Below are 113,774 nucleotides of genomic sequence, written 5' to 3'. Positions count from 1 at the left end.
GGTTCGGGCCGGGAATGGGCCGCGTCGAGAAGGCGCTTCTGCAAGCGCTCGAGAACAGCCGGACTGCGAGCGTCCTGCCCATAGACCTTGGTGAACCGCGCTTCGATGATCGGCCAAAGCGCCGCGAACCGGGCCTGGACGGCGTCGCTATGGGACGTGGGGGTCGTGGCGGTGGAAATCATGCCGAGACGCTCGCGAAGGAGTGGCCTCGCCAGGGCGTGGGGCGCGCTCTGGCGAGGCCGAGGCGCCGGCGGGGCAGGAAACCCGCCGGCGATGGGGACTAGAAGCTGTACCGAAGCGTCGCCGTGACGGTGCGGCCGTTGATCGAGCGGGCGCGGATCGCATTGACCGAGCCTCCCGTGATCGCGCCTTCCTCGGCCTCGGTCAGGCCGACCTTGTCGAACAGGTTGTTGGCGTTGACCGACAGCGACAGGGTCTCGGCCAGCTTGTACTCAGCGAAGGCGTTCACCTGGGCGTAGGCCGGGAAGATCAGCTGGTTGTCGTCCTGGGCGTAGGCCTTGGTGGTGCCGATGACGCTGGCGCCGATCGTGGCCTTATCATTGATCGTCCAGGTCGGGGCGAACTGGTAGACCCACTTGGCCTGGCGACGCGGCGTGTTGCCGACGACGGCGGGCGTCAGGGCGTCCTTGTCGATAACCGCATCGGTATAGGTGGCGCCGCCGGTGACGGAGACATCGCCGATCCGGTAGCTGGCCTCCAGTTCGATGCCCTTGGCCTTGTAGGTGCGGTCGAAGAACTTCTGGCTGGTGGCCTCGAAGTTCTGCTCCTGGGTGCGGGCCCAGAACGCGGTGGCGAACAGACCAAAGCCGGCGCGGCGATACTTCAGGCCGCCCTCGACCTGGTCGACCATGTCGACGGCGTCCTCCTTGGACACCGTGCCGTCGGCGCGGACCTTGCCGAACAGCAGGCGGTCGGCGTTGGCCCGGCCGCCGCGGCTGACGCGGGCGAAGGCGGCGACGTCGGGATTGAACTGGTAGTTCGCGCCCAGCGACCAGGAGGTGTAGCCCCAGTCGTAGTTGACCGGCGAGGCGTTGGCGTTGTCGATCACCGAGACGCTCTGCTCGACGGTCTGGATCACGCCGTCGCCATTGACGTCCACCGTGGCCTGCTTGGCGCCGGCATAGAGGCCGCGGGCCTTGCCCTCGTCGCGACGGAGGCTGGCGTCCAGGCTCAGAGCGCCGACGCGGCTCGACAGGCTCAGATACGGCGCGTCGATGTCGTAGGTGACGTCGTAGCGGCGGGTGCAGCAGTTGCCCCACAGCGGCACGCCATAGGCGGCCAGGCCCGTCTGGGTCAGCTTGGTTCCGGCGCTGTTATAGACGTCCAGCAGGGCGGCGTTGTCGCCCTTCACTTCCGAGACGAAGGTGTTCCACAGCCAGTCCATGGCGATGGTCTGGCGCGACTTGTAGTAGCCCACCGTCAGATCGATCACCGCAGCGCCCGTGTCGAAGCTACGCGACAGCTTCAGGTCGTTCATGGCGTTGCCGAAGTCGTTGATCTCGACGTCGAACATGTGGATGCGCATCGCTAGGCCATTGCCGTTCAGGCTGGCGGGCGAGGTGATCGCCTGACCGGCGCCGGGGCCGTTGGCGTAGCGCAGAGTCGCGCCCGCGCCGCCGATCGAGGTCGCCAGGGCCTGGGCCGAGAGAACCTCGGCGGGGAAGGGGGCGACAAAGCGTCCGGACGTCTTGGCGACCTTGAAGCGATCTTCGATCTTCCAGCCGCCGATATCGAACTTGGCCTCGGCGCCGAACTGCAGGGTGTCGGGGTGCATGCCGTCGGAGACCTTACTGCTCCGACGATTGCCGTCGCCGTCCAGGCCCGGATTGCGGGCCAGATAGATCGACTGCAGGTCATCCCGCCCGATGTCATAGCCGGCGAATGAGCCGATGTCGGGATCGCTGTTCGACCCGGTCACCCGCGTCGGCATCGGCAGATAGCCCACCGCGCGATCGTTCAGATACTTGACGTTCAGGCGGATAAAGCCGTTCTCGAAGTCCTTGGTCAGGTTGGCCTTGATCTGGCCGCCCTTTTCAGACGTGTACCCCGACTTCCGTGCACCTTCGCCTTCGCGATAGAAGCCGCCGACATGGAAGCGCAGTGTGTCGCTGAGCGGCGCGCCGTAGTCGAAGTCCAGGCGCGTGTGGTCGTAGCCGAGACCCTTGGTCAGGGCGATCTCGCCGCCCTCGACGTCACCGGTCTTGCTGATGAAGTTGATCACGCCGCCGGGCGAGTTGGAGGCGAAGGTCGAGGACGAACCGCCCCGCACCGACTCGATGCGTGAGACGTTCTGGTCGGCGCGCAGGAAGATGTCGGCGTTGCCGAACGCGATGTCGCCGAACTCCATCACGGGCAGGCCGTCTTCCTGCAGCTGCAGGAACTTGGCGCCGCCCGAGGCCACCGGGAGGCCGCGCACGGCGATGTTGGCGTTGCCGTCGCCGCCGGTGGCCTCCGATCGTACGCCGGGCAGGCCCCGGAAGATCTCAGCGGTCGAGCGCGGGGCCTGGGCCAGGATCTGGTCGGCCGACAGCGCGCTGACGGAGATGGACGAGTTCATCTTGGTCGCGCCATCGCGCGAGGCGGTGATGACGACCGAGTCGAGCTCGAGGACGTCCTGGTCGTTGGTCTTGCCGTTTTGTTGGGCATGAGCCGATAGCGGCAGAATGGCGAGCACCGCGGCGCCGACGAGCAGGCGGGACTTTTGCCGGTTCATATCTTCCTCCTCATGCGCCCTCGCTTCTTATGGCGGGGGCTTCGAGCGTGAGACTGGTGTCTTCGCAATCGATTGCGAAGATGGAAAATCAGCGCCGCCTCATTTTCGCAATCGATTGCGTTAAATTGGCAACAGTTACGCTTCCGGGATCGACGTGCCACGCACGACCAGCTCGGGCGGCATGAAGACTGACTCTGTCGGGGCGCCGGAAATCCGGCGGAACAGAAGATCCACCATGGCGCTCGCGCCCTTGGCCAGATCCTGGCGAACCGTGGTGAGAGGCGGGGCGCTGTAGCGCGCCAGGCTGATGTCATCGAAACCGACCACGGAAACCTCGGTCGGGACCGATCGGCCCGCAGCGTTCAGGGTGTTGATCGCCGTGACAGCGATCACGTCGGACGCCGCCAGAACACCGTCGAATTCCGCGCCGCTGTCGATCAGCGCGCGCACCGAGGGCTCGACCGACTCCACCGTGAAGTGGGCCGGAGCGCACAGCTCGGGCGAAGGGCTAAGGCCCGCCTCGTTCAGGGCTTGGAGATAGCCTTCTCGCCGCAGCTCGACCTCGGGCGCCCCAGGCGGACCCAGAAAGGCGATCCGTCGTCGACCCTGAGCGATCATGTGCTGGGTGGCCAGCCTCGCGCCGGCGATATTGTCTGAGCCGACGGTGCAGTAGCGGCGTTCCGGGAGGTCGCCGCCCCACACGACCAGCGGCCGATAGGTGTCGGCCAGCGCGTTCAAGGCGTCATGCTGGTCGCTTTGGCCGATGATCAGAAGGCCGTCAGAGCGGTGGGACTGCACGATCCGCCGCAACCAATCGGCGCGGGGCGCCACGACCTTGTTGAGCAGCACCTCGTAGCCGCGGCCGGTGATCTCATCGGCGAGACGGCCAATCATCTCCAGGAAGAATGGATCGCTGATCAGCTGGTCGCGCTCGTGGCCCAGGGGGACGATAAGGCCGATTGTATGGGTTTTCTGGAGACGTAAGCTCCGCGCCGACTGGTTGATCACATAGCCGTGCGTGCGGGCGAGCTCAGTGATCTGATCGCGCAGCGTCTGGGGAATGGAGGGGTTGCCCGCCAGGGCCCTCGAGACCGTCGAGGTCGACACCCCCGCCAGCTTGGCGATATCCGCCATCTTCAGGCGGGCCTGCTGGGGTTCAGTGGGGGCACGACTCATGTCGCCCAGCTTAGTTCAAGCCGTCGCCGCCACAACGGCCGGCTTGGTTTGGAGGCAGCGGCGCCTTGACCCGCTCCCACGCGTCCTACAGTCGTAACCGCCCGCACTTCCAGCGCTGAAGAGAGTAACCCGTGACGCTAGACGCCCCGCCAACTCCGGTTGCTCTCGTCGTGGTCGAAGCGCCCCGCTTGCCGCCGCTTTCGGGGCAGGAGGCGTTTTCGACCGCGCGCTATGACGCCCAGGCGCTGGGCGCCTCGGCGAGGCTCGATGCGGCGTTGAAAACAACGCCAGGTGTCTCGCTGTTCCGCAGGACCGGCAGCGACGCCGCCAATCCAACGATCCAGGGAATCTCGCTGCGCGGCGTGGCGCCATCGGGCGCCGGCAGGGCCTTGGTCACGCTGGATGGCGCGCCTCAGAACGATCCGTTCGGCGGGTGGGTGATCTGGACCGCCTTGCCGGGCGAGGGCCTGTCCGGCGCGACCATCGTGCGCGGCGCAGGCGCTGGCCCCTATGGCGCAGGCGCGCTGACGGGCGTGGTGGCGCTGCGCGAACGGGCGGCGGGCGGCGGCCTTTCGAGCTTCACCGCCCAGATCGGCGCGCGCGACAGCTGGCGCGGCGCGGCGACCTTCGGGACCGATCATCTCTTGCTGACGGCCAGCGGCTCGCGCACTGACGGATACTATCCGGTTCGCGGTGAGCGACGGGGCTCGGCTGATACGCCCACGACCTTGGACGATCGGTCTGTCGCAGTCAGGGCGCAAGGGGCGGGCGGCGCCGTACGCTGGGCGATCCGCGCTAGCGTATTTCAGGAGCGGCGGGACGCGGGCCTCGTAGGCGCTCGCTCGAACGCTACGGGCGGCTCTTTGACGGTCACCGCGGCGACCGAGGTTTGGCGAGTTCAAGCCTGGGCGCGACGCAGCGACCTTGAGAACACGTCCGTCGCCGTCGCGGCCGGCCGAATCTCGACAACGCCCGCCAACGACCAGTTTTCGACCCCGGCCACAGGGTATGGCCTCAACGCCGCTTGGCAGGGGCAAGAGGGTGATTGGAGCTGGGAGTTGGGCGGCGACGTCCGCACCGCCGAAGGGCGGGTCAATGAGCGCTTCCGTTATCAGTCCGGCGCCTTCACGCGGTTACGCCAGGCCGGCGGGCGCACGCTGGTGGGCGGCCTCTACGGCGAGGCCTCGCAAGTGAGCGAAGACCGCGCATTTATCTTCGGCGCGCGCCTGGATGGCTGGCGGTCCTACGCTGGCGTGCGGCGCGAGCGCGACCCTCTGACAACGACCGCGACCCTGGATGCGCCTATCGAGGATGCTTTGGGCGTTACGCCCACCGCCCGCGCCGGGCTGCGCCAGCGGCTCCATGGCGAGATCTGGTGGCGTGCGGCGGCCTATGCCGGTTTCCGGCCTCCGACCTTGAACGAACTGCACCGTCCCTTCCGGGTCGGCAACGACGTCACCGAGGCCAATGCGGCGCTGAAGCCGGAAACCCTCCACGGCGTCGAGGCCGGCCTGACGGGCGAGGGCGCCCTGCAATGGAACCTTGCCGTCTTCTACAATCAGGTGCGGGATCCCGTGACGAACGTGACCATCGGGGTCGGGCCTGGGACTTTTCCGGTCGCCGGCTTTATCCCGACGGGCGGGGTGCTACGCCAGCGGCGCAATGTCGGCGAGATAAACGCCTATGGTCTAGAGGGCGATGTCAGGGTGCAACTGTCCCCCGCCTGGACTGCGCGCGCCGCAGCCTCCTGGACCCACGCGCGTGTCGATGGCGCGAACGCTGCAGCGCAGTTGACCGGGAAGCGCCCCGCTCAGGCTCCAGCGTGGGCGGTGACCGCCGGGGCAGCTTGGAGTCCGCTCGAGCGACTGAGCGTCGATATCGACCTGCGATACGAAGGCATGCGCTACGAAGACGATCTCAACCTGCGTCGTCTGAAGGCCGGCGCTGGGTTGGACGCACGGGTCGGTTGGACGCTCTCGTCCGCAACCGAAATCTACGTGGCCGCCGAAAACTTGCTGAACCATAACCTTGCCGTCGGCCAGACGGCGGACGGCGTGATCAGCTACGCCGCGCCGCGCACGGTGTCATTCGGCTTCGCCTTGCGGCGATAGGCGGTCGCCGGGGTGTCGTTCTCCCGACACAGGAACGAGAGATGCAAGCCGCCCGTTGTCACCCTGCCAACCGATCCACGGTGCGGCCAATCGAAAAAGGGACGACGACCATGGGTGAGACCCCGAACAACCCGGAACGCATGCCGCAACAGGCGAACGACGCCCAACGTCAGCAGGCGGGTCAGCAAAATCAGCAGGGTGAGACGCGCCAGCCGCAACAGCAGCAGGACGATCGTCAGCAGACCCAGCCCGGCCAACAGAACCAGCAAGCCGACCGCGAGCGCCGTGGCGATCAAGGCGCTGACCGCGCCGGCGAAGACGACCTGACCAATGGCTCGACTGGCGGTGTGGACACCGGTGCGATCGAGCCCGGTCGCACCGACGACGGTGGCGCTGAACGCTAAGCGTCATCTATCGGGCCGGTCGCAAGACCGGCCCTTTCTCCCCAAAGAATCTAGGAGTGCGCACCTTGCACGGTGGCGAACGTCTTTCTCGTTTGGGCGCTTTCAGTGCTCAGTTTCCGGACGCCGAAGCGCTTCACCGCGCGTTGGCCCACTGGAACCACGCGCGCTTGGCGCCTGCTGCTCCCAGCCACGAATGGCGGCGCGATCTCGAGCGCGAGCATCAGATGCGCGAGGCGGAAGGTGCTTTCATCGAAGCGTTCCGCAGTCACATCGCGCCGCTGGTCGAGCAGACCCCGACGGGCGCTCAGGAGTTTGTCGCGTGGTTCGAAGCCTTAAAAGATCATGGTCCTGGTCAGTGGGATCCGCTGTTCGATTGGTTGGAGAGCCAGGCCACACTTGAAGACCTGAAGTGGTTCCTGACGCAGGAGGCCGCCGGAGAAGCGGGCTTTGACGACCTGGTGGCTATGACCCAGGTGAAGGTCCCTGATCGCGCTAAGCTCGAGCTGGCGCGAAACTATTGGGACGAGATGGGGCGAGGCAGCGCGCGAGGCATGCACGGACCCATGCTGACACGCACTACGTCTATGCTAGGCCTGACACCGACGATCGATGCAACCCTGTGGCAGTCGCTGTGCTTGGCGAACACCATGACCGCGTTTGCGACGACGCGACGCTATGTCTGGCACTCGATCGGCGCCTTGGGCGTGGTGGAGCTGACCGCGCCGACACGGGTGGCGTGCGTCGACGCTGGTCTGAAGCGGGCGGGTGTCGCGCCTGAGGCGCGAAAGTACTTCGCTCTCCATGCCCAGCTCGATGTTGAGCATTCCAAGGCTTGGAACGCCGAGGCGCTGGTTCCGCTCGTGGAGGAAGACCCGTCCCGCGCACGCTTCATCGCTGAGGGCGCGTTGATGCGCCTGATCTGCGGGGAGCAGTGCTTCGACACCTATCGCGCCCACCTCTGGGCCCACACTCACCCGCTGGTCTACGCCGCCGAGTAGTCCTGGCGCTCAGGGGGCCGTCGCCGCGCGCCCGCTGCGAAGCGCGCCCTTGCAGCGATCGGAGCAGGTCTTCACCTGATCCCAGTCGCGCGCCCACTTTCGTCGCCACGAGAAGGGGCGGCCGCAAGCCGCGCAGGTCTTGTCGGGCATAGTGGCCTTGGGGCGCTTGGCGGCTTTCATATGAGCCCTCCGGCGAGGTGACGCTCGTAATACGCGGCTGGTCTGAGATCGGACGTGGGCGCGGGCCTCTTAAAGTTGCGGAACCGTTCGCTCGGTCCTGGCTTCCTCAAGAAAGTGCGGAGCAGCACGATGCCCAAGGACACCGCTTTCGAGAGGTCGATCGATGCGACCTTAGTCTATGTGAACGACGATGACCCCGGCGTCCGTCGATCACTAGCGGCCGATGGCTGGCGGTACTTCGGCGTTGACGGAAAACGGCTGAAGGATCCCGATGTGTTGGCGCGGATCCAAGCGTTGGCGATCCCGCCCGCCTGGACCGAGGTATGGATCTGCCCGGCCGCCAATGGCCATATCCAGGCGACCGGGCGGGACGCAAAGGGACGCAAGCAGTATCGCTATCATCAGGCTTGGCGACATGATCGAGACGGGACGAAGTTCGAGCGCATGATTGCGTTCGGCCGCGCGCTGCCTCGCCTTCGCGCGCGGATCGAGAAGGACCTGAGGCGACGCGACCTGCCGCGCGAGAAGGTCATCGCCGCTGTCGTGCGGTTGATGGAGCTGACTCTGATCCGGGTTGGCAACGAGGTCTATGTCAGAGAAAACAAGAGCTTCGGTCTGACAACCCTGCGAGATCGGCACGCCATTCTCACGGGCGTTGGCGGCACGTTCGAATTCAAGGGCAAGAGCGGCAAGACGCACAAGACCGGGTTCCGTGACCGCCGGTTGGCCCGCATTGTGAAAGCCTGTCGGGACATTCCCGGCCAGCGCCTGTTCCAGTACTTCGACGTGGAGGGCGTGCGCCGGTCGGTCGAATCCGCTGACGTGAACGCCTACATCCGGGAGGCGATGGGGGAGAACTTCTCGGCCAAGGATTTTCGTACCTGGGCTGGCACGCTGGGCGCCGCCCGCGCGCTGTGTCAGCGCCCCCGCGCCGCCAGCGCGTCCGAAGCCAAACGGAACGTCGCCGCGTGTGTGAAGGCCGTCGCCGGCCTCTTGGGTAACACGGCCGCCGTGTGTCGCGGCTCGTATATTCATCCACTTGTGCTGGAGGCCTATGAACAGGGCGCGTTGCCGCTGAAGCCAGGTCGGTCTGCGCGCGCCTTCGAACTGGCCGTGATCCGCTTTCTGGAGGCCGCGCAGGCCTCATGCCGCGACGATCTCCGGAACGCGGAGCTCAGACCTTCCGTTTGACCCCTATTATTTGGGAGGAATGCTCATGGCCGCCGGTCGACCTACCTGGCAGGGGCATCTGCGTCTGTCGCTTGTGACATGTCCCGTCGCGCTTTTCACCGCCACCGACTCCCAAGGCGATGTGCGCTTCAACATGCTGCACAAGACCACGCATAACCGGATCCGGATGGTCCCGACGGACCCGGACCTTGGCCCGATCGAGCGCGCCGATATCGTCAAGGGCTACGCCTACGAAAAGGACAAGTACGTGGTCGTCACCCAGGACGAGATCGACAGCGTCCGGCTGGAGAGCACCCGCACGATTGACATCGAGCGTTTTGTCTCGGCCGCCGAGATCGACCGTCTGTATTGGGACAACCCCTATTTCCTCGTACCCGACGGCAAGCTGGCCGCTGAGGCCTATGCTGTGATCCGCGAGGCGATGCGCAAGGAAGGTCAGGTTGCGCTTGGCCGCGTCGTCATGCACCAGCGTGAGCGCCTCCTGGCGATCGAGCCGCGCGACAACGGCATGGTGGCCTGGAGCCTTCGCACGCACCGGGAGGTGCGGGACGCAGCCGACTACTTCGATGACATCCCCGATCTCAAGGCCGACGCGGCCATGATCCAGATCGCCCAGAAGATCATCGAGCAGAAAGAGGGGCCCTTCGATCCCGAACAGTTCAATGATCGCTACGAGGACGCGCTGCGCGACCTGATTGCCGAGAAGCGCAAAGGCAAGAGCCGCCAGATCACGGTCGAGGCCCCGGAAGAGACCAATGTCGTGGATCTGATGGAGGCGCTGCGCCGCAGTTTGGGTGATGCGCCCAAGCCTCGCAAAACGGTGCGGAGCAAGGCTTCCAAGCCGGTGCGCAAGAAGGCCAGCTAGGGTTTCGCCTTTTCCAGTTTGCGGATCGCCTGCACCAGGCTGCGATCGCTGTCCGAATAGGCGTCCCAAGCGTCCAGATCTTTGAGGAGGTCCGGCGCCGTAGCCAGGTTAAACCGCGACGGATCAAGACCTTTGCGAACCTGCGTCCAGTTCAAAGGCCAGGACACCGGCGCGCCCGGACGGGCCCGGGGGGACATCGGCGCGACGGCGGTGCTCATCCGGTCATTGCGCAGATAGTCAAGAAAGATACGGCCGCCGCGATCCTTCTTGGCCATGCTGATCAGGTAGCGGTCGGGGCTGTCGGCGGCCATGCGGGCGCAGACCTCGCGGGCGAACGCCTTGGCTGCGTCCCACTCCACGCCCTCGGCCTTCACGGGCGTAACGACATGGAGGCCTTTGCCGCCCGTCGTCTTGCAGAAAGGCGTCAGGCCCAGCGCTTCGAGGCGGTCGCGGATCTCCCGCGCAGCTTCCACCACGGCGTCGAAGTCAACGTCAGGGCCCGGATCGAGGTCGAACACGAGGCGTCCGGGGATCTCCGGTTCGTTCGGCGCGCAGTTCCAGGGATGCAGCTCCGTCGCGCCCCACTGGGCGGCGGCCACCAAGCTCTCGAGGGTGTTAAACACGAGGTAGGGCTTGCGGTCGCCCTTGACGGTAACCGCGTCGATCAGCGCCGATACGCCCTTGCCGGCGTGGCGTTGAAAGAAAGTCTCGCCGTCGATCCCGTCTGGAGTTCGAATGACCGAGCAGGGGCGGCCCCGGATATGGTCGAGCATCCATGCGCCGACGGTTTCGAAGTACTCAGCCAACTGCAGTTTGGCGCCTGGTCCATCGCCGTTGACCTGGGGCCATAACGCCTTGTCGGGATTGGAGATCGAAACGCCTCGCACCACCGCCTTGCCGCGCGGCTTCCCGGCGGGAACAGGAGCGGCCAGTTCAGCATGCTCCACAGGCGCCGGCGCCTCGGCTTTGACGGCCGTGGCGGGCTTGTCCTCTCGCAGCCCTTTGAAAGACGCCTGTCGCACCGCGCCCTCTCCCGTGAACCCCGCAAACTCTATCTCGGCGACGAGCTTGGGCTCTACCCAGTGAACGCCGGCCCCGCCGCGCGGCGCGCCTTGTCCACTGAAGGGCGAGGCCTTTCGCGCCAGGCGCCTGAGGGCGGGGACAAGCTTGGCCACCTTTTCGCGACTAAATCCCGTACCAACGCGCCCGACATGGGCGAGATGACCGTCGCGGTAGACGCCGACGATCAAGGAGCGAAACGCCTCGCCCGTCGTGGTCCAGCCGCCGATGACCACCTCGTGGCCCGCCCGGCACTTGGCCTTGGTCCAGGCCGCGCTCTTGCCCGACCGATAGGGAGCATCCAGCCGTTTGGAGACGACGCCCTCCAGGGACATCCGGCAGGCAGACTGCAGCACCGCCTCGCCGCCGCTGGTGAAGTGCTCGACATAGCGGATGTGATCGCTGGTTTTCGGCAAGAGCGCCTTGAGCCGGGTCTTTCGCTCCCCGAGCGGCAGATCCACCAGCGACTCGTCAGCGGCGTGCAGCAGGTCGAAGGCGAAGAAAATCAGATTGTCGGTATCTTCGTCGGACAGCGCCGCTTGCAGTCCCGCGAACGAAGGGGAGCCCTCGGTGTCAAGGGCGACGACCTCGCCGTCGATCAGGGCGTCGGGGAGGCTCGCGGCGTCCTGCACAAGCCTCGGAAAGCGATCGCTCCAGTCCAGGCCCGTCCGGGTGCGAAGCGTGGCTCGGCCAGCCTGCACGCGCAGCTGCATGCGGTAGCCGTCGAACTTGATCTCGTGGGCCCAACCCGCGCCTGTGGGCGGGCGATCGACCAGTTTGCACAGCTGAGGCGGGACGAAGGTCGGCATCGCCGCCACGGGCTTCGCTTTCGCCCGGGGGTTGGCGCGGGCCGGTGTAGCCTTCTTCCCTTCAGAGGGCGGTGAGGGTCCAGCGGTGTTCCAGACCGCGTCGGAGGGCTGGCCTTGCTTGGTCATGAAGGGCGCGGGCGCACGGCCTTGGCCGGCGGCGATCTGTTCCATGGTACGGCCGGACGCAATCGACACGGCGGACGTCTCCAGGAAGTCCGCGTCGTCGTCCTTCGCGAACCCATCGCGATGCTTGATTAGCAGCCAGTTCTCGCGTTTTCCGCCCGAGCGATCATTCTTGATCCGCACCAGCACCCAGCCGCCCTTCATCCGTTCGCCCGCGAAGACCAGCTTGATCTCGCCCCGCTTGAGGCCCTTCTTGAGATCGAAGCCGGGCTCCGGCGCCCACCAGCCGCGATCCCAGAGCATGACCGTGCCGCCGCCGTATTGCCCTTCCGGGATCACGCCCTCGAAGTCGCCGTAGGCGAGGGGGTGGTCCTCCACCTTGACCGCTAACCGCTTGTCCTGTGGATCGCGCGACGGGCCTCGGGTCACGGCCCACGACAGGAACACGCCCTCGTGCTCCAGCCGGAGGTCGTAGTGCAGGCGTGTGGCCGCGTGCTTCTGGATGACGAACCGGGCGCTGGTCGACGCCGCGACGGCGGCATCGTCCGACGGTTCGGCGGTGACAGTGAAGTCACGCTTAGCCCGATAGGCCTCCAGCTTGCGCGCGGCCACGGCCTCTATTCTCCCCCGAAGACTGCGGGGCGTTCATCGTCCACGTCGCGGCCGTCTCCAGGGTCGGACTCGTGCTCCATTGCGACGATCTCGGCATCATCCAGCTCTTCGGCGATCAGGGCGTCGTCGTCATCGACGTCGCCCTCCGCCTGGGTCACGTCCAGAACGTCGGGCAGTTGCTCGAAGGTGCGCATCTCGCCGTCGCGACCGACAACGTCCTCGTCCAACGCTTCAGCTCCGTCCTGCTCGTCCCATCCGGTGTCGACATCGCTCATCAGCGTTCCTCCTGCTTGTGCGGAGGGAATGGCCGGAGCGCTGGGGTCGTTCCGCGTGATGACGATTGTCGCTGCTGGTCTTGCTGGTCCGGTCTCGGACCGCGTAGGTAAGGGCGAATGACTGAAGCGACGCATATTCTCGTCACCGGCGGCGCCGGGCAGGTTGGCTTGGAACTGCTGCGCGCCGCATGGCCTGACGGGGTTGTGCTGCATGCGCCGTCCCGAACGGAACTGGATCTCACCGTTGAGGCCTCGGTCCGCGCCGCCTTCGAGGCCACGGCGTTCGCCGCCGTAATCAATTCTGCCGCCTGGACGGCCGTCGACAAGGCCGAGAGCGAGGTCGCCAATGCCTTCGCCGCCAACGCTATCGGCCCTGCGCTGCTGGCCGACATCACGCGGGCGCGGGGCGTTCCGTTGATCCAGGTTTCAACCGACTATGTGTTCGACGGCGAGAAGCCGGGTCCCTACGCCGAGGATGACCCGGTAGGGCCGATCGGGATCTATGGCGCCTCGAAGCTGGCCGGCGAGACGGCCGTGCGCCTGGGCAATCCGCGCTCTGTCGTGCTCCGGACGGCTTGGGTGCTCAGCGCCCACCGCGCCAATTTCCTGAAGACCATGCTGAGGCTGGCAGCTGACCGCCCCACCTTGCGCGTCGTCGATGATCAGTACGGTTGCCCCACCTCGGCGCGCGATATCGCCGACGCGCTGAAGGTCATCACCTTGCGGATGATCGCCGACCCGCAAGCCCCGACTGGCGTCTATCATTTCGTCAATGGGGGCGAGGCCAGCTGGGCGGATCTGGCGCGGGAAATCTTTCGTCTCAGCGGCGCGCAGGGAGGCGTTCATGCCGCGGTCGAGGGCATCCCGAGCCGTGAATATCCCACGCCGGCCCGCCGACCGCAAAACTCACGTCTGTTGACCAACCGGATCGGCGCGGACTACGCCATCCACCCCCGGCCTTGGAGAGAGGCCGTGGCCGACATAATCGCGGAACTGCGCGTTCAGGGAGCCCCTGCATGAAGGGCATCATTCTCGCCGGCGGTTCCGGCACCCGGCTGCATCCGATGACCCTGGTCACGTCCAAGCAGCTGATGCCGATCTACGACAAGCCGATGATCTACTATCCGCTGTCGACGCTGATGCTGGCGGGGATCCGCGAGATCCTGATCATCTCGACGCCGCGCGATACGCCGAACTTCCAGGCCTTGCTGGGCGACGGCTCGCAATGGGGCCTTGAGATCCAGTACGCCGTTCAGCCCAGCCCCGATGGCCTGGCTCAAGCCTATGTGATCGGCGCGGACTTCGTGGGACGCGATCCCTCCGCTCTGATCCTGGGCGACAACATCTATTTCGGCCACGGGATCACCAACCTGTTCACGCGGGCGATGGCGCGGCCGAAAGGGGCGACCGTGTTCGCCTATCACGTCAACGACCCGGAGCGGTATGGCGTGGTCGAGTTCGACAAGCAGATGACCGCACTCTCGATCGAGGAGAAGCCTGTCGTTCCCAAGTCGAACTGGGCGGTCACGGGTCTCTACTTCTATGACGGCGACGTGGTCGACATCGCCCGGGACCTCAAGCCTTCGCCGCGGGGCGAGTTGGAGATCACCGACGTCAACCGCGCCTATCTGGAGCGTGGCGACCTGTCGGTGGAGCTGATGGGGCGTGGCTATGCGTGGCTAGACACCGGCACGCCCGACAGCCTCCTGGAGGCCGCCGAGTTCGTGCGGGTGCTGGAGAAGCGTCAGGGCTTCAAGATCGCCTGTCCGGAAGAGGTCGCCTACCAGAAGGGATTCATCGACGCCGCCCAGGTGGAGCGTCTGGCCGACGCCCTGGGCAAGAGCGCCTATGGCGGCTACCTGCGCACCGTGATCGGCGCCCGCTAGATGGGGTGACCGGCGCCCGTAGAGGACGCCGGCCGTGGAGCCTTACATGGGGCCAACGCCGCCCGGCGTGGTCTGGAAGTCGAAGGCCGGCTCGCGGGCCCGGCGAGGGTTCGCAGCCCCTTGGCCGCCAAAGCCGTAAGTGATCCCGACGAACACCGCCCGCAGATCGAGCTCCATGTCGCGGCGGTTCTTCAGGGTCGGGGTATTGATCACCGTCTTGTCGCGGAAGGTCTTCAGACCGTCCTGGACCGTCACGACGCCCGAGAGGCGGTCATTGAACTTGTGGCGATAGCCGAGAAGCAGCATCCCGGTTGGCGCCTTGTGGCCCTGCGGGGTCAGGCGCTTGCCCGTGGCGAAGCCGCTGATCTGCACGAAGTCCTTCGGCGTGGCCTGGATGTTCAGGGCCGCATAGCCCGAGACCGTCCAGGCCGAGCGCTTGTCCGGAAAGCCAAGGTCGGTGGCGCCGATCTCGGTCCAGGCCGTATTGCCGCTGATCGTGTAGGACAGCTTGGGCGACAACCGCGCGTTCGCCACTAGCTCCAGGCCGCCGCTGCGGCTGTTGGCCAGGTTGGCCTTGGTGGTCAGCAGCACGCCGTCGCCGAGGTCGCGGACCACGTCGGTGACGCCATCGCGCGCCTCGCGCCAGTACAGAGTGCCCAGATAGTAGTTGAAGCCCTTGCGCAGCTGATAGGCGACCTCGAAGGCGTCCGTGACCTGCGGCTTCAGGCGCGGGTCGCCTTGGCGATAGCTGTAGGGGTCCTGGTAGATCCGATAGGGGTTCAGGTCCTGCGCCGAGGGCCGCTGAATCCGGCGGCTATAGCTGGCGTTGACCTGGCGCAGGTCGTCGACCTTGTACTGCAGATGCAGCGAGGGATAGGCGCGCAGATAGTCGTAGCGGTCGGTCAGGCGCGAGGTGATCTGGTTGGTGTCGATCGAAACCTCTTCGATGCGCAGGCCCGGCATCACCGTCCAGTCGCCGATCGGACGGCTGTAGGTGGCGTAGATCGCGTTCACCGCCTGATCGAACTGGAAGCGGTTGGTCAGCGACGGATCAACGACGAGCGCGCCGCCCTTCGGGCCTCGGGCGCCGTAGTTGTCATAGTCGTTCTCGTTGAGTTGCAGCTCGTAGCCCGCCACCAGCTTGGCGTCGTGGGGCAGGGGACGCTTGTACTCGGCCTTCAGCCGGGTCTGGACCAGTTCGTCGCTGGTCCGGACGTTCTCCAGGGCGATCGGCGCTATCGGCAGTTGGCTGAAGGTCTCGGCGAGACCGCCCTGACTGTTGCGCGTGCGCTCGATGCTGGCGTTGAGCGTGAATTCGTGATCGTCGCCCGACAGCTTGCGACGAAGGTCGCCGCTGAGGCCTGCGACTGACCGCTTCATGGCGCCGTCGCTCAGGCGCTGGAAGCGCACGTTCGGAACGCCTGCGGGCGTCTTGCCCTCAAACGACGAGCCAGACACGGAGTCGTAGCGCATATCGTTATAACGCGCCTCGGCGCTGACGCGCGTGCGTTTGTCGAGGTCGTAGTCGACGCTGGCGCGGGCGTTGTGCGACTGGCCCCGGCTGGTGAAGTTCAGCTTCTGGCGGCTGGTGGCGTAGGCGCCGCTGCTCGCGTCGAGACGTTCGCGCTCGTCGATCATCTCGCCCTTGGCCTTGTCGCGCCGCCAGCCGGCGTCGGCCGACAGGGTCAGGCCCTTGGTGTTCCGCGCGATGCTGGCGCTGGCGTTCTTGCGGCCTTCGGTTCCGACATTGGCGCGCACCGAGCCGGTCATGCCGACGCCGCGCTGCTGCTTGGTGATCAGATTGATGATCCCGGCGGCCCCTTCGGGGCTGAAGGCGGCCGAGGGGTTGGTCATCACCTCGACCCGCTCGAACTGGTTGGCTGGGATCTGCTGCAGCACCTGGCCGCGGTTGTCGCCCTTGAACATGCCCGAGGGCTTACCGTCGATCATGATGGTGACATTGGGATCGCCGCGCAGGCTGACATTGCCCTGCACGTCGACCTGCACCGAGGGGACGTTGCGCAGCACGTCGGCGACCGAGCCCGTGGTGGCCTGCAGGTCCTTGCCCAGGCTGTAGCTGCGCCGATCGATTGAGGTCCGCATATCCTGGGCGTTCGGTGCGGTGATGGTGACGCCCTGGACTTGGTTGGACGGATCTTTCTTCGACGCGGCTTGTGGCGGGGCGGGCGCGGTGGTCGGCGCGGTCTGGGCGAAGGCGGCCGTGCTCAGCGCAGCCAGGCCCGTGGCGGCCAGCAGGGCGACGCGGCGGGTCGGGATGGTCATGGAAAGTCTCCTCTGTTGACGAGGAAACTGCATGAGAGACTCAGAGCGCTGCAGTGCCGGGCGTCAGGCCGGCGAGGTGACGATTGTCACCTCAGGCTCCCTACGGCGCGGGGTCGATAGGGTCGAGCGCCTGTGGCGTCGCCGCCTCCGCGCCGGTGAACACCAGCGTACGGGTGACGCCGGCGCGCCGGATGTTCACTTGATTGACCTGATCGCCATAGACGTCGGCGAACATGGCGGCGATCACCGCCACTTGGGCTCGGGTCTGGGGCGGGGTAATCTTGCCCGCATACTCAAAGCGGACCTCGTCGGCGCCCAGAGTCATGTCCTTGAGGGTCAGCGCCACCGGTTGGTCAGCGACCGCCATCACAAAGCGCCCGGTCATGTAGAGCTTCAGCGCCTCGACCGCCTCTGGATCATCGAGGCTGGTCTGGGCGTCCGGTGCGATCAGGGCCAGCGCCGGTTCAGCGTCGTGGGTCGCGATGCGGTGGCTGACCCGGACCTCGCCCGACCGCACGTCGATGTCCACGACGCTCAGCGCGCCGTGGCCGCGGTGCGCGGCCGCCGGGAACGGGGCGAGCGCGAAGCTCGCCGCCGCGAACAGGGCGACCGCGCGCTTGATCACTTGGCCGCGTCGTCCTTCTTCGGTTCTTCCACCGGGAAGGTGCCCAGACCGCCCGGCTCGACCTTCACGTTGGCGTCCTTCATGCGATTGGGCGCCTCGGGGAACTTAGGCATCTTCAACGTCATCGGCGTGATCGCGCCTTCGTAGACGTTGTTGCCACGGTCGGCGTCGGCGGTTTCCCACAGCGGATCGAGCTCGGCGCCCTTCAGCTCCTTGCCGGTCACGTATTGCCACGTCACCTGCTTGGAGTTCTTCCGCCAGATCTCGGCCGGGATGCGGACCGTCTCGCTGGTGCCGTCGGTGAAGTCCATCTTCAGGATCACCGGCATCACCAGACCGCCGATGTTGCGGAAGGAGAAGCGGTAGAAGTTGTCCTTGAAGTCCTGGGCGGCCAGCTCTTCCGGCGTCATGTCGGCGCGCGCCGTCTTGGCCCGCTTGCGCGCGCTCTCGAAGACCGTGAATTCGTTGGTTTCGTTGTAGAAATCGCGAACCTTCGGGTCGCGTTCCACGACCGTCGGGCCCTTGTTGTTGGCCGCCGTGCGCGATTCCGGTTCCTTGGCGTCGGCCGCCTTGCGGACACCGGCTTCCACGTCCGGATCGCCGCTGTCGAGACGAGCCTTCACGATCTTGTCCAGCGAGATGTCGACGTGGTCGGTCGAGTAGAACCAGCCGCGCCAGAACCAGTCGAGGTCGATGCCCGAGGACTCTTCCATGGTGCGGAAGAAGTCGTACGGGGTCGGGCGCTTGAAGCGCCAGAGGTTCGAATACTCCTTGAACGCTCGGTCGAACAGCTCGCGGCCCATGATCGTTTCACGCAGGATCACGAGGGCGGTCGCCGGCTTGGTGTAGCCGTTCGGGCCGAACTGGATCACCGAGTCCGACTGGGTCATCAGCGGCACCTGGTCCTGGCTGACCATGTAGTCGACGATGTCCTTGGGCTCGCCGCGACGCGCCGGATAGTTCTTGTCCCACTGCATTTCGGCCTGGAACTCGAGGAAGCTGTTGAGGCCCTCGTCCATCCAGGTCCACTGACGCTCGTCCGAGTTGACGATCATCGGGAAGTAGTTGTGGCCCACCTCGTGGATCACCACGCCGATCAGGCCGTACTTGGCGCGCTCGGTGTAGGTCAGGGCGCCGGTCTTCTTGTCCTTCACCGGCCGCGGGCCGTTGAAGCTGATCATCGGATATTCCATGCCGCCGACCGGGCCGTTGACCGATTGGGCCACCGGGTAGGGATAGGCGAAGGTGAAGTCCGAATAGACCTTCAGCGTGTGGGCGATCGACTTGGTCGAATAGGCGTCCCACAGCGGCCGCGCTTCCTTGGGGAAGAACGACATGGCCATCACGACCGGATATTCGGCCTTGGGATCGTCCTGCTTTACGCCCTGGGCGTCCCAGATGAACTTGCGCGAGCTGGCCCAGCCGAAGTCGCGGACGTTGCTGGCCTGGAAGACCCAGGTCTTTTCCGTCTTGGCCTTGCCCTTCTCGGCGGCGGCGGCTTCTTCGGGCGTCACGACATAGACCGGTTCGCTGGCCGTACGGGCCTTGGCGAGACGGTCGCGCTGAGCGGCGGTCAAGACGGCGCCGGGGTTCTGCAGGACGCCCGTCGACGACACGACGTGGTCGGACGGCACGGTCAGGGCGACGCGATAGTCGCCGAACTCCAGCGTGAACTCGCCTGCGCCCAGGAAGGCCTTGTTGTGCCAGCCTTCATAGTCTGAATAGACGGCCAGACGGGGGAACCACTGCGCCGCCTCATAGATGCAGTTGCCGTCATCGCCCTTGCCGGTGAAGCACTCATAGCCGCTACGGCCGCCGATGACCTTGTTCTCGACCAGCGGCAGCGACCATTCGATCGTGAACTTGGTCTCGCCGCCATTGGCGCGCACGGCGGCCGGCAGGTCGATGCGCAGCAGGGTGTCGACCACGGTGAACTTCAGCGGGCGGCCCGAGGCGTCCTTCACCGACTTGATCGTGAAGCCGCCCTCCCACTCCTTGAAGCGCTGGATGCGGCGCACCTGGCCCAGGCTGATCGAGTCGCCCGAGACCGTTTCGGTCATCTTGCTGATCGAGTCGCGCTTGGCGTCCTGGTCCAGCAGCAACCACAGATAAGGCAGGCTGTCGGGCGAGTTGTTGCGATAGGTGACCGTCTCGCGACCGGTGAGGGTCTTGGTGTCCTCGTCCAGGCGCACGGAGACGTCATAGTCAACCTTCTGCTGCCAGTAGCGATAACCCGGCGCGCCCGACGCGTTGCGGTAATCGGTCGGCGTCGGCCAGTCTTCGCCCTCGAGCTGACGGAACTTGTCGTCGAACGGCGCCTTGGTCTGCTTGATGGCGTCGGCGTGCGCGACTGTGACGGAGAGCGCGGCGGCGATAACGCCGGCCACGGCGTAGCGAATGGAACGCTTGGACAAGTTCAATAGCCCCTCAACTCAGAACCCTGACGAAACCCCGCGCGGACTTTGACGGGCGATACGACGAAAATCATCCCATTTTCGCAACGAAGGTCAGAAATTAATCTTGATGCCCGCCCGGATGGCGCGAGGTTCGACCGGATGGAAATGCACGTCCTCGACCCCGTCCGCCGGCTCTCCGGGGAGGCGCGAGGCGTAGAAGTAGGCGATGTCGTCCTGGCCGCTATTGGCGAGGTTGAGCGCCTCGACCATCAAGCTAGCCGGCCCGAAATCCTGCACAAAGAGCGCGTTGACGAGGCCGGTGGAGCGCGAGCGCACCGAGTTGTCCTCGATCAGCGGCGCGCCGCCCAACCGACGATAGGTCAGGGTCACGCTGGAGGTCGGACCCAGTTTCCAGCTCGCGCCGCCTGTGAACACCGAGGCGACGGCGTTGGGGATCCGGTCGCCGTTGGTGAAGCGCGCGTGAGTTCCGGCGTAGGAGGCGGTCAGGTTCAACCGCGCCGTGGGCCGCCAATCGGCGAGGAGCTCAATCCCCCGACGACGCGTGGCGCCCGAAGCTTCGGTGAAGCCCGCATCACCGACATAGACGAGCTCGGAATCGACATGCAGCGCCCAGGCGGCGGCCGTGAGGGTCAGGTCGTCGCGACGCCAGCGCAGGCCCAGCTCCGCGCCATCGGTCGGCGAGAGCAGCGGCGCGCGGTCGGCCGGATCGCCAGAGACGGGGTCGACCGTGATCGCCGCGCCCCGGGCGTCGTTCGAGTGGAAGCCGCGCCCCGCGTCCGCATAGAGCTCGAAGGTCTTGGAGATCCGCCAGGCGAGCGTCAGCTTGGGCGACAGCAGGACATCGCTGACCGTTCCGGCGTTGCGCGGATCGCCGGCCTCAACGTCGGCGCCCATGGCGTCGGCCCGCAGTCCGGCGGTGACGTCAAGTTGGCCAAAGCGCTTTGAGGCCTCGCCCCAGATGGCGGTCGACCACTCGGTCAGGGCGTCCTGGCGCACAGTCGTGCGCCGCAGTCTGGCCGTGGTCCGATAGAGGCCCACCTTGCCGATGTCGTCCACGCGTGCGCTGACGCCGGTGCGCGCGCTCCAGCCCTGGCCCAGCGCCCAGCGCTTGGTGATCGCGCCGCCATAGATCCAGCGCTGGTCGACCTGCTCGAACTGGTCGCCATTCACCGGATCGTCGAGGAAGTAGGTGAAGTTCGAGAAGACATCGAGCTTGTAGCGCTGGACGTAGGCCACGGTGTCGAGGCCGCGCAGCAGGTCGCGCTTTCGGGCGGACAGCATGTACCGGGAGGTGGTGCCGCCATCGGTGGCGTCTACGGTGTCGAGGCGGTTCAGCAGGCCCGACTCGACCGCGCGGCGCGGGATCTGGTCTGTGGCGTTCCACTGCGCGTCATAGGCCAGGGCGGTGATCGACCAGCCACCGACGATGGCGCGACCCAGAAGGTTGATCTTTCTGAGGTCCTCGGACTGGGTCCAGGCGCCGTTGTTGGTGGTGACGTCGGCGGCGACCAGGACGTTGCTGGTCAGGGCCTTGGAACCGAGCGCGCGGTAATAGTCGTTCTCGCCGGCCCAGACCTGGAGACCGTCGCCGTGCAGGTGGTCGGCGGTTTCGAAGGCGACCGCGCCAGCGGTGGCGAAATCGCCGTTCTCGGCCGAGTAGGGGCCCTTCTTGAAGCTGATGTCGTGCACGAACTCCGGCGTCAGGACGTTCAGATCCAGATAGCCTTGGCCATGTCCGTGCGAGGGCAGATTCAGCGGCACGCCGTCGAGCGAGGCGGCCAGGTCGGTCCCGTGGTCCAGATTGAAGCCGCGCAGGAAGTACTGGTTGGCCTTGCCCGCGCCCGAGTGCTGGGTGGCGGCCAGGCCTGGCACCGCCTCGATCAGTTCGCCAGGGCGCAGCAGCGGCCGCGAGGCGAAGTCGGCATAGGCGATGCGCCCCTCGCTGGCCGAGGTCGCGCGGCCCAGGTCATTGGCCCGCTGGCCCCACACCAAGATCGCCTCGACCTCCTGGGCGAAAGCCGGCGTCGAAACGGTCGCGAGGAGAAGCGAAAGGAGCACACGGCGACGGGTCATAGGGCGCTGTTAAGCGAGCCCCATCCTGGGGACAAGTTGACCGCGAAAAAAATGGGCTACGCGGCGACGGCAGCCGACAGAGGCCGCTAGGCGGCTTTCAGCAGGCCGTCGAAATACTCGATCGTCTTCATCAGCCCCACCTTGAGCGGTGCGGTGGGCGTCCAGTCCAGCACCTGCTTGGCGAGGGTGATATCGGGTTGGCGCTGGCGCGGATCGTCGGAGGGCAGGGGACGGTGGACGATCGTCGACGGGCTGCCGGTCAGTTCCAGCACCAACTCCGCCAGCTGCTTCATCGTAAACTCGACGGGATTGCCCAGATTGATCGGGCCGGTCACCTCGTCGCCCGTATTCATCAGCCGGATCAGGCCATCGACCAGGTCGTCGACATAGCAGAACGAACGAGTCTGGTTACCGTCGCCATAGAGGGTGATGTCCTCGCCCTTCAGCGCCTGGACGATGAAGTTCGACACGACGCGCCCGTCGTTGGGATGCATGCGCGGGCCATAGGTGTTGAAAATCCGCGCCACCTTGATGCGCAGCTTGTGCTGGCGCCAGTAGTCGAAGAACAGGGTCTCGGCGCAGCGCTTGCCTTCGTCGTAGCACGACCGCAGGCCGATCGGATTGACATTGCCCCAGTAGCTCTCGACCTGCGGATGGATGGTCGGATCGCCATAGACTTCCGAGGTCGAGGCCTGGAGGATCTTGGCCTTCACGCGCTTGGCGAGGCCCAGCATGTTGATCGCGCCGTGGACGCTGGTCTTGGTCGTCTGCACGGGGTCGAACTGATAGTGCACCGGGCTGGCGGGGCAGGCCAGATTGTATATCTGATCGACCTCGACATAGAGCGGCATGGTCACGTCGTGGCGCAGCAGCTCAAAGCGCGGATTGGCGAGGTTCTGCGCCACGTTCAGGCGCGAGCCGGTGTAGTAGTTGTCGACGCAGAGCACTTCGGCGCCGGTCTCCAGCAAGCGGTCGCACAGATGCGAGCCGACGAAGCCCGCGCCGCCCGTGACCAGGATTCTCTGCGTATGCATCGGCGACCAGCCTCCCCGGGACTCAGCTCTTACGACCCTTATAGCCGGGCCTCGTCCAGGACCAACACCGCGTCATGTGACGCGGTCGGCGCGGGTGACGTTTGTCATATCCAGCGCGTGACGCCCGGCACTGATGGCGGACCTCGCTCCGAGCGATCTTGGCTCCATAGAGACGGAGCCGACCATGTCACCCCAATCCACCGAGCCGCCGATCGCGGTTCTCAGCAAGGTTCTCAAACGCCGGGGCGCGACCCTGGCGCTGAACGGCCTGGACCTCGCCATCCGTCCCGGCCAGTGCGTGGCCCTGCTGGGGCCGAACGGCGCGGGCAAGAGCACCACCGTCGCACTGTTGACGGGTCGCCTGCGCCCTGACGCGGGGGAGGCGTTCCTGTTCGCGGGCGATCCCCGGGCGCTGGCGAGCCGCGGCCGCTTGGGCGTGATGCTGCAGAGCGCCGGGTTGCCCGGCGCCCTGAGCGTCCGCGAACAGATCGACCTGTTCCGGGGCTACTATCGCAAGCCGCGCCCGCTGGACGAGGTCGTTCGCCTGGCTGGTCTCGAGGGGCTGGAGAAGCGCCGCTGCGGCGCGCTGTCAGGCGGCCAGCAACGCCGCGTCCAGTTCGCCCTGGCCATCGCCGGGCGCCCCGATTTTCTCGTCCTGGACGAGCCGACGACCGGCATGGACAGCGACGCCCGCCGCGCCCTTTGGAGCGCGGTGCGCGCCGAGATCGCGCGAGGCTGCGCTGTGCTGCTGACCACGCACCATCTGGACGAAGCCGAGGCCCTGGCGGACCGCATCGTGGTCATCGACCACGGCCAGGTGATCGCCGACGGCACGCCCGAAGCCATCAAGTCCCGCGTGTCGGGCGTCGCCATCCGCTGCCGCACGCGCCTGTCTGACACCGAGCTGGCGTCGCTGGCGCGGGTCACCGGCGTCAGCCGAGACGGCGGCAAGGTCACGCTGCTGACCACCTCGGCCCCCGCCACCCTGCGCGAGCTGCTCGCCCGTGATGAGGCGGTCGATGACCTAACCGTCTCCGGCGCGTCGCTGGAAGACGCCGTCGGTCGCCTCGTCCAAGCCGGCCAAGCCGCCGCCCTGCAACGTCAAACCAAGGTCGCCTGAGATGCACACCCTGGCTGTCTATATCCGCGAAGCCCGCGCCCAAATCCTGGCTACCTGGCGAACGCCCCAGTTTATGGTCCCCAGCGTCATCCTGCCCCTGCTGTTCTACGGCGTGATGGGGCTGGGTCTCAGCAAGGGACGCGAACCGGTCGCCCACATGATGCTGGCCAACTACGTGATCTTCGCGGCGATCGCGCCCGCGATGTTCGGCTTCGGGGCGGGCGTCGCCGCCGAGCGCGAAGCCAAGCTCGTGGAGTTGAAGCAGATCGCGCCCCTGCCGGCCGGCGGATATCTGGCCGGACGTCTAGCTGCGGCGTTGGCGCTGATCGCCGTGGCGATCGCTCTGCTAGGCGCGCTGGCCTATCTCGGCGGCGTCAGGATGGAGCCCGGGCAGTGGGCTGCGACCCTGGGCCTGGGTCTGGGCTCGACAATCCCCTTCGCCCTGATCGGCCTGAACCTGGGCCTGCGCATGGGCTCACAAGGCGCGACCGCCCTGACCAACCTGGTGTTCTTGGGCTTCAGCCTGTTCGGCGGTCTGTGGATCCCGTTGCAGGCCATGCCCGCCTGGTTCGGCAAGATCGCCGTGTTCACGCCTTCGTACCACTTCGGCCAGCTGTCGCAGATGACTTCGGGGATGCAGCCCTTCGCCGATGTCGAGCGCCATGTCTCGATCCTCGCCGCCATGACGCTCGCAGCCCTGATCGGCGCTGTGTTGGCCTGGCGGCGGCAGGACGCTTGACCGTGACGATCCAGGCGCGCGACATCGCCGACATGAACACGGGCGGCGCGTCGAGAAACACGAGTCAGGTCGGCGCGCCCGATCCCAACGCGCCGGGGGCGGGCGAGTCTTTCATCCGCCGGAACTGGAGCCTCGTGTTCCTAGTCTACCTGCCGTTCTATTTTATTTCCTGGCTGTACCGCCGGCCAGGCCCTCTGGAGATGACCGCGTCCTTCATCGGCTTGGCGGTTTTCCTGGGGCTGTTCGCCAGCATTCACTTGCGGAAGAGACCTCCGGCGCTCTGGCAGGTTCTGGCGATCTTCGGCGTGGGCCTGGCCCTTTCGCCGTTCAAGTCGACCTGGAGCGTTTACACGATCTACGCCATGGCCTACGCCGCGCGGTTACCGTCCCGCCGTGTCGCACTGCGCGCCATGATCGGCATGGAGTTGGTCGTTCTGGTCGTGGGTCTGGCGTTCCTCCGAGACGCCTGGCCGATCTGGGCGTCGGGTCTGCTGTTTGGCGCGATCACCGGCTTCGCCACCCTGATGCAGGCCGACATCGAGCGGAAGAATGTTGCCCTGGCGACCGCGCACGAGGAGGTCCGGGCGCTTGCCAGCACAGCCGAGCGCGAGCGGATTTCGCGGGACCTGCACGATCTGCTGGGCCACACCCTGACCCTGGTGGCGGTGAAGGCGGAGTTGGCGGCTCGGCTGGTCAGCCGCGACCCAGCGGCGGCGGAGCGTGAGATGCAAGCTGTCGCAGCGGCCGCCCGGGAGGCGCTGTCCGAGGTTCGTACTGCGGTGGTGGGGATGAAGGGCGCCTCGTTGGCCTTTGAATTCGACAACGCCCGCCAGGCCCTGGCGGCTGCCGGCGTCGAGGCGAACGTGTCAGCCCTGACCACCGACGGCCATCCGGGGCAGGAGGCGGTCTTGGCGATGGCGCTGCGCGAGGGCGTCACCAATGTGATCCGCCATTCCGGCGCCTCGCGCTGCGAGATCTCGTTGGCGCCCAGCGCGTCGAAGCTCGTCCTCACCATCGCCGATGACGGTCAGGGCGGGCGTCTTGTCGAGGGCTCGGGCCTGAAGGGGATGCGCTCACGCCTGACCGCCATCGGCGGGACCCTGGAAGTCAAATCCGACAAGGCCGGCACGCGCCTTGTCGCCACGGCGCCGCTGCGCGCCCAAGGGGAGGGCGTGTCTTGATCCGCGTCGTCATCGCCGAAGATCAGAAGATGGTCCTGGGGGCCCTCAGCGCCCTGCTCGAGATGGAAGGCGACATCCAGGTGGTCGGCCGCGCGCCCGACGGCGCTGTGGCTCTGGACCTTGTCCGCGCTGAAAAGCCTGACGTGCTGATCTCCGACATCGAGATGCCCAATCTCACCGGCATCGACGTCGCCGCGCGCCTGAAGGCCGACGGCGCCGGCACCCGGGTGCTGATCGTCACCACCTTTGGTCGACCCGGTTATCTGCGCCGGGCGCTGGAGGCGGGCGTGAAAGGCTATCTCCTGAAGGACGGACCTAGCAGCGTGCTGGCGGCGGCGGTGCGGGCCATCGCGGCCGGCGGTCGCGCGATCGCGCCGGAGCTCTCTGAGGCGGTCTGGGACGCCGAGCCCGATCCCCTGACCGACCGCGAGCGCGAGATCTTGCGGCTGGCCGAGGAGGGCCGCTCCAACAAGGACATCGCCGACGTCCTGGATCTCTCGCCCGGCACGGTCCGCAACTACCTCTCCGAGGCGGCGCAGAAGCTGGGCGCGGCGAACCGGGTGGAGGCGGGGCGTATCGCGCGATCGAACGGCTGGCTGTAGCGTGGCGGGATGATCGTCTCCTCGACCACGGACTTTCGCGAAGCCGCCCGGCGCAGGCTGCCCCGCTTCCTGTTCGACTATATCGACGGCGGCGCCTACGCCGAGCGGACGATGGCGCGCAACATCGATGATCTCGCCGACATCGCGCTGCGGCAGCGGGTGCTGAAGGACGTCTCGGTCGTCGATCCGTCGACCACCCTCTTCGGTGTTCGGCAGGCCTTGCCGGTTGTTCTGGCCCCGGTCGGTCTTACAGGCATGTACGCCCGCCGCGGTGAGCGCCAGGCGGCGCGGGCCGCGGCGGCCAAGGGCGTGCCGTTCTGTCTGTCCACCGTCTCGGTCTGCGATGTCGACGAGGTGCGTGCGGCCTCGCCGGCGCCGTTCTGGTTCCAGCTTTATGTGCTGCGGGACCGGGTCTTTATGCGGGACCTGCTGGCGCGAGCCGCCGCCGCTGGCGCGACGACCCTGGTCTTCACGGTCGACATGCCGGTCCCCGGCGCCCGTTATCGCGACGCCCATTCAGGCATGTCCGGACCCAACGCGGCGGCGCGGCGGCTTGTCCAGGCGGCGCTGAAGCCGGCTTGGGCCTGGGACGTCGGCGTGATGGGGCGGCCGCATCGGCTGGGTAATGTCGCCCCGGCGCTCGGCAAGGCCTCGGGCCTGCAGGACTTCATGGGCTGGCTGGCCGCGAACTTCGATCCGTCGATCCAGTGGTCGGATCTCGAATGGATCCGCGACGCCTGGAAGGGGCCTCTCATCATCAAGGGCGTTCTGGATCCCGAGGACGCCAAGGCCGCCGCTGACATCGGGGCTGACGGCGTCATCGTGTCCAATCACGGCGGTCGTCAGCTGGACGGCGTGCTGTCCAGCGCCCGAGCCCTGCCGGCCGTTGTGGAAGCGGTCGGTGACCGATTGGCCGTTCTGGCCGATGGCGGCGTGCGCTCGGGCCTCGACGTCGTGCGGATGCTGGCGCTGGGCGCGCGCGGGGTGCTGATCGGCCGGGCCTACGCCTACGCTCTGGCCGCGCGCGGAGAGGCGGGGGTGACGCACCTGCTGGAGCTGATCGACAAGGAGATGCGGGTCGCCATGGCCCTGACGGGCGTGCGCGAGGTGTCCGCCATCAATCGGAGCGTCCTTGCCGAGGCCTCTCGACCGTAACAGATAGGTCGCGCCTGCGGAAAATTGGCCAAGGGGGCTTGCGTCGCGACGTCGCGATCGTTTCTTGGCGGTCCGCGAAGACTTGCCGAGAGGCCGGTTCGTGCTCAGTTATGCGGTCGCGACCGCCGGGGCCGCGGTCCAACGATTCCAAACGGGGCGAAGAAGGCCCCGATTCCAGCGAGATTCCAGAACGTCATGCAGCCGGTTAAGACCCTCATTCTCAGCGCTGGTCAGGGCAAGCGACTGTCGCCGCTGACCGACGACCGGCCCAAGTGCCTGGTCGAGCTGGCCGGTCGCACCGTGCTGGAATGGCAGCTGCGTCACCTGCATCAGGCCGGCGTCACCGAGGCGGTGGTCGTGACCGGCTTCCGCAGCGATTTGGTCGAGGCCGAGGTCGCGCGTCTGTCGCTGCCGGGCCTTGCCGTGCGCACGCTCTACAACCCGTTCTACAGCGTCACCGACAACCTCGCGACCTGCTGGCTGGCGCGCGAGGAGATGCGCGGCGGGCCGTTCATGATCCTCAACGGCGACACCCTGTTCGAGCCGGCGATCGCCGAGCGCCTGATCAGCGCGCCGGACGCCCCGATTACGGTCACCGTCGACCGCAAGGCGGGTGGCTACGACGCCGACGACATGAAGGTGCTGACCGACGGCGACGCCCTGCGCGCCATTGGCAAGACGATCACCGAGTACGACGCCGAGTCGATCGGCTTCCTGCGCTTCAACACCGAGGGCTCGGCCCTGTTCGTGAAGACGCTGGAGGCGATCATGCGCACGCCCGAGGGCCTGAAGCGCTGGTACCTGAGTGTGATCAACGAGATCGCCCAGAACCACGACGTGGTGCGCGTGCGCTCGATCGAAGGCCTGGGCTGGGCCGAGATGGACTTCCCGGAAGACCTCGTTCGCAACCGCGCCCTGACGTCGCAGTGGGCCGCCCAGGAGGCCGAGGCCGTCTAGGCCTCGCCGACCAGCTCTCGAACCAGATCAAGGTCGGACGGCTTGTCGACATCGACGGCCGCCAGGCCGTCGTGCGCCCGCACGGCGGCGGCCCTGACGTCGGCCAGGGCGCCCAGTCGCGCCACGGTCTGGTCCAGGGTCAGCAGGCCGAGCGCGTAGCGGATCAGGAAGCTGGGCCCCAGCATGGCGGCGATCTTCCAGGGCTGCTTGCGCAGGGCCTCGACCTTGCGCCACAGGCGCACGACGCCCATGGCCCGCTCGTCGCGCAGCAGGAAAAGGTTGCAGCCCGAATAGCGCCCGTCGCGGAACTTCAGATAGGTCCGCTTGGTCTGCGGCGCGGCGGCCTGGACGCGCGCCTCGGGAGCCAGCAGCACCGCGACCTCGGCCCAGTCGGGGGTGTCGGCGAGAAATTGCGTGATCCACTCGGGCTTGAGCAGGGCGTGGTCGACGGTGGTGATCAGCAGCGGAAAGCCCAGCCGCCCGGCGGCGTCGGCGACGCTCTGGCTGGGGCCTTCGGCGGTCGGGAGGGTCTGAGCGCGCGTGCCCGCCAGCGCGGCCTTGATGGAGTCGTCATTGGCGCTGAACCCGATCTCGGCGGCGCCGGCCGCCTCCACGGCGCTCAGCACGCGCGCCAGCAGGGTCTGGCCCTGCAGCACGATCAGGCCCTTGTGGGCGACGCCCGCATAGGCTGCGGCGGGATCGACTTCTCCCGGGCGCGACCCGGCCAGGATCAGCGCCTTGAAGGGCTGGCTCACAGCGCCTTCTCGTAGACGCGATAGGTCTTGTAGTGCGTGCCGCCGACGTTCTCGGCGATATGGGTCATGGCCTTGTTGGCCTCCAGCACCCACGAGATTTCATAGCGGTTGTAGCCGAGGCTCATCGCCATATCGCGGCTGGCCTTCATCATCCAGAAGGGCAGCATGCGGCCGCGTTGGCTGGTCTGGAACTTCTTCTTCACGCCCATCAGCGGAATGCGCGCGGACTTCACGCCTTTGACCTTCAGCCGCCACAGCAGCTTGGCCCAGCCGAACGGCAGCAGCTTGCCCTTAAGGTCGGCGATGGCCTCGTTGACGTTAGGCAGGAAGACCACGACGCCGGCCGCCTCGCCGTCGATCTCGGCGAACCAGACCAGGCGCTTGTCGATCACCTGCTTCAGCGACTTGGCCAGCTGTCGGGTCTCGGCCTCGGTGGTGGGGGTGAAGCCCCAGTTGTCCGACCAGGCGTCGTTGAGGATCTCCGTGAGGGTCTGAACCTCCTGGTCATAGCGGCTCATGTCCAGCTGGCGCAGCACCACGCCTGCGGGCAGCCCGCGTTTGACCCGGCGCTGGGCGATCTCGGGGATGTCGCCGGTCTCGTCGGCCTTGTAGGCGAAGAGATCCTGGGCCTTGGCGTAGCCCTGCTCCTCGACGCGTGGACCGGCATAGGCCGGGTCGTGGCCCATCAGGACCATGGGCGGGGTGTCGAAGCCCCAGACCAGCAGGCCGACCTCTTCGTTGATCGACAGGTTGAACGGCCCGACCGCATGGGTGCGCCCCCGGGCGCGCAGCCAGTCCTCGGCGGCGCGGAACAGCACGTTGAACACCGCCGGATCGTCCTCGGCGGCGATCATGCCGAAGTGGCCGTCGAGGCGACCTTCCACCGGCTGGGGCGTGAGCTGGTCGATCTGGGCGCTGATGCGGCCGACGTCGCGGCCGCCCCGGGTGGCCAGGAACAACTGCACCTCGGCGTGATCGAAGAACGGATTGGTCTTCGGCGTCAGGGCGTCCGTCCGCTCCATGAACAGGGGCGTGATCCAGTTCGGATCCTTGGCGTTCAGCCGGGCGGGCAGGGCGATGAAGCGCTTTAGCTCGGCCGGCGTTCGGACCGGAATGACCGAGAGGTCGGCGTTGGTGGAGTCGAAAGGCATCAGCCCTCCAGGGACAGGAAGGTGCGCGCGGCGAGCGCGCCGAAGATAGCGGGCGCGGCCCAGACGGCCAGGAACGGTGAGAGCGCTCCGGACTCGCCCAAAGCGGTCAGCATGCCGTTGGCGACCAGGAACATTAGACCTGCAGCCAGGCCCGCCGTCAGCAGCACCGCGCCTTGTCCGCTGCGGAAGTTCGCCAAAGCGACCGGCGCACTGAGCAGCAGCATGACCAGCGACACGAAGGGGCTGGCGAAAGCGGCCTGGAAATGGGTGGCGTAGAAGCTTTCCGGGCGGTCCGAGCCGCCGTTCTCCAGCGCTCGCCGGGCCGAGGCGGCCGTCGGCATGGCGTCGTCGCCGAACAGGCCTTGGACGTCCTGCGGACGCAGGGCGGTGGGCCATGAGGTCGAAGCGGCGGTGGAGGCTTGGGCTAGGTCTCCGGCGAAGCGGGTGGTCTTGGGCTGCTCCAGTGTCCAAGCCTTTCCGTCAAAACGGGCTGTGGGCGCCTCCACCTTCTCAATCAGGATGCCTTTGCCGTCGCGACGGAAGATCGTGACGCCGGTGATCGTGCGGCCGTCCGCCGACGCATCGGCGCCGATAACGAGGTCCGCGCCCGCCCGGAAGGTGCGGGGCGCAGGCTCCTTGCGCTCGGCGACGGGTGTTGTGTTGCGCCACCAGTCGGCCAGCGCCGGATCGGCGCGGGGCGCCAGGACCTGGCCGCACAGGGCGTCGAGCAACATCACGGCCACGACGGCCGGGATCGCCATGCCGACGATCCGATAACCCGAGATCCCGCTGGCGCGCATGGCGACGATCGCGCTCTCACGCGCCAGTTGGGAGAAGGCGAACAGGCCGCCCGCAAGCACCGCGATCGGCGCGACCTGCTCGAACAGGCGCGGCAGACGCAGGGCGGCGTAGTAGCCGACCCCCGCCATGCCCAGGCCGCGATCCAGGATGTCGCTGGTCACGTCCAGCAGATCGAGGATCTGCAGGACCGACATCAGGATCAGGGCCGCGCCAAGGATGCGGGTGGCGACCGTCTTCAGGACGTAGAGCTGCAGCTTCATGCGGCTTGTCGCTTCTTCGGCTGGGGCAGCAGGCGCAGGGCGCGCGTGACCAGATTGTTGATGCGCCGCACCAGGCGCGACACCGGCGTGTCGCCGGGGCGGGTCCTGCTGCCGACGAACAGCCACACGCTGAGCGCGGCGAACACGGCGAAGGGGACCCAGATGGCGGGGAAGGCGGCCGCCTTGCCGGCCTTCGCCATGCCCTGACCCAGCAGCAGCGAGTGCTGGAACGCCAGCAAGAGCAGCCCCGCCATGATCAGACCTGGGGCGCGGTTGCCTCGCTTGGACGCCAGGCCGAGCGGGAACGCCAGAAGCGGCAGGAACGGCAGGAAGGCGGCGCGGGCCAGACGACCATAGAACTCACTGAGCAAGGTGCTCTTGGAGACCACGGGGTTGGGGGAATTGGCCTGCCGGCGAAGCTCGCCCATGGTCAGTTCGCGCTCGTCGCCGCCCCGGGCGCGCAGTAATACCGCAGCCGCCGACAGCGGCGTCTGGATCGTCAGGCTGGTGAAGGCCAGGTTGCGATAGGTCCCGTTGGCGTCGTGGGCGATGCGGCGGCCGTCGCGCAGGTCCATGGTGATGGTCTTGCCGTCCGGATCCATTTTCAGGTCAGCCGAGGCGGCGGTGATGATCTCTTCCTGGCCCTTGGCGTCGAGGCGGCGAATGAACACCCGCGTCAGGCGTTGGCCGGCGATGTCGGCGCTGTCGGCGGTGAGCAGCGAGCCCTTGTCGTCAATGAAGGCCCCGCCCGCCAGGCGTCCGTTCCAGCCGGCGTTGATCGCCGCGTGCATCACCGCACGATAGGCGTAGCGGCTGTAGGGCTGCATGTAGCCGAACACGATGATGCTGAAGACGCTGAGGAACAGGCCGACGGCCACGAACGGCGCGGCGATCCGTTCCAGAGACTGGCCGCTGGCCAGCAGCGCGTCGATTTCCGAGCCGTCCGACAGCTTCACGATGACGATGAACAGCGCCACGAAGAAGGCCACCGGCAAGGCCAGGCCCAGATAGTGCGGCACCAGATTGGCGGCCAACTGGGCGACATAGCCAAAGCGCGCGCTGCTTTGCGACAGGACGTCGAGCAAGCGCAGGATGCGCTCCAGCAGCAGCGCGATCACCGTCACGCCCAAGCAGGCGACCAGCGGCCAGAGCAGCAGGCGCAGCACGTAGCGATCGATCAGGCGCGAGCCGCCGGCGGGCGAAGTCTTGACGCTCACGCTGGGTTCCAAGCCTTGGCGAAGCGGGCCGCGAGACGCTCCACCGCGTCGGGCGCCAGCTCGACCGCCGTTCCCAGCGCCGGCGCGGCGGGCCAGCCGGCGTCGGGGAAGGAAACGCCTTCATGTTCCCGAGCGCCGGCGTAGCGCGGCAGCACGTGGAAGTGGACGTCTTTGTCGACCATCATCAGCATCAGATAGTTGATCTTCTCGTAGTCGACTTGGCTCTTGAGGAGGCGCTCGATCCCGGCGACGGCGACCTGCAGGTCGGCGAACGCGGCCGGACTCACGTCCGAGAACGCCTGCACCGCTTCCTTGCCCACCAGAACCAAGGCGCCAAACGTGGGCTGCTTGGGGCGAACCAGGACAAGCCAGTGATCGGTCTCGGCGACCTTCGAGGCGGGATAGCCGAACGCCAGGGCGGTGGGATTGGTCATGAGAACGCCGAAACTTCAGGCCGGTGTCGCCAGCGCGGCACAATAGGGATGCGCGGGGGCACAGGGAAGGGCGATGCGTTCGCCGAGGTCATTCAGGCGGCCTCGGCGCGGCGCGCGACGTCGGCCAGGGTGAAGCGACCCAGTTCGGCGATCTCCGCGCCCGTCTCTGACAGGCCGCGCGCGACGACGCGGACGGCGTGACCGCCTTCGGGGCGAGGCTCGATCTCGATCTGGTGCCAGCGGGCGGGCGCGTGGCGGCTGGGCTTGGCCGAGGCCGACGGCACGCCCAGCACCGGGATGGTCGCGCCGCCGGGACCGGGCACCGAGCCGACCAGCGCCTCATGGGCGTGGCCATGCAGCACGAGGTCCGCCCCGCGCCTAGCCAGCACCGCGCGTAGCGCCTCCTGGTCCTCCAGCCGCTTGCGCTTGGACACCGCGCCCGGATACGGCGGGTGGTGCAGGACCACCAGTCGGAACAGGCCGCCGTAGGCGGGGTCCGACAGCGCCGCGTCGAGACGCTGCAGCTGGTCGTCGCCCAGGCGTCCCGTGGCCAGATGCGGCGCGGTGGGAACCGCCGAGCACAGGTTGAAGATCGCCACGGGGCCGCGCACTCGCACCTGCGGGAAACTGGCCTCGCCGGCGTCGCCCAGCCAAGGCGACCAGATCGCGAAACGTTCATGCCCGCCCGGGCCCGCCAGGGCGTCGTGATTTCCCGGACTGATGGTGTAATCGGCCGCTGCGCCCAGCGCTTCGAGCCATGCGCGGGCTGCGGCGATCTCGCCGGGCGCGGCGAAGTTGGTCAGGTCGCCGCTGATCACCACATGGTCCGGCGAGGTCGCCTTCATGTCGGCGATCAAGGCCTCCAGAACCTCGGGGCGATGGACCTTGCGCTTTTTTCGCCAGGCGATGCGGCTGAGCAGGCGCTTGGTGAACACGTCCCGTAGGCCGAACGCGCCGGGCGGCGGCGGGAGATGGGGGTCCGAGAGGTGTGCGATGCGATAAATGGACAAGACGGGCCGGCGGTTCTGGTCGAAACGGACGAAGCTGCGTATCTATCAGCCTGGGATTCAAGGGGTATAGCCGTCTTTGAGTGGTGAAGTTCAAAATGCGCCGCGTGCGCTGACCGTGGGCCGCAGCGACGGGCGCATCTGGGGCATGAGCTCCGCCGAGCGTCTGTCCCGCATCTACCGTCGTCTGGGTCTGGTCGAGATCCCCGCCGTGGATCTCTCGCACGCCGTCGTGGCGGTGGACGCCGGCTGGGTGTTCGATGAGTCGCTGATCAAGGCCTTGGCGGGCCGCGAAGGCGCGGTGTTGGTCGATGATGCAGGGCGCGCTGTGGCTGTGCACGCGCCAGCGGATCTGGGGTACGCCGCCAGCGAAGCGCTCGCCGCCGGAAACGACCCCACCGGACTGGACCCGCGCTTCACGCGGTTGACGGCCCTGGAACTGGGTTCAGCCTATAACAGCGCGCTGCGCAAGCGCGAGCCGCCGGTGCTGGAGCGCCTGACCCCGGAAACGGTGCGCGCCGTCGAAAAGCGCCTGTTCCAGGGCTCGTACAAGGGCGTCACGGACTTCGTCACCAAGTACGTGTGGCCGGCGCCGGCGCGGGTTGTGACCCGTTGGTGCGCCCTGGCGAAGATGACGCCCAACCAGGTCACCTTCATCGGCTTCCTGATGGTGTTGGCCGCGACCTGGCTGTTCTGGCAGGGGCAGTTTGGCTGGGGCCTAGTCTGCGCCTGGATCATGACCTTCCTCGACACGGTCGACGGCAAGCTGGCCCGTGTGACCCTGACCTCGTCCAAGTGGGGCAACGTCTTCGACCACGGCATCGACCTGGTGCATCCGCCGTTCTGGTGGTGGGCCTGGTTCGTCGGCGTCTATGCGGTGGGCCAGGAGATCCCGTACGCGGCCTTGAGCCTCGCCATCGTCGTCGGCGGCTATGTGGCCCAGCGGGTGGAGGAGGGGATCTTCCTCGGGCTCTTCAAGCTGGAGATGCACGCCTGGCGGCCCTTCGACAGCTTCTTCCGCCTGATCACCGCGCGTCGGAACCCCAACCTGATCCTGTTGACGGGCTGCGCGCTTGTTGGCCGGCCGGACGTTGGCTTCACCCTCGTAGCGATCTGGACCGCCGTGTGCTTCGTCGTGCACGCCATCCAGATCCTGCAGGGCCTAATGGCGCCGAAAGGCTCGATCCAATCCTGGCTGGCGAAATGACGCGCGTCGGGGTCGTCCGCAATCCCAAGAGCCACGGCAACCGCATCCGGCCCCCGGGCCCGGCCCCAGAGGACGTGCGCCTGGTCGAACCGATCGGCCGGGACGCTCTGCGCGAGGCCCTGAATGGCTTCGCGCGTGACGGACTTGACCTGCTGGTGATCGACGGGGGCGATGGGACGGTCCGCGACGTCATCAGCCTGTTGCCGCATACCTTCGGCGACGCCCCGCCGCTGCTGGCGGTGCTGCCATCCGGCAAGACCAATGTCCTGGCCATAGATCTTGGCACGGCGGAGGGGTGGCGCCTGGAAGACGCGCTCAGCGCAGCGCGCCGGGAAAACCCTACGATCAAGTCGCGCCCGCCTCTTCGGGTCAGCTGGGCCGACGACAAGCCTTGTCTGCAAGGTTTCTTTTTCGGAATGGGCGCGCCGGTTAAGGCGACCAACCTCGCGCAACGTGTCCACAAGGTGGGCTTCTTCCACAATGTGGCGGTCGCCCTGACCATCGCCACGGCGGCGCTGGGCGCATTGTTCGGCGGTTCGCGCGACGAATGGCGCGCGGGGGTCCCGGCGCGGCTGGCTCTGGATGGTGAAGCTCAGGCCGAGGGTGATCGCTTCGCCATTATCGCCACGGCGTTGAAGCGCCTGCCGTTCGGGCTCAAGCCGTTCGGGGCGCCGCGCGAAGGGTTGAAGCTCCTCGATGTCGACGCTCCGCCGCGTCGCCTGCACAAGGCCTTGCCCTTGATGTTGAGCGGCAAGGTGGCTCCGGCGCTGGAGGGCCTGGGGTATCGCCGTCGCGATCCTCGCACGGTCGATCTTTCGGGCGGAGCGCCCTTTGTGCTGGACGGCGAGGTCTTCGAAGGCGGCGACCTGACGATCCGGCTCGGGCCGCCCTTACGGTTCCTGGTCGGATGAGCCGCCTGCGCGACCTCGTCGCGGCCGAGCTCTCCCAGACGACGCCCGAATCGATCTCCGCCTTCGCGGCGCATCTGGCGAGCGTGTTTCCCGGCGCGAGGGCGGTTCTGTTCTATGGCTCGATCCTGCGGACCGGCGACCTATCGGGCGTGCTGGACTACTATGTTCTTACCGAAAGGGTTCCAGCAGGCTGGCGAGGCGTGTTCACACGGCTGCTCTGGCCAGACGTCAGCTATCACGAGTTGGAGCACGGCGGCTCGACGCTGAGGGCCAAGGTCGCGTCGATGACGCTGGCGCAGTTCCAACGGGCCGCCAGCGGCGCGGGCGTCGACACCACGATCTGGGCCCGCTTCGTGCAGCCAAGCGCCTTGATTTGGGCCGCCCCCGAGGCGCGTGAGGCCGTGGTGGACGCCATCGCCGACGCTTGTCGGACCGCCGCCGACTTCGCCCAGGCGATCGGTTCGGCGGATGCTACACCGCTGGCGCTATGGACGGCGCTCTTCCAGGAGACCTACAAGGCCGAGCTGCGGGTCGAGAAGGCAGGCCGCGAGGTGTCGATCCTGACCTACGACCCGGAGCGCTATGAACGGGTCATGCAGGCTGTCTGGCTCGATGAGGGGCGGGGCCTGTCTGCGGAGGTCCGGACACGCCGGCTCAAGGCGTGGAGCGTGCGGCGGGCCTTCGGAAAACCCTTGAACATGGCGCGCTTGGTCAAGGCGGCTTTCACCTTCCAGGGCGCGGCGCGCTATGCGGCCTGGAAGATCCAGCGCCACACCGGGGTCACGGTGCCGCTGACGCCGTGGCGAGAACGACATCCGATCCTGGCTGCGCCGGCTGTTCTGCTCAAGGTCTGGAAAGAGCGACGGCGATCCGCCTGAGTCTATGCAAACGAAAACGCCCGGGTCGTTGACCCGGGCGCTCTTGTTTCGGCGATGAGACGACCTCAGGCGCGTGCGCGCTTCAGGGGCTCGATCACGCCCAGCGCAGCGCCGATCTCGCCGTAGGTCTTGAGCACCGCGTCGATCTGCTCGTCGGTGTGAGCAGCGCTGACGCTGGCGCGCAGCAGCGGACGGCTGTCGGGGGTGGCGGGCGGCAAGGCCAGGTTCAGATAGACGCCGGCCTGCAGAAGGCCGTTCCACATGGCGATGGCGCGCTCCTGGTCGGGCATGGTCGCGGCCACGATCGGGCTGGCGCTGGGACCCGTCAGGAAGCCCATGGCGGTCAGGCCGTCGTACAGGCGCTTGGCGTTGCGGTTCAGGCGATCACGCAGCTCTGGCTGCTCGACCATGCGGCGCAGGGCCGTCACGGTCGAAGCGACCACGGCCGGCGGCAGCGAGGCGGTGAACATATAGGGGCGGCAGACGACGCGCATGACGTCGAAGTCGTCGTGATCCGACACGCAGAAGCCGCCGATGGCGCCCAGGCTCTTGGAGAAGGTGCCGACGATGAAGTCGACATCTTCTTCCACGCCCGCCGCTTCGGCGAGACCGCGACCCGTAGCGCCCAGCACGCCCATGGAGTGAGCCTCGTCGACGAGCAGATAGCCGCCCATCTCGCGCTTCACGGCGGCGATTTCCTTCAGCGGCGCGACGTCGCCGATCATCGAATAGATGCCCTCGACGACGATCAGGCGCTCGCCCGGCGCATCGCCCAGGCGACGCAGGCGCTTGGCCAGGTCCTCGGGGTCGTTGTGGCGGAAGCGGATGACCTCGGCGTGGCCCAGACGCGAGCCGTCATAGATCGAGGCATGGCTGTCGGCGTCGAGGATCAGGTGGTCGCCGCGGCCCACCAGGGTCGACAAAACGCCCAAATTGGCCTGGTAGCCGGTCGTAAAGACCATAGCATGCTTGCGGCCGTAGAACTTGGCCAGCTCTTGCTCGAGTTCGACGTGGGTCTCGAAGCTACCATTGGCGATGCGGGAACCGGTGGTGCCGGTGCCGCGTTCCTGTACCGCCTTGACCGAAGCGGCGATGGCCTGCTCGTCAAAGGTCAGGCCCAAATAGTTGTTCGTGCCCAGCAGAATAGTGGGACGGCCATCGACCACGCCTTCAGTCGGCGAGTGGACGGCGTCAAAGCGCACCTTGAACGGGTTTGCGCCCGCGTCCTGGATAGCCTTGTACGCGTCGCGATAGGCCAGGTGCTTATCAAATAGCCCCATTAGTTAAGCCCTAGTCCGGAGATCGTTGATCAGTTTGGAAAGGTCGCCGGCGGTCTCGACGGACGCCAGGCGATCGAGCGGAATGGAGATATCGAAGGTGTCTTCGAGCTCCATGATGATGTTCATGAGGGCCAGCGAATCCACGGCGAGGTCCCGGCCGATATGCGATTCCGCACGAACCTCGACAGCTCGCCCCAGAACCTTGGTCGCCGCTACCCCGATCTCGCGCAAGCTGAGATCCGTCACCGTTTCCATTCTAAATCAAACCTCCGGGAGCCCCACCCGTGTCACTACTGTAACGGCGAGTCTGTCAGATTTCCGCCATATTTGAACTAGGCGACCAAATTTTTGGGTAGCCACCCCGCCGATCGGTACCAATCGACGGTGTGAGCGAACCCGTCAACAAGACCGAAGACGCTGGGTACTCCCTCCGCCATCGGAGCGCTAGATGGGGTCCAATCGGCGTGAAGCAACTCCCTAGCCTTCCCTGATCCAAAGACGGAAGGTGTCTTTGTCAGACGAGACCAAGCGTCCACAAGGGCTCCGGCGGTCAGAATGCCTAGGTCGGGAAGCCTTACCAGGCGCGGTTTTGCGCCCATGACAAGCCCCGCGCCGCGCATGATTTCCGTCCAAGTGTATCCGTCGCGCCGCACATCGGAGACCTCCACGAGACCCAAAACGGGTGTGCGGCAGAACGCGACTAGCTTTGCGGCGGCGTCGTGCACGTGGATCATGGCGATCCGAGAGCTTGGCGAGAGCACCGGCAGGACCGGACTGCGCGCAGCCAGCTGAAACAATCCCAGCGTCTCGGTGTCGCCGGGGCCGTAGATCGCGGGCGGTCGAAAGATCAAAGCGCTAGGGTCCGCCGCGCGCACCGCCTCTTCGCCGGCACGCTTGCTGGCGGCGTAGTTCGAGAGCGACGGCTCGCGTGCCGCCAGGCTCGAAACCAGCATGAACCGGGCGCCCGCGGCCTTGGCCGCCTCAGCGGCGGCGCGAGCCCCGTCCTGGTTCACCCGGTTGAAGCCGTCCAATGTCGTCGCCTTGATGAGGCCTGCGACATGAATGAAGACCTCGGCGTCCGTCGCCAGCCGGCGCAGCGCGCCGGGCGTTTCCAGGTCACCCGTGATGACCTCGACCTCGATGTCACGCCAGAATGCATGCACCGGGTCTCGGCGCACCAGAACACGAGGCCGCCAGCCGTCCTGGGCGAGCGCACGCACCAGATGCCGACCCAGGAACCCGGTCGCGCCGGTGACTGCGACGACCCCGCGCGTCTCAGTCGCCATAGGCCCCGGCCAGATAAGCCGCCTTGGCCTTCGAGCGGCTGAGCTTGCCAGATGATGTCTGTGGAAGGGCGTGCGCCCCGACCAGCTTCACCTTGGTCTCGATCCCGTGTCGGGTGCGCAGCAGGGCTGTCACCGACTCGCGCAGAGCGGCGCGGCTCTCGGCGTCGCCGCCGCGAGCCTGCACCAGAACCACGACCTCGTCTTCCGGCTCAGCCGGGATCGCGAAGGCGCAGACGTCGCCGCTGCGTAGCCCGTCGATCTCGTTATCTGCTGTCCATTCAAGGTCTTGCGGCCAGATGTTGCGGCCATTGAGGATGATCAGATCCTTGGCTCGGCCGGTGATGACGATCTCGCCCTCGATCTTGAAGCCGATATCGCCGGTATCCAGCCACCCGTCCGCAGAGAGCACGCGGGCGGTCTCTTCAGGATTGGCGAAATAGGCGCTCATCACCGACGGGCCTTTGGCGAAGATGCGACCCACGCCGCGCTCCGGCAACACCTGGCCGTCGTCGCCGCGCACTTCGAGGAAGTGGTCGGGGAGGGCGGGGCCGCAGCGCGCAAAGTCGCGAGCGCGCTCGGAGCCCTCCGGGGCTTCAACCGCTAGGGCGTCGCGTTCCAGACGCTCGACGTCCAGCGTCTCGGCGCGCAGCCCCTCGCCCAGCGGGGCCATCGAGAGGGCCAGGGTCGCCTCAGCCATGCCGTAGCTGGCGACGAACGCCTTGTCCGAGAAGCCGGCGGGGGCGAAGGCTTCGACGAAGGCTTTCAAGGGCGGCATGCGGATCATGTCGCCGCCTAGGCCCGCGCTGCGCCAGTGCGACAGGCTGTAGTTGTCGAGCGGCTGGCCCTGGACGCGTCGGGCGCAGAGTTCGTAACCGAAGGTCGGGCTGTAGGCGATCGTCGCCTTGTTGCGGCCGATGAGGTCGATCCACAGGAGCGGGCGGCGGACGAAAGCGCCGGTGGGCAGCAGGTCGACCGACATCTGGCAGCTGAGCGGGCTGAGCAGGAAGCCGATCAGGCCCATGTCGTGATAGAGCGGCAGCCAGGAGATGGCGCGGTCTGACGCCTGGACTTGCAGGCCGTCGCGCGTGATCGCCACGCAGTTGGCCATTAGGGCCTTGTGGCGCACCAGAACCCCGGTCGGCGTGCGGGTGCTGCCCGACGAAAACTGCAGATAGCAGGGATCTTCGGGCGTGATGGTCGGCAAGGCCGCGCCGCTGTCCTCGGGCAGGTCCGCCAGCACGCCGGCGAAGGAGAGGCCTGCGCGGGCGCCGATCTCGGCGACCCAGTCCTTGAGCCCGTTCGGGCCGATCAGGATGTTGGCCTTGGCCGAGCGGGCGAGGTTCGAGATCTGCTCGATATAGGCTTCGCGTCCGCCCAGAGGGGTCGGCAGCGCCATCGGCGCAGGCAGCAGTCCGGCATACTGGCAGGCGAAAAAGGCGCGGACGAAGTCGCCGTCTGTCTCGGCCAAAAGAGCCACGCTGTCGCCGACCTTGGCGCCGGTCGCCAGAAGGCGTCTCGCCAACACGACCGCCTCGTCGCGCAACTTGGCGTAGGGCAGGGCCTCGACCAGTTCGCCGCGCAGCGAATAGAGATTGATCCCCGTCTCGCCGCCGGCGGCGAAATCGAGAGCCTGGGTCAGGGTCGGGAAGTCGGCGAACCGGACAATGCGGTCAGACGCCGTGGGCGTGATCATAACTTGGGCCTTCATCGTCTTATGTCGTGCGCGGCGCGGCGTTTTCCTCGGCCGCGAGTCGGGCGAGCCTGCGGCGCGCCATGAAATACATGCCTGTGGCCATTGCCAAAGCGGACGCAACCAGAGCGGCGCCTGCGCCGGTCAGGCCAAAGGTGTTGATCAGCGGAACCAGGGCCGCGAGATAGGCGAGGACAACGATCAGGCGAACCATCATCGCTGCGCCCGCTGCCCGCATCGAGACAAGCATGGGCTCCAGCGGAAGGGTCATCACGCCAATCGCGGCCGCCGCCACCTGCCAGTTCATCACCCCCGCCGCAGCGCCGAAACCCGGCCCCATCACGGTCTCAAGGATCCAGCGGCCCGACAGCAGGCTGACCAGCAGCAGAACGCCCGCCGCTGCGCCGCCGATGAGAGCGATCTGCACGGCCAGTTTGGTCATGGCCTCCTGACCGCCGGACGCCCGCATCTTGGCGAGCTCGGGATAGAGAGCGGGGACCATCAGCCGGGCGGGCTTGGCCATGCCGTCGGCGACCTGCTTGCCGATCCGCCAGAGTGCGGCCTGCGCGGGCCCCAGCAGCGCGCCGACCGCCATGGTCAGGACGTGGGTGAAGCCGACGTCCAGCGTCCCCGAAAAATTGGTCGCCATCGCAAAGCGCCAGACCCCAGGCATATCCTTGCTGGTCGGACCGATCATGGTGAAACCGCTCAGCAAACCCCTGCGGCGCAGGTCCCAGATCGCGATAGCGGCGACGTAGAAGAAGGCGGCGAACGTCCCGGCGGCCCAGGCCAGCAGGAAGTACTGGATCGGCGCCTGTGTCACGGCGCATATCGCGCAGCCCACGAGTCGAACAAGCGAGCTGATGGCCTGCTCGGCGGCCAGGAAGCGGAAGCGGTCGAACAAGCGCAGCAGGCCTACGCCCGTCGCCGAACTCATGACCCCGATCGACAATCCATAAAGCGCGCCATACCCGCTCATGCCCTCCGGCCAGCCGAGTTGGCGCCAGAAAAGCCAGGCGCCCAGCACGCCAAGCAGAACTCCGAGCACGGCGCTGATCAAGTCTAGAAGCAGAGTGAAGCGGAGCACCTGTTGAAAGCGCTGCTTGTTGTTCTCGAGCAACGGGCCTGCGCCGTAGGTGATCAGCGTCTGCCATGACTGGAAGTGCGCGACTTCACCCAGGAACTGGGCGAAGGCGTTGATGACGACCAGGACGCCCATGAGCTCCTGGCCCAGGCTGCGAGCGGTCAGGGCGATATAGGCCAAGCCGATGATCGCGTTCACCACCCGGCCGCTCAGCAGCTGGCCGGCGTTGGCGAGGACCTTCTTCAGGGGGCTCTGGGCTGCAGCGGTCACGTGGCCCGCTCCAGCTTTTCAATGATCGCCCGCGCCGCCCTTTCGGAGGCGGGGGTGTTCTGGACGTCGAAGGTTTCAGCGATGCCCTGGATCTGCGCCTGCCGATAATCGTCGTGGGTCGCGAAGGCCATGTCGATCGCCTCGCCAAGATGGTCCGCCGCGTCCAGAACCGGACCGTACAGCCAGTGATGGTAGCTTGGATCTCCACGCCAGTCAGCGCCACTGGCGTTCAGGAAGAGGCAGGGCTTGGGCGTGCGGAGAAACTCATACACTTGGCTCGAGACGTCGCCCAGATAGAGGTCGGCCAGCTTGGTGTAGGTCATGTCCGCAGCAGCGGGGCCGCCAAGGTCGATATGGATGTGGGGATGCTCGGCATAGGCCTTGAATCCAGCGCGTTCGTCGCTGGAGGCTGTTTCGAACAGCCGGATATGCGGCGCGAAAATCAGGTTGTAGCGATCATCCTGCGCGAACGCGTCTAAAACCTCGCGCCCCCAACGCGACCACGAGCTGAGTTCCGGGTGGAAGTGAGGGTTGTAGAGAACGATCGGGCGTTGTTCGTCGAAGCGGGGCGCGACCCGTGGAGGCAGTGCGTCGACGAGGTCGAACTTGGGATAACCGACCATGGCGCAGGACGCCGGGGTCACCCAGCCTTCACGCAGCATGCGGTCTCGCTGCTTGGGACCGGCGGCCATTACTAGGTCGAACAGCTTCAGGCGGGGCTCGAAGGGGCCCTCTCGATCGCCGGCGCCGTGTTGAGTGTAGACAAGCAGAGGGTGGCGCACCCCTAGGCGGCGCAGAAGGGCCGTCGTCCGCTCCGGGGTGATCACCGCATCGTACTTCGCCAGACGCCAAGCGTTGGCGATCAGCATGGGCGCCTTGGGCGGGCCGCCGCCGCCCAGGCGTCGTAGCCAGGCGGGCGGGAGCAACACCAGTTTGATGTCGGCGCCGCCCAGTTCCGACAGCAGGCTGGAGACATAGTCGAGCAGCTCGGGCGTGGTCGCCGCGATCTCGACTTCGATGTGAGGCCATAGCTTGGCCATGGCGACGGCCACCGACAGGCTGTGCCAAACCTGATGGTGCTGTGCGATGTAGAGGAAACAGACGCGTTTGGCTCTGGCCACGTCAGCGCTGCGGCTCCAGCCGCGTCTTGACGCGCCCCTTCAGCACCACGCGGTCGCCCTTGTCGGTCACCGAATAGGCGTTGGCCTGAGTGCTGCCCTTCGGGCCGGATCCTGCAATGCCGGCATCGCCGCTCACTGATCCGGTGCGCAGGTCGATCAGCGCCCGAGGCGCATCAAAATCATAGCCTTCCGCGCTGGTGATCTTCACCTCGTCGGTCAGCAGAAGAGTGTTCTCGGCTTCGCGATAAACGCCCGTCTTGGCTGTGGCTTGACTGGGGTTGGCCTCACCATAGCCGCGAACCAGCAGAGGCGTCGTCAGGCGGACGATGTTCTGATCTTCAGAATCGCGCACAGCGCGGTCGGCGGTGATCAGAAAGGGGCGTCCATCCTTCAGAACACCGGTGAACCGAGGCTTGTCCAACACCAGGGGCGCCGCAGAGGCCTGGGTTTGCAGCTTACTCGAGGCCAAGCTGCGCCAAGAAGCCTGAACGATCACGGCGACAGCGATGCCGATCGCAAAGATGGCCAAGCCCAGACGCAGCCGCCGGACGGGCTTCCGGCGGCGATTGCGGGCGCGTTCCGCAGCGGTTTGGGAAGGAGTGACGGCGCCGGCGCCATCGGATTGGGTGAGCATTTGACGCCATGGATAATCCCCCGCCGCCGTTCGCCCAAGACCTTTGTTTTGCTCGGCTCCGCACGTCGCCTCTCGAGCGCCAGCGCCGACGAAGATTTCCTGCGGAGTTGTGTGGCGCTGCGAAGCGCGTGATCCTGACTTTCGGGCCGTGTAAGGATCCGCGTCATGTTTCCCAGACCTTCGCCGCACAAGGATTTTGGCGTCTTCCTGCCCGTGGCCAACGGCGGCTGGATCGTGTCTTCAACGACCCCGACGCTCGACGGTCTCTACGCCCAGAACCGCGCCGCAGCGGTGCTGGCGGATGACATCGGCATGGATTTCGTCATGTCGATGGGCAAGTTTCGCGGTTTTGGCGGCGAAACGGATCATTGGGGCACCTCGCTCGAGTCGATCACCCTGATGGCGGCGATCGCCGAGGCCACCAAGCGGGTGCGCATCTGGGCGACCGTGCACCCGCTGCTCCAGAACCCTGCGGTGGCGGCCAAGATGATCGCGACCCTGGACCATATCAGCGGCGGACGAGCCGGGCTCAATATCGTGGCCGGAGCCTACAAGGCCGAGTTCGATCAGATGAGCGCGTGGGACGACTCGCTGTCTCACGACGATCGCTACGCCTTGGCCGAGGAGTGGACCGCCATTCTAAAGCGGCTTTGGACCGAAGATAGCGTCGACTTCGCTGGGCGCTACTTCACGATGAAGGACTGCCAGTCCAGGCCCAAGCCCTTGGCCAAGCCCCGGCCGGAGCTGATCTGCGCCGGCATGTCGGATCGCGGCTTCCAGTTCTCGGTGCGCGAAGCTGACGCCTGCTTCATCGGCGGGCGCACGCGCGAAGAGCATCGCGACGCGTCACGCCGCGCCAAGCGAATGGCGGAGGCCCTGGGGCGGTCGGTCCGGACCTATGCGATGTGCACGATCATCCACGGAAAGACGGACGGTGAAGCTCAGGCCTTGGTCGCGCGCTATGCGGAGGGGGCGGATATCGGCGCCATACTCTCTATGCTGGCCAGCTGGGGCGTTCCGACCGAACGGCTGCAAGCAACGGCCCAGCAGCAAGGGGCGTTCATGACCCAAACCGTGATCGGCTCACCGGCGTCCTGCGGCGAGCAGATCGAAGCCTTCGTCAGGGACTGCGAGCTGGACGGGTTGATGCTGATCTTTCCGGACTATGTCGAAGGGCTCAGCATGTTCGGGGCCGATATTCTGCCGGGCTTGCGCACGGTGTTTTCGTGAGCTTGCCGGCCTGGATCGCGCCGGCGCGAACGGCGCTGGTGATTGTCGACATGCAGGTCGATTTCGCGGCGCCGGAAGGGCTGTCCGCCCAATGGGGCATGGACTTGTCAGCCATACCGGACGCCCTGGCGGCCGCCGATCGTCTCGCCGCCGCCGCACGGCGAGCGGGGGCGCCTGTGGCCTTTGTGGGCCTTTTCACCACGCCAGAGACCGATTCTGAGGTCTGGTGCGAACGGGGGCGGCGGCAAGGTCACGATCCCGAGGAAAGTCCGGCCCTATGCCGCGCGGGGGCTCGGGGCAGCGACTTTTTCGGCCCCCAGCCGCAAGCCGATGACCTCATTTTCCGTAAGACGCGTTACAGTCCGTTCTGGGACACCGACATTGCCGGCCTGCTGCGGGCTAAGGGTGTCGACACCTTGGTGTTGGCCGGCCTAACCACCGAGTGCTGTGTCGACAGTACGGCACGCGATGCTTTCAACCACGACTTCCACGTGTTCATTCCCGTTGACGCTTGCGCCGCCTACGAGCCGGCGCTGCATGCGGCGGCCTTGCGAATGTTGGAGCTCAACACCGCGATCCTGACCGACACCGAGGCCGTCGCCGCCGCATGGGCCCGCGTGTCCTAAAGGATCTTCTGAGAACCGCTCGGCCCTTGCATCGCCACGCGTAGGTCTTCCTCAAGCATCCATAGTCTGTCTTGGCCCCAATGCGCCGCGCAGCCTGTGACACGGAAGGTGGGGGCGCCCCATAGACCCGCATCCAGCAGGGCCGCGCGATTGAGCTCCGCGCACTGGCGCCAGCTCTCGTCGGCCAAGGCGGCGGCGGTTTGGGCGTCGGTGAGTCCCGCGCGCCGCGCTACCGAAAACAGGCCATTGTCTTCGGCGAGCGCGATCCCGTCGGCGAACGCGGCCTTCAGGGCCAGTTCGGCGAAGGTCTCGCCCAAGCCCAGCCCGATGGCGTGATGCGCAACAGCCAGGGCGCGCTCGGCTCCTGCGCCCACGGGGTCGACGATGCGGCCAAACGGCAGGCCCACGCGCTCGGCCTCCCGCTTGCAGTCCAATGTGATGTAGATGGTCTTGATCCTTGGAACCGCCAGGCCCCGCATGACCATCGGCAGGATCGGCCGCAGTTCCAGCGTCGCCCCGTAGGCCTGCGCCAGATGGCGGATACGCGGCATGAACAGCCACGAGTAGGGGCTGCGGAACGAGAACCAGGCCTCGATGGTCGGGGCCGCGCCGTTTGGCCGGAGGCCTAGGGACGGCTCCAAGGCCGGGGCGAGCAGCGCGGAACCCGCTTCGCGATCCAGGCCGCGCGCGGCGAGGCGCGCCTCCAGATGGCCCAGGCGATCGACGCCCCAGAACCACTCGCCCTCAAAGTGGAACATGCCGCCCAGATAGTGGCCAAGTTGGGCGCGCAGAGTCTGGCCGGCCTTGAGCAAGTCTTCGGCGCGTTGAGGGTTCTGGCCGCCGGCCCAGGCCGACATGCCCGCCAGGGTCTTATGGTCGCCTGACCAAAGCGCCGCGCCTGCAGGATAGGCGACATCTTCGAAGCGCCCCCGATCCAGAGCGTCTGCAAGCACCGCCTCCAGGCGTCTAACGGCCTCGTTCGGTGGCAGGGATGCGTCCGCGGGAAAGCCAAGTCCGCGGGCCCGCGCCACGCGGGCGGCGTCGCGGACGCCGTAGGCGCGAAGCCTCTCCCGATCCGGCGCGGCGGAGTCTTCTGGCGGCGGGACAAGAAAGACGGTGATCTCGGCCCCATAGCGGGCGCGCAGACGAGGCAGCATCTGGGCCGCCAGATGAGAGTAGGGATCGTCCGCTTGGTGGAAGTAGCGGATGGTCGGCCGCTCGCCGCGCAGGCGGGCTGAGAACGCCGCCCCGTCTCTGGCCAGCTTGCGCCGTGTCGGGCTAGTCAGGGCGGTGGTCACGCTTCGCATGATCGATGTGCGCAGGGACACGGCGATCTCTCCGTTGGGTTGGTTGGATGACATCTAGCGGCACGATGAATGTCAATATATGCTTCGCCAACGATAAGAGAGGGAGGCGCGCATGAAGGCCTGGAAGCCACTGATCGCGGGTGTCGCCGTGCTGGCGGTCGCGGGCGCGACGGCCTGGCACTTCCGCTTTGATCTGATCGTCATGCTGGCGAAAGCCCGGCAGCCGAAGATCGAAGCCAATATGCCGGTGACCTGGGCGAAGGGCCCCGAGGCACCGCCGGCGAACGGTCAGCGACCGCCCAATGTCGTGTTCATTCTCGCTGACGACCTTGGCTACAACGACATCACGCTCAATGGCGGCGGCGTCGCCGGGGGCACGGTGCCCACGCCCGCGATCGACTCGATCGCCAAGGACGGCGTGACCTTCGCCAACGGCTATAGCGGAAACGCCACCTGCGCGCCGTCCCGCGCAGCGATCATGACCGGCCGCTACGCCACGCGCTTTGGCTTCGAGTTCACCCCGACGCCTGTGGCGTTCTCTCGCGTGGTCGGCGGCCACGCAGGCGATCCGCTGCACCCCTCGCGCTTCAACAAGGCCGAGGTGAAGAACATGCCCAACGACGAGAACGTCCTGGCCGTACCTTCTACCGAGGTGACCATCGCCGAGGCGCTCAAGACCAAGGGCTATCACACCATCCACCTGGGCAAATGGCACCTGGGCGGCGTGAAGGGCTCGCGGCCCGAGGATCAGGGTTTTGACGAAAGCCTCGGCTTCATGGCCGGCGCCTCGCTGTTCGCGCCGGTCGGCGACCCCAATACTGTGGAGTCGCGCCAGGACTGGGATCCGATCGACAAGTTCCTGTGGGGCGCAGCGCCGTTCGCCGTGCAGTACAATGGCGGACCGCTGTTCAACCCTACCCACTACATGACCGACTACCTGACGGACGAGGCGGTGAAGGCGATCGACGCCAACAAGAACCGGCCGTTCTTCATGTATCTGGCCTACAACGCAGTCCACACGCCGTTGCAGGCCCCCAAGGCCGACTATGACGCGCTGGCGCACATCAAGGACCACCGGATGCGGGTCTACGCGGCTATGGTGCGGAACCTCGACCGCAACGTCGGCAAGGTGCTGCATGCGCTGAAGGACCGGGGGCTGGACGACAACACCCTGGTTATCTTCACCTCCGACAACGGCGGCGCGAACTACATTGGCCTGCCGGACATCAACAAGCCCTATCGCGGCTGGAAGGCGACCTTCTTCGAGGGCGGGATCAAGGTGCCGTTCCTGCTGCGCTGGCCCGCCCAGCTGCCGGCCGGCGCGGTCTATCGCAGCCCTGTCGGCCACGTGGACATCTTCGCCACCGCCGCCGGCGCGGCAGGTGCGCCCACGCCTAAGGACCGCGTCCTCGACGGGGTCGATCTGGCACCCTTCGTGAAGGGGCAGGCCGCGGGCGATCCGCACAAGGCGATCTTCTGGCGTTCGGGCGGCTACAAGACGGTGCTCGCCGGCGGCTGGAAGCTGCAGGTGGCCAAGGAGCCGAACAAGACCTGGCTCTTTGACCTTTCCACCGATCCGACAGAGCGCAAGGAACTCTCCAAGGCCCGGCCGGAGAAGCTTCGCGAGATGCAGGCGATCATGGCTCAACTGGACGGGCAGATGATGAAGCCGACTTGGCCTTCGCTGGTGTCCGGCGCCTTCTATATCGACCATCCGGGCGGCCAGAAGGCCAAGCCCAGCGACGAGTACATCTATTGGGAAAACTGACGGCGCTTCCCGTCCTCGCGGTCCTGGCGTTAGCCGGCTGCGGCCGGCCTGCGCCCAAGGCTTGCCTGGCTGACCTAGTGGTTCCTGATCCCCAGAACCGCACAGCGGGTATGGTCCGACTGGCGGGCGGGGACTTCCAGATGGGCGCGGCGCCGCTGCGCCCCGAGGAGGGGCCGCCCCAGACGGTGAAGGTCGCGCCGTTCTGGATCGATCAGACCGAAGTCACCAACGCGGCCTTCGCGCGGTTCGTGGAGGCCACGGGTTATCGCACCGTGGCCGAACGGCCGCTCGACCCCGCGCGCTACGCCCACGTGCCGGCGGCGCAGCGGCGTCCGGCCTCGCTCGTCTTCGTGGGGGCGAAGGGGGCGAGGTCGGACGATCCTTCCCAATGGTGGCGGGTGATCCCTGGCGCCGACTGGCGCCATCCGGAAGGTCCAGGCTCCAATATCCGCGGGAAAGACGCCTGGCCCGTCGTCCACATCGCGTGGGAGGACGCCATGGCCTACGCCAAATGGCTGGGCCGCGACCTGCCAACCGAGGCGGAATGGGAGTACGCCGCGCGTGGTGGGCTTATCGGCAAGCGATACACCTGGGGCGACGACGCGCAGGATCCCGCCAAGCCGCGCGCCAACACCTGGCAGGGCGTCTTTCCGGCCCAGGATCTGGGGAATGACGGCTTCAAGGCCAAGCCCGCGCCGGTGGGGTGCTTCCCACCCAACGGCTATGGCCTGCGGGACATGGCCGGCAATGTCTGGGAGTGGACCCGCGACTGGTTCAAGCCGGGCCTCGATCCGGTCAGCGTCCTTGAGACGGGCGGACCGCCCGAGGCCCGCGCGCTCGATCCAGAAGACCCGAACACGCCCAAGCACGTGGTCAAGGGCGGCTCGTTCCTGTGCGCGGACGACTACTGCTTCCGCTATCGGCCCGCCGCGCGAACGCCGGGGCCGCCGGACAGCGGCGCGTCGCACGTGGGCTTCCGCACCGTGCTCCGCGCCGCGCGCTGAGCGCTCAGTTCACCGCATTGGCCTTTTCCGGCTTCCAGAGGCGCTGGATGTCATGCACGCCCAGCGGTTCAAACCCTGGCGCGGGGCGGGTACGGATGTTCAACTGTCCCGCAAGACCCGCCTTCCGGTGGTGCTCGATCGCGTGCATCTCCGGCGACAGGGCCATGGCCTGAAAGGCGGCGAGGGACGGGTACTCGGCCAGGGCCACGGCGTCCCACATCTCCTCGACCTCGCCCAACAGCAGGCCCGTGACAGCGCCGCTGTAGCGGATACGACCCCCGAGCGCCTCGACGAGGCCGGACACCACCGCGCCGTAGCGGGCGTAGGCCTCACGCCCTGACAGTTCGGGCTCAGAGCCGTCGGCGTACTCAGCCTTTTCCTTGAACTTCAGGAGGTTGACCATGACGAACGGACCATCGTCCGGGGCGCCGAAGAACTCCTGGAACTGTTCGGGGCTGGGGAAGACGGTGTTGACGACCTTCATCGAAACGCTCCGGTTTAGGATTGAGGCAGGCTGGCGACCAGGCCGTCCAGCAGGGCGGCGATCTCGACCGGGCTGTCTTCCTGCACGAAGTGGCCGCCCTTCAGCGTCGTATGCGCCACGCTCTTGGTTCCGGGCACGCGGGCCAGGAACATCGCCTCGCCGCCCCGCGTGATCGGATCGGCGTCGCTGAAGGCGGTTACGAAGGGCTTTTCAAACTGTTCCAGCACAGCCCAGGCGGCCTTGTTCTCCTCGACCGAGGCGTGTTCGGAGGTGATCGGGACCAGGGCGGGGAAGATCCGCGCGCCTTCCTTGTAGCGCTCGTCCGGGAACGGCGCGTCATAGGCTGCGCGCTCGGCGTCCGACAGATCGCGGGCCGTGCCGCCATTCAGGATGAAGCCCACCGGCAGTTCCGGCGTGTTCTGGCTGAAGTTCAGCCAGGCCTCGAAACCCTCGCTCTTGCCCACGCCGATCGGCAGGCCGGTGTTGGAGACCACGACCGCTGAGAACCGCTCCGGGAAGGCGGCCACTAGGCGCAGGCCGATCAGGCCGCCCCAGTCCTGGCAGAACAGGACGATGTCCTTGAGGTCGTTCTGTTCCAGCCAGGCGCGCATCCAGGCCACGTGCCGCTCGTAGGTATAGTCGGTGCGCTTGGCCGGCTTGTCGGAGCGGCCGAAGCCGACGAGATCCGGGGCGACGACGCGATGTCCCTTGGCGACCAGTTCAGCGATCACCTTTCGGTAGAGATAGGCCCACGACGGCTCGCCATGCATCAACAGGATGGGGCGCTGATCCTCGGGACCTTCATCCACGTGATGGATGCGCAGCGCCGTGCCATCGGCGTCGGTCACCTCGTTGTAGCGCGGCGCGTAGGGCCAATCGGTCAAGCCTTCGAACCGAGCATCCGGCGTCCGCAACACGTCCATGGGATTTCTCCGACCCTTGAGATTTGTATTGACACTATGCGTGCCATTATGACGCCTATGGGTCAAGGACGAGATGGAGAAGGCGCATGCGCAAGGTCTGGATCGGATTGGGAGTCGCGGCGGGCGTGATTGCGGTGGGGCTGGGAACGGCCTGGCTCATGCGTGAGCGCCTGGCGCAGGCCGCCATGCGCAAGGTCTATGAGCAGGTTCTGGCCGTCGACACGATGAAGGATCTGCCCGACGGCCTGCACGTGGGCCTCTGCGGCGCCGGCTCGCCAATGGCCGATCCGCTGCGGTCGGGGCCTTGCGTGGCGGTGGTCGCCGGCAAGGACCTGTTCGTCGTCGACTCCGGGTCCGGTTCGACCCGCAATCTGCTGCTGATGAACATGCCGCCGCCGCGCGTCACCGCGCTGTTCATCACTCACTACCACTCCGATCACATCGCCGATCTCGGTGAGCTGATGCTGCAGCGATGGGCGAGCGGGGCGTCCAAGACGCCGACGCCGGTCTATGGCCCGCAGGGGCTGGAGCAGGTGGTTGAGGGCTTCCAACAGGCCTATGCGCTGGACCGGGGCTACCGCATCGCCCACCATGGCGAGGCCGTCGCGCCGCCATCAGGCTTCGGCGGCGAGCCGCGCGCCTTCGTGGCCGATCCGGCGGCGCCCGATGTGCTGGTGCTGGAAAAGCCTGACCTGAAGGTCTGGGCCTTCCCGGTGGCGCACCATCCGGTCGAAGGCGCGGTCGGTTATCGCTTCGAATACAAGGGCCGCAGCGTCGTGATCAGCGGCGACACCGGTCCTTCAGACCGGCTGGTCAAGGCCGCAAAGGGCGCGGATCTGCTGCTGCACGAAGGCTTGGCTCCAAACCTCGTCGCCGTCCAAAAAGAGGTCGCCGACAAGATCGGACGCGATAACTACGCCAAGATCTTCCACGACATTCTCGACTATCACACCGCCCCCGAGGTCGCGGCCCGAGAGGCCAAGACGGCGGGCGTGGGCGCGCTGATGTTCTATCACATTATCCCGCCGCTGCCGGTGCGTGCGCTGGATGGTCCGTTCCTAGGCCGCTCGCGCGAGATCTTTGACGGTCCCATCAAGGTCGGCCGAGATGGGGACTTCGCCTCGCTGCCCGTCGGCTCAAAAGAGATCAAGTGGTCTAACCGCTTGCTCGCCCTCTAGATTGGACTTGGCCCCGCGCCGGTCGCAGGGCTAAGCAGGAGCCGGAATAGAAAGAGGTTGCCGTTCGTGAGTTCCGCGCCGCGCTATCTTCGAGCGGGGGCTGATATCGAGCCCGAAGTCCCCGCTGCGGATGGTCGCCGCCGACGGTCGCAGGACAGCCGGGCCCGGATCGTGCAGGCCATGCTCGATCTGGTCCGTGAGGGGGACATCTCGCCCTCCGCCGAGCTGGTGGCGACGCGCGCCGACGTTGGCCTGCGCACCGTGTTCCGCCATTTCAAGGACCTTGAGAGCCTCTATCTCGAGATGTCGGCGGTGATCGAAGCCGAGCTCATGTCGCTGGTCCACACCCCGTTCAAGGGGACGACTTGGCGCGACCGGGTGCTGGAGCTCGTTGAACGGCGCGGATGGGCCTACGAGCGGATCGCGCCCTTCAAGCGCGCCTCCGAGGTCCTCCGTCACAGTTCGCCGACGTTGGTGGCCGATAACACCAAGATGGTGGAGATTTCGCGCGAAATCCTGCGTCGCCAATTGCCGCCGGAAATCGCCAAGGACCGGGTGCGCTTTGAAGGCATCGACATGCTTCTCAGCTTCGACGCCTGGAACAGGCTGCGTCGCGACCAGGATCTTTCACCCAAGCGGGCGACGGAGGTTCTGCAGGCGATGATCAGCGGGCTTCTGGATGGTGCGTCCGAGGACTGAGCCCGTCGGCTAGTCCAGGTTGCTGCCGCGCTCTGTCAGCAGTCGCGCTCTTGCCGCCTTCAATACGCGCTCCGGAACAGTGAAGGTCTCGGAACGTTGTCGTCGCTGGGCGTCGGCGATGCTGGCTGGCCCTTCAGGAGCGCCCATGACCCCCGACGACATGCCCATGGTGGGCTTCGCCCCTGCCGTTGAGACCCTGGCGGACCGCTACTTCACGGTGCGGCGTCGCACTGAGAGCCTGGCCGCGCCGCTATCGCCGGAAGACCAGAGCGCGCAGTCAATGCCCGACGCCAGTCCGACCAAATGGCATCGCGCGCACACCACCTGGTTCTTCGAGACGTTTCTGCTGACGCCCTTCATGCCAGGCTACCAAGTCTACGATCCCGCCTTTGGCTACCTGTTCAATTCTTACTATGAGGCGGTGGGGCCTAGGCAGCCGCGCCCTCAGCGGGGACTGCTCACCCGGCCCACGGCGGCCGAGGTCGGAGCTTATCGCGCCCATGTCGACGCAGCGATGGCGCGGCTGCTGGCTGGTCGATCTACGCCAGAGATTAGCGAGCGCCTTGAGCTTGGTCTGGCACATGAAGAGCAGCATCAAGAGCTGATCCTGATGGATATTCTACACCTCTTCGCCCAGTCGCCGCTCAATCCCGCCTACCTCCCCGCCACGCCCAAGAGCCATGTCGATCCGGGCCCGCAGACATTTCACCGGTTCCCGGGCGGTCTCGTCGAGATCGGAGCGCGTGACACGGGCTTCGCCTTCGACAACGAAAGGCCGCGCCACAAGGCCTATGTCGCGCCGTTCCGGCTGGCCGATCGTCTCGTCACCAACAGCGACTGGTTGGCCTTTATGGCCGCAGGAGGCTACAGCCGCGTCGAGTTCTGGCTGTCCGACGGCTGGGCCTTAGCGCGCGCCGAAGGTTGGGAAGCGCCCGGCTATTGGCGGCGTGAGCAGGACGGTTGGAGCACGATGACGCTGCAGGGCCGCCGGCCCGTCGATCCGCACGCACCGGTCGTCCATGTCAGTTATTACGAGGCCGCCGCCTTCGCCGCCTGGTCTGGGCGTCGCCTGCCCACCGAGTTCGAATGGGAGGCGGCTGCGAGCGCCGGGGGCGGACCGGCGCCACGTCAGCTCTTTGGAGAGGTCTGGCAATGGACCTCCAGCGCCTATGCGCCATACCCTGGTTTCCGGCCAGGATCAGGCGCGCTGGGCGAGTACAACGGCAAGTTCATGGTCAACCAGATGACCTTGCGCGGGGGCTGCTCCGCTACGCCGCCTAGCCATTCGCGGATAACCTACCGCAACTTCTTCCATCCCGGCAGCCGGTGGATGTTCGCGGGCGTGCGCCTCGCAGACGACGATCGGTTGTCAGCAGTGACGAGGGACAACCGCTTTCTCGATGAGGTTGTCGCGGGCCTTTCCGCCGAGCCGAAGTCGTTGCCCGCCAAGTATTTCTACGACGCCGAGGGTTCGCGCCTGTTCGAGGCGATCTGCGAGCTCCCGGAGTACTATCTGACCCGGACCGAGACCGCTCTGCTCTCGCAGATCGCGCCGCATCTGGCGGCGCTGATCCCGGACGGCGCTGCGCTGGTCGAGTTCGGTAGCGGGGCCAGCACCAAGACCCGCATCCTGTTGGACGCTGCGCCGCAGGTGGCCGTCTACGCACCCATCGACATCAGCCCCAGCGCCCTGGACGCAGCCGCCGAAAGCTTGCGAAGCGCCTATCCCGAGCTCGTCATCGCGCCACTGGTCGACGACTTCACGCGGGCCATGGATCTGCCCGAGGGTGCGAAGGGCCGCGCCCCGGTGGGCTTCTTCCCCGGATCGACGATCGGGAACTTCCCTCCGGACGAGGCCGAGGCGCTTCTACGTCATGCGCGGACGCTCTTGGGCGAGGGGGCGATGTTCATCGTCGGTGCGGACGTCGCCAAGAGTCCCGATGTTCTCGTGCCTGCCTATGATGACGCCCAGGGCGTGACTGCGGCCTTCAATCGCAACATCCTCTCCCACATCAATCGGGCCTTGGGTGGAAACTTCGATCCCCAGGCCTTTGAGCATCGAGCGATATGGAACGCCGAGGCGAGTCGGATCGAGATGCACCTGGAAAGCCAAGGGGACCAGATCGTCATGGTGGGCGACCATGGTTTCCGTTTCGCGGCTGGAGAGACCATCCACACCGAGAATTCCTACAAGTACCGGCCAGAGGTCTTCGAGGCGATCGCCGCGCGGGCGGGTTGGACCATCGCTGAGCGTTGGATCAACGAAGATCCGACCTTCGCAATCTACATTCTCGCGGCGTAGCGCGCATGCGAAGACGCGCCAGCTCCACAGGGAGCCGGCGCGTCTTGCTTTTGGCGCTGGCTAGAGCGAGCGGTCGTCGCGCCCGCCACGCGAGGATGATCCACCCTTGCGACCGGCGTTGGCGGCCAGATCTCGATCCTTTGCGAAACTGCGTTTCTCGCTGGGCACGCTAGCTCCGCCCTTTCTGGCGATCTCGCGTCGGCGCTCGGGATCCATGGCGGCGAAACCGCGACGGCCGCGGGGACGTTCGCTATCGGTGTCCATTTGAGGCTCCTAGTGGGGACTGGTCACAGGCGGTACGCGCGGGAAGCCACGCCATAGGGACGGTCGTCCCCGGGATCGACCGGTGGCGAGGTCGGGGGCTCCTCGACGGGTACGGCGCCGGGCTCGTACTCGGGCGGCTTGGGCTCGGTCGGAGGCGGGGCGTCGGGGTCGGTCACTGGCGTCGTTTCCTCTGCGTTCCAGTGAAGTAACCAGTGAAGCCGCGTTCGGTTCACCGCTTGGGCGGACTAATTGTCCTCTGTCGATCTCCAGCAGACGACAGCGTCGGCCCGCCACAGCCTCTCAAGCGCAGTAGATCGCCGGTCATCGCCGGGGAAACCATCAGCCGCGCGAACCGCCGCCCCGACCGTCGGAACCACGCTTTCCATTCAGTCCCGGCCCGCCGCTGCGTCCAGGCCGCAAACCCCTCTGCGCCGGGGTCTCTGGCAGTTCTGCAAGATGGAGCAGACCATCTCTATCGGCGTCCAGCAGCGCGAAGCGGGTCTTGGCGGCCTTCGTGGCCTCGTCGCGGGTGATCCGTCGGTCGAAGTCGCCGTCGGACGCCATCACGGGCTGCGGTTCGGCGATGAGACCGTAAAGCGTCGCGCCTTGCAGCACACTCACGCCCTGTCGTCCCCGCCGAGGCGCGTCGCCGCCCTGTTGTCCGCTGCCCATCGGTCCGTGACGCAGCGTGTCAGGCGCGGGCCCGCCGAGGATCTCTGGCGCAATCCGATTCTCGTAGGCGGACACCTCAAACCCGTCGATCACGCCGCTGCGATCCGCATCGAGGATCGCGAAGAAGCGCAGAGCGTCGGCGACGAACTCTTCGCGGCTGAGCACGCCGTCCCGGTTTCCGTCCGCGCCGGAAAACCATGTTCCGACGGGGTAGGGCGCGTTGGGAGGCGCGCGGAACGGTTCGCCAGCGGGGCTTATGAAAAGCTGCGGACCATGGAGGTCATGTCCCGGACCCGACCCTTCGGCGAGACCAAGGGGTGCGGCGGCTCCGCCTTGCGGCGCGCTCGCGCACGCAGTGAGGATCAGGGCGAGGGCGACTGTCGATCCAAGGGGACGAAGCATCTTTTGGGGGCCTCCAAGCTGTACGGCAATGGAGACCACAAGCTTGGCCTTGAGATGACCGGATGGATGGGGCGACCGTCAGGGGCGAAACAATACGGGCGCGTTCCCGCCGCAATCATGCGGGGAGCTTGACCGTCGCCGTCAGCCCGCCGCCCCGGCGGTTGGCCAGGGTCACATCGCCGCCGTGCGCCCGCGCCAGGGAGCGCACGACCGCCAGTCCCAAGCCGATCCCGCCGGTCTCGCGGTTCCGCGAGGGTTCACGGCGGTAGAAGGGCTCGAAGACCCGCTCAAGCTCGGCCGGCGGCACGCCGGGTCCGTCATCGTCGATCTCGATGATCGCCATGCCGTCCTCCGAGAAGACCCGCCCGCGCGCTCGGCCGCCGTACTTCAGCGCGTTCTCGACCAGGTTCGAGACGAGCCGCTTCAACGCGACGGGGTCGCCTTCAATGACGGTCTTCTCAGCCCGCTCGACCGTCGTGTCGCCGCCCGTCTCGGCCGCTTCGTCCATCACGCTTTCCAGCAGCGAAGAGAGCTCCAGTTTGGTGCGTTCGGCGGGTCGGTTGGTGTCACGGACAAAGCCGAGCGTCGCAGAGATCATGGCTTCCATCTGATCGATGTCGGCGGCCAGCTTGGGGCGGATGTCTTCCGGAACCGCCTCAATGCGGAACTTCAGGCGCGTCAACGGCGTGCGCAGGTCGTGCGCGATCGCGCCGACCATGGCGGTGCGGTCCTCGACATAACGCCGCAGGCGCTCCTGCATCATGTTGAAAGCGTTGGCGGCGGCCACGACTTCGCCGGAGCCGGTAATGCTAAGCGGCGGCGTGCGAGGGTCTTTGCCAAGCCGTTCGGCGGCGTCGGCGAAAGCGGTGATCGGTTGCGCCAACCGCCTTGCGAACAGCCAGGCCAGCGGCGTCACGGCGATCACAGACAAAAGCAGGATCAACAGGATACGCTGCTGCCAGCTATCGAAGCGCAGGGTGGGTTTGGGTTCGACCACAAGCCAGTGGCCGTCGCTCTGACGGACCCCAACCTTGAAATCGCCAAAGATCAGCGGCTCGTCGCGTCCCTGCGCGCCCCGAGCGTTGGCCGAGCCTGGAGCTGCGCCTTCGCGTGCAAAAGGTTCGCGTTGACCCGGCTGACCATTCGGGGCCGGCGGCGGCGCATCCGAGCGGGGAGGCGTCACCGGAGTCCGGCGAACGAAGAAGCGCGGGCCGTTGTCGATCTGCAGCTCGACGCGATTGGCGGGCACGCCCAGCGCCTTGCCGATCCCGGCCTTGAAGTCGGCCCGGCGCGGTGTATCCGGGCTTCCCGCACGGATCGAGCCGCCGCGCTTGACGACCAGGAGACGCCCATCCCGCGGCTGGACCGACTGCCCCGTCTTCAACGCTTTCACGATCTCGCTGGAGCGATAGAACTCCGGCGGCGGCGGGGGCAGGGTGAAGATCACCGCGATCGAGATCAGTTGCGCCGCCACCAGGGTGACGATCAACAGTTCCAGCGCCTGCACGAACAGCGGCGCGCCGCGCCGGGAAAGTATCATGGCGTGCGCACAACCTTGGCGGTGAACATGTAGCCTTCGCTGCGAATGGTGCGGATCAGTTCGCTGCCCCCGCCATCATCGAGCTTACGACGAAGACGGCTGATCTGGACGTCGATCGCGCGGTCATACGCGTCGCTGTCTCGACCCCTAGCGAGGTCCAGGAGTTGGTCGCGGGTCAGGACACGTTGGGGGCGCTCCACAAAGGCGCGCAGCAGCGAAAACTCACCGCTCGATAGGTTCACCACGACCGATTGCGGCGAGCGCAGCTCGCGACGGACGAGGTCGAGGCGCCAGCCGGCGAATTCGCAGGCCGCGCCCATCGCGTCATCGACAGCCCTGGGTTCTTGGCGACGGCGAAGCACGGCGCGGACGCGGGCCAGAAGCTCACGAGGATTGCAGGGCTTGGGCAAATAGTCGTCCGCCCCAAGCTCAAGGCCGACGATCCGGTCGGTTTCTTCGCCCATCGCTGACAGCATGATGATCGCCGGCCCGTCCGGCGTGGCGGAGAGGCGACGGCAGATCGCCAATCCGTCTTCGCCGGGGAGCATGACGTCGAGAACGATCAGATCAATCGGTCCGCGCGCCAGCACCTGTTCCATGGTTCGCCCATCCTGAGCGCTTTCGACCATGTAGCCATGCTTGGCCAGAAAGTCGGAGACCACGTCTCGGATGCCCGGATCGTCGTCGACGATCAGAATGCGAGAGGTCGCGCCACGCGCGGTCTCGAACTCGCCTTGGATGGAGTTTTGGACGTTTTCCATGCCAATTCCCTGTCACGTCCCCGTCACGTTGTGATTTCACGGCTGAAACAGCCGCGCAACCCAGTCCGCGACCGGACGTCTCTGGCCCGTCAACCCGGCGAGTTGTTCTTCGGGATAGCGAACCCCGCGCCCTTGGCCTTCATCGCCGCGACCACCCGATCGCCGACAAAGGGATTGCCGCGACGTTCGGCCCCGAAGGTCGACATCGGACCGTGGCCCGGCACGAAGCGAACATCGTCGCCCAGCGGCCAGAGCTTCTGCGTGATCGAATCGATCAGATCCTGGTGGTTGCCCATCGGAAAGTCGGTGCGGCCGATCGACCCCTGGAACAAGACGTCGCCGACCTGGGCGAACTTGGTCTCACGGTGAAAGAACACCACGTGTCCGGGCGTGTGACCGGGACAGTGAAAGACCTCGAACTCCGTCTCGCCTAGAGTGACCTTGTCGCCGTCGTCCAGCCAACGGTCGGTGACGAAGATACGGGCCTCGGGGATTCCGTACATCTCGCCGCTTTCCTGGATGCGGTCGATCCAGAACTGGTCGTCCTTGTGCGGGCCCTCGATCGGAACGCCCGTCCGCGCCTTCAACTCGGCCGCGCCGCCCGCATGGTCCATGTGGCCATGGGTGATCCAGATCTTCTCCAGGGTCAGGCCCTTGTCGGCGATGGCCTTGAGCAGACGGTCGACCTCGCCGCCGGGATCGATGACAGCGGCCTTCATCGTCTTCGCGCACCAGACGATCGTGCAGTTCTGCTGCAGCGGGGTGACCGGGGCGATCACGGCGCCGATCGGCATGGTCTGGGTCATGGAAACTCCTTGCAAGGCCCAAGCATAGACGCAGGTCCCGCCCAAATGAAGAAGGCCCGGGATCGCTCCCGGGCCTTCTCTTATCCGCAGAGGCCGCGTGCTTACTTCACGTCGTCCACGCCACGACCCATCGCCTCGGCGGGCGAGTTCATGTCGGTGTCCTCGGTGATGTCGATGCCCTTGGCCAGCTTCGAGTGCCAGAAGCCGTAGGCGATGTAGATCACAGCGCCGACGGCGGCGTATCCGCCCAGGATCATCAGCGGCAGCGGGTTGTCGTTCATCGCGTGAACGATCATCGGCTGGAAGTTCTGGTAGGCCAGGAACAAGCAGGCCGCGATACCCAGAGCCGCCGTGAACATGCCGCCCGGAACCTTGAACGGACGCGGCAGGTCAGGGTGCTTGATGCGCAGATAGATCACCGACAGGCAGACGATCGAGAAGGCGACAGCCGTACCCAGCGAGACCAGATCGCCCAGCAGGCTGATCGGGAGGAACGAGGCGGCGATAGCGATCACGACGCCCAGCAGGATGGTGCCCATCCAGGGGGTACGGAACTTCGGGTGGATTTCGGCGAACACCTTCGGCAGCAGGCCGTCACGGGCCATGGTGTAGAAGATGCGGGTCTGCCCGTAGCACAGCACCAGCATGACCGAGGACAGGCCGGTGATGGCGCCGATCTTGATGGCGAAGCTGATCAGGTTCAGCTTGCCGCCTTCAGCGGCGGCGAACGGAACGTCAGCCCATTCCAGGCCCATGCGGTCGATGGCGACGGCGATCGGGGCCGGGCTGGCCAGTTCACGGAAGGGGACAACGCCGGTCATGACGGCCGCGACGGCCATGTAGATCAGAGTGCAGATCACCAGGGCGCCCAGGATGCCGATCGGCACGTCGCGCGAGGGGTTCTTGGCCTCGGCGGCGGCGGTCGAAACGGCTTCGAAGCCGACATAGGCGAAGAAGATGATGGCGGCGCCGCGGAAGATGCCGCCGATGCCGAACTCGCCGGGCTGACCGGTCGGTTCGGGGATGAAGGGGTGCCAGTTGGCCGGATTGATATACTGCGCGCCGACCGCGATGAACGTCACCAGCACGATCACCTTGATGACCACGATGGCGTTGTTGACGTTGGCGGACTCGCTGACGCCGACGACCAACAGGGCCGAAACCATGGCGATGCCGATAGCGGCCACCAGGTTCAGCGTGCCGGTCATGGCGAACATCGTGCCGCCGCCGGGCGCGGCCACGGCCTGGATCAGCGGGGTCGCCCACATCGGGGCGTCAGCGCCCGCGACCTGGATCATCGGGAAATTGATCCCCAATGCGTGCAGGGTGCTGACGACATAGCCCGACCACCCGACCGCCACCGTCGAGGCGGCCACGCCGTACTCGAGCACAAGCAGCCAGCCCATGATCCAGGCGAAAACCTCGCCCAGCGTACCGTAGGCGTAGGTATAGGCGGAGCCCGAAACCGGCATGGTCGAGGCCAGTTCAGCGTAGCACAGGCCGGCCAGGGCGCAGGCGATGCCCGCGACGATGAACGACAGCATGATGGCAGGACCGGCGTTGGCCGAGGCCACCTGACCCGTCAGCACGAAGATGCCGGCGCCGATGATCGCGCCGACGCCCAGGCTCATCAGGTTGATGGGACCCAGCGTACGCTTAAGCTGGCTATGAGCGGCTTCCTTCTGGATGCTCGCAATCGACTTTTTCAAAAATAGCCTGTTTCCGGCCATGTGTGCGTTTCCCCAACGACCAGCGAACCCCCGCCGGTCAGGCATTGGGGGCGGACGTTAGTCAGAGAGGCGTCGTCGCGCAACGCCTTGCGGTGACGGATGCGATTTCAGGGGCTATGCCTCCACCCAATGCTGCCTATCGAGAATGTCCTGCCCGCGCTCAAGGCGGCGCTGCTCGCAAACAACGCGACCGTGCTGGTCGCGCCCCCTGGCGCTGGCAAGACCACCGCCGTTCCCTTGGCCTTGCTGGACGCGCCGTGGGTCGAGGGACGCAAGATCATCGTGCTGGAGCCGCGTCGCCTGGCGGCGCGTGCTGCGGCCGCGCGCATGGCGTCCAATCTGGGCGAATCCGTCGGCGATACGGTGGGTTTCCGCGTGCGGCTTCAGTCGAAAGTCTCGGCTCGTACGCGGATCGAGGTGGTCACCGAGGGCGTCTTCACGCGAATGATTCTCGACGATCCCGGTCTGGACGGGGTCGCCGCCGTGCTGTTCGACGAGTTTCACGAGCGCAGTCTCGACGCGGATCTGGGCTTGGCCTTCGCCCGCGACGTCCAGAGCGTTCTGCGTGAAGATCTGCGCCTGCTCATTATGTCAGCGACGTTGGACGGCGCCCGCATTTCATCACTTTTGAATGAGGCGCCGGTCGTCGAGAGCCAGGGCCGCATGTTCCCGGTCGACACGCGCTACCTCGGCCGCGACGAGCGCCAGCGACTCGAAGAGCGCGTCGGGCGCGCGGTCGAGCGGGCCCTAGCCGAGGAGGCGGGCTCGATCCTCGTATTCCTGCCCGGTCAGGGCGAGATCCGGCGGGCTGAGAGCTGGTTGAACGAGCGCCTGCGCCGGCCCGACGTCGATATCGCGCCGCTGTATGGCGCACTGGAGCCGGCGGCGCAGGATCGCGCGATCTCGCTGGCCCCGGCGGGCCGCCGCAAGGTCGTGCTGGCGACCTCAATCGCCGAGACCAGCCTGACCATCGAGGGCGTGCGCGTCGTGATCGATGTAGGCTTGGCCCGCGTGCCGCGCTTTGATCCTGCCTCGGGCATCACGCGGCTTGAAACCGTGCGCGTCAGCCGCGCGGCCGCCGACCAGCGACGAGGCCGCGCCGGGCGCACCGAGCCGGGTGTCTGCTACCGCCTGTGGGACGAGCCTGAGACCCGGTCGCTGCCGGCCTTCGCCCGGCCGGAAATTCTGGAGGCGGACCTGTCGCGCCTGGCGTTGGATCTGGCGCGCTGGGGGACCAAGGACCCTAGCGGCCTGACCTTCCTGGACCCGCCGCCCGCCGCCGCCTTCGCCGAGGCGCGGACCTTGCTGAACCGCATCCAGGCCCTCGACGCCCAGGGCGACCTGACCGCCCACGGCAAGGCGCTCGCCGACCTGCCGCTGCCGCCGCGTCTGGCGCACATGGTCGCGCGCGGCGCGGCCTCGGGTCAGGCCCGCGAAGCGGCCGAGATCGCCGCCGTGCTGACCGAGCAAGGGCTGGGCGGCCGCGATATCGACCTGCGACGGCGGCTGGAGGGCCTGCACCGGGATCGCTCGCCGCGCGGCCGCGACGCCATGGCGCTGGTCGAGCGATGGGCGCGCGCGGCGGGCAAACCTTCCGGCGCCAAGCCGCTCGAGATTGGGTTGCTGTTGGCCGAGGCCTATCCCGAGCGGGTGGCCAAGGCGCGCGGCAAGCCCGGCGAGTTCCAGCTGGCCGGCGGGCGCGGCGTCTATCTGGAGCCGGCCGATCCGCTGGCGCGCGAGGCCTGGCTGGCGGTCGGCGAGCTGGGCGGCGGCGACAGCCGCGACCGCATCCTGCTGGCCGCCGCCATCGACGAGGCGGACCTTCGCGAGACTTTCGCCGATCGCCTGGTCGCCGAGGATCGCCTGGAGACCACCGGCGGTAAGGTGCGCGCCAAGCGCCTGCTGCGCTTGGGCAAGCTCGTCCTGGAAGAGCGGCTGGTTGAGAATCCGGACACGGCGATGATCGCGGCCGCTCTGATGGACCAGGTCCGCGCCGAGGGGCTGTCGGCCCTGCGTCTGGGCGAGCGGGGCAGGGCGCTGCTGGACCGCGTGGCCTTCCTGCGCGTCGTCGACAGCGACGACTGGCCCGACCTGTCGGAGCCCGCCCTGATCGAACGGCTCGACGAGTGGCTGGAGCCGCTGCTGGCGGGGCGCTCGTCCCTGTCCAGCCTGGACGAGGGGACGCTGCACGATGCGCTGAAGACGCTGGTGCCGTGGGACCTGCAGCGGAAGATGGACGCGCTGCTACCGGCCCGCTTCGAGGCGCCGACGGGCAACAGCTTCGCCATCGACTATTCCGCCGAGGGCGGACCCCGCGTCGACGTGCGGGTCGGCGAGCTCTACGGCCTCTCAGAACACCCCAGCGTGGCCGGCGGCAAGGTGCCGCTGACGCTCTCGCTGCTGTCGCCCGCCCACCGTCCGATCCAGATCACCAAGGACCTGCCCGGCTTCTGGAAAGGCTCGTGGCGCGAGGTAAAGGTCGAGATGAAGGGGCGCTATCCCCGGCACGTGTGGCCGGACGATCCGGCGAGCGCCGCGCCTGTGACGCGGGCGAAGCCGCGGGGAACTTGATTGGGTCCGCTTTTGACCCTGGTCGGACGTTCGGAAAATTCTCCCCCCAGAGGGGGAGGAGGCCGAAGGCCGGAGGGGGAAGTCCTGCTGAGCCGGTTTCTTCCCCCTCCGTCGGCTTCGCCGACACCTCCCCCGCTGGGGGGAGGATTTGGTCTTATATCCACCCATAGCAGCCGTTCAGCCGCCGTCCGCTACCCCGTCACCGTATAGATCATGATCCCCGTCGCCACCGACAGGTTCAGGCTGTCGGCCCGGCCGCGCATCGGGATCTTGACGTTGACGTCGCACGCCGCCGCCAGTTCCGGCGGCAGGCCCTGTTGCTCGTTGCCCATCAGGATCAGCGAGGGCTTCACATAGTCGGCGGACTTGTGGTCGACCGTGGCGGTCAGCAGGGTGCCCACCACGCTGCCGGGCCAGGTTTCGCGCCAGGCCAGGAACTCGGGGATCGTGGCCTTGGCGATCTTCACGGCGAAGATCGAGCCCATGGTCGCGCGCACGCCCTCGACCGAATAGGGATCGACGCAGTCGCCGACCAGGATCACCCCGCCGCAGCCGGCCGCATCAGCGGTGCGGATCACTGTGCCGAGATTGCCGGGGTCGCGGACGGCCTGCATGGCCACCCAGCACGGCGCGCTTTCCGGGACGATGGCCGACAGTGGCGTGAACACCTGGCGGAACACGGCGACCACGGCCTGCGGGTTGTCGCGGCGCGAGACCTTCTCGAGGATTTCGCGATTGACCTCAATGACTTCGCCGCCGGCCTTGAGGCACGCAGCGACGGCCTTCTTCAGCATCGGATGGTCGGCGGCGTCGGGGCCGTACATGACGATCTTGGGCGCGTGGCCACAGTCGATCGCCTCGATGACGATCTTCAGGCCCTCGGCCAGGAACAGGCCGCTCTCCTCGCGCTCCTTGCGCATGTGCAGGGCGCGGACGGCCTTGACGGTGGTGTTGGTCAGGGAGGTGACGGTCTTGGTGCTCATGTCCCTCAGCCTTCAGACGACCAGCGGGCGAAGAACGACAGGCCGATCTGACGGTCGCCCTTTTCTTCGACGAGGGACAGCTCGCCCCAGTCGATGACGCCGCTGCGGCCTTGCAGCTCCTGGGCCAGCAGACCCGACATCGCCGCGCCGGAGACGCGGGCGGCGTAGGCGTTCATCAGCAGGAACGAGGCGTCGTCGCTCAGCAGGGTGGCGCAGTCCTTGGTGAGGGCGGCCAGATCCTCGAACAGGCGCCAGACCTCGCCGTCGGCGCCGCGACCGAACTTGGGCGGGTCCAGAATGATGCCGTCGTAGGTGTTGCCGCGCCGGACCTCGCGGGCCACGAACTTGCGGGCGTCCTCGACGATCCAACGGATCGGCTTGTCGGCTAACCCTGCAAAGGCGGCGTTCTCGCGGGCGAAGCCGACCGACTTCTTGGAGGCGTCCACATGGGTGACGGCCGCGCCGGCGGCGGCGCAGACCAGCGAGGCCACGCCCGTATAGCCGAACAGATTCAGCACCTTGGGCTGGGCTTTGAAGGCCCGCACGCGCTCGTCCTGCCAGGCCCAGTTGGCCGCCTGCTCGGGGAAGAAGGCCAGGTGGCGGAACGGCGTGAACTGGCCATGGAACTTGGCCTTGCCCCAGGCCAGATCGAACTTCTCGATCGGCTTGCCCTTGAACCGCCAGCGGCCCGCTTCGTCCTCGTCGGTGGGGTCGAAGACGGCGTCGGCGTTGTTCCAGACCTTCTGGTCCAGGCGCGGCGCCCAGAAGCACTGCGGCTCGGGGCGCACGACGGTGTAGCGGCCGTAGCGCTCCAGCTTCTTGCCGTGGCCGCTGTCGAGCAGGGCGTAGTCGGCCCAGCCGGTGGTGCGCATGACGATGGGGGCGGGGGCGATCTTGGGAGCCATCGCCCGCCCATACCGCCTTACGGGTGGCGAGGTCCAGAGCGCGGGACATGCAGTGTCTTGTCCCAGCGGTGCGGCGCGACGATGAACTGGTGCAGCGCCTTGACCGCCGCAAGGCTCTGGCAAAGCCAGTAGGCGGGCATGCCCAGCAGGTGCAGCCACTTCGGTCGGCCGCCCGCGCGTAAAACGCCTCTTGCCCCTGCGATGGCCGCAGAGCTCCAGCCCAGGAGGTAAAGTGTCAGATCGTGGGGTGGGACCTGAAAGGCGGCATCGGGCAGAAAGTCGATGAGCGCCCACGCGACAGCCACCGCCATGACGGGTCCATGGAGATGCGAGGCGGCGACCGACTGCGCCAGGGTCAGGACCAGCGCGATGGCGTTGCGCGGTTGTGTGGGGAGCGGACCGCGCGCGTGCACGGCCAGCGTCTGCATATGACCCTTGATCCAGCGCGCCCGCTGCGGAAACCACTGCTCCGGCGTCGTCGGAGCGGTTTCCCAGGTGGGACGCCGGATCACGTCGAGACGATAGCCCGCCGCTGCGAGGCGAAATCCGATGTCTGCATCCTCGGTCACATTGTATGGGTCCCAGGCGCCAATCTCGCGTAGAGGACCGACCTTGAAATGATTGCTGGTTCCGCCGAGCGGAAACGGCAGACCCCATCGCGCGAGGGCCGGGAGCAGCACCTCGAAGTGAGCAGCGTACTCCAGCCGAAACTGTGAAGGTAGAAACAGGGAAAAGCCTGGGTCCTCGATCCTGAGCGGCGCTTGAAGGCAGGCGAGGCTGGCGTCCGAAGCGGCGAACCGGGCCGCCGCCTCGCGTAGTTGCTGCGGGTCCGGCATGTCCTCGGCGTCGTAGATCACCACCAGATCGCCCCGCGCGCGCTCGAGAGCGTAGTTGCAGGCGCGAGGTTTGGTTCGGGGTGTTCCGGGCGGAACGACCAGCACCTGTATGAAGCTCGGCAAGTCCAGCGCTCGAGCGGCGGCGCGGGTGATCTCGTCGTCAGCTTCGAGTACGATCAACGCCTGCAAGCGATCTTGCGGATAGTCGATCGCAGCCAGACTCTCGACAAGCTCTGGCAGCACCTCCGCCTCGCGATACAGCGGAGTGATGATGGTATAAGTCGGAAGATCAGCCTCGGGCTGCGGCGCCGGCGCTCTGCCGGAGGGCAGGCGTGTCATCGCTGCCGCGAGACGGGTCAGTCCCCCCAGCAGGAAGATGGCAAAGAACAGATGGTGCGCCGCCGCGAAGGCCGTCATCGGCGCGAGGGCGACACCAAGCGCTGCGAGTAGCCCCGCGATGACGACCCCTGCGACTTGCGTCTGGGACAGGGGACGATGAGCGCCGTCGCGTTCGGGTGCGCTGATGACGAAAGCGTCCGCGATCGTTTCAATGTGGTCGACGGACACAGGTCCGCTCGCCGGCGCCAGCGCCGGTTCCAGCCGTCTGTCTTCGCGCGCCATGGATGCCCCTGAATACGCCGATCGCCCCAACGGAAGCAGATAACGGAATCTCAACCAGAAAGTGTCAAATGAAAAAACACTCGTTTTAGGCTGCTGTGGATGAAGCGCCTGACACAGGCGCGGGCGCAACGCACTGGGTTGCGACGGCTGAGTGATTCCCGTTTAGTGTTCTCCGGGGGATACTGAGGGGAAGCTAGGTCCGTGACCGTCGTTTTGAAAAAGCCGCACAAGTCCGCGCGAAAGCCCAAGGGCGACGGGCACTTGCGCCGGGGCGAGATCCTGGCCGCGGCTGAAAAGATCTTTATCGCCGAGGGCTATTCCGGCGCCACCATCCGCAAGATCGCCGACGCCGTGGGGGTGTCCTCCACCGCGCTTTACATGCACTTCCGCGACAAGGATCAGATCCTGCTGGAGATCAGCAACGATGCGATCGAGCGTCTGCTGGACCTCAATACTCAGATCGCCGGACAACCGATCGATCCGGTCTCGCGGGTGCGCCTGATGCTCGAGGCGTACATGCGCTTCGCGCTCGACAACCCCAACACCTACCAACTGGTGTTCTGCAGCACAGGCGATCACGTTACGTCCGACAAGATCGGCGAGACCATGGCTTTGGGTGACCGCTGCTTCGAGAAGTTCAGCGAGCCGGTCCATGAGATCGCCGCTCAAGGGCGTCTGCGGTCAGGCTCGGCGGTCCAGGCGGCGGAAGTGCTGTGGAGCGGCTGCCACGGTTTGGTCTCCTTGCTGATCACCAAGCCCTCGCGGGGGTGGTCGGAGCCGGAACAGTTGATGAAAGTGATGCTGGACGGGCTGCTGCACGGTCTGGTCTCGGACTGAGATCGTGAACGCCGGCAAGGCCCTTCGCGCCCTCGCGGCGGCGATCGCGCTCGTCCCAGCTGGGGCGTGGGCCGCGCCGCGCGTGATGTCGCTCGACTCATGCGCGGACCAGTACGTGCTGGCCCTGGCGCCTCGTGAAGCGATCGTCGGCCTCTCGCACCGGGCGGTCGCGCCTGACAGCTACCTGCGCGACAAGGCTGCTGGCCTTCCGCTGCGCCGGGCCACGTTCGAGAGCCTTGTGTCCGCGCGACCGCAACTGGTGGTGCGGCTATGGGGCGGCGATGCGCGTCTGACGAAGGCGTTGCAGGCCAAGGGCGTCACCACGGTCACTCTGGATGACGCGACCGACTTTGACGGGGTTCGCGCCAATGTCCGCAAAGTCGCCGTCGCGCTGGATCGTCGACCGGAAGGCGAGGCGCTGATCGCCGCCATGGATACGCGCCTCAACGCCGCCGCCGGCGCGGGCAGGGGGCGTGAGGCGCTTTATCTGACCCCAGGCGGCTATACGGCCGGCGCCAACACCCTCATCGATGCGATGCTGCGGGCGGCGGGCTATGCGAACGCGACCAAGGCGCCGTATTTCGCGGCTGTGTCTCTGGAGCAGATGGTCATGACGCCGCCGGCCGCCGTCGTGCTGGGCATGTTCGATCGCGCCCGGGCCGGCGCGGATCGCTGGGGACCGGGACGCCACGCGGCGCTGCGGCGGGCGGTGGAGACGCGCGCCGTCGCCGAGCTTCCCGCCGCCCTGGTCGGATGCCCCGGCTGGTTTGCCGCAGAGGGCGTGGTGGTGCTTGCGAAGGTCGCCCGATGAGCCTGCCGCGCCTGTGTCTACTCATGGTCGCCGCGCTGGCGCTGGGGTCTGTACTGGCCGTCACGCTGGGCGAGACGAGCTTTTCCCTTCAGCAATATGGCCAAGCGTTGTTTCAGCCTGGCTCCCCGCCGGCTGAAGTGCTGTGGTCGATCCGTGCGCCGCGCGTCTCGGTTGCGGCCCTGGTGGGCGCGGGGCTGGGCATGGCGGGGGCGACCATGCAGGGGCTGCTGCGCAACCCGCTCGCGGATCCCGGAGTGCTGGGCGTATCGGCCGTATCGGGCCTCGGCGCGGCCTTTGCGATCTCGGCGGGACTGGCGGTCTTGCCTGGGGCCGTCGAGCTCTCGGCCCTGGCCGGCGCTCTGGTCGCCGGCGCGCTGGTGGTGATCGTCGCCGCCCGCTTTCGAGAGCCTGAAGCGCTGATCCTCTTCGGCGTATCGCTGTCGGCTTTCGGCGGAGCGTTGACGGCCCTGGTGTTCAATCTCTCGCGGTCGCCGGTGGCGACGGCCGAGATGTTGGCCTGGTTGATGGGCTCGGTCGAGAACCGCGACGCCATGGACGCGCTGCGGGCGGCGGCGCCGATGGCGCTGGGCGCCGCGCTGTGTCTGCGTGCCGGCGCGGGGCTGCGGATGCTGACCCTGGGCGAGGAGGCGGCCCGGATGTCGGCGCTGCCGATGGCGCGGCTCCGGGTTTATGCGGTGGCCGGCTCGGCCTTGCTAACGGGCGCAGCGGTGGCCGCCTCGGGCGTGATCGGCTTTGTGGGCCTGGCCGCGCCGCATCTGGTGCGGGCGCTGGTCAGGGACGATCCTAAGCGCATCCTCTGGCCCGCCGCCCTGGCCGGCGCGCTCCTGGTGGTGCTCGCGGACCTCGCCGCGCGGATGATCCCGACCGAGCAGGAGTTGAAGCTTGGCGTCGTCACCGCGCTGTTCGGCGCGCCGGCCTTCGCTTTGCTCGCCTGGCGCGTTGCGCGGAGCTGGCGATCATGAGCGCGCTATGGGCGCTGCACGGTCTCTCTGTGCGACAGGGACGCAAGACGGTGGTCGATACCACTGCGTTGAGCGTCAGCGCCGGGGAGTTGGTCGGCGTCGTCGGCCCCAACGGCGCGGGCAAGACCAGTCTTTTGCGCGGCGGACTTGGACTTTTGCCGGCGGTTGCGGGTGAAGCGCTTCTGTCCGGCCAGGAGGTGAAGCATCTTGCCCCAGAGGCCCGTGCGAGCTTGGTCGGCTACCTGCCGCAGGATCGCCGTTTGGCCTGGAATGCGCCGGCCCGGATGGTCGCGGCTCTCGGCGCCAGCGATCTCGGCGACGCCGCAGCCGATTCTCTGGCGCTGGCGTGCTTGGCGAGGGTCGGCGCGCGAGAACTCGCCGATCGTGGGGTGCTGGACATGTCGGGCGGTGAACGTGCGCGCGTGCTGCTGGCGCGTCTTTTAGCGACCCGCGCCCCGCTGCTGGTGGCCGATGAGCCCGTGGCGGGCCTTGATCCCGACGCCCAGCTGCTGACGCTGGACCTGCTGCGGGCAGAAGTCGCGCGCGGCGCGGCCGTCGTCGTCACGCTCCACGACCTTGGCCTCGCCGCTCGGACCTGCGACCGGATCGTCGTGATGTCCCGCGGGCGCGTCGTCGCCGACGCCCCGCCGCGCGAGGCGCTGTCGTCGGCCGTGCTCGCCGAGGTGTTCGGGCTGGACGGCGCGCTGATCGAGACCGAGGCGGGTCTCGTCTTGGCGGCTCGCCGTCGGGCGTGACGCTTAAGGTTGCCCGCTGGTCGTTTCGGCTGACGCGACTGACGGCGTGTAGACGTAGCCGCCGCGCTTGAGCTCCGAGGACAGACTCAGCGGCGTGACGCCGCCGTTCAGACGGGCGCGATAGACCATCGTCGTCTCAAGCGTCCGCATCACGTAGTTGCGGGTCTCGGAGAACGGGATGCACTCGATGAAGTCCAGAGGGTCGGTCGACGCGCCGCGCGGGTCGCCGCATTGGCCAGCCCACTGCGCCGGACGTCCGGGGCCGGCGTTATAAGCGGCGGCGGCCATGATGTAGGAGCCGCTGAAGGTCCTGATCATGTCGCCCAGATACACCGAGCCCAGGCGCATGTTGTACGAGGCGTCGCCGAGGCGGTCGATCGAGTGCGGCTCACCGAGCTTGCGGGCCACGAGGGAGGCGGTGGCCGGCATCAGCTGCATCATGCCGCGCGCGCCGACGCCCGAGCGGGCGGCGGGGTCGAAATTGCTCTCCTGACGGGAGATCGAATAGACGAAGGCTGTCTCCGCCGCGCCGGGACCGGGCGTGAAATGGTGGTCCAGCAGAGGGTAGCCGCGCTCGGGCAGGATGAACCCGCGCTGGGCGGCGGTTCGCACGGCGCGCATCGCCAGATCCTGGTCGCCATAGCCGCGCGCCATGTCGACCAGCAGCGCGGTCTCCTCGGCGTTAGGCAGGGTGTCGTCGATATAGAGAACCAGGCTGCGGAACAGGTCTCGCGCCCCGATGTCGGCCAGCACCCGCGCGGCGCGGACCTGTTCGCGGCCGTAGAAGCGGGCGCGGTCGGCCTGGGTGATGACCGGATCGCGCTCCAGCCGCAGCTCGCGGATCCCCGCCTTCTCGGCGGCCAGTTGGCCATAGAAGGTGGTGATATGGCGTGCGCCCTCGGCGTAGAAAGCTTGAGCCGCGATCGGGTCGCCCTGGGCTTCGGCCGCGCGACCCTGCCAGTAGAGGGCTCGGCCACGGGTGATGGGCGAGGCCCCGACGGCCGCGATCTGAGCAAAGTGGGCGGCGGCCGCATTGGCGTCACGGAGCCGGGTCAGGGCGATCCAGCCAGCGTAAAACTCTGACTCGGCGATATCGGCGGGGGCGAGCGCTCGGGTGTTGTAGGCGGCCGTATAGGCGCCGTTGCTGTCGCCGGCCTTCAGCGCGCCGACGATCAGCAGCTTTCGCTCGCGCCAGATCGCGGTCGAGGCTTCTTCGGTCGGCGGCGCCGGGAAGTTGGCGACCATCGGCAGGGCCAGGGTGTCCATGCCCTTGCGGCGCAGATAGGCGGCGCGCTCGAAGACGACGCCGGGCGAGTCTTGCAGGTCGGGCGTCAGGTTGTTGTAGAGGTCGTTGGCGCTGGCCGAGTTAGCCCGATAGGCCATGCGGACGCGGGCGGCGGCCTGCTGGGTCTCGGACAGCATGGCGACCATCTCGCGGGCCGCCGGGCCTTGCTGACCATAGAGCAGGATATCGGCGCGGCGGACATAGTCGTCCGGGGTCAGCATCGCGCCGAAGCGGGCGATCATGCTGCGCTGGGTGTCGGCCTCGAACACCTTGTCGCGGAAGGTGCGGCGAATGAGGTCGGTGGCCAGCTGGATCTGGCCTGTGGCTTGATAGGCGCTGGCCAGGGCCATGGCGCCCTCGGCCGTGGTCGGCTGGACGCCGCCGAACCAGGCGACCATCCGCGCCGCATCAAGGCCTGAGGTGGAAAGCGCCTTCTCGGCGGCCGCATCGCGCCGGGCGCCGCGCGGCCAGCCGGCGAGATCGCGGCGCGCCGAGTCGAGCTCGAAGAAGCTCAGCGCCTCGGCGTTGCTGTCGACGAGCTGCCACTGAGCGATCTTTCTCGCGATAGGGTCCTGCAGGCTGTCCATCGCTATGCGCGCCCCGGAAACGTCGCCGCGCTTGGCGGCCGCCAGGGCGGTCTGCAGATTGGCCGAGTCTGTGTCGCTGAGCGCCGTCGTCACAGCGGTGGGCGGCGTGGTGATCAGGCCGGGCGCGGTTTGCGCGGAGGCGTAGGACGTCGTCGTCTGGGCGTCAGCGGCCCCAACGATAGTCACGATACACGCTCCTCCGAGCAGCAACCGGCGCATTCCTGAAACCAAAACGCTCTCCTTGCGGTCTCTATAAGACCTCATACTCGAATTCGTCCGTTAGCCCTATGCGGCGATTCAGGCCGCAATAGGGTTCTTAAAGTCGGCCCGCGGGCTTGACCCGGAGGGCTTGGCCCATCAAATCGCACCTGCTCCTTTTGATCCGCACCCAGAGCCGGTTGCAGGTCGGCGGGGCAGGGACATATTGTCCGCCCCCATCGTCCCGCCGCAACACATGCGGCTCCATCCTCACGGCAATTTGCAAGTCATGGTCCAGTCTCACTTCAAGGGCGTCATTCCGGCCCTCATCACGCCGTTTCACAACGGTGAGGTGGACGAGAAAGCCTTCGTCGCGCTGGTCGAGCGTCAGATCGCGGGTGGCGTGCATGGCTTGGTTCCTGTCGGAACCACGGGCGAGACCTCGACCCTGTCGCACGACGAGCATCGTCGTGTCGTCGAGCTGTGCGTGAAGACCACGGCCGGCCGCGTGCCTGTGATCGCCGGCGCGGGCAGCAACTCCACCGACGAAGCGATTGAACTGGCCCGTCACGCCAAGGCCGTCGGCGCTGACGCCTGCCTGGTGGTGACGCCGTACTACAATCGCCCGAGCCAGGAGGGCATGTACCAGCACTACAAGGCGATCAACGACGCCGTCGAGCTGCCGATCTTCGTCTACAACGTGCCGGGTCGCACGGGCGTTGACATCAGTAACGAGACGCTGGAGCGCCTGTCGAAACTGCCGAACATCGTCGGGATCAAGGACGCCACGGGCGACCTCACCCGGATCAGCTTCCAGCGTCTGATGTGCGGTCCTGAATGGGTGATGCTGTCGGGCGATGATCCGACCGCGCTCGGCTACATGGCCCACGGCGGCCATGGGGTGATCTCGGTGACCGCCAACGTTGCGCCGGACGCCTGCTCGGCCTTGATGAACGCCTGCATGCAGGGCGAATGGGAGAAGGGTCTTTACTGGCAGGATCGCCTGGTGCGCCTGCACAAGGCCCTGTTCCTCGACTCGTCGCCCGCGCCGACCAAGTTCGCCATGGCGCAGCTGGGTCTGTGTACGGAAGACGTGCGGCTGCCGATCACGCCTTGCGCCGAAGCGGTGCGTCCGACGATCCTGGAAGCCATGCGCGAGGCTGGTCTGCGCTGATGTCCAAGCCGATCGCTGAAAATCGGCGCGCGCGCTTCGATTACTTTATCGAGGAGACGTTCGAGGCGGGCATCATGCTGACCGGAACCGAGGTGAAGAGCCTGCGGACCGGCCGGGCTAACATCGCTGAGTCCTACGCTTCGGTGGAGGGGCGTGAGATTGTGCTGATCAACGCCGACATCCCGCCCTACGGTCATGCCAATCGCTTCAATCATGAGCCGCGTCGCCACCGGAAGCTGCTGCTGCATCGCCGTCAGATCGACAAGCTGATCGGCGCGGTTCAGCGCGAGGGGCGCACCCTGGTGCCGATCAAGCTCTACTGGAACGACAAGGGTTTGGCGAAGCTGGAGATTGGTCTCGCCAAGGGCAAGAAGCTGCACGACAAGCGCGATACGGCGGCGGAACGTGATTGGCAGCGTGACAAGGCGCGCCTGATGAAGGGCGATCGCGGCGACTGAGGCCTAGTGAAGGCCCATCAGGACAAAGCCGAGCGCCAAGCCCAGGGCGAAAGCGCCTGCGCTGACGATCAAGAAGGTGCGAACCTCGGTCCGCAAGGTCTCACGCGTAATCTGGGCCATACCCGGCTCCGGTTGGCCGCCCCCCGGCGGCAAATCAGTCCCGGATTTGAGGGTAATCCGAACGGGACGCGGGAATTGTCAACGATTGTAAATGCTGCGCCCCGCGCATCAGGCGGCGTGGGGCAGCTCATGCACTTGTGACGGTACGCCCTTGTCGAACAGCGCCCCGCAGATCGCGAGCGCCCGCTGATAGGCGGTCTCAACAGACTCGAAGCGTCCAACTGGGCGGCCGCCTTCGGTGACGACCCAGCCTTCGGAAACCTGGGCGATTTCAATACGTTGGAAATGCGCGGCGTCGAACATGACGACGAGCTCCCTAGAGTGGAGGCGCGCCCTTAGGTTGGGCTCAGGTCGTGCTTAACGCGCGTCTGGTCCAAATCATTGTCAACGATTGTAAAGCTGGTAGCGGTAACGATGTGCTCGCGGGTGGGGCCTAGCCATTCTCGAGCGCCAAGAGGGCGAACGTCGCCAGCCAATGTTCACCCATATAGTCGCCAGAGATATGTGGCACGGCCGCCGCAAGATGGCTCATGGCCGCGTTCACCGCATGCGCTTGACCGGGATCATGCTCTGACATGGATCCCGCCAGCAGGCGCCAACACCAGGCGCGCGAAAGGTTCAGCCCGTCCAGATGGGCGATCTTGCCGTCCGTGCGGTCGCTGACCCGGGCGGGCGTGAACAGGGTCGCCGGCTGCTTATCGGCGAGATTCGGCAGGAAGCGGGGAAACCACAGGTCGAAGCGCTCGCGCGGCAGAAGCCGTCGCATGGCCTCGGCCTCGATCAGGGCCGGAGAGAGGAAGTCGTCGCCGGACGGCTCCCACGCCTGGCAGTCGGCGTCCTGCCCGTACCAGATCAGCGCCCGACTCTGCAGTAGATCGAAGAAGGCCTGATCACCGGTCATTTCGGCGAACTCATAGGCGAGGGCCAGCGCGAAGGCAGTGTTGTAGTGCGTACCGCCGCGAACCGGGTAGTCGGCGATCGGCAGGAAGGTTTCGAACCGTTGCTTGAAGGCAAGGGCCAACGGGGCGTGAATCCGCGCCCAGGGGCGGTCATGCCGCAGGAGTTCGGCCTGCAGCATCAGACTCCAGGCCCAACCGTAAGGACGTTCAAAGCCCCGGCTCTCCGGTCGCGCCAGATAGGCGACCTCGCCGGCGACCTTCTCCTCGGTGAAGGCGTCGTCAAACAGCGCCATGATGGTCGGCGCTTCGGCCATCTCAGGGCGCAGGCGTAGCAGGGTGGCCAGCAGCCAGTAGCCGTGCACGCACGAGTGCCAGTCAAAGCTGCCGTAGAAGATGGGGTGTAGGGCCTGAGGCGACTGCACGTCTTCTGGACCGCCCATCACGTGGTCCAGCTTGTTGGGATACTCGCGGGTCAGGTGGCCCAGCGCGATCTTGGCGAAGCGGGAGGCGGTGGAGCGGGCGAGGCTCATCGGTGGAAGGCCAGGGCGTTCATCAGGATCACGTTGACGATCAGCATCAGGGCGGCCGTGGGCGCTTGGGCGCGGATCACGGCGTAGCGGTCCTTCAACTGCAGCAAGGCGGCGGGCACAAGGTTGAAGTTGGCCGCCAGCGGCGTCAGCAGCGTGCCGCAGAAGCCTGACAGCATGCCGATGGCGCAGACCACGGCGGGATCGCCGCCGAACTGGCCGATCACCAAGGGCAGGGCGATGCCGCCGGTCATCACCGGGAACGCGGCGAAGGCGTTGCCCATCATGATCGTGAACACCGCCATGCCCACGCAGTAGGCCGCGACGGCGGCGAAGCGGCTGTCCGCCGGTGTGATCATGACGGCGATCTCGCCGATCGACTTGCCCACGCCCGCCAGCGCGAACACAGCACCCAGCGCCGCCAGCATCTGCGGCAGCAAGGCGGCCCAGCCGACGAGGTCCATCAGGCGGCGGCCCTCCTGGATCGGCGCGCCAGCGGGTTGCTGGAACATCAGCTTGGAGAGAACCGCCGCGACCAGCGCCGCCAGGGCTAGGGCGATCAGCGTCGCCTGCTTGGGATCGACCAGATGCGCGCCGCCAATGGTCAGGTGCTTGAAGGCCAGTGAGCCGACCAGGACCAACACCGGGATGACCAGGGCGGGCGCATAGAGCTTTATCCCGTAAGCCATGGCCAGGCTCTCCCGCTCTTCCGGCGCGGTGCTCTTTGGCGCACCAACGCCCAGCTGTCCCGCTCCGGCGATGAGGGCCAGGCACAGAACCAAGATCCCGTTACCCAGGTCGCCCAGATGGTCGCCGGCCAGGAAGCTCAGCGCGAACAGGCCCCAGAACGCGGCGTTGCCGAAACGCTTGGGGTTCTCGCGGTCGCCGGCGCTGAGGACGGCGAAGGCTGCGAACATCAGTCCCGAGAGCAGATAGACGAGGGGAAGGCCGATCATGCCGCGTCCTCCGCCTTCGGGGGGAGCCCGCGGTCGAACATCAGCAGTCGCGCGCCGTGGATCAGAAAGGCGGCGATGGCGGTCGGGATCGCCCAGACCGAGAGGGCGAGAGGCTCGACGGTGATGCCGCTCTGATCCAGGAACCCGACGATCAGCAGGATCGAACCGATCGCCAGGAAGATGTCCTCGCCGAAGAAGAGACCGACATTGTCCGTGGCGGCGCTCATGGCTCGAACCTTCTGGCGCTGGTCGTCGGTCAGCGGCTCGGCGGCGGCCTCGGCCATCGGCGCCAGAAGCGGACGGACCGTCTGGGCGTGGCCGGCCACCTGGGTCAGGCCTAGTGCGGCGGCGACCTGCCGAAGAGCCAGATAGGCCAGGAGGATCCGCCCCGCCGTCGCCGCCCTCAGTCCCTGGATCGTGCGCCGCGCCTGCTCTCGCAGGCCCGCGCGCTCGAGCACGCCGATGGCGGGCAGGACGAGCCAGGCGACGCTGACATAACGGTTGGTGTTGAACGCTTTGCCGAACGCGGCCAGCACCTCGAGCGGCGCTAGACCGGCGGCGAGGCCGGACGTCATGGCGGCGGCCACAACGACCAGCAGCGGATTAAAGCGCAGAGCAAAGCCCAGTACGATCACCGCAACGCCCAACAGGGTCAGCATCCCCGGCGACTCCCCCTCATTCCGAGGGGGACCGTCCGACGGCTGAGCCGCGCTGGCAAGCCGATGTCTGCTCTCCGAGGATCAGGTACCCCTTGACGGCCCAGCGCCTCGGCGCGACGCTCAACTCAACAATGATAACCTACGGGAGGCCCCAATGGCCGACGGCGCTATGCCTATCACGTCCCTGAAGGGCAAGGTCAGCGAAGCGGAGTGGCAAGCGCGGGTCGATCTCGCCGCCCTCTATCGTCTCGTGGCCCTGCATGGCTGGGACGACATGATCTTCACCCACATCTCGGCGCGCATTCCTGGCCCCGAGCACCACTTCCTCATCAATCCCTACGGGATGTTCTTCGGCGAGATCACGGCCTCGAGCCTCGTAAAGGTCGATCTCGAAGGCAACGTCATCGACAAGACCCCGTACTACATCAATCCGGCGGGCTTCACGATCCACTCGGCCGTCCACGCGGCGCGCGACGACGCCCACTACGTGATGCACCTTCACAGCGACCAGGGCGTGGCGGTGTCGGCGCACAAGGAAGGTCTGCTGCCGCTGACCCAACACGCGCTAATCGTCTTGCCTCAGCTCGCCTATCACGATTATGAAGGCATTGCGCTCAACCTTGAAGAGCGAGAGCGCATCGTGGCCGACCTCGGCCAGAAGAAGCTGATGATGTTGCGCAACCACGGCACCCTGTCGGTGGGCGCTTCCGCAGCTGAATGCTGGTTGGGGATGTTCTTCCTGGAGCGAGCATGCGCGCAGCAGGTGATGGCGCTTTCGATCGGACGCGAGAACGTCCTGCTGGCCCCCGACGCCGCGCAGGACGAGGTTCGCAAGCAGACAGGCATGGGCATGGGCATGATCGGCGGTCTGGCTTGGCCGGGCTGTCTGCGCAAGCTGGACCGCGAGTCTCCGGGCTACGCCGACTGACCACTGCCTTAGACGTCGCAAAGGCCGCCGTGATCCTGGTGATCGCGGCGGCTTTTTCGTCTCTGGGCGTCGGTGCGGCGACAGCGGGCGCCTGGCCCGTTCCGCCGGGCAAGACGCAGGTCATCGTCAAGTATGAGCGGCAGACCGCCAGTCAGGGTTTCAATGCGCAAGGCCAACGGGTCGACATCAACCGTCGCCGCGACGAAGCGGCTTCCATGTTCGTCGAACACGGCTTGACGGAACGACTGACGCTGCAGGCCAAGGCCGGCGTCACACGCGGGCGCGATCAGTGGGTGGACTATGCGGGCCGAGGGCCGATCGAACTGGGGCTGCGTTGGGCCGTTCGCCAGGACGACCGCTCGACGCTGTCGCTCTATCTTGGAGCCGCCGAGGCGGGCGCCGGGCGAAACGCCGGCTACGCGGCGCCTGGGGAGGGCAGTCTCGATCTGGAGGCGAGGGTGCTCTACGGGCGGTCCGCCGTTTGGCGCGGGAAGCCGGTCTACCTGGACATACAGGCGGCTCGGCTTCGGCGAGAAGGTCTGGCGGACGAGAACCGGCTGGATGTCACGCTAGGCCTCCGGCCGACGCCCAAAACCCTTTTCCTGGCGCAAACCTACGCCGGGCAAGCCGAGCGCGAAGGCCCGGATTCGTGCTGGCTGAAGAGCGAGATCTCGGTCGTCCGCGCGTTCGGCGCCTGGAGCGCCCAAGTCGGCTGGCGAGACACCGTGGCGGGGCGCGAAACCGCCCGAGATCGCGGCGTCGTGCTGGGTGTATGGCGTAACCTATAGCGTATTTCAGTGCTGCAACACACAGTCATCCTGGTGTCACTGGACGTGGGTTTACGGTGCGGTCATATCTCGCCGCGTTTGTCACCCCGCCGAGCTTGTCCGGCGCCCGGAGCACGTCCTTGATCCGTAGGCACTTCTTCCTCGTCGTGGCCCTGGCCGCCGTCGTTCTCATGCTGGGGGTGGGCGGCTTCAAGCTGGCTTTCGCCAGTAAGGAGACCAAGGGCGGAGGCGGCGGTGGCCGCGCGACCGCCGTCACGCAGACGGTGGTCGGCGAGCGCTCGTTCACGGATCGTATCGAAGTGCTGGGCGCGGCCAAAGGCCGTCAGTCGGTGACCATCACCTCCAATACCGCCGAACTCATCACGGCCGTTCGCTTCACCGATGGCCAAGCCGTCTCCCGCGGCCAGGTCTTGGTCGAGCTGAAGGCTGAAGCCGAGGACGCCGGTATCGCCGAGGCCCGCGCGCGTCTGGCTCAGGCCGAGCGGGACTACAAGCGCTGGAAGACCCTGGCTGACAAAGGCATCGCCCCGCGCGCCACCGCCGAGCAGTACCTCGCCGCCTACGAGACCTCGAAGGCGGCGGTCGAATCCGCCCAAGCCAATAAGCTCGATCGCGTGATCCGCGCGCCTTTCTCCGGCCGGGTCGGAATCTCGGACGTTGCGCCCGGCATGCTGATCAGCCCAGGCACCGCCATCGTTACGCTCGATGACACCGCAGTGATCCGCGTCGATTTCTCGGTTCCTGATCGCTATCTGGAAACCCTGCGCATCGGCTTGCCGATTGTCGCCAAGCCCGACGCGCTGCCGGGCGAGACGTTTCAGGGGCGCATCGCTCAGCTCGACACCCGTATTGATCCGACCACCCGGGCGCTCAAGGCCCGTGCGGAGTTCCCCAACGCCAGCGGCCGCTTGAAGCCGGGCATGCTGGTCAAGGTGGCGATTGACCAGGGCGTGCGCACCAGCGTCGCCGTGCCGGAAGCGGCTGTGCAGTTCGAGGGCGAGCAAGCCTCGGTCTATGTCGTCGCCAAGGGCCCCAAGGGGCTGGTCGCGCGTCGCACCGACGTCGATACGGGCATCACTGAAGGGGGCTTTGTCGAAATCCGCTCGGGTTTGAAGACGGGCGACAAGATCGTCGCCGATGGTCTGAACAGGATCCAGGACGGCGCCTCCATCGCCGGCGGCAAGCCTGGGCAAAAAGCTGAAGCCAAGGGCGGCGCAGACCGCAAGGCCGGCTGATGCTCTCCGATCTTTCCGTCCGTCGCCCCGTATTCGCCGCTGTTGCGGCGATCATCCTCTGCGTGATCGGTCTGGCGGCGTACACCTCGCTGCCAATCCGTGAGCTGCCCAGCGTCGATCCGCCCGTCGTGTCGGTCTCGACCAGCTACCGCGGGGCCTCGGCCGAGGTCATCGAAGAACGCATCACCCAGGTGATCGAGCGCCAGGTCGCCGGCATCCAGGGCATCGATCGGGTCAATAGTTCATCGCGCGACGGCCGGTCGAACATCAGCATCACGTTCAACCTCGACCGCGATCTGGACGCTGCGGCCAATGACGTGCGCGACGCCGTCAGCCGCGTGACCAGCAACCTGCCGGATCAAGCCGATCCGCCGCAGATCGCCAAGGCCAACGCCGACGCTGCGCCGATCATTATCCTAAACCTCACGTCCACAACGCTGAACCCGTTGCAGCTGGCCGACTATGCCGACCGCTATCTGGTCGAGCGGATGTCGACGATCGACGGCGTGGCCCAAGCCAACCTGTTCGGCGCCAAGATCTACGCTATGCGGATCTGGCTCGACGCCAACGAGATGGCCGCGCGCGGCGTCACCGTGGACGATATCGAGAGCGCGCTCAACGCTCAGAACCTCGAGCTACCGGCTGGTTCGCTGGAGAGCTCGGCCAAGGACTTCACAATCCGGGTGGCGCGTAGCTACGCCAAGCCGGAAGACTTCGCACGCCTGCCGCTTAGGGCCGCCAACGGCGCGGGCTACGTGCTGCGCCTGGGCGACGTCGCGCGGATCGAAGAAGGGCCCGATGAGCGCCGTCGCCTGTTCCGGGGGAATGGGATCGATCAGGTCGGCATCGGTCTGACCCGTCAGTCCCAAGCCAATGACGTCGAGATCTCCAAAGCTGTCCGCGCTGAGGTGGAGGTCATCAATCAAACCCTGCCCTCCGGCACCAAGATGGTGGTGGCGGTCGACAACTCGGTGTTCACCGCTGAGGCGATCCACGAGGTCTGGATCACCATGGGTCTGTCGATCGGCTTGGTGGTGCTGGTCAACCTGCTGTTCCTGGGCAGCTGGCGATCGGCGCTGATCCCGTCGATCGTCGCCCCGATCTGCATCCTGTCGACCTTCATCATCCTGGCGCCGCTGGGCTTCTCCCTGAACCTGCTGACGCTGTTGGCCCTCGTGCTGGCCGTGGGTCTGGTCGTGGACGACGCCATCGTCGTGGTCGAGAATATCCAGCGCCGGGTCGATGAAGGCGAGCCGCCTCTGGTCGCCGCCGAGCGCGGCACGCGCCAGGTCTTTTTCGCCGTCGTGGCGACGACGATCGTCCTGGTGTCGGTGTTCGCGCCGCTGATGTTCCTCCCGGGTTATATCGGTCGCCTGTTTGTCGAGCTGGCTGTGGCGATCGCGGCGGCGGTCGCCTTCTCGGCGCTGCTGGCGCTATCGCTGTCACCGATGATGGCGTCCAAGCTGTTGCGCCCTGCGCATGGCGAAGGCTGGCTGGCGCGCCGGGTCAACAAGGCCATGGGCGCCTTGAGCGCCTCCTATCGCGCGTCGCTGTCCCAGATCCTTGGCGGATGGTCGGCGGCGATCTCGGGCGCGCTGGTGCTGCTGCTGGCGGGTTTCGCGGCGCTGTTGTTTGTCAGTCTGCCCAAGGAATTGGTGCCGGCCGAAGACCGGGGACGGGTGGACGTCTCGATTTCGGCGGCCGAGGGAGCGGGTTACGACTACACCTCGGCGATCGGTCTGAAGGTCGAGAAGGTCCTCGACAAGTATCGTCAGGACGGCGTTTCCGAACGGACCATCATGACCATCCCGCGATTTGGCGGGAACTCGTTCAACAGCGCCAACGGCGTTGTCGCGCTGAAGCCCTGGGGCGAGCGAGAAAAGACTGCTGACGAGGTCGCTGCGGAGCTCAACAAGGAGCTGTCCAAGTTCACCAGCGTTCGCGCCGTGGCCAGCGTGCGCGGGCCGTTCCAGCGCGGTGGCGGCGGTGGTGGCGGCGGCGGCACGAATGTCGACCTCATTGCGGTCGGCAACGACTACGTGCAGCTGGCCGCGTGGCTGAAGCCCATCCTGGCGGAGGCGCAGGACAATCCGGGCCTCGCCCGTCCGCGCCTGGACTATGAGCCGACGGCGCCGCGTCTGTTGGTCCAGATCGACCTCGACAAAGCCGCCACGCTCGGCGTCTCGGCGCAGTCGGTCGGCCGCGCGCTGGAGACCATGTTCGGCTCACGCCGGGCGACCACCTACATCAAGAACGGCCAGGAATACGACGTGATCCTGCAGACCAATCTTGATCAGCGCCGGAGCATCGAGGATCTGAACCGCCTGAACGTGCGGACCAGCACAGGGGCCATCGTGCCGCTGTCCACCGTGGTCACCACCGAGCTGAGAGGCGATACGCCGGACCGGCCCCGCGTTGACCGTTTGCGTTCTGTGACCCTGACGGCGCAGCTCAATCCGGGCTACACGGTCGAGGACGCCGTGGCGTTCTTCAAGGACCAGGCCGCCCAGCGCCCGGTGCCCGGCGTCAGCATCAAGTGGGGCGGTCAGGCCAAGGACTACATTGAAGGCTCCGGCGGCATCGCCATCGCCTTTGGTCTGGCGCTGCTGCTGGTGTTCCTGGTGCTCGCAGCGCAGTTCGAGAGCTGGATCCACCCGGCCGTCATCATGCTGACGGTGCCTCTGGCCGCGCTGGGCGGGTTGTTCGGCCTGCTGATGACGGGGTCGACCATCAATACCTACAGTCAGATCGGTCTGATTATCCTGATCGGCATCGCCACCAAGAACGGGATCCTGATCGTCGAGTTCGCCAACCAGCTGCGCGACGAGGGTCTGACCGTGCGCGAGGCGGTGATCGAGGCGGCGACCCTGCGTTTGCGTCCGATCATCATGACCTCAGTGTCGGCCGCCATGGGCGCGCTGCCGCTGATGCTGTGGGCGGGCGCGGGCGCGGGCAGCCGTCAGACGATCGGGGCGGTGATCTTCACCGGCGCGATCTTCGCCACCCTGCTGACGCTGTTCATCGTTCCGGTGTTCTATGACCTCCTGGCGCGCTTCACGAAGTCGCCGGAGTGGACGGCGCGCCAGATCGAAGCGTATGAAGCCCAGGAAAAGTCGGGCGAGGGGCAAACCTCACCCGTATAATCTGGGTGAGGAAGCATGCCTGACGGCTCTCTGACGGCCAAGCGGCAGGAAATCGCGCTGCTGCGGCGTCTCGAGGAACGGATCCTATGGTTGGCGGCGTGGACGATCCACAACGCCAACCACCTCCGTGAAAGCCGTGACGGCCTGAAGGTCGGTGGTCACCAGGCGTCCAGCGCCTCGCTGACCACCATCATGACGGCCCTCTACATGAAGGCCCTGCGGCCGCAGGATCGCGTCGCGGTCAAGCCGCACGCTAGTCCGGTGTTCCACGCCATCCAGCACCTGTTCGGTCGGCAAAGCCTGGACAATCTCAAGCGCTTCCGGGCGCTGGGCGGCGCGCAGTCCTACCCCTCGCGCACCAAGGACGTCGACGATGTCGACTTCTCGACGGGCTCGGTGGGCCTTGGTGTGGCCATGACGGCCTTTGCCTCTCTGGCCCAAGATTATCTGGCCGCACGCGGCGCCGTGAAGCCCGAGAAGATGGGGCGAATGATCTCGCTGCTGGGCGACGCCGAGTTGGACGAGGGCAATATCTACGAAGCCCTGATCGAGGCCTGCAAGCACGACATCCGCAACACCTGGTGGATCGTTGACTACAATCGCCAGAGCCTGGACGCGACCACCCAGGATCGAATGTTCACGCGCTATGGCGAGATCTTCGAGGCGGCCGGCTGGGCGGTCGAAACGCTGAAATGGTCAAAGCGCCAGCGGGAGGCCTTCGCGAGGCCAGGCGGGGACCGGCTGCAGGCCTGGATCGAGACAGCGCCCAACGATCTCTTCTCAGCCCTGACCTATCAGGGCGGCGCCGCGTGGCGAGAGCGGTTGACCGGGGACCTCGCCGACAGTCCCGACGCCCTTGCCCTGATCGCGGCCTACAAGGACGGTGATCTCGCCGAACTGATGACCGAACTGGGCGGGCATTGCCTGGAGACGCTGCTTGAGGCCTTTGAAAAGGCCAGCCAGGATGATCGTCCGCGCTTCTTCATCGCCTACACCGTCAAGGGGCTGAGGCTGCCGTTTCAGGGGCACAAGGACAACCACGCCGGCCTGATGACCCCGGCGCAGATCGCTGAACTGCGGGAGCGGCTGGGCGTCGTCGAGGGCGAGGAGTGGGACCCCCTGTCGGGCCTCTCGGCCGCCGAACGCACCGCCATCAAGGGATTGGTGGCGCGAGCGCCCTTCGCCGCAGAGGTTGCGCGCGATCACCTCGCGCCGTCCATCCCCACGCCATCGGCCGACGACCTGCTCGCGGCGGTGGCTGGCGGCGGCGAGCAGTCGACGCAGGCCGCGTTTGGCAAGGTGATGTTCGAGATCGCCGCGCGGAAGGACGAGTTCGCCGGTCGGGTGGTCACGACCTCGCCGGACGTGACGGTCTCGACCAATCTCGGCGGCTTCGTGAACCGCCGCGGCGTCTTCCAGCGTCGCGCGCACGACGATGTCTTCAAGCGTCGGCGCATCCCCTCGGCGCAGGTGTGGTCCAAGGCGGAGACCGGCCAGCACGTCGAGCTGGGTATCGCCGAGAACAACCTGTTTATCGCCCTGGCGGCGCTGGGCCTGACCGCGCCGCTCTTTGGCGAGCGCCTGTTTCCGGTCGGCACCCTCTACGATCCATTCATCGCCCGTGGTCTCGATGCGTTGAACTACGCTTGCTATCAGGACGCCCGGTTCCTGCTGGTGGCGACCCCGTCCGGCCTGACGCTGGCGCCGGAGGGCGGAGCGCATCAATCGATCAACGCACCGGTGATCGGCATGGCTCAGCCTGGCCTCGACACCTACGAGCCGGCCTTCGCCGACGAGACGGCGGTGCTGATGGCGCACGCCTTCGAGCGTATTCAGGCCAAGAACGGCGCCTCGACCTATCTACGCCTGTCGACGCGGGTCATCGCCCAGCCGGAACGGACGGACGACGCTTGGCGGCAGGGCGTGATCGACGGCGCCTACTGGCTGAGGGCTCCAGCGCCGGGCGCGCGACTGGCGATCATCTACAGCGGCGCTTTGGCGCCCGAAGCGCTGTGTGCGTTCGAGGCGCTGGTGGAGGACATACCCGAGGCCGGCCTGCTGGCGGTGACCTCGGCGGACAGGCTGCACCGTGATTGGACCGCCTCCGGGCGGGCGCGTTGGACAGGGGACGGCCGCCGGACCTCGACGATTGAAAGCCTGCTGTCGCTTCTGGATCGGGATGCAGGCCTGGTGACCCTGACCGACGGAGCGCCGCTGGCTCTGTCTTGGCTAGGCTCGGTCCGTGGTCAAAGGGTTCGAGCGTTGGGCCTGGAGACGTTTGGGCAGTCGGGCGATCTGCAGGATCTCTACGCCAAGTATCGCCTGGACGCGGACGCGGTGCTGGACGCGTGCGCCGACCTTCTGGCCTAGAAGCCGCTCAGGATCGTCATCCCTGACAACAGGCCGTCACGAAAGTGATAGGTCAGTCGCGCACGGGTGTCTGACCAGATCTGGCCCTGTTCGGTTTCGACCGCGTACTGGGCCTCGACTGTCAGGGCGTCCTCAGTCTCCGCAAGCACCGCGATCAGCTGGATGTTCGGCCGTATAGTCGCGAACAGACGCGCGAAGTGGCCTAGAACCGCGTCTTGGCCAATGAGATCCTCGCCCGTTTCAAGTGTGTTCGGCCAAGTCGCATCGGGATGGATGAAGCGGCGCAAGCTGGCGACATCACGGGCGTTGAACACCGCGAAGGCCTCTTCCAGTACCGTGCGCAAGGCGCTCATGGCGACTCCTCGCCGCTGTCGTCGACGTCCTGTTCGATGATGCGCCCCGCTTCAAGTCGATACCAGACCGTGACGCCGCCATCCTGCCAGAGACGGCCGTTCGCCCCGCGCGCCTCGACCTGCAGCCGGGCGCGGACCCGGTCGTCCGGCTCAAGGACATAGTCGCGCATCGCCAGAGTGACCTGAAGGGTCTCCAATAGGTGCTCGAAGTGTCGTCGGATCGCCGGACCGCCGCTGACGTACCCGTCTTCCAGGTTGTCCTGGAAGCGCGCGTCATCGCTGTAGCAGCCCACGATCGCGTCGATGTCGTGCGCGTTGATCGCTTCGCATAGCCGTCGCAGAAGGCGCTCGACGCCTTCAAAACCTTCGGCAGCGTAGTCTTGTTCGCTGTCCAGCCGCGTGATCAGCCCATCGACCATCGTGAAGCGGTGTCGAACCCGCAGGCTCGACCAAAGCGAACCATCGGCGGCGCTAACTACGGTCTGACGTGTCAGCACTTCGACCTGACCCGGGGCGGGCGTGAACAGAGCGATCGGTTGATGCCGCACCCGTAGCGGAGCCATGGCTGTCTCAAAATAGTCGCGCACAGCGCCGACGCCCTCAAGTCGACGGTCCTCAACCTCATCGGGCCAGGATACGTCAGGCGCCAGCCCAGCGATCACACGATCGAAGGCGCGACTGTTGAAGGCCTCGTAGAGCTCCGCGATCCGGTCTTCGTCAGGCGTCATGGGCGTCGAACGGCGTTCTCCGTATGGCCTGTGTCCATGCGCCAGAACGGGCCGCCGGGGAGCGTGTAATATTGCCGCACGGACTATTTCGCTGGAGCCTTGAAGCCCGTCTCGACCTTCAAATAGGCGATCAGATCGATGCGGTCCTTCTCACCCTTGATGCCTGCGAACGTCATCTTGGTGCCCGGCATGAAGCCGCGAGGATCGGCCAGCCACTTGTCGAGCTGCCCGGCGTCCCAGACGAAGCCGGCGGCCTTCACGGCGTCTGAATAGCTGTAACCTTCCTTGGCGCCGGCCTTGCGACCGAACACGCCGTAGAGGTTGGGACCCGTGAGATCAGGGCCGCCTTCGGTAATGGTGTGGCAGGAGCGGCAGAGCGCGAACTTGCTCTGGCCGTTCGACAGGTCGCCGGTGTTGTAGGGGGCGGGGAGGGAGGCGAGGATGGCGGCCTTCCCGGCGTCGGTCGGCGGGGGCGCGGCGGTGGCTGCCGGCGTTGGCGCGTCGGCGGGAGCCTCGTTGGAGCTTCCACCATCCTTCGAGCACGCCGAAACGGCCAGGCAAAGAGCCGCGACGGCGGCCAGTTTCAACGAGCGCATATTCATCCTCGACTGACGTTTCGCCGCAGGTTCTGCGACGCCGCGACGCATTCCAAACCCTTATAAAATCTGGTCCCGCGCCTTGTCACGTAACAAGGGTCCTTAAGCGTGGGGGTTACGGCAAGGCTGCGACAATTGTTGGTATCTACGTGATTCTCATGGCGAAAAGTGAACTTGCAAAACGTGGGTCTGCACATAACCGTTTGACGGTCGTTAACCATAAATCTTACCCCTTTTCTCACGGAGCGGGCTGGCTCCGGGCAGGGCTGGAAGCAAGATCATGGACTGGAGCGAAGAACGGACCGCGACCCTGAAGAAACTGTGGCTGGAGGGCCTCAGCGCGAGCCAGGTGGCGCGACAACTGGGCGGCGTCAGCCGTAGCGCGGTGATCGGCAAGGTGCATCGCCTGGGCATCACGGTTCGCGAGACTCCCGTCCGCAAGCGCGCCACCACTGTCCGAGCCCCGTCGCGTCTGGCGGTTCGCCAGCGCCCCTCGCGCGACGTCGCTGCACCCCGTGTCGCCCCGCGCTTTGAGCGGATCGAGGAAGATCTGCTGCCGACCTCGGGCATTCTGGGCCTGGGCGCCCATTCGTGCCGCTGGCCGATCGGCCATCCGGAGAATGATGACTTCGGCTTCTGTGGTCGTCCGAAGACCAGCGCGCGCGGCTCATACTGCGAGCAACACAGCCAGGGCGCCTTCCGCCGACTGGGCAGCAGCGAGGCGGTCGAGGCCTGGGCGCTGAAGGGCGTCAAGGAAAAGCGGGTGCAACCGCGTCTCGTGTGATCGATCGCACCCGCAAAATCCGCCCTCATAAATTCCCCTGATAGCGACGAGCCGTCCCATGAACATGGTCCTGATCGAGAACGCAGCCGGCAGCAGCCAAGTGATCACCATCATCGAGGAGTTCGCCGGTCACTCGGTGTCCCGCGATCTCAACCCGGGCGACCATGCAGAGATTCCGGTCACTCAGTTCAAGTCGATCACGGTGCGCGAAACCTACCCTGACGACTGGTTGACCCGAGGGCTTCACCGGAACCGCGCCGCCGCCTGACCCCTCGCGGCGCTCCATGCTCAAACTGAGGTCAAGACGTACGACCCCGCGAAGCCTTTCGCGGGGTTTTTCGTTTCCGTCCCGGCGCTGCGGATTGCGTGGCTGTTAACCATGTGACACACAGAGCGCCGTTTTGCGGGGGCGGACACAGCGATGGGCGAGGGGGAACAGCGCGCCGAGGCAGGGCCTGATCACGCGCTGCCGTTATCGAGCTATCTGAGCTACCTGCTCTATCAGACCGAGCAACATCGCCGCGCCATGGCCGCGGACCTCCTTGCCAAGCATGGTCTTTCCTTCGCCAAGTGGGTGGCGATGATCTCACTGCGGCGGTTCGGTGATCTGTCGATGACGCGTCTGGCGAAGCTGGCGGCCACCGATCGCACCACCCTGACCCGCTCCATCGACGGCTTGATCGCGGATGGCCTGGTGGCCCGAGAAGCTTCGGCGCGGGATCGCCGCATTGTGGTGATCCGGTTGACCGAAGCGGGGCGGACCTTGCTGGAAGCCATCCGCAGCGAGATCCGTCCGCTGAACCAGGAAGTCTGCGCCCAGCTGACCACCGAAGAGCAGGCGACTATGACGCGCTGCCTGCAAAAGATGCTCGGCGGCCTGATCGTCGAACCCGACTGGAAGCAGGACGTCATCGCCTTCAGCGCGCCCGCGCCGCCAGAAACGGTCTGAGCGATCTTCAGTCGTCGAACTTCACCCGTCCACGGCCTGACTTTACAGTGCCGCGCTTGGCCTTGGTCTCTAGGCGCTTGAGCTTGCTGGAATAGGTCGGCTTGGTGGCTTTGCGGGGCTTGGGCTTCTCCGTGGCTCGGCGGATCAGGTCGATGAGACGGTCAAGGGCGTCCTGCCGATTCATCTCCTGTGAGCGTGAGCCTTGGGCGAACAGCACCAGCACCCCGTCCTGGGTCAGGCGGCTGCCCGCCAGCGTCTCCAGCCGCGCCTTCACGTCGTCAGGCAGGTAGGGCGAGTTTCGTACGTCGAAACGCAGTTCGATAGCGGTCGAGGTCTTGTTGACGTGCTGACCGCCAGGACCCGACGCGCGGGTGGCCTTCCAGACTAGGTCGTCCTCGTCGATCCGCAGCCAGGAGGTGATCTCGATCATCGCGGCCATGGGATCACCGGAGCGCTGCGCGCTTGGCCTTGACCACCAGCTGGTCCAGCGCCTGCAGGAACCGCGAGCGGTCGGCGTTGGCGAAGGCGGCCGGGCCCTTGGTGACCTCGCCCATCGAGCGCAGGTGCTCGCCGATCGAGCGCGAGGCGAGGGCCGAGCCGATCATGTCGTGTGAGAACACCCGCCCATTGGGCGCCACGGCCGCGCCGCCGGCCTTCAACACCCGATCGGCCAGGGGAATGTCGTTCGTGACGACGACATCGCCGGGACCGCACCGCTCGGCGATCCAGTCGTCGGCCACGTCCGGACCCGCGTCGACGACGATCTGCTCGATCACCGGCGTCTGCGGGACGCGGATCCAGCTGTTGGACACCACGAAGGTCTTGAACCCATGCCGGGCTGCGACCTTGTAGGCCTCGTCTTTAACGGGGCAGGCGTCGGCGTCGATGAAAAGCGTGGCGACCATCGCGCGAGGCCTCGGACGAGGGAAATGGTGCCGGCTGAGGGGATCGAACCCCCGACCTTCGGTTTACAAAACCGCTGCACTACCGCTGTGCTAAGCCGGCATGGGCCAGTGACCCGAGGTGAGGGCTTATGCCGTCTGTCGTCGCGAACGGCAAGGGGCGCCGACCCGCAACGCTCGGCGCGAACAGAGATCCTTGCTCCGGGAAAGCGGAGGGCGCGCGCTGCGGGCGGGAGAGGTCGCTCGGTCTCGGCCTCTCCCGGAAATCCTACACTTTTACAACGCCTTGATAGGTTTGGCTCAATCCGCCTTAGGCTTGCGCTTCAGGCCGCCCAGCAGCGCCCCGGCGATTGCGTAGGTCACCACCTGGTAGCCGCCATCGATCACTAGAAGCGAGAGCGTGCCCGCTGCGTAGATGTAGTTCAGCGCCGCCACGGTCAGGGCGAAGGCCACGCAGGCGCTCAGAGCCGTCTTGGCGCCGGCGACATAGCCGTCAGCGCCAAGGCGGCGGATTAGCCAGTCCAGGCCCAGCAGGATGACGATCATGTTCAGGACGCCTAGCGCCATCTTCCAGTCCTGGCCGACAAAGTCCGCCTCGGTCAGGCGCTGGGCCTCCATCCAGGCGGCGCTGAAGAGGTTGCCATACCAAAGGATGCCGATCGCCTGCCCGGCGACTAGGGCCACCACAAGGCCCAGCCAGTTCACGTTTTTCATAGACGTTTCCCCCGAAACGGCCGGATCGCGCTGATCCGGCTCAGCTTTCGGAAGGCTGCGCCCAAGAACGCCGTTCGGTCAATCGGCTTGCGCTTTCGTTTCCGGCCCGAGCCTTCTATATGCGGACCCTTCCAAGCGTTCCGTAGACTCCCCCGAAAGGCCGCGCCCGCATGGCTCGCATCCTGATCACCTCCGCCCTGCCGTACATCAACGGCATCAAGCACCTGGGGAACCTCGCGGGCTCCATGCTGCCGGCGGACGTCTATGCGCGCTTCAAACGGGCCCAAGGCCACGAGACGCTCTATATTTGCGCCACCGACGAGCACGGGACGCCCGCCGAACTCGCTGCCGCCGCCGCGGGCCAGGATGTGGCCACCTATTGCGCCGAGCAGCACGTGTTGCAGCACGACGTGGGCCGCGCCTTTGGCTTGTCCTGGGACCACTTCGGCCGCTCTTCCTCGCCGCAGAACCATCGTTTGACCCAGCACTTCTGCCAGGCCTTGGAAGATCACGGCCTGATCGAGGAACGCGTCGACCAGATGGTCTATTCGGTCGACGACAAGCGCTTCCTGCCCGACCGCTACGTCGAGGGCACCTGTCCGCACTGCAAGTTCGAGAAGGCGCGCGGCGACCAGTGCGACAACTGCGGCAACCTGCTGGACCCCACCGACCTGATCGACCCGTACTCGGTGATCTCGGGCTCGCGGAACATCGAGGTGCGCGACACCAAGCACCTCTACCTGTTGCAGACGAAGATGCAGGACAAGATCCGCGCCTGGGTCGACAGCCACGCCGACTGGCCGCCGTTGGCGCGCTCGATCGCCTACAAGCACCTGGACGAGGGCCTGATCGATCGCGGCATCACCCGCGACCTGGCCTGGGGCATCCCGGTCGCTCAGAACGGCGTGCCGCGCCCGGGCTTCGAGGACAAGGTGTTCTACGTCTGGTTCGACGCCCCGATCGAATACATCGCCGCGACCCAGGAATGGGCCGAAGGCGCGCCCGACCGTGACTGGAAGCGCTGGTGGCGCACCGACGCGGGCGCGGAAGACGTTCGCTACGTCCAGTTCATGGGCAAGGACAATGTGGCGTTCCACACGGTCAGTTTCCCGGCCACGATTCTCGGCTCTGAAGAGCCTTGGAAGAGCGTCGACATGCTCAAGGCCTTCAACTGGTTGAACTGGTACGGCGGCAAGTTCTCGACGAGCAACAAGCGCGGCGTGTTCATGGACGCGGCCCTGGAGATCCTGCCGCCTGACCTGTGGCGCTGGTACCTGACGGCCAACTCGCCAGAAGGCAGCGACACCGCCTTCACCTGGGAGCAGTTCGCCAGCGCCGTAAACCGCGACCTGGCCGACGTGCTAGGCAATTTCGTCAACCGCATCCTGAAGTTCAACGAGAGCAAGTTCGAGGGCGTGGTGCCCGCGGGCGGCGAGCCCGGCCCGCTGGAAGAGAAGCTGTTCGCCGACGTCTCGGCGCGCCTCGCGGACCTCGCCGAGCAGATGGACGCCATCGAGATCCGCAAGAGCGCCCAGGCGCTGCGGGCGCTCTGGGTGGTCGGCAACGAGTATCTGCAGGAAGCCGCCCCGTGGACCGCGATCAAGACCGATCGCGACCGCGCCGCCGTCATCGTCCGCACCGCGCTGAACCTGGCCGCGCTGTACGCCAAGATCTCGGCCCCGTTCATCCCGTTCGCCGCCGAGAAGATCGGCGACGCCTTCGGTCTCGACTTCCCGGCCGCCTGGCCGTCGAATGACGCCAAGGCTGAACTCGACACCTTGAAGATCGGCGCTTCTGTGACGGTGCCAGAGGTTCTGTTCAAGAAGATCGAGGACGAGCAGATCGCCGACTGGACGGCCCGCTTCGGCGGCGCGGAGTAGGGTGACGGGCGGGGCGGACAGGTCTGAGCGCGAGGGGCTATCGACCCTTGTTCGCCTGTGCCTGTTCTACGCCGCCATCTTCCTGAGCTCAGGCGTCAGTCTGCCGTACATAGGCACCTATCTGCGCGACCGGGGCATGACCGGCGGCGAGATCGGCCTGATCTTGGCTATCCCGCTGCTGCTCAAGCCGTTCACCGGACCCGTACTGGCGGTCTGGGCCGACGGGTTCACGCTTCGCCGCACGCCCATGGTGCTGCTGTTGATCGGCGCGGCGATCGGCTACGGCGCTCTGCTGGGGCCGGCGAACCTGTGGTGGTTCATCCTGGCCTGGTTCGTCGGCCAGACCCTGCTATCGACCGTTTCCCCCCTGATCGACGTCATCACCCTGCGCCGGGCGCGGGTCGACAACTTCAACTACGGCATCCCGCGCGGCACGGGCTCCAGCGCCTTCATTGCGGCGAACCTGGCCATGGGGGCGATCCTGACCTTCGCCGCGCCGACGATCATCGCGGTCTGGATCGCCGTGGCGTGCCTGTTCGGGGCGCTGGCCGCCGCGACCCTGGTGCCGCCCGAGCGCGTCCACGCCGAGGGCGCCAAGCCGCTGCGGTCGGAGCGCTGGAACGGGCTGTCGGAGCTGCTGCGCAATCGGACTTTCGTCCTGGCGGTGGTGACCGCCGGGCTCATCCAGGGCGCGCACGCCTTCTACTACAGCTTCTCGGCCATCCTCTGGCGCAAGCAGGGGATCAGCGAGCCGATGATCGGCGTCTTGTGGGGCGTGGGCGTGGCGGCCGAGGTGGCCTTCATGTGGTTCCTCGAGCCGTTGCGCCGCCGCTGGGGACCTGAGCTGTTTCTCGTGCTTGGCGCAGGCGCCGCCGTAATGCGCTGGACGATCTACGCGTTCGAGCCGCCCCTGTGGTCGCTGTTCCCGCTGCAGATGTTGCACGCCCTGACCTTCGCCGCCTCGTTCCTGGCGTCGCTGCGCCTGATCGAGAAGCTGGCGCCGCCAACCGCCGCCTCGCCGGCGCAGGCGATCAACTCGGCGCTGTCATCGGGGTTCACGCTGGGTATAGCGACCTTGACGTCGGGGCCGCTGTTCGACGCCTTCGGTGCGTTCGGCTATCTGGCCACCGCCCTCATGGCGCTGCTGGGCCTCGCCGGCGCGATCCTGTTGACGCGCCGCGCGCGGAGCCTGTCATCCGACAGACTCCGCTTCTGAGCGGCTTTAGATCGTGTAGTCGATCTCCTGGCCCTCCAGCCACGCCACGATTCGCTCGGCCGCCTCGACGGGATCGATGGCGGTCGTGTCGATCCGCAGCTCCGGCGTTTCCGGCGCTTCATAAGGGCTGTCGACGCCGGTGAAGTTCTTCAGCTGACCCGACCGAGCCTTCTTGTAGAGGCCCTTGACGTCCCGAGCCTCGGCCACGGCCAGCGGCGTGTCGACAAAGACCTCGATGAACTCGCCCGGCTCCAGCAGGTCGCGCGCCAACTGGCGCTCCGCGCGGAACGGCGAGATGAAGGCCGTCAGCACGATCAGGCCCGCGTCGACCATCAGCTTGGCGACTTCGGCCACCCGGCGGATGTTCTCGACGCGATCTTCCTCGGTGAAGCCGAGGTCCTTGTTCAGTCCATGCCGGACGTTGTCGCCGTCCAGCAGGTAGGTGTGACGGCCCAAGGCGTGCAGGCGCTTCTCGACCAGATTGGCGATGGTCGACTTGCCCGCGCCCGACAGGCCCGTCAGCCAGACCACTTGACCGCGTTGGCGTTTCAGCGCCGCCCGCGAGACCTTGGTGACGTCGGTATGCTGCCAGTGGATGTTGTCGGCGCGCCGCAGGGCGAAGTTGATCATGCCGGCGCCAACCGTGCGGTTGCTCAGCCGGTCGATCAGGATGAAGCCGCCCATCTGACGGTTTTCGGCGTAGGCCTCGAACGGGATCGCCCGATCAAGGGACAGGTTACAGACGCCGATCTCGTTCAGCTCCAGCCGCTTGGCGGCGGTCTTTTCCAGCGTGTTGACGTTTACCCGATGCTTGATGTCGGTGACGCTGGCGCCGACCGTGCGCGCGCCCAGCTTCAGCAGATAGGCCCGGCCTGGCGGCAGGGGCTCGTCATCCATCCACACCAGGGTGGCCTCGAACTGGTTGGCCACCGGCGCGGGCGCGTCGGCGGCGGCGATCACATCACCGCGCGAGATGTCGATCTCGTCTTCCAGTGTCAGGGTGACCGATTGTCCGGCGACAGCCCGCTCCAGATCGCCCGGCAGGGTCACGATCCGCGCGACGCGGCTCTCGCGACCCGAGGGCAGGGCGCGGATACGGTCGCCGGGCTTGATCGAGCCTGAAGCGACGAGGCCCGAGAAGCCGCGGAAGTCGAGGTTGGGGCGGTTGACCCACTGGACCGGCATACGGAAGGGCTTGGCCTGGAGATCGTCCTCGACCTCGACGGCCTCCAGCCAGTCCATCAGGATCGGGCCGTCGAACCAGGGCGTCGCCTCGCTGCGCGTGGCGATGTTGTCGCCGCCCAGGCCCGAGATCGGGATCGGCGTGAACACCGAAAGACCGATCTGCTCGGCGAAGGTCCGGTAGTCGGCGACGATGGCGTCAAAAGTCGACCGATCCCAGCCGACCAGGTCCATCTTGTTCACCGCCAGGACCACGTTCCGGATGCCCAGCAGGCTGACGAGATAGCTGTGGCGACGGGTCTGGGTCAGCACGCCCTTGCGCGCGTCGATCAGGATCACGGCCGCGTCGGCGGTCGAGGCGCCAGTGACCATGTTTCGGGTGTACTGCTCGTGCCCGGGGGTGTCGGCGACGATGAACTTGCGCTTCTCTGTCGAAAAGAACCGGTAGGCGACGTCGATCGTGATGCCTTGCTCGCGCTCTGCGGCCAGGCCGTCGACCAGCAGGGCGAAGTCGATCGCGCCGCCCTGGGTGCCGACCTTCTTGGAGTCGGCCTCGAGGGCCGCCATCTGATCCTCGAAGATCATCTTGCTGTCGTACAGCAGGCGACCGATCAGGGTGGACTTGCCGTCATCGACGCTGCCGCAGGTGATGAAGCGCAGCAGCGACTTGTGCTGATGCTGGTGCAGGTAGGCGCCGATGTCTTCGGCGATCAGGGCGGACTGGTGCGCCATCAGAAGTAGCCCTCCTGCTTCTTCTTCTCCATCGAAGCCGACTGGTCGTGGTCGATGACGCGGCCCTGGCGCTCGCTGGTCGTGGTCAGCAGCATTTCCTGGATGACCTGGGGGAGGGTGGTCGCCTGACTCTCGACGGCGCCGGTGAGCGGGTAGCAACCCAACGTCCGGAAACGCACGCTCCTCATCTGTGGAACTTCGCCTTCACGCAGGCGGAAGCGATCGTCGTCGACCATGATCAGCGCGCCGTCTCGCTCGACCACGGGCCGCTCGGCCGCGAAATAGAGCGGCACGATCGGGATGTTCTCAAGATGGATATATTGCCAGACATCCAGCTCAGTCCAATTGGAGATCGGGAAGACGCGCAGGCTCTCTCCCGGGTGCTTTCGGGTGTTGTAGAGATTCCAGAGCTCGGGACGCTGGTTCTTCGGGTCCCAGCGATGTTCGGCCGATCGGAATGAGAAGACCCGCTCCTTGGCCCGGCTCTTTTCCTCGTCGCGGCGCGCGCCGCCGAAGGCCGCGTCGAAGCCGTACTGCGACAGGGCCTGCTTCAGCCCTTCAGTTTTCCAGAGGTCGGTGTGCAGAGCGCTGCCGTGGTCAAACGGGTTGACCCCGCGAGCCTCGGCGTCGGGGTTCTTATGCACCAGCAGGTCGAGCCCGAGCTCCGCGGCGACGCGGTCGCGCAGCGCGTACATGTCGCGGAACTTCCAGGTCGTGTCGACATGCAGAAGGGGGAAGGGCGGCTTGCTGGGATAGAACGCCTTGGCGGCCAGGTGCAGCATCACCGCGCTGTCCTTGCCAATCGAGTACAGCATGACCGGGCGCTCGCACTCGGCGGCCACCTCCCGCAGGATGTGGATGCTCTCGGCCTCCAGTCGCTGCAGATGCGTCAAGCGCGCCGGGGTGATCGCAGCCTGGGTGAGATCGGGCGTCATCGGATCCGGCGAAGCGGCGGCGGGTGCGAATTGCGTAAGGGCCAAGGCGTGGGTCCGCAAAGGAAAAATCTCCGACATGACCTTGCTTGAAGGCGGGCCGGGCTCAGGCTGGCACCTAGGCCCGGCTGAGCACGGGGACAACCGCCGTAATTCTGAGGGCGCTGTCAGATGCCGTGGCGCCGTGGGCCGACAACGCCATTCATGACCAAAACTTCATTCGCCTTTCGCTCCCGGTTCTCGCATAACGCCGCTATGGGATCGTGAGGCGAGCTATGGGCTTCCTGGCGGAAATGTTGGCTGTGGCGGTTGTGTGGCTGTCCTCGTTCGCGCTCTGCCAGTTCGGGGTCGTGATCGACCATGCCGTTCGCCCCCATGCGAAGTCGTCCGAAGCGCGAACCGTCAACCGATCGCGAGACGTGAGTCAGCCGCCCCCGATCACGGCTAACGGGCCCTCCGCCGCATCTGCAGGCGCTTAAGGTCGCGCCCTGACGTCGCAACCCCTGCGAACGCAACCAAAGTCGCTTTTCGCCAAGGCTTTTCACCGTTAGGTTCATGTGACACGCGAAGGAGGGGTTCGGCGCGCGACGCTCTATCAGCGCCCCCTCGCCGACGCTCCTTTTACGCCCCGTCTTGGGACCCTGGCTGTGTATGAAGCCTAAGAAGCGCCAACCGCTCGATTTCTCCGCGACTCCGACGGAGATCCCTCCCGAGGACCCCAAGACCGCGCCTGAACATCCAGAGCCCGAGTCGATCGCCGCGTCGGAGGACAGTGCGACGGCCGCCGAGCCGCTGACCTTGAGCACCCCCGCGCAAGACGACCTTTCTGTTCCGACGCCGGCGACTGTCAGGTCTCGGCGGCGTCGCGACGCGGAGCCGGCTCAGATCGCCGAGCCCGACCTTTCGCTCGCCCAGTCGCTCACGGCGACGCCGCAACCGCCCCCGCAGCCGCCAGCGCCAGTGGCCGAAAAGGCCGCGCCGGCGAAGGGCGCGGCGCGAGAGTCCGCATTGGATCTTCGCGGCCCGGTCTCTGAACCGACGGTTTCCGTGAACTCGGAGCTGGTTCCGCGCCGCATGTCGGGGGTTCTGTTCTGGACGCTGGCCACGGCGGTTGCGGCGCTTTGGGCGCTGGCCCCGATCGCTTTCGCCCTCGGCTATGCGCGCGGCGTACCGGCCTTCAAGATCGAAGGTTTCGCCTTGATGGTGTTCGCGGGCCTGGCGATCGGGCCTGCGCTACTGACGCTGCTCGGAGCCTATCTGCTGCGGCAAGCCAACGGCATTTCCGATGAGTTGCGGCGTAACCGCACGATGACCGACCGCCTTGTGACCCCCGCGGCCCTGGCCGCCGCCGGAGCCACCAACGCCGTCGACGCCATGCGTCAGGGTGTCGACGAGGCGGCGGCGGCTGCGGAACGGGCTCGAGAGCACATCATTTCGCTGCGAAAAGCCTTGGCTGAGGAAACGGCGCGTCTTGCGGACGCCGCTGCGGACTCCGCGCGGATGGCCAACCAGCTCGCCCAGGGCCTCAGCCACGAACGCTCGGCCATGGAGACGCTGTCGCAGTCGCTGGATGCGCGCTCGACGGCGGTGGTCGACGCGATCGGCAGTCAGGCCCGGATGGTCGCTGAGGCGTCCGACCTGGCCGAGACCCAGCTCCGCGAGGCCGAAGCGGCTTTGGCGGCCCGCGCCGCCGACCTGGCCGCCGCCGCCGCCGAAGCGTCGGATGCGGCGCGTGTCGGGGCTGAGGACCTTTCCCGCCAGATCGCGCGCCTCGAGACCGCCGGTGTCGGCGTTGGCGATCAGGTTGCTTCGGTTGAGAAGACCCTCGCCGCACAGCGCGCCGCCCTGGTCGAAATCAGTCAAGCGCTCCGGTCCGAGCAGGAAGACTTCGCCGCCGAAGCTGAGACGCGGACCGCACAACTCACCGAGTTTGTGGCCTACACCCGGGTCGGCGCCACCGAGCTTTCAGACACCGCCGCCATGGGGGCCGAGATCCTGCGCGGCTTGATCAGCTCGGCCGCCGACCAGTTCCGCGAGATGGCGGACGGGGCGAAATCGCAGCGTGAGATCCTGGCCGAGGAGGCCAAGAAGACCCTCGAGACGATCGGCGACGTCGCCGAGAACCAGCGGACCTTGCTTGAGGAAGAGCTAAAAGCGGCGATGGAGGCCATGGCGGAAGCCGCGCTAAAGGCCAGCGAGAGTGTCGAGGCGCGGGTCGAGGCGGCGCGTAGTCGTGTGGACCAGCTCAACGAGATCGCCTTCGCCGCCGGACAGAAGGCCGACGCGGTCTTCGAGTCTCGGATGGAAGAGGCGCGCGATATCATCGAGCACTCGGCCCAGATGGTTGAGCAGGCTGGAGCCCGGACGTCCCAGAAGCTTCAGGACTCCGTGCAGACGGCGCGGGGCACGCTCGACGAGCTTGAAACCATGCTGGCCGAGATTGGTCGCCGCACCGCTGACCTGCCAGCTGAAGCGCTGCAGAAAGCCGGCGAGGTCCGTATCGCGATCGAGCAAGGCGTCGAGCAACTGATGAACGCCGTGCGTCGTACCGCCGAGGAGACGGCGGCGATCGACCAGGCCTTCCAGGAGCGCGTCCGTCGCAACTACGAGATGCTGAGCGAGGCGGCGGGCGCTGTGACGGCCTCCGGGATCTCGACCGTCGCTGCTCGCGCGAGCACGGCCGCGACGCCGCCCGTCCGCACGCGCGCCGCTGCGCCCCCACCGCCGCCTTCACCGCTCCCGACCGTCGAGTTCGACGATGAGGACGAGCCGCCCGCCGACCGTCGCCGCCTGCGGCTGACGCCCACCGCCACTGACCAGGAGTTCCGCTCGGTCTTTGAGCAGGCCTCCGCGCGCAAGCAGGCCGGCGCGCCGCCGGCGGAAAACGAGGCGGACGGCAATTGGAGTTGGCGCGGTCTGCTGTCGGGCATCGAGAGCAGCACGCCCGGTGACGCGGCGCTGGGCGAGAAGCTTGCCGCCGAGATCACCGCCATGGGCATTGACCCCCATGCCCTCCTGCCGCGCGGGCGGATCGACGAGATCGCCGCCGCGCTTCAGACCCGCGACGCCAGCGGCGCGCGCGAGGTGGTCAAGCGCCTGGCCCCGGCCGCGATCCGGCGGCTGGTCCGGCGCCTGTTCTCCGACGCGACGCTGAAGAGCAACACCGAGCGCTTCCTCAAGCGCTATGCGGGCATGATCGACGAGGCCGCCGGCCAGGATCGGGAAGGCTTCCTGCTGGCGGCGCTGCTTTCGTCCGATGCGGGGCGGGCCTATCTGCTGCTTGACGCGGCCAGCGGCGACTTGGCCTAGCCTGAGCGCTTTGCATGAAGCGCGCGTTCGACTTGCTGGCTGCAGCGTTCGGGCTGGTCGTTCTGGCCCTGCCTCTTGCGGTGCTGTGGCTGCTTGTTCGGATGACCTCTCCCGGACCGGGCCTCTACTGGTCGCAGCGCGTGGGGCGGGCCTCGGCGCTGTTTCCGATGCCGAAGTTTCGCACGATGCGCATCGATACGCCCGAGGTCGCCACCCACCTGCTCGACAATCCCGATCAATGGCTCACGCCGATCGGCGGCGCGATGCGTAAGCTCAGTCTCGATGAACTGCCCCAACTTTGGAGTGTGCTCGTCGGGCACATGAGCTTGGTGGGGCCGCGGCCGGCCCTGTTCAACCAGGATGACCTGACCGCGGCGCGGCAGGCGGCTGGTGTCGATGTTCTCCGCCCCGGCGTGACCGGCTGGGCGCAGATCAACGGACGCGACGAACTGGCCATTCCTGACAAGGTCGCTTTGGACGCCGACTATCTGCGCCGTCGGTCGTTCCTGTTCGACCTGCGTATCCTGGTCAGCACTGTCGTGCCGGTGCTGACCGCGCGCGGCGTCACGCGTTAGGCGAGCCTGGCGTAGGCCTTCTCCAGGGCCGACACGAAGCGAGGATCGCTGGCAAGCGAAGACGGGAACACCGCATCCAAGGTCAGGAAAGCGGCGACGTCGGCGCGGGGCTCGCCGGTCGCAGCAAGGCCCAGCGCCAGAAGATGCTCCTGCAGGGGATCGACGATGGCTTCGCCGGACTTGGCGCGCAAGGCCACGAACCGCATCCAGGCCGCCAGCGGGGTGACAAGCCGCTCGACGGACCGGCCGGCCTCAAGGGCCTCGGTCAAGGTCCCCAGGATTCGGAACGGAAGCTTTTGCGAGCCGTCCCAAGCGATCTGGGCCAGCAGGTGGCGGATTTCGGGGTTACGGAAGCGGGCGAGAATGGCGTCTGCGTAAGCGTGCAGATCAAGACCGCGCGGCGGCGTCAGGGTGGGGATGATGTCGTTCGTCATCATGTCCCGCGCCAGTTCAGCAAGCTCAGAATCGCTGATGGCCTCAAAGACCGTCTCGTGGCCCCGCAGAATGCCGACATAGGCCAGGGTGGAGTGCACGCCGTTCAGCAGGCGAAGCTTGGCGCGCTCGAACCCGCGCACGTCATCGGTCAGGATCACGCCGACACCGGCGAGGTCCGGCCCGTCGGCGGGAAGAACGTCTTCGACGACCCACTGGGTGAAGGCCTCGCGCTGGATCGGCCAGGCGTCCTCAAGGCCTGTCGCGGCCAGCGTCCGCGCCCGAAGGGCGTCGTCGGTCGCCGGTGTGATGCTGTCGACCATGGTGCGCGGGAACCGGCCCTCGCGATCGATCCAAGCCGCCAGTTCGCCGTCCAGCTTGGCGGCGTAGGCGACCACGGCCGCCTTCAGGCGCCAGCCGTTGTCCGCGAGGTTATCGCACGCCACCACGGCGTAGGGCGCCAAGCCGGCGGCGAAGCGGCGCCGAAGACCTTCGACGAGATAGCCGACCGCGCTCTTGGGTTCGCGTGGATTGGCCAGGTCGTGAAGGATGTCCGGATGGCTTTCGTCCAGCCCGCCGTCTGAGGAGAGCGTGTAGCCTTTCTCCGTAACCGTGAGGGTGACGATCCGGGTCGTCGGGGCGGCGAGGCGCGCGAAGACGGAAGGCGGGTCTTCCGGCGCCACCAGGACTTCGAGGATCGAACCCACGACCCGGAAGGTCGTCTCGGCGTCGAGCTGCGCCAGGGTGTAGAGCCCATCCTGGGGCTCCAGCGCGTCGCGAACGCCCGGGCTCTTCAGAGAGACGGCGCAGACGCCCCAGCGCGGATCGCTCTCCAGCAGCTTGTCGAAATAGTAGGCCTGATGCGCCCGGTGGAACGCCCCTGGGCCGAAGTGCACCACGCCGATCTGAACCTTGTCGCGATCATATGCGGGAATGGCCACGCCCGGGATCACGCCGGGATAGCTGGTCGCGCTGAGACGGAGGGCTTGGGACGTCGGGAGTGAAGCGGTCAACGGAGCACGCCTGAAGTTTCGTAAGGGAGGGGCGGGGCGCTAGATGAGCCAGTTCGGACACCGGTGGCAATCCAGCTTGGCCGATTTCACAATGTGACGCCGGATTTCCAGATGGCGATCTCGCGCTCGCCGTTCAGCTCGGCCTTGGTGGCCTTGCCCGAAGCGGTCTCGATTACGAGTTTCATCAGCTTGTCGGCCGCCGCGTCCATTGAGACCCCTTCGAGCACCTGGCCTGCGTCGAAATCGATCCAGCCCGGCTTGCGCTGCGCCAAGCCCGAGTTGGATGCGATCTTCAGCGTGGGCGCGGGAAAGCCCAAGGGCGTGCCCCGGCCCGTCGTGAAGAGGATCACCGTCGCGCCAGCGGCGGTCAGGGCGGTGGAGGACACCGCGTCATTGCCCGGGGCCTCCAGAAGGGTGAGACCATGCGGGCCGACCTTCTCGCCATAGCGCAGCACCTTGACCAGAGGCGTCCGGCCACCTTTCTGCACCGCGCCCAGGGACTTTTCCTCGAGGCTCGTGATGCCGCCGGCGATGTTTCCGGGCGAGGGATTTTCGTAGATCGGCTGGTTGGCGTCGATGAAGTAGCGCTTGAAGTCGTCGATCACCGTCACGGCGGCGTCGAACACCTCGCGGCTGGCGGCGCGCTGTAGCAAGACGTTCTCGGCGCCGAAGATCTCAGGGATCTCGGTCAGCACCGGGGTGCCGCCGGCCTCGGCGACCTTGTCGGCGATCCGGCCGACCAGCGGGTTGGCGGTGATCCCCGAGAAGCCGTCTGATCCGCCGCACTTGAGCCCGACCACCAGGTCCGAGATCGGGATGGGCTGGCGCTGATCGCGCTCAGCGATCTCGACCAAGGCCTCCACAGCGGCCAGCCCGTCCTCGAGCTCGTCCTCGACCATCTGGGTCGTGAAGCTTTTGAGGCGCTCTGGATCGATGTCAGGCGCGCTCTCAAGCAGCGCCTCTAGCTGGTTGTTCTCGCAGCCAAGCCCCAGGATCAGTACGCCGCCAGCGTTGGGGTGGCTGGCGAGGGCGGCGATAAGCTTGCGCGTGTGGGCGAGGTCGTCTCCCAGTTGCGAGCATCCGAAGGGGTGCGGAAAGGCGTGAACGCCATCGACACGTCCGGCGAAACGCTGGTTGGCTTTTTCGGCGATCCGACGCGCGGTGTTGGCGACGCAGCCGACGGTGCACAGCACCCAGATCTCATTTCGCGTACCGGCTCGGCCGTTCTTGCGTCGAAATCCCTGGAAGGTCTGCGGGCTAGCGGTTGGCGATGGCGTCGGTTGAGGCGGTGAGAAGGTGTAACCCTCGATACCGTCAAGCCGTGTGGCGAGGTTGTGTACATGCACATGGTCGCCTGGGGCGATATCCACCGTCGCCCGGCCGATCGGCCAGCCGTACTTCAGGACGTCCTCGCCAGATCGAACCGACCGTGTCGCAATTTTGTGGCCCTTGGGAATGTCCGCGCCGACGACCAGGGTTTCGTCGCCCAGACGCACGGTTTCGCCACGCGTCAGGTCGCGGAGCGCGGCCGCCACATGGTCGCGCGGATCCACCGCGTGGATCGATTCGCCGGAAGTCGAGGTCGATGGGGTCATGAAATGTGATCGTCCGCGCGCCTGCTGCCTTCGACTCTTGCTATCGACACGGTGGAAACCGGTGTCAATCGTGTCGCAATCGAATGTTTCGCCTTCTGTTGGCGAGCCTATCTCGGCTGGAGTATGACAAAAGAAAACGCCTGCTGCTGCTGGATACCCCGTGAGCCCTTCCAAGACGCCGTCATCGATCCCGGAAGAAAACGAGACCAGCGTCGAGGGCGGGCGGCGGCGGGCCACGATCAATGACATCGCCCGACTGGCTGGCGTGTCCAAAAAGACCGTTTCCCGCGTCATCAATCAGTCGCCGTTCGTCCGTGACGAGACGCGCGAGCGCATCGAGGCGGTGATCGCCGAGTGGGGCTACGCGCCCGATCCCCAGGCCCGTGGGCTGGCCTTCCGCCGATCGTTCCTGATCGGCATGATCTACGACAATCCGAACCCGCAATACGTCGTGAACATGCAGCTTGGCCTGCTGGACGGCATGCGTGGGTCGGGCTTCGAACTCGTGGTCCATCCCTGTAATCGCGCCAGCCCGACGTTTCTGACCGACATCCGTTCTTTCGTCGAACGGCAGAAGCTGTTTGGCGTCGTGCTTCCGCCGTCGGTGTCCGAAGACGAACGGGTGGCCAAGCTCCTGAACGAGATCGGTTGCGCCTACATCCGCATCGCGTCGGTCGAGCTGGACAAGCCGGAACACATGATCGTCGGTCACGACCGCATGGGCGGCGCCCAGGCGGCGCGGCACATCGTCGAGTTGGGTCACAAGCGGATCGCCTTCATCTCCGGCCCTGAAACCTTCCGATCGTCGCACGAGCGGCGAGGGGGCTTCGAGGATGGGCTGGCGGAGGCCGGATTGAGCTTGGCGCCTGCCGACATCGTCCAAGGCGCCTACACGTTCGAGTCGGGCGTTGCGTGCGGCGATGAGTTGCTGTCGCGGTCTCCGCGCCCGACGGCGATATTCTGCGGGAATGACGAAATGGCGGCGGGGGTCCTTCAGTCGGCTCGTAAAGCCGGGCTGTCGGTGCCTCAAGACCTCACAGTCGTCGGGTTTGACGACTTCCAGATCGCCAAGGCGGTATGGCCGCCCCTGACCACGATCCACACGCCGACCCGTGAGATCGGCCGTATCGCGGTCGAGAAGCTCATCGGCGGCGAGCGCCGCGAGCCGCGCGACGTCACCAAGATGGAACCAAACCTGGTTATCCGTGAGTCGTCCGGGCCTGTTCCGGCCTAGGCGAGCGTCTGGCCCTGGTGCTTGCATCAAGTCATGACACCGGTTACCAAGCGGACACGAGCGGCGGTCGGCGAAACCGTCATCGATTGAGGGAGCAGACGCGAAACCATGGCCAGGCCTCTGAATTTTCACGAGGATCGTCTTTTTCCGTCCGATCCGACGACGCGGTCCTACGCGCGCGGCCTCTACGCGCTGGTCAAGGATCTTCCGATCATCAGCCCGCACGGCCACACCGACCCGTCCTGGTTCGCGACCAATGCGCCCTTCCAGGACGCGACGGACCTGCTGCTGGCGCCGGATCACTATCTGTTCCGCATGCTCTATAGCCAAGGCGTCAGCCTGGACGCGCTGAAGGTGCGATCGAAAGCCGGCGTTCCCGACACCGACCCTCGCGAGGCCTGGCGGGTCTTGGCGTCGAACTTCCATCTCTTCCGGGGCACGCCATCCTGGGTGTGGCTCAATCACGTGTTCGCCAAGGTCTTCGGGTTCACCGAGTTCCTCGAAGCCTCGAACGCCGACGACTACTTCGACCGCATCAACGCGGCGCTGGCGACTGACGCCTTCCGCCCGCGCGCGTTGTTCGACCGGTTCAACATCGAGACGCTCGCCACCACCGAGGGGCCGCACGAGAGCCTGAGCCACCACGCCGCGATCCGTGAAAGCGGCTGGGGCGGGCACGTGATCACCGCCTACAGGCCTGACGCTGTGATCGACTTCGAGGACGAGCGTGGCCCGCGCGCCTTCGAGCGGTTCGCCGAGACCTCCGGTCAGGACGTCTACAGCTGGAAGAGCTATCTGGAGGCGCACCGCCTGCGTCGCCAGGCGTTCATCGACGCCGGCGCAACCTCTTCCGATCACGGCCATCCGACGGCGGCGACCGCCGATCTTTCCAACGTCGAGGCCGAGGCGCTGTTCAACAGCCTGGTTAAGGGGGACGTCACGCCTGAGAAGGCTGAGCTCTTCCGCGCCCAGATGCTGACCGAGATGGCCAAGATGAGCCTCGACGATGGTCTGGTCATGCAGATCCACCCGGGCTCGCACCGTAATCACAATGTCGGCCTTCTGAACTCGCACGGTCGCGACAAGGGCGCCGACATCCCGATGCGCACCGAGTACGTGGATGCGCTGAAGCCGCTTCTGACCCGCCTGGGCAACGACCCGCGCCTGTCGATCATCCTGTTCACGCTGGACGAGACGACCTACAGCCGCGAACTGGCCCCGCTGGCCGGCCACTATCCGGTGCTGAAGCTGGGTCCGTCCTGGTGGTTCCACGACAGCCCGGAAGGCATGATGCGTTTCCGCGAGCAGGTCACCGAGACCGCCGGCTTCTACAACACGGTCGGCTTCAACGACGACACGCGCGCCTTCCTGTCGATCCCGGCCCGTCACGACGTGGCCCGGCGCGTCGACAGCGCCTTCCTCGCCCGCATGGTCGCCGAGCACCGGATGGACCTCGTCGAGGCCGAGGAGTTGATCGTCGACCTGACCTACACCCTGCCCAAGAAGGCCTACAAGCTGGACCAGCGTCCGGACTGGGCCCGTCCCGCCACCCTGCGCGCCGCCGCCGAATAAGAACACCCTTCCGGAGACTTCCCAATGTTCGCCAAGACCTATCACGCCACCCATCCGGACATGATGTTCGCGGTCAGCAATGACGACCTGCGCGACCGGTACCTGATGCAGGGCCTGTTCCAGGATGGCCAGATCGTCCTGACCTACAACCACGCCGAACGCTTCGTCGTCGGCGGCGTGGTGGCCACCAGCCCGATCAAGCTGCCCGACCAGACCGAGCCCGCTTCGGCCGCCGGCCATCCGTTCCTCGAGCGCCGCGAGCTGGGCCTGATCAACGTCGGCGAGACCACCGGCAAGGTCACCGTCGACGGCGTCGCCTACGAGATCGTTCCGCGTGACGGCCTGTACGTCACCATGGGCGCCAAGGACGTCACCTTCGAGGGCGTTGACGGCCCCGCACGCTTCTATCTGGTCAGCCTGCCGGCCCACGCCGCGTTCGAGACCAAGAAGCTGGCGTTCGCCGACGCGATCCCGCTGGAGCGCGGCGCGCTGGAGACCTCCAACGAGCGCACCATCTATCAGTACATCGTGCCGACCACCTGCAAGTCGGCCCAGCTGCTGCTGGGCATGACCGTGCTGAAGCCGGGCAGCGTCTGGAACACCATGCCGCCCCACCTGCACGACCGCCGCTCGGAAGCCTACTTCTACTTCGGCCTCGGCGAAAACGACCGGGTCTTCCACTATATGGGCGAGCCGGACGAGATGCGTCACATCGTGATCGCCAACGAGGAAGCCGTGATGAGCCCGCCGTGGTCGATCCACATGGGCTCGGGCACCGCCAACTACACCTTCATCTGGGCGATGGGCGGCGAGAACCTCGACTACACCGACATGAACGTGCTGGACATCTGCCAGCTGAAGTAGGGCCGAAAGGCTAGGCGCGGTCGACCTGTCATCCCGGGCGAAGCGCAGCGTAGACCCGGGACCGCCCAAAGCGCTTGAGCGTGCGGTGGTCCCGGCTTTCGCCGGGATGACAGCAATCTCAGACAGGAACTCGACATGGCCAATCCGTTCAGCCTCGAAGGCAAGGTCGCGCTCGTCACCGGCGCCAACACCGGGATCGGGCAGGGGATCGCCATTGCGCTCGCCGCCGCCGGCGCGGACATCGCCGCCGCGGGCCGCAGCGAACCGACCGAAACCCAAGCCGCTGTCGAGGCCCTGGGCCGCAAGTTCCTGTCGATCAAGGCCGACTTTGGCTCGATCGAGCCCGTCCAGCGCGTGGTCGACGAAACGGTCGCCGCGTTCGGCAAGGTCGACATCCTCGTCAATAACGCCGGCATCATCCGTCGCGCCGACTCGATCGAGTTCAGCGAAGCCGACTGGGATGCGGTGATGGACACCAACCTGAAGGTCGTCTTCTTCCTGACCCAGGCCTTCGCCAAGCAGGCGCTGAAGCAGGGTTTCGAGGGCGGTCAGGCCAAGGTGATCAACATCGCCTCGCTGCTCTCGTTCCAGGGCGGTATTCGGGTACCGTCCTACACGGCCTCCAAGTCGGGTCTGGCGGGCCTGACCAAGATCCTGGCCAACGAATGGGCGACCAAAGGGATCAACGTCAACGCCATCGCGCCGGGCTATTTCGATACGAACAATACCGAGGCGCTGCGCGCCGACCAGGATCGCAACGCCGCCATCCTGGCCCGTATTCCGGCCGGTCGCTGGGGCCGGCCGGAGGACATCGGCGGCGCGGCGGTATTCCTCGCCTCGTCTGCGTCGGACTACGTTCAGGGCATTACTCTGCCCGTGGACGGCGGTTGGCTGGCCCGATAGCGAAATAAAAACGCGCAAAAATACGATGGTAGCGCAACCATCGTGCCGGGCGGCTTTTCCCGCCCGGTGAAGCGCGCTAGAGGGCGCCGCTGCGTAAAGCGCTCGGCTTCGCTCGGGCGCGACTGCGCGTCCTCTTGATCCATTCCTGTTCGGGACCGGCCCTTGCGCGGTCCCTGGAGTCCGCGCATGCGCAACCCGGCCCTGTCGATCGAGGTCGACCGTCCGACCAGCCGCCACGTCCGCCAGAACGCCAATCTGCTCAGCGATCTGCTGATCGAGGCGATCACCTACCTGGAGGGCGAGGAGAAGGCCGAGCTGGTGGCCAAGGCGCGCAAGGCCGCCTCGCGAGAGGATGTCGCCAATGGCGATGCGCCGTTGCTGGACCACCTTTTCGCTGACCTGACGACCGAGCAGGCGGTGTTCCTGGCCCGCGCCTTCGCCAGTCATTCGCTGCTGGCCAATATCGGCGAGGACGTCGCCGGCCGCCGACGCCACGCCGAGGTCGACGCCCAACCGGGCGATGAGCGGCCGCGTACCCTGATCGCCGCGGTGAAGGCGCTGAAAGCCGCCGGCAAGTCCGACGCCGAACTGGCCAAGATCTTCGCGGCGATGAATGTCGTGCCGGTGCTGACCGCGCACCCGACCGAGGTGCGTCGCCGTAGCATGGTTGATCGTGAGACCGAGATCTCGCGCCTGATGGCCCTGCGCCGCCACCATCTGCCGCCGGACCTTGAAGCTGAAATCCGCGAGAGCCTGTTCCGCGAGATCGCCCTGATGTGGCGCACGCGCCTTTACCGTCCTGAGCGGATCACGGTGAAGGACGAGATCCGCAACGCGCTGTCGATCGTCCGCACCTCGATCCTGCCGGCGATCATCGACCTTTACGGCGACTGGACCGGCAAGATCGGCCAGCACGGGCAGCTGGCCCCGCTGCTGAAGATGGGGTCTTGGCTGGGCGGCGACCGCGACGGCCACCCGGGCGTCAACGGTCAGACCCTGAAGCTGGCCTTGAGCTCGCAGTCGCGTGTGATCCTCGATTGGTACGCCGGCGAGGTGCGCAAGCTGTGGTCCAATCTCGCCGTGTCGACCGCCTATACGCCGGTTTCCGAGGAGCTGCTGGCTCTGGCGGCGCAGGCCAAGGATCCCTCGGTCCACCGGATCGACGAGCCCTATCGCCTGGCGCTGGAGCTGATCTTCGATCGTCTGACCGCCGTCTCGCAGAAGCTGACCGGCGCGCCGGTGGCCTTCGCGAACGGCGTGACCAGCGTTGAGCCTTACGGCCATCCGGACGCCTTCGTCGCGGACCTGTCGGTGATCATCGACAGCCTGGAGCGCAATGGCGGCGAGCGCCTGGTCGGCTCGGCCCTGCGCACCCTGGTCGAGGTCGCCAAGGCTTGCGGCTTCCACCTGATGAGCCTCGACCTGCGCCAGAACGCCGACGTTCACGAGCGGACCCTTGACGAGCTGTTCAGCAGGGCTGGCACAGGCGTCGACTATCTGAAGCTCGACGAGGACGCCCGCTGCAAGGTTCTGATCGACGAGCTGTCGCACCAGCGCCCGCTGGTTTCGCCGTTCACCGCCTATAGCGAGGAGACGACCAAGGAGCTGGCGACCATGGAGGCGGCCGCCCAGGCGGTGCGCGACTATGGCCACGGGTGCCTGGGCGCCTACATCATCTCGAAGTCGGCGACCTTGTCGGACATGCTCGAGCCGCTCGTTCTGCTCAAGCAGGTGGGCCTGGTCTGGGGCGGGGCCGCGCCGCGCGCCTCGGTCAAGGTCGCGCCGCTGTTCGAGACCATCGGCGACCTCGAGAACGGCCCGGCGGTGCTGCGCCAGTGGCTGGAGCTGCCGCTCAGCCGGACGATCCTGGGCGACCGGCCGGTGCAGGAAATCATGCTCGGCTACTCCGACAGCAATAAGGACGGCGGCTATGTCGCCAGCCGGCGCGGCGTGGCGACGGGCGCTTCGGCCCTGGCGCACGAGGCCGACCGGATGGGCGTGGGCTTGCAGCTGTTCCACGGCCGTGGCGGCAGCGTCGGGCGGGGCGGGGGACCGGCCGCCGAGGCGGTGCTGGCCCAGCCGGCGGGCACCGTTCAGGGCCGCATCCGCATGACCGAGCAGGGCGAGATGATCGCCCGCCGCTTTGGCGATCAGCCCACCGCGCGCCGCAATCTCGACGGTCTGGCCGCCGCGGTGCTGATGGCCAGCGAGCGCTCGATCCCCAAGCGTGATCCCAAGGTCGAGGACGCCATGACCGCCCTGGCCGAGGCTTCGTTCCACGGCTATCGGGCGCTGGTCTACGATGACGCCGCCTTCGAGGACTTCTTCTGGTCGGTCACGCCGATCAGCGAGATCGTCGGCCTCAATATCGGCAGCCGGCCCGCCAGCCGCACCGCCAGCCGCAAGATCGAGGATCTGCGGGCCATCCCGTGGGTGTTTAGCTGGTCGCAGGCCCGCTTCATGCTGCCCGGCTGGTATGGCTTCGCCTCGGGCGTCGAGCGGGCGGGCCTTTCGGTCGAGCAATTGCGCGATCTGGCGGGCGGCTTCGACTTCTTCGCCTCCCTGCTGTCGAACATGGAGCTGGCCCTGGCCCAGAGCCAGATGGGCATCGCCGCCCGCTATGTGGCGCTGTCGCCCGACAAGGCCAACGCCGAGCGGATCTTCGCGACCATCCGGCGCGAGCACGAGGCGGCGACGGGTCTGGCCCTGGCGATCCGGGGCGGAACCAGCCTGCTCGACAACCAGCCCGATCTCGCCGAGTCAGTGTCCCTGGCCAGCCGCTCGGTCGATCCGCTGAACCATCTGCAGCTTGAGCTTCTGTCGCGTCGCCGGGCAGGGGACAGCGACGAAGAGCTGCGTCTGGCCATTCAGCTGACCGTCGCAGGCATTGCGGCGGGGCTGCGCAATACGGGGTGATGGTCTTAGCCGCTGATCTCGCTTGTCCCCGCGACCGCCGGGAGGGGCGGATGTTTGTGCGCCGGTTGTCAGGTCAATCGAAGTCATTTGAATTCAATAGTTTGCGGCGTTCAAAATCCTGGATAACGGTGCTTGCGCTCCTGAACGGTTTCTGATTATCTGCCAATGACACCGGTGGCGAAGTGGTCATGCCACTTCAGGTAACCGGTGTCATAACGTTTCGGTTCGGCGTCGTGGTCGTCCGTCTCGTTTGCGGCTCTTTGAGCTCGCTCCTGCGCAAACTTTCGGGGCGTCGGCGAAGTCCGACGCCTCAATTTTGTATCGGGCGGCGAGGGCGGCGAGCCGAGGGAAAAGGTCTGGGGAAGGAAGCGTGCATAGGAAAGCTTTCGCGCTAAGGCGGCCGCTACGGTCGATTTCAGCGCGGTCGCGTCCCTTAGTTTGACGTTGCGGCAAGCGCAGTGTGGCGCCCGAGCGCGACGCGGTCTAAGGGAACGCCCTGAGCCAATTCCGGCGAAATATTGCTCGCGCGGCGGCCCATCGGGCCGTTCGCGCAAGAACGATCCTTCGGGAAGGAGTTTGAGATGGTGAAAGACCGTATGGCGGTGCTGACCGCCCTGATGGACCAGGGCGTCATTCCGGTGTTCTACCACCCGGACGTCGAGGTCTGTAAGAACGTGATCCAGGCCTGCGCCGACGGCGGCGCGCCCTGCATCGAGTTCACCAATCGCGGCGATTTCGCCAGCCACGTCTTCTACGAAGTCACCCGCTATTTCGATAAGGCCGATCCGCGCGTGATCATGGGCGTGGGCTCGATCGTCGACGCCCCGACCGCCGGCATCTACATCGCCAACGGCGCCAAGTTCGTCGTTGGCCCGATCCTGAACGCCGACGTCGCCAAGGTCTGCAACCGTCGCAAGATCCCGTACTCGCCGGGCTGCGGCTCGGCCTCGGAAATCTCGTACGCCGAAGAGCTGGGCTGCGAGATCGTCAAGGTGTTCCCGGGTTCGTCGGTCGGCGGCCCGGATTTCGTCAAGGCGGTGCTCGGTCCGATGCCCTGGACCCGCATCATGCCGACCGGCGGCGTCGATCCGGACGAGGCCTCGGTCAAGAAGTGGTTCGGCGCGGGCATCGTCGCCGCCGGCATGGGCTCCAAGCTGATCACGCAAGAGCTGCTGGACGCCAAGGACTACGCGGGCATCTCCAAGAAGGTCCGCGAGACGGTAGACCTGATCAAGAAGGTTCGAGGGAAGGCCTAAGAGCAAATGACCGACAACATCCTCAACATCCGCCCGGCTTCGGAGACGAAGTGGGACTGCGCCAGCTTCGGTGAAGTGATGCTGCGTTTCGACCCGGGCTTTGGCCGGGTTCGCAACGCCCGTCAGTTCCAGGTCTGGGAAGGCGGCGGCGAATACAACGTCGCCCGCGCTTTCAAGAAGTGCTGGGGCAAGCGCTCGACGGCCGTCACCGCCCTGC

102 protein-coding genes, 1 tRNA gene and 2 pseudogenes (2 of these 105 only partly in view) are annotated in these 113,774 nt (G+C 66.6%); 51 read left to right on the top strand and 54 right to left on the bottom strand.

Features of this window, described 5'->3' with window-relative positions:
- The 3 genes from J2X45_RS15860 to J2X45_RS15850 form a co-directional block, all read right to left on the bottom strand.
- On the bottom strand, positions 1-182 hold the beginning of the coding sequence (locus J2X45_RS15860) for an alpha-amylase family glycosyl hydrolase (RefSeq protein ID WP_310216553.1). 1,648 nt of this gene lie to the left of the window's left edge; 182 of the gene's 1,830 nt are visible here — the first part of the coding sequence; its start codon is at positions 180-182; its stop codon lies beyond the left edge, outside the window.
- Between the two features lie 98 nt (positions 183-280).
- On the bottom strand, positions 281-2,734 hold the full coding sequence (locus tag J2X45_RS15855; protein ID WP_310216550.1) for a TonB-dependent receptor: 2,454 nt from the start codon (positions 2,732-2,734) through the stop codon (positions 281-283).
- 135 nt (positions 2,735-2,869) lie between these two features.
- A complete protein-coding gene (locus J2X45_RS15850; protein WP_310216548.1) occupies positions 2,870-3,910 on the bottom strand; it encodes a LacI family DNA-binding transcriptional regulator in 1,041 nt (346 codons plus the stop codon).
- 131 nt (positions 3,911-4,041) lie between these two features.
- Here J2X45_RS15850 and J2X45_RS15845 point away from each other — a divergent pair, with 131 nt between their 5' ends.
- From J2X45_RS15845 to J2X45_RS15835, 3 genes are all read left to right on the top strand, one after another.
- Positions 4,042-6,021, top strand: coding sequence for a TonB-dependent receptor plug domain-containing protein (locus J2X45_RS15845; RefSeq protein WP_310216543.1), 1,980 nt, complete (start codon positions 4,042-4,044; stop codon positions 6,019-6,021).
- A 41-nt stretch (positions 6,022-6,062) separates the two neighbouring features.
- Complete coding sequence (locus J2X45_RS15840) at positions 6,063-6,425, top strand: hypothetical protein (RefSeq protein ID WP_310216541.1); 363 nt, start codon at positions 6,063-6,065, stop codon at positions 6,423-6,425.
- A gap of 167 nt (positions 6,426-6,592) precedes the next feature.
- A complete protein-coding gene (locus J2X45_RS15835) occupies positions 6,593-7,423 on the top strand; it encodes an iron-containing redox enzyme family protein (protein WP_310216539.1) in 831 nt (276 codons plus the stop codon).
- A gap of 9 nt (positions 7,424-7,432) precedes the next feature.
- Here the strand turns inward: J2X45_RS15835 and J2X45_RS15830 are convergent, their stop codons facing one another.
- Positions 7,433-7,603: a DUF2256 domain-containing protein gene (locus J2X45_RS15830; protein ID WP_310216536.1), complete on the bottom strand. Its 171-nt coding sequence runs from the start codon at positions 7,601-7,603 to the stop codon at positions 7,433-7,435.
- Between the two features lie 129 nt (positions 7,604-7,732).
- On the opposite strand from J2X45_RS15830, the gene J2X45_RS15825 reads away from it, so the two are divergent.
- Positions 7,733-8,794, top strand: a complete 1,062-nt coding sequence (locus tag J2X45_RS15825) for a DNA topoisomerase IB (RefSeq protein WP_310216533.1) — start codon at positions 7,733-7,735, stop codon at positions 8,792-8,794.
- 25 nt (positions 8,795-8,819) lie between these two features.
- Positions 8,820-9,659, top strand: coding sequence for a Ku protein (locus J2X45_RS15820; protein ID WP_310216531.1), 840 nt, complete (start codon positions 8,820-8,822; stop codon positions 9,657-9,659).
- Here the strand turns inward: J2X45_RS15820 and ligD are convergent.
- Positions 9,656-12,262, bottom strand: a complete 2,607-nt coding sequence (ligD, locus tag J2X45_RS15815) for a DNA ligase D (protein WP_310216530.1) — start codon at positions 12,260-12,262, stop codon at positions 9,656-9,658. The two genes, J2X45_RS15820 and ligD, sit on opposite strands and share 4 nt — an antisense overlap.
- A 5-nt stretch (positions 12,263-12,267) precedes the next feature.
- Positions 12,268-12,537: a hypothetical protein gene (locus tag J2X45_RS15810; RefSeq protein WP_310216528.1), complete on the bottom strand. Its 270-nt coding sequence runs from the start codon at positions 12,535-12,537 to the stop codon at positions 12,268-12,270.
- A gap of 117 nt (positions 12,538-12,654) precedes the next feature.
- On the opposite strand from J2X45_RS15810, the gene rfbD reads away from it, so the two are divergent.
- On the top strand, positions 12,655-13,557 hold the full coding sequence (gene rfbD, locus J2X45_RS15805; protein ID WP_310216526.1) for a dTDP-4-dehydrorhamnose reductase: 903 nt from the start codon (positions 12,655-12,657) through the stop codon (positions 13,555-13,557).
- Positions 13,554-14,423, top strand: coding sequence for a glucose-1-phosphate thymidylyltransferase RfbA (gene rfbA / locus J2X45_RS15800; RefSeq protein ID WP_310216523.1), 870 nt, complete (start codon positions 13,554-13,556; stop codon positions 14,421-14,423). The genes rfbD and rfbA overlap by 4 nt, the downstream gene beginning before the upstream one ends.
- A 42-nt stretch (positions 14,424-14,465) precedes the next feature.
- Here rfbA and J2X45_RS15795 read toward each other — a convergent pair whose 3' ends face one another.
- From J2X45_RS15795 to J2X45_RS15775, 5 genes are all read right to left on the bottom strand, one after another.
- Positions 14,466-16,739, bottom strand: a complete 2,274-nt coding sequence (locus J2X45_RS15795) for an outer membrane beta-barrel family protein (protein WP_310216522.1) — start codon at positions 16,737-16,739, stop codon at positions 14,466-14,468.
- A 67-nt stretch (positions 16,740-16,806) separates the two neighbouring features.
- The gene (locus J2X45_RS15790) at positions 16,807-17,331 is read right to left on the bottom strand and encodes a DUF6702 family protein (protein ID WP_310216521.1); all 525 of its coding nucleotides are present in this window, start codon (positions 17,329-17,331) and stop codon (positions 16,807-16,809) included.
- Positions 17,328-19,751 carry a M1 family metallopeptidase gene (locus J2X45_RS15785; RefSeq protein ID WP_310216518.1) on the bottom strand — a complete coding sequence of 808 codons (2,424 nt, stop codon included), beginning with the start codon at positions 19,749-19,751 and terminating at the stop codon, positions 17,328-17,330. Before J2X45_RS15785 ends, J2X45_RS15790 begins: the two co-directional genes overlap by 4 nt.
- A gap of 87 nt (positions 19,752-19,838) precedes the next feature.
- Positions 19,839-21,821: a TonB-dependent receptor domain-containing protein gene (locus J2X45_RS15780; RefSeq protein WP_310216516.1), complete on the bottom strand. Its 1,983-nt coding sequence runs from the start codon at positions 21,819-21,821 to the stop codon at positions 19,839-19,841.
- A gap of 86 nt (positions 21,822-21,907) precedes the next feature.
- Positions 21,908-22,855: an SDR family oxidoreductase gene (locus tag J2X45_RS15775; RefSeq protein WP_310216513.1), complete on the bottom strand. Its 948-nt coding sequence runs from the start codon at positions 22,853-22,855 to the stop codon at positions 21,908-21,910.
- Between the two features lie 133 nt (positions 22,856-22,988).
- Between J2X45_RS15775 and J2X45_RS15770 the strand changes: the two genes are divergently transcribed.
- From J2X45_RS15770 to J2X45_RS15745, 6 genes are all read left to right on the top strand, one after another.
- On the top strand, positions 22,989-23,975 hold the full coding sequence (locus J2X45_RS15770) for an ABC transporter ATP-binding protein (RefSeq protein WP_310216510.1): 987 nt from the start codon (positions 22,989-22,991) through the stop codon (positions 23,973-23,975).
- Position 23,976: 1 nt separating this feature from the next.
- Positions 23,977-24,714 (top strand): ABC transporter permease, encoded by a 738-nt coding sequence (locus J2X45_RS15765; protein WP_310216506.1) that lies wholly within the window; start codon positions 23,977-23,979, stop codon positions 24,712-24,714.
- Positions 24,711-25,895 carry a sensor histidine kinase gene (locus J2X45_RS15760; protein WP_404980080.1) on the top strand — a complete coding sequence of 395 codons (1,185 nt, stop codon included), beginning with the start codon at positions 24,711-24,713 and terminating at the stop codon, positions 25,893-25,895. The genes J2X45_RS15765 and J2X45_RS15760 overlap by 4 nt, the downstream gene beginning before the upstream one ends.
- Positions 25,892-26,497 (top strand): response regulator transcription factor, encoded by a 606-nt coding sequence (locus tag J2X45_RS15755; RefSeq protein WP_310216503.1) that lies wholly within the window; start codon positions 25,892-25,894, stop codon positions 26,495-26,497. Before J2X45_RS15760 ends, J2X45_RS15755 begins: the two co-directional genes overlap by 4 nt.
- A 9-nt stretch (positions 26,498-26,506) precedes the next feature.
- A complete protein-coding gene (gene lldD, locus J2X45_RS15750) occupies positions 26,507-27,652 on the top strand; it encodes an FMN-dependent L-lactate dehydrogenase LldD (protein WP_310216502.1) in 1,146 nt (381 codons plus the stop codon).
- 195 nt (positions 27,653-27,847) lie between these two features.
- Positions 27,848-28,609, top strand: a complete 762-nt coding sequence (locus tag J2X45_RS15745; RefSeq protein ID WP_310216501.1) for an NTP transferase domain-containing protein — start codon at positions 27,848-27,850, stop codon at positions 28,607-28,609.
- On the opposite strand, the gene J2X45_RS15740 is transcribed toward J2X45_RS15745, so the two are convergent.
- The 6 genes from J2X45_RS15740 to J2X45_RS15715 form a co-directional block, all read right to left on the bottom strand.
- The gene (locus tag J2X45_RS15740) at positions 28,606-29,457 is read right to left on the bottom strand and encodes a nucleotidyltransferase family protein (RefSeq protein WP_310216499.1); all 852 of its coding nucleotides are present in this window, start codon (positions 29,455-29,457) and stop codon (positions 28,606-28,608) included. The two genes, J2X45_RS15745 and J2X45_RS15740, sit on opposite strands and share 4 nt — an antisense overlap.
- Positions 29,361-30,515 (bottom strand): ceramide synthase, encoded by a 1,155-nt coding sequence (gene bcerS, locus J2X45_RS15735; RefSeq protein ID WP_310216496.1) that lies wholly within the window; start codon positions 30,513-30,515, stop codon positions 29,361-29,363. The genes J2X45_RS15740 and bcerS overlap by 97 nt, the downstream gene beginning before the upstream one ends.
- On the bottom strand, positions 30,515-31,576 hold the full coding sequence (locus J2X45_RS15730) for an LptF/LptG family permease (RefSeq protein ID WP_310216494.1): 1,062 nt from the start codon (positions 31,574-31,576) through the stop codon (positions 30,515-30,517). The genes bcerS and J2X45_RS15730 overlap by 1 nt, the downstream gene beginning before the upstream one ends.
- Positions 31,573-32,793, bottom strand: a complete 1,221-nt coding sequence (locus J2X45_RS15725) for an LptF/LptG family permease (protein ID WP_310216491.1) — start codon at positions 32,791-32,793, stop codon at positions 31,573-31,575. Before J2X45_RS15725 ends, J2X45_RS15730 begins: the two co-directional genes overlap by 4 nt.
- Positions 32,790-33,227, bottom strand: coding sequence for an HIT family protein (locus J2X45_RS15720; protein WP_310216490.1), 438 nt, complete (start codon positions 33,225-33,227; stop codon positions 32,790-32,792). The genes J2X45_RS15725 and J2X45_RS15720 overlap by 4 nt, the downstream gene beginning before the upstream one ends.
- A 92-nt stretch (positions 33,228-33,319) precedes the next feature.
- Complete coding sequence (locus J2X45_RS15715) at positions 33,320-34,237, bottom strand: metallophosphoesterase (RefSeq protein ID WP_310216488.1); 918 nt, start codon at positions 34,235-34,237, stop codon at positions 33,320-33,322.
- A gap of 76 nt (positions 34,238-34,313) precedes the next feature.
- On the opposite strand from J2X45_RS15715, the gene J2X45_RS15710 reads away from it, so the two are divergent.
- Genes J2X45_RS15710 through J2X45_RS15700 form a run of 3 tightly spaced genes read left to right on the top strand, consistent with a single transcriptional unit; the run spans position 34,314 to position 37,230 of the window.
- Positions 34,314-35,441 carry a CDP-alcohol phosphatidyltransferase family protein gene (locus J2X45_RS15710; protein WP_310216485.1) on the top strand — a complete coding sequence of 376 codons (1,128 nt, stop codon included), beginning with the start codon at positions 34,314-34,316 and terminating at the stop codon, positions 35,439-35,441.
- Positions 35,360-36,352 carry a diacylglycerol kinase family protein gene (locus tag J2X45_RS15705; RefSeq protein ID WP_310216481.1) on the top strand — a complete coding sequence of 331 codons (993 nt, stop codon included), beginning with the start codon at positions 35,360-35,362 and terminating at the stop codon, positions 36,350-36,352. The genes J2X45_RS15710 and J2X45_RS15705 overlap by 82 nt, the downstream gene beginning before the upstream one ends.
- Positions 36,349-37,230, top strand: coding sequence for a hypothetical protein (locus J2X45_RS15700; RefSeq protein WP_310216479.1), 882 nt, complete (start codon positions 36,349-36,351; stop codon positions 37,228-37,230). The genes J2X45_RS15705 and J2X45_RS15700 overlap by 4 nt, the downstream gene beginning before the upstream one ends.
- Before the next feature lie 65 nt (positions 37,231-37,295).
- Here J2X45_RS15700 and spt read toward each other — a convergent pair whose 3' ends face one another.
- From spt to lptC, 7 genes are all read right to left on the bottom strand, one after another.
- Positions 37,296-38,510, bottom strand: a complete 1,215-nt coding sequence (gene spt, locus J2X45_RS15695) for a serine palmitoyltransferase (protein ID WP_310216477.1) — start codon at positions 38,508-38,510, stop codon at positions 37,296-37,298.
- A gap of 3 nt (positions 38,511-38,513) precedes the next feature.
- Positions 38,514-38,765, bottom strand: a complete 252-nt coding sequence (locus tag J2X45_RS15690; protein ID WP_096051738.1) for an acyl carrier protein — start codon at positions 38,763-38,765, stop codon at positions 38,514-38,516.
- A 77-nt stretch (positions 38,766-38,842) separates the two neighbouring features.
- Positions 38,843-39,796: a ceramide reductase gene (cerR, locus tag J2X45_RS15685; RefSeq protein ID WP_310216474.1), complete on the bottom strand. Its 954-nt coding sequence runs from the start codon at positions 39,794-39,796 to the stop codon at positions 38,843-38,845.
- Positions 39,786-41,504, bottom strand: coding sequence for a fatty acyl-AMP ligase (locus J2X45_RS15680; protein ID WP_310216470.1), 1,719 nt, complete (start codon positions 41,502-41,504; stop codon positions 39,786-39,788). The genes cerR and J2X45_RS15680 overlap by 11 nt, the downstream gene beginning before the upstream one ends.
- A gap of 4 nt (positions 41,505-41,508) precedes the next feature.
- Positions 41,509-42,840 (bottom strand): lipopolysaccharide biosynthesis protein, encoded by a 1,332-nt coding sequence (locus J2X45_RS15675; protein WP_310216467.1) that lies wholly within the window; start codon positions 42,838-42,840, stop codon positions 41,509-41,511.
- Positions 42,837-43,961: a glycerophosphotransferase gene (locus J2X45_RS15670; protein WP_310216465.1), complete on the bottom strand. Its 1,125-nt coding sequence runs from the start codon at positions 43,959-43,961 to the stop codon at positions 42,837-42,839. Before J2X45_RS15670 ends, J2X45_RS15675 begins: the two co-directional genes overlap by 4 nt.
- Position 43,962: 1 nt before the next feature.
- Positions 43,963-44,595, bottom strand: coding sequence for an LPS export ABC transporter periplasmic protein LptC (gene lptC / locus J2X45_RS15665; protein ID WP_310216462.1), 633 nt, complete (start codon positions 44,593-44,595; stop codon positions 43,963-43,965).
- 165 nt (positions 44,596-44,760) lie between these two features.
- Here lptC and J2X45_RS15660 point away from each other — a divergent pair, with 165 nt between their 5' ends.
- Both J2X45_RS15660 and J2X45_RS15655 read left to right on the top strand, forming a co-directional pair.
- Positions 44,761-45,825 (top strand): LLM class flavin-dependent oxidoreductase, encoded by a 1,065-nt coding sequence (locus J2X45_RS15660; RefSeq protein WP_310216461.1) that lies wholly within the window; start codon positions 44,761-44,763, stop codon positions 45,823-45,825.
- A complete protein-coding gene (locus J2X45_RS15655; RefSeq protein ID WP_310216460.1) occupies positions 45,822-46,451 on the top strand; it encodes a cysteine hydrolase in 630 nt (209 codons plus the stop codon). The genes J2X45_RS15660 and J2X45_RS15655 overlap by 4 nt, the downstream gene beginning before the upstream one ends.
- Here the strand turns inward: J2X45_RS15655 and J2X45_RS15650 are convergent.
- Positions 46,448-47,758, bottom strand: coding sequence for a DsbA family protein (locus J2X45_RS15650; RefSeq protein ID WP_310216746.1), 1,311 nt, complete (start codon positions 47,756-47,758; stop codon positions 46,448-46,450). The two genes, J2X45_RS15655 and J2X45_RS15650, sit on opposite strands and share 4 nt — an antisense overlap.
- Before the next feature lie 112 nt (positions 47,759-47,870).
- On the opposite strand from J2X45_RS15650, the gene J2X45_RS15645 reads away from it, so the two are divergent.
- Positions 47,871-49,526, top strand: coding sequence for a sulfatase-like hydrolase/transferase (locus tag J2X45_RS15645; protein WP_310216458.1), 1,656 nt, complete (start codon positions 47,871-47,873; stop codon positions 49,524-49,526).
- Entirely contained in the window at positions 49,514-50,530 is a 1,017-nt protein-coding gene (locus tag J2X45_RS15640) for a formylglycine-generating enzyme family protein (RefSeq protein ID WP_310216455.1), read from the top strand. The genes J2X45_RS15645 and J2X45_RS15640 overlap by 13 nt, the downstream gene beginning before the upstream one ends.
- Before the next feature lie 4 nt (positions 50,531-50,534).
- Here the strand turns inward: J2X45_RS15640 and J2X45_RS15635 are convergent, their stop codons facing one another.
- A complete protein-coding gene (locus J2X45_RS15635) occupies positions 50,535-51,014 on the bottom strand; it encodes a DUF1330 domain-containing protein (RefSeq protein ID WP_310216453.1) in 480 nt (159 codons plus the stop codon).
- A gap of 14 nt (positions 51,015-51,028) precedes the next feature.
- Positions 51,029-51,937, bottom strand: a complete 909-nt coding sequence (locus J2X45_RS15630; RefSeq protein ID WP_310216450.1) for a haloalkane dehalogenase — start codon at positions 51,935-51,937, stop codon at positions 51,029-51,031.
- Between the two features lie 86 nt (positions 51,938-52,023).
- Here J2X45_RS15630 and J2X45_RS15625 point away from each other — a divergent pair, with 86 nt between their 5' ends.
- The 3 genes from J2X45_RS15625 to egtB all read left to right on the top strand — a co-directional run bounded on the left by J2X45_RS15625 (position 52,024) and on the right by egtB (position 56,116).
- Positions 52,024-53,115, top strand: a complete 1,092-nt coding sequence (locus tag J2X45_RS15625; RefSeq protein ID WP_310216449.1) for an MBL fold metallo-hydrolase — start codon at positions 52,024-52,026, stop codon at positions 53,113-53,115.
- Between the two features lie 66 nt (positions 53,116-53,181).
- On the top strand, positions 53,182-53,814 hold the full coding sequence (locus J2X45_RS15620; protein WP_310216448.1) for a TetR/AcrR family transcriptional regulator: 633 nt from the start codon (positions 53,182-53,184) through the stop codon (positions 53,812-53,814).
- 145 nt (positions 53,815-53,959) lie between these two features.
- The gene (gene egtB / locus J2X45_RS15615) at positions 53,960-56,116 is read left to right on the top strand and encodes an ergothioneine biosynthesis protein EgtB (protein ID WP_310216447.1); all 2,157 of its coding nucleotides are present in this window, start codon (positions 53,960-53,962) and stop codon (positions 56,114-56,116) included.
- Between the two features lie 60 nt (positions 56,117-56,176).
- Here egtB and J2X45_RS15610 read toward each other — a convergent pair whose 3' ends face one another.
- The 7 genes from J2X45_RS15610 to J2X45_RS15580 all read right to left on the bottom strand — a co-directional run bounded on the left by J2X45_RS15610 (position 56,177) and on the right by J2X45_RS15580 (position 62,291).
- Positions 56,177-56,380 (bottom strand): general stress protein, encoded by a 204-nt coding sequence (locus tag J2X45_RS15610; protein ID WP_310216444.1) that lies wholly within the window; start codon positions 56,378-56,380, stop codon positions 56,177-56,179.
- Positions 56,381-56,403: 23 nt separating this feature from the next.
- Positions 56,404-56,556, bottom strand: coding sequence for a hypothetical protein (locus J2X45_RS15605; RefSeq protein ID WP_310216442.1), 153 nt, complete (start codon positions 56,554-56,556; stop codon positions 56,404-56,406).
- A 163-nt stretch (positions 56,557-56,719) separates the two neighbouring features.
- Positions 56,720-57,454 carry a hypothetical protein gene (locus J2X45_RS15600; protein ID WP_310216744.1) on the bottom strand — a complete coding sequence of 245 codons (735 nt, stop codon included), beginning with the start codon at positions 57,452-57,454 and terminating at the stop codon, positions 56,720-56,722.
- Between the two features lie 115 nt (positions 57,455-57,569).
- Positions 57,570-58,994, bottom strand: a complete 1,425-nt coding sequence (locus J2X45_RS15595; RefSeq protein ID WP_310216440.1) for an ATP-binding protein — start codon at positions 58,992-58,994, stop codon at positions 57,570-57,572.
- Positions 58,991-59,755, bottom strand: a complete 765-nt coding sequence (locus J2X45_RS15590) for a response regulator (protein ID WP_310216438.1) — start codon at positions 59,753-59,755, stop codon at positions 58,991-58,993. Before J2X45_RS15590 ends, J2X45_RS15595 begins: the two co-directional genes overlap by 4 nt.
- 89 nt (positions 59,756-59,844) lie before the next feature.
- Positions 59,845-60,561: an MBL fold metallo-hydrolase gene (locus J2X45_RS15585; RefSeq protein WP_310216436.1), complete on the bottom strand. Its 717-nt coding sequence runs from the start codon at positions 60,559-60,561 to the stop codon at positions 59,845-59,847.
- A 101-nt stretch (positions 60,562-60,662) separates the two neighbouring features.
- Positions 60,663-62,291 carry an amino acid permease gene (locus J2X45_RS15580; protein WP_310216433.1) on the bottom strand — a complete coding sequence of 543 codons (1,629 nt, stop codon included), beginning with the start codon at positions 62,289-62,291 and terminating at the stop codon, positions 60,663-60,665.
- Positions 62,292-62,390: 99 nt separating this feature from the next.
- Here J2X45_RS15580 and hrpB point away from each other — a divergent pair, with 99 nt between their 5' ends.
- On the top strand, positions 62,391-64,862 hold the full coding sequence (gene hrpB / locus J2X45_RS15575; RefSeq protein WP_310216432.1) for an ATP-dependent helicase HrpB: 2,472 nt from the start codon (positions 62,391-62,393) through the stop codon (positions 64,860-64,862).
- Positions 64,863-64,870: 8 nt separating this feature from the next.
- A pseudogene (locus J2X45_RS15570) lies at positions 64,871-65,011 on the top strand (hypothetical protein); the annotation flags it as partial.
- 42 nt (positions 65,012-65,053) lie between these two features.
- On the opposite strand, the gene J2X45_RS15565 reads toward J2X45_RS15570, so the two are convergent.
- From J2X45_RS15565 to J2X45_RS15555, 3 genes are read right to left on the bottom strand one after another with little or no spacing between them, the layout of a single operon-like run.
- Entirely contained in the window at positions 65,054-65,845 is a 792-nt protein-coding gene (locus tag J2X45_RS15565) for an RNA methyltransferase (protein ID WP_310216429.1), read from the bottom strand.
- Positions 65,846-65,850: 5 nt separating this feature from the next.
- Positions 65,851-66,750, bottom strand: coding sequence for a class I SAM-dependent methyltransferase (locus tag J2X45_RS15560; protein ID WP_310216426.1), 900 nt, complete (start codon positions 66,748-66,750; stop codon positions 65,851-65,853).
- Positions 66,751-66,767: 17 nt separating this feature from the next.
- Positions 66,768-68,207, bottom strand: a complete 1,440-nt coding sequence (locus tag J2X45_RS15555; RefSeq protein WP_310216424.1) for a glycosyltransferase — start codon at positions 68,205-68,207, stop codon at positions 66,768-66,770.
- A gap of 201 nt (positions 68,208-68,408) precedes the next feature.
- On the opposite strand from J2X45_RS15555, the gene J2X45_RS15550 reads away from it, so the two are divergent.
- From J2X45_RS15550 to J2X45_RS15535, 4 genes are read left to right on the top strand one after another with little or no spacing between them, the layout of a single operon-like run.
- On the top strand, positions 68,409-69,044 hold the full coding sequence (locus J2X45_RS15550) for a TetR/AcrR family transcriptional regulator (RefSeq protein WP_310216422.1): 636 nt from the start codon (positions 68,409-68,411) through the stop codon (positions 69,042-69,044).
- A 4-nt stretch (positions 69,045-69,048) separates the two neighbouring features.
- Entirely contained in the window at positions 69,049-69,855 is an 807-nt protein-coding gene (locus J2X45_RS15545) for an ABC transporter substrate-binding protein (RefSeq protein WP_310216421.1), read from the top strand.
- Entirely contained in the window at positions 69,798-70,838 is a 1,041-nt protein-coding gene (locus tag J2X45_RS15540; protein ID WP_310216418.1) for an iron ABC transporter permease, read from the top strand. Before J2X45_RS15545 ends, J2X45_RS15540 begins: the two co-directional genes overlap by 58 nt.
- On the top strand, positions 70,835-71,593 hold the full coding sequence (locus J2X45_RS15535) for an ABC transporter ATP-binding protein (protein ID WP_310216414.1): 759 nt from the start codon (positions 70,835-70,837) through the stop codon (positions 71,591-71,593). The genes J2X45_RS15540 and J2X45_RS15535 overlap by 4 nt, the downstream gene beginning before the upstream one ends.
- 3 nt (positions 71,594-71,596) lie before the next feature.
- Here J2X45_RS15535 and J2X45_RS15530 read toward each other — a convergent pair whose 3' ends face one another.
- Positions 71,597-73,696 carry a lytic transglycosylase domain-containing protein gene (locus J2X45_RS15530; protein WP_310216411.1) on the bottom strand — a complete coding sequence of 700 codons (2,100 nt, stop codon included), beginning with the start codon at positions 73,694-73,696 and terminating at the stop codon, positions 71,597-71,599.
- Between the two features lie 256 nt (positions 73,697-73,952).
- Here J2X45_RS15530 and dapA point away from each other — a divergent pair, with 256 nt between their 5' ends.
- Positions 73,953-74,837: a 4-hydroxy-tetrahydrodipicolinate synthase gene (dapA, locus tag J2X45_RS15525; RefSeq protein ID WP_310216408.1), complete on the top strand. Its 885-nt coding sequence runs from the start codon at positions 73,953-73,955 to the stop codon at positions 74,835-74,837.
- Positions 74,837-75,295 carry an SsrA-binding protein SmpB gene (smpB, locus tag J2X45_RS15520; RefSeq protein WP_310216405.1) on the top strand — a complete coding sequence of 153 codons (459 nt, stop codon included), beginning with the start codon at positions 74,837-74,839 and terminating at the stop codon, positions 75,293-75,295. Before dapA ends, smpB begins: the two co-directional genes overlap by 1 nt.
- Positions 75,296-75,298: 3 nt before the next feature.
- Here smpB and J2X45_RS15515 read toward each other — a convergent pair whose 3' ends face one another.
- From J2X45_RS15515 to J2X45_RS15495, 5 genes are all read right to left on the bottom strand, one after another.
- Positions 75,299-75,448 (bottom strand): hypothetical protein, encoded by a 150-nt coding sequence (locus J2X45_RS15515; RefSeq protein WP_310216402.1) that lies wholly within the window; start codon positions 75,446-75,448, stop codon positions 75,299-75,301.
- A gap of 75 nt (positions 75,449-75,523) precedes the next feature.
- Complete coding sequence (locus tag J2X45_RS15510) at positions 75,524-75,718, bottom strand: hypothetical protein (RefSeq protein WP_310216399.1); 195 nt, start codon at positions 75,716-75,718, stop codon at positions 75,524-75,526.
- Positions 75,719-75,848: 130 nt separating this feature from the next.
- Positions 75,849-76,844 (bottom strand): DUF2891 domain-containing protein, encoded by a 996-nt coding sequence (locus J2X45_RS15505; protein ID WP_310216397.1) that lies wholly within the window; start codon positions 76,842-76,844, stop codon positions 75,849-75,851.
- Entirely contained in the window at positions 76,841-77,797 is a 957-nt protein-coding gene (locus tag J2X45_RS15500; protein ID WP_310216395.1) for a DUF979 domain-containing protein, read from the bottom strand. The genes J2X45_RS15505 and J2X45_RS15500 overlap by 4 nt, the downstream gene beginning before the upstream one ends.
- Positions 77,794-78,456: a 5-oxoproline transporter, DUF969 family subunit gene (locus tag J2X45_RS15495; RefSeq protein WP_310216393.1), complete on the bottom strand. Its 663-nt coding sequence runs from the start codon at positions 78,454-78,456 to the stop codon at positions 77,794-77,796. The genes J2X45_RS15500 and J2X45_RS15495 overlap by 4 nt, the downstream gene beginning before the upstream one ends.
- Before the next feature lie 154 nt (positions 78,457-78,610).
- On the opposite strand from J2X45_RS15495, the gene J2X45_RS15490 reads away from it, so the two are divergent.
- The 5 genes from J2X45_RS15490 to J2X45_RS15470 all read left to right on the top strand — a co-directional run bounded on the left by J2X45_RS15490 (position 78,611) and on the right by J2X45_RS15470 (position 86,920).
- Positions 78,611-79,384, top strand: a complete 774-nt coding sequence (locus J2X45_RS15490; RefSeq protein ID WP_310216390.1) for a class II aldolase/adducin family protein — start codon at positions 78,611-78,613, stop codon at positions 79,382-79,384.
- A gap of 38 nt (positions 79,385-79,422) precedes the next feature.
- On the top strand, positions 79,423-80,172 hold the full coding sequence (locus J2X45_RS15485; RefSeq protein WP_310216740.1) for a hypothetical protein: 750 nt from the start codon (positions 79,423-79,425) through the stop codon (positions 80,170-80,172).
- 119 nt (positions 80,173-80,291) lie between these two features.
- Positions 80,292-81,407, top strand: a complete 1,116-nt coding sequence (locus J2X45_RS15480) for an efflux RND transporter periplasmic adaptor subunit (protein WP_310216388.1) — start codon at positions 80,292-80,294, stop codon at positions 81,405-81,407.
- Positions 81,407-84,550: an efflux RND transporter permease subunit gene (locus J2X45_RS15475; protein WP_310216386.1), complete on the top strand. Its 3,144-nt coding sequence runs from the start codon at positions 81,407-81,409 to the stop codon at positions 84,548-84,550. The genes J2X45_RS15480 and J2X45_RS15475 overlap by 1 nt, the downstream gene beginning before the upstream one ends.
- A 15-nt stretch (positions 84,551-84,565) precedes the next feature.
- Entirely contained in the window at positions 84,566-86,920 is a 2,355-nt protein-coding gene (locus J2X45_RS15470; RefSeq protein ID WP_310216385.1) for a transketolase, read from the top strand.
- Here the strand turns inward: J2X45_RS15470 and J2X45_RS15465 are convergent.
- The 3 genes from J2X45_RS15465 to J2X45_RS15455 all read right to left on the bottom strand — a co-directional run bounded on the left by J2X45_RS15465 (position 86,917) and on the right by J2X45_RS15455 (position 88,597).
- Positions 86,917-87,273 carry a nuclear transport factor 2 family protein gene (locus J2X45_RS15465; RefSeq protein WP_310216382.1) on the bottom strand — a complete coding sequence of 119 codons (357 nt, stop codon included), beginning with the start codon at positions 87,271-87,273 and terminating at the stop codon, positions 86,917-86,919. The two genes, J2X45_RS15470 and J2X45_RS15465, sit on opposite strands and share 4 nt — an antisense overlap.
- A complete protein-coding gene (locus J2X45_RS15460; protein ID WP_310216378.1) occupies positions 87,270-88,001 on the bottom strand; it encodes a nuclear transport factor 2 family protein in 732 nt (243 codons plus the stop codon). Before J2X45_RS15460 ends, J2X45_RS15465 begins: the two co-directional genes overlap by 4 nt.
- A gap of 83 nt (positions 88,002-88,084) precedes the next feature.
- Positions 88,085-88,597 carry a cytochrome c family protein gene (locus tag J2X45_RS15455; RefSeq protein WP_310216375.1) on the bottom strand — a complete coding sequence of 171 codons (513 nt, stop codon included), beginning with the start codon at positions 88,595-88,597 and terminating at the stop codon, positions 88,085-88,087.
- A 280-nt stretch (positions 88,598-88,877) separates the two neighbouring features.
- On the opposite strand from J2X45_RS15455, the gene J2X45_RS15450 reads away from it, so the two are divergent.
- The 3 genes from J2X45_RS15450 (at position 88,878) to J2X45_RS15440 (ending at position 90,330) form a co-directional block, all read left to right on the top strand.
- Positions 88,878-89,381, top strand: a complete 504-nt coding sequence (locus J2X45_RS15450; RefSeq protein WP_310216372.1) for a GcrA family cell cycle regulator — start codon at positions 88,878-88,880, stop codon at positions 89,379-89,381.
- Between the two features lie 58 nt (positions 89,382-89,439).
- The gene (locus tag J2X45_RS15445) at positions 89,440-89,649 is read left to right on the top strand and encodes a hypothetical protein (RefSeq protein ID WP_012640178.1); all 210 of its coding nucleotides are present in this window, start codon (positions 89,440-89,442) and stop codon (positions 89,647-89,649) included.
- Between the two features lie 153 nt (positions 89,650-89,802).
- Positions 89,803-90,330 carry a MarR family transcriptional regulator gene (locus tag J2X45_RS15440; RefSeq protein ID WP_310216369.1) on the top strand — a complete coding sequence of 176 codons (528 nt, stop codon included), beginning with the start codon at positions 89,803-89,805 and terminating at the stop codon, positions 90,328-90,330.
- A gap of 7 nt (positions 90,331-90,337) precedes the next feature.
- On the opposite strand, the gene arfB is transcribed toward J2X45_RS15440, so the two are convergent.
- The 4 genes from arfB to J2X45_RS15420 form a co-directional block, all read right to left on the bottom strand.
- Entirely contained in the window at positions 90,338-90,769 is a 432-nt protein-coding gene (arfB, locus tag J2X45_RS15435; protein ID WP_310216367.1) for an alternative ribosome rescue aminoacyl-tRNA hydrolase ArfB, read from the bottom strand.
- 4 nt (positions 90,770-90,773) lie between these two features.
- Positions 90,774-91,235, bottom strand: coding sequence for a YaiI/YqxD family protein (locus tag J2X45_RS15430; RefSeq protein ID WP_310216365.1), 462 nt, complete (start codon positions 91,233-91,235; stop codon positions 90,774-90,776).
- Between the two features lie 25 nt (positions 91,236-91,260).
- Positions 91,261-91,335, bottom strand: a tRNA-Thr gene (locus J2X45_RS15425).
- Between the two features lie 197 nt (positions 91,336-91,532).
- Positions 91,533-91,946: a DUF1761 domain-containing protein gene (locus tag J2X45_RS15420; RefSeq protein ID WP_310216362.1), complete on the bottom strand. Its 414-nt coding sequence runs from the start codon at positions 91,944-91,946 to the stop codon at positions 91,533-91,535.
- Positions 91,947-92,116: 170 nt separating this feature from the next.
- On the opposite strand from J2X45_RS15420, the gene metG reads away from it, so the two are divergent.
- Positions 92,117-93,826 carry a methionine--tRNA ligase gene (metG, locus tag J2X45_RS15415; RefSeq protein ID WP_310216360.1) on the top strand — a complete coding sequence of 570 codons (1,710 nt, stop codon included), beginning with the start codon at positions 92,117-92,119 and terminating at the stop codon, positions 93,824-93,826.
- A 1-nt stretch (position 93,827) separates the two neighbouring features.
- Positions 93,828-95,042, top strand: a complete 1,215-nt coding sequence (locus J2X45_RS15410) for a major facilitator superfamily domain-containing protein 6 (RefSeq protein ID WP_310216357.1) — start codon at positions 93,828-93,830, stop codon at positions 95,040-95,042.
- Positions 95,043-95,048: 6 nt separating this feature from the next.
- On the opposite strand, the gene cysN is transcribed toward J2X45_RS15410, so the two are convergent.
- Complete coding sequence (gene cysN / locus J2X45_RS15405; protein WP_310216354.1) at positions 95,049-96,956, bottom strand: sulfate adenylyltransferase subunit CysN; 1,908 nt, start codon at positions 96,954-96,956, stop codon at positions 95,049-95,051.
- On the bottom strand, positions 96,956-97,936 hold the full coding sequence (cysD, locus tag J2X45_RS15400; RefSeq protein WP_310216352.1) for a sulfate adenylyltransferase subunit CysD: 981 nt from the start codon (positions 97,934-97,936) through the stop codon (positions 96,956-96,958). Before cysD ends, cysN begins: the two co-directional genes overlap by 1 nt.
- A gap of 603 nt (positions 97,937-98,539) precedes the next feature.
- Here cysD and J2X45_RS15395 point away from each other — a divergent pair.
- Together J2X45_RS15395 and J2X45_RS15390 are read left to right on the top strand one after the other, a co-directional pair.
- Positions 98,540-101,197 (top strand): polar localization protein TipN, encoded by a 2,658-nt coding sequence (locus tag J2X45_RS15395; RefSeq protein WP_310216349.1) that lies wholly within the window; start codon positions 98,540-98,542, stop codon positions 101,195-101,197.
- Positions 101,198-101,211: 14 nt separating this feature from the next.
- Entirely contained in the window at positions 101,212-101,772 is a 561-nt protein-coding gene (locus J2X45_RS15390; protein WP_310216348.1) for a sugar transferase, read from the top strand.
- Here the strand turns inward: J2X45_RS15390 and J2X45_RS15385 are convergent.
- Both J2X45_RS15385 and J2X45_RS15380 read right to left on the bottom strand, forming a co-directional pair.
- Positions 101,769-103,217, bottom strand: a complete 1,449-nt coding sequence (locus tag J2X45_RS15385) for a mannitol dehydrogenase family protein (protein ID WP_310216346.1) — start codon at positions 103,215-103,217, stop codon at positions 101,769-101,771. The genes J2X45_RS15390 and J2X45_RS15385 overlap by 4 nt on opposite strands.
- An 86-nt stretch (positions 103,218-103,303) precedes the next feature.
- Positions 103,304-104,812 (bottom strand): altronate dehydratase family protein, encoded by a 1,509-nt coding sequence (locus tag J2X45_RS15380; RefSeq protein WP_310216343.1) that lies wholly within the window; start codon positions 104,810-104,812, stop codon positions 103,304-103,306.
- 160 nt (positions 104,813-104,972) lie between these two features.
- On the opposite strand from J2X45_RS15380, the gene J2X45_RS15375 reads away from it, so the two are divergent.
- The 8 genes and pseudogenes from J2X45_RS15375 to J2X45_RS15340 form a co-directional block, all read left to right on the top strand.
- Positions 104,973-106,046 (top strand): LacI family DNA-binding transcriptional regulator, encoded by a 1,074-nt coding sequence (locus tag J2X45_RS15375; protein WP_310216340.1) that lies wholly within the window; start codon positions 104,973-104,975, stop codon positions 106,044-106,046.
- 108 nt (positions 106,047-106,154) lie between these two features.
- Positions 106,155-107,618 carry a glucuronate isomerase gene (uxaC, locus tag J2X45_RS15370; RefSeq protein ID WP_310216338.1) on the top strand — a complete coding sequence of 488 codons (1,464 nt, stop codon included), beginning with the start codon at positions 106,155-106,157 and terminating at the stop codon, positions 107,616-107,618.
- A 24-nt stretch (positions 107,619-107,642) separates the two neighbouring features.
- On the top strand, positions 107,643-108,482 hold the full coding sequence (gene kduI, locus J2X45_RS15365; protein WP_310216335.1) for a 5-dehydro-4-deoxy-D-glucuronate isomerase: 840 nt from the start codon (positions 107,643-107,645) through the stop codon (positions 108,480-108,482).
- A gap of 135 nt (positions 108,483-108,617) precedes the next feature.
- The gene (gene kduD, locus J2X45_RS15360) at positions 108,618-109,385 is read left to right on the top strand and encodes a 2-dehydro-3-deoxy-D-gluconate 5-dehydrogenase KduD (protein ID WP_310216333.1); all 768 of its coding nucleotides are present in this window, start codon (positions 108,618-108,620) and stop codon (positions 109,383-109,385) included.
- Positions 109,386-109,571: 186 nt separating this feature from the next.
- The gene (ppc, locus tag J2X45_RS15355; protein ID WP_310216330.1) at positions 109,572-112,301 is read left to right on the top strand and encodes a phosphoenolpyruvate carboxylase; all 2,730 of its coding nucleotides are present in this window, start codon (positions 109,572-109,574) and stop codon (positions 112,299-112,301) included.
- 216 nt (positions 112,302-112,517) lie between these two features.
- Positions 112,518-112,889, top strand: a pseudogene (locus J2X45_RS15350) (hypothetical protein); the annotation flags it as partial.
- A complete protein-coding gene (locus J2X45_RS15345; RefSeq protein WP_013078701.1) occupies positions 112,883-113,557 on the top strand; it encodes a bifunctional 4-hydroxy-2-oxoglutarate aldolase/2-dehydro-3-deoxy-phosphogluconate aldolase in 675 nt (224 codons plus the stop codon). The pseudogene J2X45_RS15350 and the gene J2X45_RS15345, both read left to right, overlap by 7 nt.
- A gap of 6 nt (positions 113,558-113,563) precedes the next feature.
- Positions 113,564-113,774, top strand: partial view of a sugar kinase gene (locus J2X45_RS15340; RefSeq protein ID WP_310216327.1) — the start only. It continues 896 nt past the right edge of the window; only the first 211 of its 1,107 coding nucleotides appear in the window; it begins with the start codon at positions 113,564-113,566; the stop codon falls past the right edge of the window.

Source organism: Caulobacter sp. BE264, assembly GCF_031457805.1.
In the GTDB taxonomy this organism is placed as follows: Bacteria; Pseudomonadota; Alphaproteobacteria; order Caulobacterales; family Caulobacteraceae; genus Caulobacter.
This window is presented reverse-complemented; position numbering and strand designations above follow the sequence as displayed.

What these genes read in the sequence shown, in the direction of transcription:
- J2X45_RS15700 (WP_310216479.1), top strand. Translation starts at nt 36,349, where the DNA reads ATGAGCCGCCTGCGCGACCTCGTCGCGGCCGAGCTCTCCCAGACGACG.
- J2X45_RS15630 (WP_310216450.1), bottom strand. Translation starts at nt 51,937, where the DNA reads ATGGACGTGTTGCGGACGCCGGATGCTCGGTTCGAAGGCTTGACCGAT.
- J2X45_RS15855 (WP_310216550.1), bottom strand. Translation starts at nt 2,734, where the DNA reads ATGAACCGGCAAAAGTCCCGCCTGCTCGTCGGCGCCGCGGTGCTCGCC.
- J2X45_RS15650 (WP_310216746.1), bottom strand. Translation starts at nt 47,758, where the DNA reads ATGCGAAGCGTGACCACCGCCCTGACTAGCCCGACACGGCGCAAGCTG.
- J2X45_RS15780 (WP_310216516.1), bottom strand. Translation starts at nt 21,821, where the DNA reads ATGACCCGTCGCCGTGTGCTCCTTTCGCTTCTCCTCGCGACCGTTTCG.
- cysN (WP_310216354.1), bottom strand. Translation starts at nt 96,956, where the DNA reads ATGGCGCACCAGTCCGCCCTGATCGCCGAAGACATCGGCGCCTACCTG.
- J2X45_RS15430 (WP_310216365.1), bottom strand. Translation starts at nt 91,235, where the DNA reads ATGGTCGCCACGCTTTTCATCGACGCCGACGCCTGCCCCGTTAAAGAC.
- J2X45_RS15580 (WP_310216433.1), bottom strand. Translation starts at nt 62,291, where the DNA reads ATGGCCGGAAACAGGCTATTTTTGAAAAAGTCGATTGCGAGCATCCAG.
- J2X45_RS15660 (WP_310216461.1), top strand. Translation starts at nt 44,761, where the DNA reads ATGTTTCCCAGACCTTCGCCGCACAAGGATTTTGGCGTCTTCCTGCCC.
- J2X45_RS15510 (WP_310216399.1), bottom strand. Translation starts at nt 75,718, where the DNA reads ATGTTCGACGCCGCGCATTTCCAACGTATTGAAATCGCCCAGGTTTCC.
- J2X45_RS15420 (WP_310216362.1), bottom strand. Translation starts at nt 91,946, where the DNA reads ATGAAAAACGTGAACTGGCTGGGCCTTGTGGTGGCCCTAGTCGCCGGG.
- J2X45_RS15645 (WP_310216458.1), top strand. Translation starts at nt 47,871, where the DNA reads ATGAAGGCCTGGAAGCCACTGATCGCGGGTGTCGCCGTGCTGGCGGTC.
- cerR (WP_310216474.1), bottom strand. Translation starts at nt 39,796, where the DNA reads ATGGCGACTGAGACGCGCGGGGTCGTCGCAGTCACCGGCGCGACCGGG.
- J2X45_RS15380 (WP_310216343.1), bottom strand. Translation starts at nt 104,812, where the DNA reads ATGACCCCATCGACCTCGACTTCCGGCGAATCGATCCACGCGGTGGAT.
- lptC (WP_310216462.1), bottom strand. Translation starts at nt 44,595, where the DNA reads ATGCTCACCCAATCCGATGGCGCCGGCGCCGTCACTCCTTCCCAAACC.
- J2X45_RS15495 (WP_310216393.1), bottom strand. Translation starts at nt 78,456, where the DNA reads ATGCTGACCCTGTTGGGCGTTGCGGTGATCGTACTGGGCTTTGCTCTG.
- J2X45_RS15565 (WP_310216429.1), bottom strand. Translation starts at nt 65,845, where the DNA reads ATGAGCACCAAGACCGTCACCTCCCTGACCAACACCACCGTCAAGGCC.
- J2X45_RS15505 (WP_310216397.1), bottom strand. Translation starts at nt 76,844, where the DNA reads ATGAGCCTCGCCCGCTCCACCGCCTCCCGCTTCGCCAAGATCGCGCTG.
- J2X45_RS15560 (WP_310216426.1), bottom strand. Translation starts at nt 66,750, where the DNA reads ATGGCTCCCAAGATCGCCCCCGCCCCCATCGTCATGCGCACCACCGGC.
- J2X45_RS15600 (WP_310216744.1), bottom strand. Translation starts at nt 57,454, where the DNA reads ATGCTTCGTCCCCTTGGATCGACAGTCGCCCTCGCCCTGATCCTCACT.
- J2X45_RS15540 (WP_310216418.1), top strand. Translation starts at nt 69,798, where the DNA reads ATGCCCCGGCTGGTTTGCCGCAGAGGGCGTGGTGGTGCTTGCGAAGGT.
- kduD (WP_310216333.1), top strand. Translation starts at nt 108,618, where the DNA reads ATGGCCAATCCGTTCAGCCTCGAAGGCAAGGTCGCGCTCGTCACCGGC.
- J2X45_RS15820 (WP_310216531.1), top strand. Translation starts at nt 8,820, where the DNA reads ATGGCCGCCGGTCGACCTACCTGGCAGGGGCATCTGCGTCTGTCGCTT.
- spt (WP_310216477.1), bottom strand. Translation starts at nt 38,510, where the DNA reads ATGGGGCTATTTGATAAGCACCTGGCCTATCGCGACGCGTACAAGGCT.
- J2X45_RS15775 (WP_310216513.1), bottom strand. Translation starts at nt 22,855, where the DNA reads ATGCATACGCAGAGAATCCTGGTCACGGGCGGCGCGGGCTTCGTCGGC.
- J2X45_RS15770 (WP_310216510.1), top strand. Translation starts at nt 22,989, where the DNA reads ATGGCGGACCTCGCTCCGAGCGATCTTGGCTCCATAGAGACGGAGCCG.
- J2X45_RS15595 (WP_310216440.1), bottom strand. Translation starts at nt 58,994, where the DNA reads ATGATACTTTCCCGGCGCGGCGCGCCGCTGTTCGTGCAGGCGCTGGAA.
- kduI (WP_310216335.1), top strand. Translation starts at nt 107,643, where the DNA reads ATGTTCGCCAAGACCTATCACGCCACCCATCCGGACATGATGTTCGCG.
- J2X45_RS15625 (WP_310216449.1), top strand. Translation starts at nt 52,024, where the DNA reads ATGCGCAAGGTCTGGATCGGATTGGGAGTCGCGGCGGGCGTGATTGCG.
- lldD (WP_310216502.1), top strand. Translation starts at nt 26,507, where the DNA reads ATGATCGTCTCCTCGACCACGGACTTTCGCGAAGCCGCCCGGCGCAGG.
- J2X45_RS15795 (WP_310216522.1), bottom strand. Translation starts at nt 16,739, where the DNA reads ATGCAGTTTCCTCGTCAACAGAGGAGACTTTCCATGACCATCCCGACC.
- J2X45_RS15440 (WP_310216369.1), top strand. Translation starts at nt 89,803, where the DNA reads ATGGGCGAGGGGGAACAGCGCGCCGAGGCAGGGCCTGATCACGCGCTG.
- J2X45_RS15610 (WP_310216444.1), bottom strand. Translation starts at nt 56,380, where the DNA reads ATGGACACCGATAGCGAACGTCCCCGCGGCCGTCGCGGTTTCGCCGCC.
- J2X45_RS15635 (WP_310216453.1), bottom strand. Translation starts at nt 51,014, where the DNA reads ATGAAGGTCGTCAACACCGTCTTCCCCAGCCCCGAACAGTTCCAGGAG.
- J2X45_RS15345 (WP_013078701.1), top strand. Translation starts at nt 112,883, where the DNA reads ATGGTGAAAGACCGTATGGCGGTGCTGACCGCCCTGATGGACCAGGGC.
- J2X45_RS15765 (WP_310216506.1), top strand. Translation starts at nt 23,977, where the DNA reads ATGCACACCCTGGCTGTCTATATCCGCGAAGCCCGCGCCCAAATCCTG.
- J2X45_RS15475 (WP_310216386.1), top strand. Translation starts at nt 81,407, where the DNA reads ATGCTCTCCGATCTTTCCGTCCGTCGCCCCGTATTCGCCGCTGTTGCG.
- J2X45_RS15690 (WP_096051738.1), bottom strand. Translation starts at nt 38,765, where the DNA reads ATGGAAACGGTGACGGATCTCAGCTTGCGCGAGATCGGGGTAGCGGCG.
- J2X45_RS15850 (WP_310216548.1), bottom strand. Translation starts at nt 3,910, where the DNA reads ATGAGTCGTGCCCCCACTGAACCCCAGCAGGCCCGCCTGAAGATGGCG.
- metG (WP_310216360.1), top strand. Translation starts at nt 92,117, where the DNA reads ATGGCTCGCATCCTGATCACCTCCGCCCTGCCGTACATCAACGGCATC.
- J2X45_RS15810 (WP_310216528.1), bottom strand. Translation starts at nt 12,537, where the DNA reads ATGAGCGATGTCGACACCGGATGGGACGAGCAGGACGGAGCTGAAGCG.
- J2X45_RS15555 (WP_310216424.1), bottom strand. Translation starts at nt 68,207, where the DNA reads ATGGCGCGCGAAGACAGACGGCTGGAACCGGCGCTGGCGCCGGCGAGC.
- J2X45_RS15395 (WP_310216349.1), top strand. Translation starts at nt 98,540, where the DNA reads ATGAAGCCTAAGAAGCGCCAACCGCTCGATTTCTCCGCGACTCCGACG.
- J2X45_RS15470 (WP_310216385.1), top strand. Translation starts at nt 84,566, where the DNA reads ATGCCTGACGGCTCTCTGACGGCCAAGCGGCAGGAAATCGCGCTGCTG.
- arfB (WP_310216367.1), bottom strand. Translation starts at nt 90,769, where the DNA reads ATGGCCGCGATGATCGAGATCACCTCCTGGCTGCGGATCGACGAGGAC.
- smpB (WP_310216405.1), top strand. Translation starts at nt 74,837, where the DNA reads ATGTCCAAGCCGATCGCTGAAAATCGGCGCGCGCGCTTCGATTACTTT.
- J2X45_RS15840 (WP_310216541.1), top strand. Translation starts at nt 6,063, where the DNA reads ATGCAAGCCGCCCGTTGTCACCCTGCCAACCGATCCACGGTGCGGCCA.
- uxaC (WP_310216338.1), top strand. Translation starts at nt 106,155, where the DNA reads ATGGCCAGGCCTCTGAATTTTCACGAGGATCGTCTTTTTCCGTCCGAT.
- J2X45_RS15720 (WP_310216490.1), bottom strand. Translation starts at nt 33,227, where the DNA reads ATGACCAATCCCACCGCCCTGGCGTTCGGCTATCCCGCCTCGAAGGTC.
- J2X45_RS15825 (WP_310216533.1), top strand. Translation starts at nt 7,733, where the DNA reads ATGCCCAAGGACACCGCTTTCGAGAGGTCGATCGATGCGACCTTAGTC.
- J2X45_RS15680 (WP_310216470.1), bottom strand. Translation starts at nt 41,504, where the DNA reads ATGAAGGCCCAAGTTATGATCACGCCCACGGCGTCTGACCGCATTGTC.
- J2X45_RS15490 (WP_310216390.1), top strand. Translation starts at nt 78,611, where the DNA reads ATGGCCGACGGCGCTATGCCTATCACGTCCCTGAAGGGCAAGGTCAGC.
- ppc (WP_310216330.1), top strand. Translation starts at nt 109,572, where the DNA reads ATGCGCAACCCGGCCCTGTCGATCGAGGTCGACCGTCCGACCAGCCGC.
- J2X45_RS15455 (WP_310216375.1), bottom strand. Translation starts at nt 88,597, where the DNA reads ATGCGCTCGTTGAAACTGGCCGCCGTCGCGGCTCTTTGCCTGGCCGTT.
- J2X45_RS15460 (WP_310216378.1), bottom strand. Translation starts at nt 88,001, where the DNA reads ATGACGCCTGACGAAGACCGGATCGCGGAGCTCTACGAGGCCTTCAAC.
- J2X45_RS15390 (WP_310216348.1), top strand. Translation starts at nt 101,212, where the DNA reads ATGAAGCGCGCGTTCGACTTGCTGGCTGCAGCGTTCGGGCTGGTCGTT.
- J2X45_RS15465 (WP_310216382.1), bottom strand. Translation starts at nt 87,273, where the DNA reads ATGAGCGCCTTGCGCACGGTACTGGAAGAGGCCTTCGCGGTGTTCAAC.
- J2X45_RS15830 (WP_310216536.1), bottom strand. Translation starts at nt 7,603, where the DNA reads ATGAAAGCCGCCAAGCGCCCCAAGGCCACTATGCCCGACAAGACCTGC.
- J2X45_RS15450 (WP_310216372.1), top strand. Translation starts at nt 88,878, where the DNA reads ATGGACTGGAGCGAAGAACGGACCGCGACCCTGAAGAAACTGTGGCTG.
- J2X45_RS15745 (WP_310216501.1), top strand. Translation starts at nt 27,848, where the DNA reads ATGCAGCCGGTTAAGACCCTCATTCTCAGCGCTGGTCAGGGCAAGCGA.
- rfbD (WP_310216526.1), top strand. Translation starts at nt 12,655, where the DNA reads ATGACTGAAGCGACGCATATTCTCGTCACCGGCGGCGCCGGGCAGGTT.
- J2X45_RS15535 (WP_310216414.1), top strand. Translation starts at nt 70,835, where the DNA reads ATGAGCGCGCTATGGGCGCTGCACGGTCTCTCTGTGCGACAGGGACGC.
- J2X45_RS15590 (WP_310216438.1), bottom strand. Translation starts at nt 59,755, where the DNA reads ATGGAAAACGTCCAAAACTCCATCCAAGGCGAGTTCGAGACCGCGCGT.
- J2X45_RS15585 (WP_310216436.1), bottom strand. Translation starts at nt 60,561, where the DNA reads ATGACCCAGACCATGCCGATCGGCGCCGTGATCGCCCCGGTCACCCCG.
- dapA (WP_310216408.1), top strand. Translation starts at nt 73,953, where the DNA reads ATGGTCCAGTCTCACTTCAAGGGCGTCATTCCGGCCCTCATCACGCCG.
- rfbA (WP_310216523.1), top strand. Translation starts at nt 13,554, where the DNA reads ATGAAGGGCATCATTCTCGCCGGCGGTTCCGGCACCCGGCTGCATCCG.
- J2X45_RS15500 (WP_310216395.1), bottom strand. Translation starts at nt 77,797, where the DNA reads ATGATCGGCCTTCCCCTCGTCTATCTGCTCTCGGGACTGATGTTCGCA.
- hrpB (WP_310216432.1), top strand. Translation starts at nt 62,391, where the DNA reads ATGCGATTTCAGGGGCTATGCCTCCACCCAATGCTGCCTATCGAGAAT.
- J2X45_RS15730 (WP_310216494.1), bottom strand. Translation starts at nt 31,576, where the DNA reads ATGAAGCTGCAGCTCTACGTCCTGAAGACGGTCGCCACCCGCATCCTT.
- egtB (WP_310216447.1), top strand. Translation starts at nt 53,960, where the DNA reads ATGACCCCCGACGACATGCCCATGGTGGGCTTCGCCCCTGCCGTTGAG.
- J2X45_RS15445 (WP_012640178.1), top strand. Translation starts at nt 89,440, where the DNA reads ATGAACATGGTCCTGATCGAGAACGCAGCCGGCAGCAGCCAAGTGATC.
- bcerS (WP_310216496.1), bottom strand. Translation starts at nt 30,515, where the DNA reads ATGCCTTTCGACTCCACCAACGCCGACCTCTCGGTCATTCCGGTCCGA.